Consider the following 114394-nt stretch of genomic DNA (forward strand, 5'->3'; position numbering starts at 1 on the left):
TAACGCATCTAGAGGAGCAGTAATTGACGAAAAAGCCCTAATAAATGCTCTAAAGAATAAGTGGATTGGAGGAGCAGCATTAGATGTCTTTGAACATGAACCGGTAATAACTAGTGAATTATTTAACTTTGATAATGTAGTATTAACTCCGCATTTAGGTAGTGCAACTGTAGAGACTAGAGATAAAATGGCTGAAATTGCTGTAAAGAACCTTTTATTAGCGTTAAGAGGAGAAAAACCAATATATGAAATTTGATTATTTGATTGAATATTTCCGGCAAGCAAAAGATTATAATTTTAGACATTTAGCTATAATTCAGGGAGAAAACTATTTAGACAATACTATAAGCCTGATTAAAGCTTTTCTTAATGTAAATAGTAATCCTAAAACTGCTTATGCATTTCATCCTTGGTTAAGTGAAAGTAAACAGAGATTTAATAAGATAAAAGAATCTCTTAACTTGAGCAATGTAACTGATATAGATTACTCATCTTCAGAAAGATATCTAGGAGAAAGTTTTGATTTGACTATATTGGACTCTGTTGATGATTTCAGACCTAATTATATTTCAAGATTAGTTGATTTAACAAAAGGTGGAGGGTTAATAGTACTATACACTAATTCGCTTTATTCAAATAAATTATACAAAAAATCTCTTACTAGAAATAATATAGTCAAGAACTTATTTGAAGAAAGATTTTTTAGGAAAATTAAAGAACATAGAGGAATAATTTCAATAGATGATAATAATATATATTTTAAACCTTATTCACCATCAGAAATATCAAAGCAACGCAAAAATCCTTATGATGGCAAAATTCCAAGAGCATTGTATCAAATTTCAGCATCAAATGATCAAATAAAACTTATTCATGAAGCAGATTTCATACTTGAAAAAGGTAAAAGAGTTTTTATTGTAACTGCATCTAGAGGAAGAGGTAAAAGTGCTGGCGTAGGATTAGCTTTAGCCTATTTAATTAAAAAGATGAAAAATAATCCTACAAATATTATTTTAACTTCTCCATCTTACTATTCTGCTACCTCGATTATAGATTTTCTCCTATTGGGGCTAAAACGTCTAAATATTAAATATAAAACTAAAATATCTAAAGAAGGAAAAATTATGAAAATCTCTGCTGAAGAAGTTAACATAAGATGGACTGCTCCAGATCTTGCTAAAGATGCTGATGGCGATTTAATAGTAGTAGATGAAGCATCAGCCTTAGGACTAGAACTTTTATCATACATAAACAATAAGTGGGAAAAGATTATCTTGATTAGTACAATTCATGGTTATGAAGGGTCTGGAAAAGCATTTTTGAAGTATATTAACTCGTTAAAAGACTCTCAGATAGTAAAATTAGAATATCCTATTAGATATGCAAAAGGAGATCCAGTAGAAAAATTTATCTATGATGTATTTTTGCTAGATGCTGAACCTGAAAAATTTGATAATGAGAATAAGTTTATGGAAATAAGTCAAGAAGACATTTTTAATAGCGATAAGTTACTCAGGCAAATTTATGGTATTCTTGTAACTGCTCACTACAGAAATTCTCCTGATGATTTAATGTTTCTCGGTGATATGGCGTTTCAAAAAATTTTTACATTGAATTATAATGCTATAGCAGAAATCATTGAAGAAGGTACTCTTGATAACGAGAGTATTTCAAAAATATTGTATGGAAATGAGAATGAGGGTAATCTAATACCTCATAGAATAATTAAATACATGAGAATAAGAAATTTTGGATTTCTTAAAGGTTGGAGAATAATGAGAATTGCTGTTATTCCAGAATTGCAAGGAAAAGGTTTAGGTTCAAATTTACTTTCTGAAATAGAGAAAATAGCAAAAGAAGAAAAGCTAGATTGGATAGGATCATCTTTTGTAGCAGATCTTAACGTATTAAATTTCTGGTTGAAAAATAAGTATATCCCAGTCTATCTTTCCTCCATAAAGAATGAAGGTCTAGGAGGATATTCAATAATAGTAATGAAAGCATTAAGTGAGAATGCCGAAAAATACATTAGTGTATTATCTCCTTTATTGAAAGACAAAATTCTTCTTTCTTCTCATCAAGTATACTTTAATGTTAATCCTGAAATATTAGTAAAAATTATATTATCTATAAATTCAAAGAAAGTTATAGAACTAAATGATATATGTATATCTAGAATTCAAGCATATCTTGATGGATATATTGCTTACAATTCAGCTTCTGATGCAATCCATAAATTAGCGTTAAAATATTTTTACGAAAATAATAATAAAATTGACATTAAACAACTCTCGGTTCTATTTGGTAGAACGTTTCAAGGGAAAAGTTGGTCTCATATTTCTTATATGTTAAGCATTAGGCAGTCAGAAGCAGAGACAATGCTCAGAAATGCGGTAAAAGAAATACTAAAAAATATAAATATTACTGAAAATAATAATTATGTAGATATAAGTTAGATATCTAATATTTTCATACCTAATATTTTATCGCATTTTTTCTACATAAGAAATTAAAACATTTATATAGTTATTTAAATTTGTAGAAAGTTTTTTAAACTATATAGTTTCTATACATTCCTTGCCATGAGTACCCAGAAGAATTTCTTATATTTGGCAATAACATTATCTTTACTCACAATAGCAAGTAGAGCTACAAATAATATGGTAGTTACTACACTACCTGATTTAGGAAAATATGTTTTTAATTTTAATAACCTAATTGCTGGAGCTTTAGATTCATTAATATACATAGCTACCTTCATTTCTACGTCTTACTTAAATCCAAAGTTTAACCCAGCTATAAGAAGAAAGATGTTCATAATTGCTAACGCTATAATTGCATTAACACTAGTAGGATATTATTTAAGCAATATAGATTTATTATGGATAATAACAGTAGTAAGTGGTATTTCTTTCGGATTAATTTTACCTAATTTAATAACTTCTGCATCTCTTAGTAATGATAAGAAAACAGCTGAAAGACTATTAGGTCTTTATTCAACAAGCCTAAGTATTAGCTTAATTTTAGGTCCATCACTTGAAAGCTATATTTTGTACGTTACTGGAAAAGATTATAGAGACGTATTTTTATTTTTCATACCTATAGCATTATTAGGCTTTGCACTATCATGGACAATGAAATTTCCAGATGTAAAGAAGGAAGAGCGTGGAATTTCAGTTTTAAAATCTAAAGGATTTATATCATCTATTCTATCAATAACGACTTATAATGTACCATTTGCAGCTTTTACTGCATTTCTAACTATATATGGTATAGAAAAGTTCCATTTATCTCCAGCTGTTGCATATTCAGCATACATACCTTTCTTTGCACTGTCTTTCCTAACTAGAACTTTTATGACAATAAGACCTTTTAACTCATTAAGAATGCCATTACTTGTTTCAATACTTATCACTATATTTGGAGTAGTAGGAATGACATTCGCACCCACAGTAATTATATTTTTAGTATCTATGGCGCTTTTAGGAATACCTCATGGTTCGATATTTCCTATGTCAACTATAATGATAGCGAGATCTACAACTCAAGAAGAAAGAAATGCTGTGAATTCTTACTTCTTAGCGTATAATAATATATTATTTACAACAATTCCAGCAATAGTAGGATATCTTTCCCAACTGATAGGATTATCATATTCTATATTAATTCTAGAAATACCAGTTATTATATCAGCGTTAATATTCTTTAGACTATTTTGGTCAGATAGAATTATTAATTTCAGAGAGTAGTGAGATAAATTTTTTCAAACTAATTAAGGCTTCTTCTCCTTCTTTTTTACAAGGAGATAATATAGATATGCTATAATTTGTAATACAATAAACTAACTTAGTACTACCGTAATTGCCACATATTTTTGAATAAGACCTATGTAATTTATCAAACTTTATATCTAATAATTTTTCATCTATAAAAATAGAAGTATTCTTGTAATAGAAAAGCTCGTGATTCGTTTTTCCTAATACTATGAAAAGAATTCTTGATAAGATAGTTTTCTCATCTTTAAATATAAGAGGAATTAGCAAGTCTTTACCAAAAACTAAAAATTGATCATTTATTAAAAAAGGTAAATCTACACAATTTTCTAGTTTTTCTTCTTCTATAATCTTGCCATTTTCTAGAATAATATTAGTTTTTCCATTAGAAATACCTAGAGTTGAACCATAACGACATATTTTTAGATTCAATTTCCCTTCAACAGTCTTATCTTTTTGCCATCGAAAGTAAATATGATTTCGTCAGAACTATTTATCTTCTTATCACTAACTATTATCATTACAGATCTATGTAACTCTTTCTTTAATTTTAATAGATTATTAATATTGAATTTTTGCTTTTTTCTTTCATCATCTATAATTGTTTTAAAATTCTTCATTAGCTCTATAACTGAAAACGAATCAGATATTCTAAATACTTCATCCTTACCTACTTTTATTATACTTCCGTCTCCTATCACAAAAGCTATATCTATGTTTTTGAATTTCCTTTTTAGCGATGAAATGAACTTAAACAAAGTTAGATAGTCAATATTAGAGTTGACGTCAATAGCAATTAATGGATTTAGATTCATATCTTTCATTACAAATTATGCCTTATATATTTTACCATTATAGATGTTTTCAAACTTTCACAATTTAATTTAATATAAAGTACATAAATTAGCACTACATAAAATTTAAATATAGAATTCCTTCATAGAAAATGAAAGAACATGTTTAAGCATATACTCGTAGCTTATGATGGTTCTTCTCACGCAAAAAAGGCTCTAGATATAGCAATAGACTTAGCAAAAAAGTATGAAGCAAAATTAGATGTAATAGAAGTAGTAGATTCTTCGGTATTTGCTGGTGCAGGATTAGCTCCAGTTCCATCAGACGTCATAGAAAGCATATATAATAGAGCTAAAGCTGACATAGAAGATGCTAAAAAAGCAGCTAAGGATAAAGGAATAGACGCTGAAGGTGTAGTATTAGAAGGTGATCCTGCAACAGCGATATTAGAATATACTAATAAAAATAATGTAGACTTAATAGTTACTGGTAGTAGAGGATTATCAACTTTAAAAAGAATATTCTTAGGTAGTGTTTCCACTAGAATAGTACAAGAAGCAAAAGTTCCAGTAATAGTAGTAAAGTAAAATAGAAAATAATTTTTATTTCTTCATTCTTAACATATTTATGAATATTACAGTAATTGGGTCAGGTCCTGCAGGTTTATATGCAGCTTTGGCAGCATCAAAAAAGGCTAAAGTAACATTAATAGAAAAAAATGAAAAATTAGGAGGTACTTGCGTTCTTTATGGTTGTATTCCATCAAAAGCAATGATACATCCATTAAGTCTTTCATACTCGTTAAGTAAATTAAATAAGAACATATCATTTAATTTTCTTGAAGTACAAAAATTTGCTAAAAACGCAATAAATAGATTGTCAAAAGGAGCAGAATACATGCTAGAGAATAATGGAGTAGAAGTTATACATGCTTCTGCAGAATTACGATCTGGAGAAGTAAATGCTAATAATCAAAGTATTCACTCAGATGCAATTATAGTAGCTACAGGGACATCAAAACCAGAAGTTAAAGGCACATTAGCTTCTGATGATTTACCTTACTTAGATAGAGATTTTAATAAAGTAGTTGTTATAGGAGGTGGAGCCGGTGGACTAGAATATGCTTGGCTCTTACATATGGCAGGAAAGGAAGTATCCATAGTTGAAAAATCTAACTATCTCATGCCATATTTGGACGATGATATGAAAAAATCGATTACTTCATTTTTCTCTAAAATAGGAGTTAAGTTATATTTGAATTCTGAAGCAAAAATAGAAAATAATAAAATCTATATAAATGAAAATGAAGTAAATACAGATATTATTCTATATACTTTTGGTAGAAATGCAAATATTAAAGGATTTGAAGAACTACCGCATGAAAAATGGATAAAAGTAGATGAAAGAATGTATACAGGTGTAAGAAATATATATGCAGCAGGAGATATAACTGGATCATTTACAGCTCATGAAGCTATTCATAAAGGTTATATAGCTGGCTTAAACGCAATAGGCATTAAAAAGATCTATAATTCTCAAAATGTACCAAAAGTAATCTATACTGAACCTCAAATAGCCTATGTAGGAAAAATCGAAGGGACTTGTGTTAAAGTCAATATGGCTGAAATAGGTAGAGCAATAACAGAAAAAAGTACAGATGGATTCCTAAAAGTTTGCAAGCAAAATAACAAGATAATAGGTGCTGAGGCTTTTTCTCACGATGCAGAAGAAATAATAACTACTATAGCCTCATTAATGACGTTTAATGTAAATATAGAAGAAGCTCTAGATTTAATTATACCTCATCCATCGTATCTAGAATCGATATGGGAAGCACTATTGCGTCTCCAATCTTAATATATCTTCTACTTCAAATATTCCGCAATCTGTTACTAGTCTACCATATTTATCAATAAACATGGAATTACATACTTTTACTTCGTTATCTTTTGTAGTTATCTTTACTTGTCTATCTTTTATACTAGAATATTTATTTAATAATTCTATTGTTTCATTATCATCTATATTTAAATATTTATCTATTAAAGTTATTATTTCAGTAAGTAATTCATCATTATTGATTTCTTTATTAGTCTCTAAATATACTGAAGTTCCATATATGTCTTGAGGAAAACTTTTTACATTAGTATTTACTCCTATTCCTATAAATAGAGAATTGCTTTGATTAGAAATTCCTTCCAATAGTATTCCAGATATTTTCTTATCATTAACAACAACGTCATTAGGCCATCTTATTTCGGAATTTACATATTTTGATAGTGCATCTCTTACCGCTAAGCCTACCTTAAATGTAGACATTCCAATTGATTCTAAGTTAAATTTTATTTTTACATATGTTAACCATAATCCACCTTTTGGCGAATACCATGCTCTCCTGTATCTTCCTCTTGCGTTAGTTTGCTCTTCAGCTACTACTACATAATCGCAAAACAAATGAGAATGCATAGCTTCTGCAAGATCTTGAGTAGATGTAACTTTAGGTATTTTAAATATCAACATATTTTTTCACATCGTCTAATTCTTTTATTATGGAAAATCCAGCAGCTTTTCTAGCTCTATTCATAATAGCAAATCCAATTCCTTTTTCTGGTACTCCTTCCATAACACCTAAGTCAACATCAAGAGTATCTAGTTTTCTAAAAGAGTCAAAAAGGTTCTTTGCAATTTCGTATAAGTTTTCTCTACTACCTAGTATTATCTTAGGTTCTTCGAAGTTAGCAAAATCTTCTGTAGTGCATAATACCGCAACCTTGTATTTTGATCTCAAAAGTTTTACTACATCATTAAATATTGATAGATTTTCGACTAACAATAATTTTTTAGAAGGAGCGTAATGTTTGTACTTCATACCTGGAGCTAATGCTACTTTAAATCCTCCTTTCATTAATTCTTCTGGTACCACTATTTCTGGGAAGAAATTATGTAACTCTTCTAATGTAAATGGACCAGGTCTAAGTAAGACTGGAGGATCTTGAGTAAGATTAATTATTGTTGATTCTACACCAAAAAATGTTTCTCCACCATCAATTATTACGTCTACTCTACCATTTACATCTTGAATCACATGCTCAGCTTTAGTAGGGCTTGGCTTAGTGGCTAAATTAGCACTAGGAGCTCCTATAGGAACTCCACTTTCTCTTATTAACTGTAATGCTATAGGATGTGCTGGCATTCTAACTGCTACTGTATCTAATCCTCCAGTTGTTTCTTTTGGGACTCTATCAGTTTTCTTTAAGACAAACGTTAAAGGACCAGGCCATACTTTTTGTGCTATATCTAAAGCTACGTCTGGAATGTCTTTAGCTACATCATATAATTGATTAATGTCTGCTATATGAACTATTAAAGGATTATCTACAGGCCTATTTTTAGCTTTAAATACCTTTAAAGCTGCTTCAGGGTTATACGCATCCGCTCCTAATCCGTATACTGTTTCTGTCGGAAATACAACGGTACCACCGTCCTTTATATATTTTGCTGCTATGCGTATTTTATCTATTTCAGGATTTAAAGGATCAACTTTGAGGATTATAGTCATGCTAATTTTTAATTCCTTTTTTAGTAAGTATTAAAGGTAGTGATGAAGAACCTCTGAACGATATAAAAATGACGAGGAAAACATATCTGATAAAATTATGAGCGATGATTAATGAGGTGATCTCTGAATTATGATGAAATCTATATAAATGGGAATTAAAAGTATAACATGATATAAAATGTCTTCAGATAATGAGTTAATTTTAACAGGTAATCTTAAAGAAGCATCTCAAAAGGCTGCTAAGTGGCTAATAAATAGAAAACCAATTAAGAGTCTTAGAGATTGGGGTACTGCATTTTCCTTATGGCCACCACATTTTACTACTAGTTGTTGCGGAACTGAATTTGGTTCATTCGCAGCAGCTAGATTTGATGCTGAAAGATTTGGTATGTTACCATTCTCATCCTCCCGTCAATCTAATATCTTAGTTATTGAAGGAACTATGACTAGAAAAATGGCTAGAGCTGCAAGAATAGTTTATGAACAGATGCCAGAACCTAAATATGTTATGGCTATAGGTGCATGTAGCCTAGAAGGAGGAATATTCTGGAACTCATATAATACAGTTTTGCCATCAGAAGTTGGAATACCAGTGGATATGTATGTTCCTGGATGTCCCATAAGACCTGAAGCTATAGCTAAAGGATTATTAATGCTTCAAAAAAGGATAAGGCATCAAGAAACTATTAAGATGTAAACGTTATTTACGTTAGTGTATGTTAATCCAGTTTTTACTACTGCTGAATATTTCTCTAAAAGCTCATAACTAGAATGATTTTGAAGTGCATTTTCAATTTCCTTTTTTGGAATATGCATATCTCCATTTATTATACAACCTGCATATTCACTATTTCCGTCTATTCCATCAGTTGCAATAGCATAGAAATCATAATTCCCTTGAGCATATTGTAGTAATGAAAGAGCTACTTCGCCATTTCTTCCCCCTTTTCCTGATTTTCCCTCTATCTTTACATCTGGTTCTCCACCAATTATTATAGTACCTTTTGAAAAAGGCACTGAATAATTCTTTATAGAATTATATATTGATGCAATAAAAATTCCTAATTGTCTTGCATCACCAATAACTTCTGAGGTTAATATTATGGGATTAGGCAAATCCTTATAAATTTGTTGTAATACATCCATATTATTTAGTATAATGAAATTTTTTGAATTAACTTGCTTTGGTGTCTCAACTAAATATTGCGAATAGGAAGAAAATCCTATGTAGTCAAGAATTCTTTTAGCATCGTCAACTGTGGAGTTATCTGGTGCAGTAGGCCCACTTCCGATACTTCCTAAATCATCTCCTGGAACATCACTAACTATTAATGAAATAACTGGAGATTTAGAAAGTTTAGCTAATCTTCCACCTTTAAGATTTGATAAATGTTTTCGTACTATATTTATTTCTTTTATATCTAAGCCCGATTCTACTAATGCTTTATTAATTTTTTTATATTCGTCTAAAGTAACTACTGGATCTTCTAATAGAGCTGATGCACCTCCAGATAATAGGAAAAATAAAACATCATAATCTTCTCTTAATAATAATTCTTTTACTGTCTTACCGGCTTTTATGCTATTCTCATCAATTTGAGGATGACCAGCTTCTATTACGTTGTCTAAATTCAGATTAGATCCATGTGGAGTAACTATTAGATAGTTTACTGGATTAGTTCTCTCCAAAAAGAATTTAGCCATTTTATACGATGCTTTACCTACAGCTATGAGAAGAGGCTTTGAAAAATTGTATTTAAAATTATATTGTTTCAATAAAATGCTATTTTTTGTTAATTCTACTTTGTTTTGTAATGCTACATAGGGATCTGAATATTCTAAAATTTTTCTTACAATATCCATACTATTCTTTATTTTAGATTTTTATTTATCTCTTTTTATGTGTACTTGCTTTTTCTTTTTCTTTATCCTCTTTTCTTTTGTATTCTTTATATAACTGAGAAGCAACTTTTCTACCTTCTTTAGATAGATCAAAATAGATTCCTTTTGGTTTATGACCTAGTTCTTTTGCTTTCACTTTTAACCACGGTTTTACTGAAGATGTAACAGATTTTTTTAATGCACCTTGAAATCTAATTAGATATCCCATTTCTTCTAGTTTTCTACATTTTGCATCAATCTCATCTTCGCTATATTTAGGAGCCCAACCACTTTCTCCCATTAGCCTTCTAGCCATATACCATGGATTATCTGGACCATATTTGTAAATATGCATAAGTATTTTTTGCATTAATTCATCAAGTTCGGTCATAAACCATAACCTCATCTGCTAGTATTTTTGATAGTTCGTATGATTTACCTTTTATTTCTATGATAAATTTATCTTTTTCTTTGTTTTTCAGAATTATATTTTCTCCTGGTTTTATTCCGTATTTTTCCATGCACCTTAAGATCCATTCTTCCTCTTTTATTATCATCATAACTTTATATTCACCTTCTTCAACTTGCGATAAAATTCTGCCTTTACCAATTTCTCTACCAGGTATGGGATGCCCATGAGGACAAGTAGTAGGATATCCTAATATTTTATCTATTTTATCTAAAATGTCATCAGGCCAAATATGTTCTAATCTATGAGCTAATTCATGGGCTCTTATCCAATCCACTCCTATTATATCAGTAAGTAATCTTTCAGATAATCTATGAGATTTTACTAGCCTTTCTGCTATTTTTATTCCATCATCAGTTAGTTTAAGTCTTCTATTGCTTCTATCGATAAGGCCAAGTTGTTCTAACTTTTCTAAGGCTTTACTTATAGTACCTGGAGATACTTCAAAGGCAAGTATAAGATCTGTTACTTTTGCTGAACCTTTAGTTGTTTCCAATTCGTAAATTTCTTTAAGATAATTTTCTAGGGCTTCGGAGAGTTCCATGTGTTTATGTTTTTATTTTAGCTTTAATAGTTTCTACTAATCTTATTACAGTTTCTTCTTTAGCGAAGACCTGAATATTAGTTAAGAATTTACCTGCAATTCCTTGATTCTTGAGATAAATTTTTATATTCTCCATTGCTTCATCTACTGCGGAAGAAATATGTGAATGTAATCTTGTCTTTTCCACACATTCTGGCAATTCCATGTTTTCTACCTTAATTATCGCAAAAAATCTTTTATTTTCTTCCTCTTCAATCTCCATTTTCAGTCTCATTAAATTATAATTTAATATAATAAATAAGGTTTAGGTTCGAAAAAAAGACTAGCAAAAATATTAAACATGCGAATTTAAAGATTTAATATATGTATAAAGTTATCTTTAAGGTAAATGCGAACTTACGTGAAGATTCTACTAAGATGTTAAGAAGACTTGGTTTTATAGTTATATTTAAGCGAACTCAACAAAATCAGGAATATTATACTACTCTATTTAAAGGTAATGAAATATCGGAAGTTAAAGAAGCTATAAGTGAAGCATCGTTTTATTTCGAAAAACAAGGTAAAATAGGTGGAAGTGATTTCGCGAAAATATATGAGATTGATGATAAGTATCTTGGCAAAACTATTGGAGGATTATTAGGGGCAGGAATAGGGTATAATTTAGGAGGAATAGCTGGATTAATATTGGGTGCACTAGGAGGAGTTATTATAGGTGAGTTAGCAGATATTAATATGGGAGAAAAATATATAGGTGTAATGGAATGGCCGATGTTAAAGTATTAGGTAATAGGTACATAAGTTTAATCTTAGGATTAGTATTATTATTATCCTCCATTTATCTAATATACTCTATAAGACTAAGTTTAAGTGAATTACTATTCAGTACTATTGCATATTTTAATCCTTATTTCTTGTATTTTGTAGGTTTACTTATTGGATTCGAAAGATTTGCATATGGAATAACAGGTAATAAGAAATTCTCCTACTTCTTCATAGGCAAAAGTGAATATAGTGGAATGTATCTATATTTCTTCTTCATATTTGGATTAGTAATGGGATTATATATAGCAATATACGCAATTGCTCTGCAAGGATTTGTGCTTAGAATCATAGAAGTAATAGAGGGATTAGGATTTATATTATTTGCTTTATCGTTAATTACAATCTAAGATTTTTGACATTTAAATAAACTCCAAGGTCCATAATCTTTATTTTCTACTATATGTAACTCATTTTCCTTTAAAGAAGAAATATAGTAATCTTTATGTTTTAAATCTAATTTCCACCATTTGCTGAGTAATTTGGAAATATAGTTACTTTTGACTAAAACTAAAATTTCACATTTTCCTCCTTTTTTAAGTACTCTAGAAATTTCCTTTATGCCTAAAGAGGGATTACTTAACATATGTAAAGTTAAGAAAGAAGATATACTATCTACCGAAGAACTAAGTATTGGTAGAGATAATGCATCGCCTCTAACAGGAATGACTTTTCCTCCTCTTTTATTTTTTAAAATAGTTAGAAATCTTACGGAAATATCCAATCCAATACATGTCTCACATTTTATATAATCGAATATCTTACCTGGTCCTGTTCCTACATCTAAAAAGACTTTAGATGATAAAAACCTTGCAGCATCCTCATATAATTTGGAATAACTATGAAATGAAGTAATAAAAAAACCTAAAGGTGCCCAAATACTTTCATATAGAGGAGCAACTCTTTCTAATATATCTTCTCCTTTATTTTCCTTTATAACAAAATCATAAATTCCGCTGTTATAGATAAATCTGTGACCTTTTTCACATTCTAAATCAGCATTTATCCTACTTCCGTCTATTGGGCATTGAAATATATCTAACATAATTTAACTACTTCTTATTATAGTAAAAATATATTTTATAAAATCTCTTAAACTAGCTAATTTATTCTCAGATACGTATATACTACCTATTTTTCTTTCTTTCATTATTTCTAATGCAGTAATAATTGGAGTATCAGGTTTAACGTAAATTAAATAAGGCGTCATCACATCTCTTACTGCTACATCCAAATTTAAGGACTGTGAATAATGATATATTATATCTCTCGCAGAAAGCATGCCTAGCAAAGATTTTTCTATAACTGGTAGGTGTCTTATTGAGTTCTTTATCATTATTTCTATTGCAGTAAGTAAATTAGTATAACCTTCTATTGTTATACATTGATTTGCAATTAATGATATTTTATTGTGATTATCAGGAAAATTATAGTTAAAAACTACATCTTTTTCAGTTATTATTTTATTCTTATATATTACTGAGTCAGAAGAATTTTCTAGCATTAATTTGACTATTTGATATACGTCATTAGATTCTGATATTACTGGCTTCTTTAACTCTATATCTTTCAGTTTAGATTCGGATTTGTAAATTATGCTTTTTAATGCTTCATCAACAGTAAATATTCCTCTAATTTTAGAATCACATTCTACTACTATTCGTCTAATATTATTTCTATACATAAAAAATATTGCATCTTCTACTGTAGCATTACAGTCTAATGATATAATCTCTGAGCCTTCAATCAGCAATTTTTATCTCCTTTATATTATACACTTTCATAAGCTTAAAGATAAAAAGCGTTATCAAATTTTTATCAGCTTTAGCATGGTTTATTTCAATGTTTACTTGTTCTTTACATTCTTTAGCACGATCTAAAACTTCACTAACAATATTATCAACATCGCTAATACTATGCGTTTCTATTTTATAACCTAAATTTAAATCCTTGAAACCTTCTATTAAAAGAATATCTACTGGTAATAAATTTATAAACTTCATATTATCACAATCGAAAAATAATGCACAATCATTACTAGAAAAAAATACTAGGTCGCTCCCAGCTTTTCTAAATTTGAAAGTATCTTTATTCTCGTCATCGATTACATGATGAGAATGCTTAATCACTCCTACAATATAGCCACGTTCCTTAAGTTTAGGTATTAATTTCTGAATAATAGTAGTTTTACCTGAATCCTTCTTTCCTATTATTTGAAATACACAGACCATATAAAGTCTAATTGCAAATATTATATTTGATGCTTATCCCTCTAGACGAAGCTAGAAATTTAATAGACTCAACTTCATTTAAAAATCCAAAAAATATAGAAGTAGATCTTCTTAATGCAGTGGGAAAAATCTGTGCTGAAGATATCTATTCAGTTCAAGATATACCAGAAAAAGATTTGTCTGCCATGGATGGTTATGCAATAAAAGTATCTGATAATAAGAAAAAGCTAAAAATAAGAGGAAAACTTTTCCCTTCTAGCAATGATATTCCAGAAATAAGAGATGGAGAAACATACTACGTAACTACTGGTGCTCCTATACCAAAAGGGGCTGAAGCTGTAGTAAGAATAGAAGGAGTAAAAAAAGAAGAAGGAGATTATATAATTCCTAACATTGAAGTACATAAAGGAAAAGATATTAGAGAGAAGGGCGAAGATATAAGAAAAGGAGAAATAATATTAAGAAAAGGAGAAATAATAACTCCATATCACCTAGGAATACTATCTTATGAAAAAATAACGAAAGTCAAAGTGCTAGATATTAATTTTTCAATCTTTGCTAATGGAGATGAGCTTTCTCCTTTTGGAGATATTTCTAAAACTCAAGATTCGATTTCACCCGTTTTGATTCCACTACTTTCAAAATTTGGACAAGTGAAATACTTAGGAGTAGCAAAAGATAATGAAGAAGACGTTATGAGACACTTAAAAAATGGTATAGAATCATCAGATTATGTAATTAGCATAGGAGGTTCATCAGTGGGAGAAAAAGACTATGTAAAGAAAAGTATTAGCAAAATGGGTAAAATCATATTTGAAGGAGTATCTACAAATGTTCTTAAAAGAGGTGGAGTAGGAATCATAGAAGATAAACCAGTGCTAGTTTTACCTGGACAGATAGTATCAGCTATAACAGTATTTCATGAGCATGGATTACATATTATCTCAAAGATGTTAGGCTCAGAAATTAGAAAATTTGAAGAAATAACACTAGCTGAAGGAATAGAAGTAACTCATAATATGGATTCTACATATTTACTTAAAGAAGAAAATGGAAAGGCATATCCATTAAGATGGGGAGTAGGATTATATAGTGAAATCTATAAAGCCAACATGTTTTCCGTTTTCAAAAGAGGCAAAAAATATGAGCCAGGTGAAAAAATCATCGCACAGAGATTTTTACTATGATACTATAATATTAGCTGGAGGAGAATCAAGAAGATTTGGATGTGATAAATGTGATTTCGAATTTAATGGAAAGACAATGCTACAAAGAGTTATAGAAAATTTTGAGAAACCCATTATAGTAACTGGAAAACATAGAAAAACTAATGGAATTGAAGTTATAGACTGTGGTAAAGGTCCTGTAAATGCTGTACTAAAAGCTTTAAGTTATGTTTCTCAAGATAGAGTATTCATAACTGGATGCGATTTTCCGTTTATCACAAGGAAACTGACAGATTATATATGTTCTAAAAACTTTGATATAGTTATGCCTATATTAGACTATCCACAACCCCTACTTGGATGTTATAGCGTCAAAATACTAAAGCAATTTCTTCCTTATATTACATCATTCCAACAATTAATAGGAAAATCAAGTACATATTTGATAGGAACTAATGAACTTTCCATGATAGATCTTTCACTCAGATCGTTAAAAAATATTAATAACCCCAATGATCTATTAGATAATAGGATATTTTTCTCTAAATCTGTTATTATCATATAATTTATTTTAACTTCTCTTTATATAGAGAATATCATTAATAGACATAAAAACAAATTAATTTTTTATGTTCTACATATAAAGAAAATTATATAATATTTATTAATTAATGATGATAAACTACACAATCTATCTAATATTTTCCTAGAATATTAAAGAATAATAATGATTTACCCTTAAAATAATGTATAACATTTAACTAAATTATTATGCATAATCCTTATAATTCATAAATAACAAAAATTTTTGTAGATGTAAAGTGGCGAAGAAGAAAAAATCTAGCGGAGAGAGTGGAAGTTCAGGAGAAAAAAAGAAATAACGCTAGACCATCCTAATTTAAAGATATATACTTTTTTATAATTAACTCTTATTATGTTAGTGCCCTTCATACCTTCTCCTCCAGAAGTAATATATGAAATGCTTAAGTGTGCTAACGCTTCTCCTAATGATATAGTATTAGATTTAGGCTGTGGAGATGGTAGAATTCTAAAAATTGCTAAAGAATCATTTAACGTGAAATTAGCTATAGGAGTAGAAATAGACAAACAATTATGCAAAGAGGCTAAATATCCACAACTAGAAATCATATGTGGCGATTTATTATCCTTAGCTAGTATATTGCTCCCAAGAGTAACGATATTAACTGTATATCTGTCATCAAGATCTAATTCCCTTTTGGAAGATTATATTTTAAAAAGTAAAAATAAAAATTTGAAAATAATTAGTCATGATTTTGAATTTAAAAAATTGAGGTTGTACAAAGAAGAAAAAGTTAAAGCTAAAGGTTTATTGGGTATAACAGAGCATACAATTTATTGCTATACGATATGAAAGTTTGTGTATTATTCTCCGGAGGAAAAGATAGTACTTTCGCACTGCACTGGGCAGTATTTAAAGGGTTTGAGATATTATGCTTGCTTACTTTAATACCAAAAAGAGAAGATTCATGGATGTTTCAACATCCTAACGTTGAATATACTACTTATCAAGCAAATGTTATGGGCTATAATCTATTCAAATTTAATACATCAGGCGAAAAAGACACTGAATTAGAAGACTTGTACATAGCATTAGATTTTGCAAAAAAATTAGGTGCAGATGGAATAGTATCTGGAGCACTATTATCTGATTATCAAAGATTAAACATCTCATTAATGTGCGAAAGGTTAGGCTTAAAGTCTTTTACACCACTCTGGAGAAAAAATCAGGAAAAGTATTTATTAGAATTAATAGAAGATGGATTTGAATTTATAATAACTTCAATTTCTGCTTATGGTTTTCCATACGAACTAATAGGAAAAGTGATATCTAAAGAAGACGCAAAGAGAATAATTTCTCAAGCAAGAAAATTTGGATTTAACCCAGCATTTGAGGGAGGAGAAGCAGAAACTTTTGTAGTTAACGCACCATTATTTAAAAGAAAATTAAAAGTTCATGGAGAAGTTAAAAGAATAGGAGAAGAAAATTGGAAGTATATAATCACACATATACATTAAGGAATTGCAGATTTGTCATTGACTATCAAAAAATTCTAGAAAATGTAAACATCATCGTAGATAATGGAAAGATCAAAGACATAGGAAAAGATATAGAAGGGGACGAAATAGATTGTAGCAACTATGTGGTTACTCCAGGATTTATTAATTCGCACACTCATACTGGCATGATATTCCTTAGAGGATATCATGATGATTCAGAACTCATGACATGGCTGGAAAAAATGTGGGAGTATGAAAAAAAGGCTACTAAAGAAATCCTTAGATTAAGCAGTGAAATTTCTGTATTAGAAATGCTATCTTCTGGAACAACAGGATTTGTTGATATGTATTTTAATCCAGAAGACATAAAAGAATTAACAGAAAAATATGGTATAAGAGCAGCTGCAGGCTACACTTTTATCAATAATTTATTTGATCCAGAAGAAGTATCTAAAAAACAATTAGGATTAAGTAAAACAGGACTCTTTTACCCTATAGTTAACGTTCATAGTTTATATACATCTGATAAAAAAACATTAGAAATAGCTAATGACATAGCTAATGAACAAGATACATGGATAAACATTCATCTGGCTGAGACTAGAAAAGAAATTTATGAGACTAAACTGAAATATGGAAAATTTCCTATTGAATACCTTACCGATCTTAATATAAAAAATTATCAAGGAGTGCATCTAGGCTGGGTAGCCAGCTGGGAAATAGAATATCTTAAGAATGCTAGATCTGTAACTCACTGTCCAACATCAAATATGAAATTGGCTACAGCTGGAGCTTTTCCGTTTTATGAAATAAGTGAAAAAGGAATAAATGTAACTTTAGGAACAGATGGGGCATCAAGCAACAATAGTCTTGACATAATTAGAGAAATGAAAAATGCAGTATTATTGCAAAGACACTCTTACTGGGATACAAGAATTAAGGCTTTGCATGTCTTTAAAGCTGCAACTTATAATGGATATAAGCTATTAGGAATAAATGGAGGATTAATAGATAAAAATCAAGTAGCTGATTTTGCACTATTTGATGCTTCAGAATTATATCCACTTAAAAAGGATAGAATATTATCTCATATAGTTTATTTTGCTACATCAGAAAACGTAAAGAAAGTAATAATTTCAAACAAGATAATAAACAAAGAGGAAATAAAAGAAAATATTAAAACACTTGCAAAAAAGTTAAATAAAATTATACCTGATTAAGGTTTAAACTCATTCTCAACTAGTGATGCCATCTTATCTGAGCAGTCTTTAATATCGTCAAGCATCTTTGATTTTAATTCCTTATAGTCCTTTGCCTTATATAAGTATCTTGGTCTTCCAGCTTTATTTCCTGGTTCTTTTATCCTCATGACTAAAGTCATTTCTAGTAATTTGTTTAAGCTTCTGTTTATCGAAGCCTTAGATAATTTTAATTCAGACTCTAACTCTTCTGTTCCTCTAGCGTCTCCCTTCATTAATGCTAATAATACTTGAACGTCAGTTTCTGATAATCCATAACAAAAAGACAATATATCTATCAATCCAGCATCTTTTCCAGATGGTAGTTTTATTCTTGATCCACTAATCTGACTTTGGGACATTTAGCTCACAAATAAATATTGTATTGGTCTCATATATATATTTTTTCCTTGTATTTTAAGGATAGCAATTCAACTTTTATATTACATTTATCTGTTATACAAAAAGATTTAACTAAGACAATTATATATTATTGTGAATTCTTCCCAAAGTAAGTAATATAGCACTAATTCCATCAAAGCTATTATTTACTGTATTATAAAAAGATTTAAATAGTAGATAGATAAATAGGTAACTTAGTGAACTATAATGTCCGAAGTTGAAGAAATAGTTAAAGTTAGTAGGAACTATCAAGTAACTATACCAGCAAAAATAAGACAAAAATTCCAGATAAAAGAAGGAGATTTAGTTAAAGTAATTTTCGATGATAAGGAAAACGCAGTAAAGATAACACTATTAAAAGAACCATGGAAATAAGTTTTTCTTAATTTTTTAATCTCTTCTTTTTTTCTGGTAAATAATGTTAATAGATATACATGCTCATCTAGATTCTAAAGAATTTGAAAATAAAGTAGATGAAACAATTAATAAATGTAAAATAATAATAATAAATGCTGGAGTAGACTATAAATCAGATTTAGCAAGCATAGAATTATCTAAAAAATTTCCCCAAATCCTTCCAGCAGTAGGATTACATCCAGAGTACATTAATAGATTTGACCAAGAAATAAATCAAATAATACCTTTATTCAATACAGCAGTAGCTATAAGTGAAGTAGGACTAGATTACTTCTGGATAAAAGATCAAACATTAAGAAAAAAACAAATTGAAGCAATGAAGTTTTTCTTAGAATATTCAGAAAAGATAAAGAAAAGCATAATAATTCATGTAAGAGGTGGAATGAAAGATTTATTACAGCTATTACCATCCTATCATATCACATTTGTAATTCACGCATTTGAAGGAAGTATAAAGGATGCAAAGAAAATAATAGACTTAGGTGGATATATTTCAGTTCCTCCTATAGTAATAAGAGACAAATATAGACAAAAGATAATTGAGAATACTGATTTAGATTACTTAGTTACAGAGACAGATTCTCCATTTCTAGGTCCAGAAAAAACAAAAATAAACGAACCTTGTAATGTATCTCTTACTTTACAAAAAATAAGCGAAATTAAAAATATACCAGTAAATGAAATAGAAGATAAAATAGAAAAAAATTTTAAAAAAATAATACCTTAAATTATTTTTTATCTTCTTCTTGTGGAGCAAAATATACAAAGAGGAAGAATGCAACGAATCCTATAAATGCCATAGCCATAAATGAGATTGTATAAGGAGTCGCAGCTGCATGCAGTGTTAAGTCTCCTATTTCCCATACTAGTAAAGCTATAGCTAATATATATCCTATTCCTAATACTTTAAAGAAACTTACCATTTTTGATCACTCCTCCACTAATATAACTCCCCATGCTCCCATTACATAACCTTTTTGTATACCTATCAACGAACCTATATTAGAACTTAATGCATCAGGATTATAGTTATAATACACTGGAGTTATTATACCATATACGTAAGCAGGTGCATCAGCATTAAAAGTAAACGTCATGTATGTATCATATTGTACTGGAACTTGCTTTACTAAAGTGATAGAACCATTCCACCATATAGCATAAATTCCTACATCCACGTCTTTTACTGCGTATGGTGTTCCATTTACTGAATAATTATATAGATAGTTTCTGTCATCATCTGGTGTAGGTAAATACATTTTTATAGTTACGTTATTGTGTGCAGTAGTTATTAATGTTGGGCCAGGCACAGAATTATTAAATATACCGTATTGACTCCCAACTAATGTAAATGAATTATATGGACCTATTATTGGAGGATTATAAGGATCTCCCTTTAATGCTACAGTTTGTGCTACTGAAGTTTGATGCTCATAAGCTGATATATTGCTTGGAGTAAAGTAACCAGAATATGGAATACTCAATAGTAATCCAGTTTGATAACTGAACCAAGGCCCATTGTATTCTCCACCTAGGAAGGCATATGCACCAGTTATATTAGGCACTGGTATTACAGCATATGAAGTTAAACCTGGAACTATTTGATCTGTTATAACTTCATCAGCATAATCTGCAAAGTAGAAATTAGAAGTAACATCAGCAGATTTCATTGTTATATTTACATATTGTCCTGGATGTGCAATAATTAAATTATAATCATGAATAGGTACCATTCCTCCACCGGATTCATCAATCTTAAATAAATATTGATATGAAGTAATATTCACATTAACTACCTTAGATGAAGAAATACCACTTAATGCAGATAGTACGCTAGGAACTCCACCTACTGTAAAATCTAAAGGAACTGTACTAACTATTACTACTGCAAATAATACAATAACAAATAAAGTCCAAATTAACTCCCATCTTTCTTTCTTATCCATTTAATCACCCTTTTGAAACAAAATTATTTATCAAAAAAAGATTATAAACTCTTTGCACCCTTTAGAACAGGGTAAGATATTAATACTATACCAATAGTCAGCAATACTATCCATGCCCATGGTAATGCATTATACATATCTCCACCTAATGCTAAAGGTATCGTACTTATTATTACAAATACCGCACCTAAAATACCTAAAGCCCAGTACATTCCTAATGCTTTTGCATTTTTTGTATTCATAGTTTTTCCTATTTTATTGAAGTTATTAAATTTTAACCCCGTTGAAGACCAATCTAATGACATTGCTACAGTATTTATCATATCACCTAAAGATAATCCTTCCAATTTAGCAACTCTTCCTTTAACTAAAGTTGCAACAAGATTAAGGAACCATACTAGAGTTGCAACTTGAGCTATTATTGCTCCTACTGTTGCTAAATTTTCAGCATCTACTAATCCTGAGAATATTGGGTATATTTCTGTTCTTCTTACTACACCATAGAATCCCATTATTTCCATTCCTATAATTAATAATACTGAGCCTATAGTGTACCCAATATAGTGTATCCATGCCATTTTACTAGAGTACCATTGTCTTCCGGTCATCATTGGAATCATAAAGTATAATACTGCCATAGCAGCTGGAACTATAGATAATAATATCATAGCATGGAAGTGACCTGGAACCCACATGCTATTATGAATTATTGCATCAAATGCAATATCAGCATTAGCTATTCCAGTAACTCCAGCAGCTATTGCTCCAGCAAATGAAGTCGAAATAAATGCAGTAATTATATTAAAGTTTACATTAGCGCCTTTAACTGTAGCCCATAAGTTGAAGAATGTCATCATTGAAGGCACTACTACAGCATATGTTAAAACTTCTTGAAGAATCTTTATTGGAACTGGTAAATTCACCATATATAAGTGATGAATTGGCACATTATTTGAGAATATTAAGTATAATAGAGCTGAAATTCTTCCAAATCTTTCGCTATATAATGGTCTATTTGCTAATGTTGGTATTAGCAAGTACATAGCACCTACTGCAGGTAGCCATGCCATATACACTATTGCATGTCCAAATATCCAGAACGCTATCTGATTAGCTATAGGATCTAATCCTACTAATCCATAATATGCTAAAATATCCCATATGTCTGCAGCGGTAACTCCAGAATATCCAATTGCGTATAATAATGTATCCATTAAGAAGAAAACTAAAGCTACTGGTAATTTTTCCTTTAGGCTTTTAGTAGCTATATAATAATGGTATATTATCCATACGCCAGCCATATAAGTAAAGGCATCCAATAATATCCAACCAATAAAGAATAGAGGAGATACTACATATTGTGAATAAGATGGTATTCCCATAGGGGATAAGTAGTACCAATCTGTAGCAGAGAAGAAGTTATCATTGAAAGATGGATATACTACTATAGGTCCTTCCATGAACATCATAGAAATATTGATAAATATGAAAGCTAAATTGAGTAGCCATTTAGCTCTAGGCTGTATGTTAAGCAATTTTATACTAAAGTAAACGAATAGTGCAAATTCTACTTGCTGAGCGAAACCAAATAAGTCTCTCTCAGCATGTAAAGTTATAGCACCATAGTATTCCTGGGAAGTCTCTATAAGAAGAGCTGAAGTACCCCAGGCTGACTCTTGTAATCTAACCATTAGTGAGTCTATTACACCTAATAATCCCCATATAACACCTAAAACTAGCATTGCCATAGTAATTCTAGTAGTCCAGTCTTTATCAAGTTGGAATAATGATACGATTAGATCTTTTAGACTCATATCAAATCAAGATACTACATTTTATTTTAGTTTTTATCTTTTACATAATAAATTGTTTATAATTAGCGATTAACCGTGTTAATGAAATCATTTATAAATCTTGATAATAAAACGATTTTAAGTAAATACAGAAAAATTTCTTAAAATATTTACTATATAAAAATGTAATAAATAATAATTATTCTGAATCTAATCCATAAAAATAGACTTAATATAAAATTCTTTGTGAGCAATAGCGCCGAGGACGGGATTTGAACCCGTGCGGGGTTTCCCCCAACGGCTGCCTGCATGCAGTAGCAGGCCGCCGCCCTACCTGGCTAGGCGACCTCGGCACTTTATCTAAACTATTATTTATATTGTAGTATATGAAGTTTTTCTTAGACATGCAGTAGTTTAGTATATCTAAGACCTATTAGATTTACAACTTTGTATTTCTATTAACTCTTAGAGTTTACGTAGTTACATTATAAGTTAATTATCTCCATTTACAAATTTACTTATGTTGCAGTAAAAAATCAGAAGTATATTACCATCAACTTTATTGATTTCTCACTGTATTCAAGATAAAATCTAATTGTCCCACATTTAAAGATTATAAAAATTAATATTTAAGAGATATATGATTAAAAAGTACTAATTTCAAATAATTTCGAACTCAAAACCAATTTACTAACTTATTAGATGTAATAAGTATATCAAGAGAAAGTTGTCATAATAAATTTCATATAAATGATAATATCCATACTATTGTCTTATCATACCTTAATGAGAGAAGTAGGTGTAATATATTAATTATTTTGGCTGATCATAAAATGTATAAGCCACATTAATTCTTATGGAGTTAGAAATTATATATAGCATTAGCCTATTATTAGTGTCGATATTTAGTTTGATTTATTATAGTCAAATCTCTATATTTCTATACTTACCCACAATATATTTACTATTCAGGATATATAAATTAATGAAAAATAATAGCAATAAAAAGTCCAAATAATTATAGAATGTTATAGTTAGTTACTGAGCATAAATTTTTCTTTCTACATAATTGAAAGAAACATTCTAATGATTTTCTACCTTTTAATCCTAACTCTTTCGATAATGGCGATATTATACCTTTGCTTTCTTGGATTGAAGCAGACTCTCTTATTATGATCTTGATTTTTGATAATACATCGTCCGGTAAGTTACTTCCTATAACACTTAATACTATTGGTAAATTTTGGCATTCTTTTTTCCATATATCTGATAATGATATTTTATAGTTATTTATAACAAATCTAGCAGAATTACAATCAAGTTTGGAATTTGGTATTGCTTTGCTACCTAGTAATATTTTTAAAAGATAATATTCTGTAGAATTACTGCTTGTACATACTTCATTATTTATCTCATCTGAGAGTCCTAATTCGTTTACTACTCTTGCACCATTACTTAAGATTTTCGTATCTATATAATTTAAAAGTGGAAGAGATATATAATAAAGATCATAATTCTTATATTTAAATTTTATTTCGTCTTGCTTTATTTCAACAAATTCAAATACATAATCTTTCGACTTAATTTCATTATTAATAATAGGTAGTAATGGTAAAATCTCGTCTTTGTTTGAATATGCTATGCTTATGTTCAACTCATAAGAAGTAGGAAAGCAAACATTATTTAATTTTTCTACATTAGCTAATAAAATGATACTTATATTAGGATCAGGCTATGCAGGATTAAACGCTTATTATAATATAAGATCAAAAGATAAAATAATTATATCTAATGCTGGTGAATTTGTATTTTATACAGCTCTTTTACGTAATATAATCAAAGAAAAAAAATACTCTGTTAATCTGAATTTTGTCAGAAAAGAAGAAGTAGTAGATGTGGATATTTCAAATTTAAGAGTGAGAACTAATAAGAATATATATGAGCCAGATAAGCTAATTATAGCACTAGGATGTAAAAATAGGAATATAGAAAAATTTCTAGAAATAAAGAAATTAAATAACTTATGTATTTCGTCGGAGGACAAATATGATAGCTATTTAGCTTTACAAATATCGTTTTATGCAAAAATGATAGGAAAGGATGTTAAATATAATGGAAATTATATGGAATGGCTAGGAGAAAAAGTATCAAATAAAATAAGAGAAGTAGTCAATAGAGAGCTGGGAACTTGTGAAAAACCAAATTTTATAGTAGAAAAATGTGAAGCTCCAGACTTCTTAGGCTTTCTTGAAGTTAATGATAAGTTAGAGGTTAAACCAAACGTTTATGCAGCTGGCGATATAATTAAGAACTGGCCTAAGCTTGGAGAATTAGCAATGAGAAGTGGTAGATATATAGGAAGATTACTATCTAACAAAAATAAGGAGGAGAGTTTCAATCCTATATTTATTAATATTCTAGACACTGGGGACAAAGGAATTCATATCAGATCAAACGTACCATGGGGCGGTAATTTTGAAAACATAAAATGTTCTAAAACTAGAAGATTAATGAAGAGATTTATAGAGAATTATTATATATTAAGAAAAGGTAATATGGGTTTTCTCTATTATTTATAGATGTCCAGGGTCTAGGGGGTTATCAGGGGAAATCCTCCTCATCTATTTTTAGGCCCTGGACATCTATACTTTAGATATATAAATTGGGGTTAAAATTATTTACACAACGAGGAATAAGGAGTAATCCTCTAACTTGCATTATAGAAAGAAAATTAAAGATAATTTTGTATTCAATTATACAAGGATAAAATATTTAAAAATAAAAAAGAGTACAAGCGTTAGTAATAAATATTTTTGCGTAGCACTCATTTCATTTGTGAAAGAAAGAGAGTTAATTGATTTTCTTTCTACATTGCTTTACTATATAGAGAATAATTATCCGTTACCAGTAGCATTTAAAAATACTAAAAGAATAAAAAAGGTAAAGGGTTTTAATTATGATGAGTTATATAAGTTATCTAGAGAATTTATATTAAGCTATTATTCTTTTAAATCTAGTAAAAGATCCGATAAAGCAAAAGAATTCACTAATGGAGCTAAAGGATTAAAATTTCCTGATTGGATGGAAGAAAAACTCAATCAGTATATTAATGTCAAAGAATTAGAAAAATCATTTTTTATTAAAAATGAATGGATAAGAATAAATACTCTAAAGGGAGATATAGACAAAACAGTTAGATCGCTTGAATCTCAAAATATTGAACTAGAAGAAGATCCTCAGCTTCCTTGTATATTTAGAATAATGAAAGGCGATGCAAGAAAAACGAAAGAATTTAAAGATTATAAAATTGTCTTTCAAGATAAAGCAAGCGCGCTTGTAGTAAAATCTTTAGAGCCAGAAATGAGAGATATCATAATTGATCTTTCATCTGCTCCAGGCATAAAGGTTAGTCAAATTATGGCAATGACTGAAAATACGGCAAGAATTACTGCTATAGACTTAGATGTAAAAAGATTGTATAGAGAAATTGAGTTTCTAAAGAAAATGAATGTTAACTTAGATAGGATAAATTTCGTCCTACAAGATTCATCTAATTCAAGTGTATTAAGAGGAGATAAAGTATTATTAGATGCGCCTTGTTCATCTTCTGGCATGATATCTAATGAACCATCAATTCTAGTTAATTTAACTATAGATAAGATAAACTATTATTCTAAAATCCAAGAAAACATTTTAAGGGAAATCATTTCTAATATCACTGCACATTATGTTATATATTCAGTATGCTCTATTTTTCCAGAAGAAGGAGAAGAGCATACGGATAATTTTCTTGATATACTAGAAAAACCTAATATAGAAGGAAGCAGTGGTTATAATGGATTTTCGTCTTCAAATTATGTAGTAAGACTTTCTCCTTTTAATAATACTGAGGGATTTTTTATAAGTAAGTTGATTTTAAATAAATAGTTTTGTCTACCAGAGTTTATTTTTAAACTACCAGTAAATTCATGCATCCTATTTATAAGACTGTTTTATCTCTTGATGTTCCTCATAATCTACAATATTCGCTTTTGAATATAAGCGATACTATTTTTTTAGAGTCAAACGCATTAATTCAACCAGTAGTCTCCTTATATCCAAAATTTAAAGTAGATAAAGAAAATAGATGGATATTTTATGCTAATGGAAAACTTTTAGAGTTTGTTGATAATAAATTATCTATAATAGAAAATAATGCAAATATTGATGCTAACTATATTTATTACGTAAATGTAGAAGGTAAAATTGAAAAAATTATAGAGAAAAATAATTATTATGTATATAATTCAGAAATATATGATAAAATAATAGTTAACGAACAAAATAATATGATATCTCTCTTGAACAAGAAGAAATTACTTTTATTTTGGAATAAAATGAAATTAGAATATGATACTCCTAGAAATATAGTTAATAACAAGAATGGAATTTCATTACTTTATGATGATCATACAAAGGTTATAACAATAACTGGAGAAAAAATAATTGAACCAAATAGGATTTTCTTAGGATATATAAGAGAAAAGACATTATCTAAAACATTAGATGGAAAAATAATGTTAGACAACTCTGTGATTGGAATTTGTAAAGATAATACAGAGCTAATTGGTGCTAACTCTGATATTATAGTAATAAAATGCGGAAATTCCATAAAATATCTTAAGGATAGTGTATGGAAAGAAATAGCTACTGATTCTTCGGTTCTAGATGGATTCGTTAATGATAATTTTATCATAATAAAAAGTGAAAAAGAAACAAAAGTTTTTGATAAGAACCTAACTCCACTATATATCTTAAATAAATGCGAAGCTATAGCTAATAGTAAATATATATTTCTATATTTCAACAAGAACTTTGGAATAATAGATACATTAGACAATAGCAGTATTCTAAAAGTCGAAAAAAATTATATGGATAAAAAATCTCCATTAATTCTATATATTATAAAATATTATTATCCAGAATTTACTGATCTCGATGTAATAAAAAAATCTGAAGAAGGTAAATATACCAAATTTCTAGTGGAGCCTAAGTTATTGGGAAGTAAAAAAGCCAAGGTAAGAATAAACTCTCCTTTCTTTTCTACTGAAGCAGAAATAGCTATAGATTCTAAAGAACCTTACATAAAAGCTTTAGGTGAGATAGTAAGGAGCAATGGAAATGTGTTGGGCACAAGAATGAATTCAATAATAAAATTAAAACTAGAAGGTGAGGTAAATACATTTTTACCTTATACTATTCTAATATCATATAAAAATTTTCACCACCAAATAACTTTCACTAGGCAGAAAATTTCCACTGATGTAAAGATTCCTGTTAATATTTTTGATCATAAATTAAAGAATGATATAATATACATAGATGTGGTAAAATCTGGAAGAAACCAGCAGAGTGAAGAAATTCTTTTACCAATAATAGATATAACTGAAGATAGCACAAAATGGAAAAAAGAAATAATACAAGCTAATAAGGACATTGTAATTAAAAGACTAAGCCAAAATACAGACGATATTACATGGGAGAAAAATTATATATATCCAACGCATAGAAAAGGAATAATTATAAAACCAAAAGATACAATAATTAATACTAATAACGTTAAATATAGAATTAAAAGAGGAATAAATTATATTAATGATTATATTATAATCGGTATTGATAATATAGTTAATAAGTTAGACATATCTATTGATTTTCCCTATCTTATAATATCACCTAATATACAGTATAATTATCCAGTAGAGATTTTCTATTCTACATATACGTACAGAGGATTTCCTACTAAGGTAGTGTTTCCTATAGATCCTGCATATGATAAAATAATAGTTAGAACATACATTGGTAATGAAACTGTGGAACGTACTTTTAAAATATCTAAAGATATGTTTATAAAAATTGGATTATTACAAGCTAAAAAAATCGAAGATTACTTGAAAAGTATCGGAATAGACTGAATACTTTTTAAAAATACAAAAACTTCATGACAACTAAAATTCTTGAAGAATACTATATTTTAGGAAATAAAATTTCCATTAAAGAACTCAACGGAAATACTCTTTATGAAGTAGAAGAAGTTAAATTAACTGATAAAGAAAAGGAAATTTTAAAAAATATAAACGAGAAAAATATTAAATACGATAATTTAGATCCTACAACAGCAGATAGAATTCTATATTCTATGAAAAAGCAACAGTTTGGTAGAATTACTATATTACTTCTAGACGATAAAATAACAGAAATAACGTGTTTCAACTATAATATGCCATTATATGTGAGTTTACGTGGATACGGAGTTGCCTTAACCAACTTAAAATATTCATACAAAGAAGAAATCATCTCTGATTTACAAAAGATTTTCAGTTCCGCAATAAGGCACAAAAATCAATTAATTCTTGAAAACGATGAAATGAGGGGTATAGTTAATGTAAGTAATCCTGAAAAAATTGCGTTTAATATATCAAAGAAAGATAAAAAAGTCACTAGTATAACTAATTTAATAAATTCTCGTCTAATATCTAGAAATCAAGCTTCTCTACTTTGGGAATTATTAGAGAACAACGCATTTATCATTTTTGTTGGAAATATAAAGATATCAAGTAAAATTTTAGAATCAATAATAAATTTAACTTCTAATTTTAAAATATTAAACATTAGATCTAAACCAATATTAAATATGATAAACGAAAAATGCATAAACATAGATTCTAGAGATATTGAAAATGAAGATATAGATTTATATAATCCAGATATTGTAATATTTGACAAATTAAACAAAAATATACTTACTGAATCATTAAAATTAAGTGCATATAATAAGGGAATAATAATATTAAGTGATTTTCCAGATCATTATTCGTTATTAAATTATCTTGATAAAAATACTTTGCTAAGTCTATCTAAGCTACCTACAATTATAGTAGAAAATCTACGAAGTAAGACAAGCTTCTACGAGATTTATTCTATACGAAATAAAATAAAGGTACTCAAAATTAGTAATATAAAGTCAATAAAAGATATAAAAAGGTTGTATATTTATGCTCAATTACATATAACTGATGAAAACGTATCATTAAAGGAAAAAATACTAAATGAATTAGCTAAGAATAATATAACTGACTATTTTACAATTTTTGACAAATTAAAAGAGGTGAAAGAAACAAATGCTGTCACATTTAATTAAAGTAAAAGAATATCTTTCAAGTAATGATGTACAAAATATATACGATTTGGAAATAAAAGCTATAAAAGATAATTATAACTCACATAATAAGTTAATAAAAATAATAAAGAAAAATTCGAAAGATAATATAATATATCTAAAAAAGCTTATAGACAAACTTATTACTTTGTCTATAATAAATACTATAGCATTAATTGGAGCCATAATATATACTATATTATACAACAGCTCACTTCCATTGTTTACTGATATTATAATAAATATTGCTAGTATCTTATCTATCGCTTATAAAGATTTCAATAAAATCAAATTCTCAACTAATTTTACTTATTTTATTGTGCTATTGCCATTTATGATTCCTTTTCTACCAATAGATCTTTCAATTCTTTACAAAATAGTAATAGCTTTAGGCGTTTCGCAGTTAATAATATTGAAGTTTAACCTATATTCAGATAATTATTATCAAAAGATAATTAAATCGAAAAATAAAATAGATAAAGAGCTAAAATCTATATTTATGTATAATACGACATTCGCAAAAGACTTACTAAGATTAAATAAAACTTATTATTATAAAATAATGCAAATAAAGGATAGTACTAAAATATTAAAGATAATAAATATAATATTGCCCATCATTATCTATCCATCTATTAGATTTATGCCAATGCATATAATTCCTTTATTTTTTATATCATCGATTTTAATATCTATGATTATTACAAAAGCCTATAGCTTATCATTAATAAATCCAAAAACTATAATATACTATTGTGTAATATCTGTTATATTTTCATTATGATTTTTTATAACTAATTCGATTTCATATCCCTTCTCAATTCCATCTAATACTTCTTCACCTTTTTTAGTTAATTTATAGACTTTGTGAGCTCCTTTAGAATAAATAGTAGTAATTAACCCTAGTCCTTCTAGAACGTGAAATATAGCTAATACCTCGTATCTTGGTATTTTAGTTCTTATTACTGCTTCTCCAGGATTTACAGCTCCATCTTTGATTGCCTCTAAAATTACCTTTATCTCGTACATAACAATTGAAGTAATTAAATAATTTCATTTAAAAGGGCTTTTACTCTTTAATGTAAATGTGAAGTGCACAGGAAAAGAAATTCTTGAAAGACTAAAGAAGGTATACAAAGAAAAACCAGAAGATTATGTAGCTTATGATGTTTGGCTTAAATTTAAAGATCCATTTAGAGTACTTATTGCTACTTTACTATCGCAAAATTCCACAGATAAAGGAACATATAAAGCGTTCTATAATTTAGAAAATACAGTTGGAGTTATTCCAGAAAAATTAGCTAATGCTAGAATTGAAGATATTTCAAAAGCTATACACAATATAGGTATTTATTTTATCAAGTCAAAAAGAATAAAGGAAATTTCAAAAATAATAGTAGAAAAATATGGAGGAAATCTAAATAATATAATAGACAAGCCAGTAGATGAAGCTAGAAAAGAGCTTACTTCATTACCAGGAATAGGAGAAAAAACTGCTGATGTTGTTCTCCTTACGTGTAAAAATTATCCATTATTCCCAGTAGATACTCATATTAAAAGAATATCAGGTAGATTAGGAATAGCTAAAGGAAATTATGCATCTATTTCTTCAGAATTAATGAAATTATTCGACAAAAATGATTATTTATTGGCCCACCATTTATTAATAGCTCACGGAAGACAAACTTGCAAAGCCAAAAATCCCTCATGTAATTCATGCGTATTAAATGATTGTTGTGAGTATTATGATAGAGTATATAGATCCAAATAATCTAATAAGCCATGAAGATATAGAAGTATATAATTTAGAAAAAATAATTAATTGTATAAGAAAATATAAAGCAATACAACCAGTAATAGTCGATGAAAATACATTTATTATTCTAGATGGACATCATAGAACTAAAGCAAGTAAAATATTAGGAATAAGGAAGATTCCAGTATATATGGTAGATTATTTTGATAATAGAATAAAAGTGAATAGTTTCGCACTAAATATATCTAATCTGAATTTAGCAATTAGGTTTATAGAAGACTCAACAGATGGAGGTTTATGCTTAAAAATAATAAATAAGAATATATGTGGTAAAACCCTTTATAATTTATATTGGAAGATAAATTCTATACAATCTTATCTTAAATATTTAGGATTTAAGATAGTAAAGACAAATGAAGATGGAATATTACTGCCTAAACTAGAAAAAGACTATATAGTAGATATTGCCAAGAAAGGATTAAGATTTCCTCCTAGAACAACAAGACATACCTATGATTTTATTATCCCCCGAAATAGAATAACAATAAATGAATTCCTTTGATTTTGCAATGCAACTATTAATATTCTTAGTACCGTCCTTATTACTATTATATCAATTTATTTTTGCCAGAATAGGCCTAAGAACTGAATATGTTTTCAATGAAAATAAGATACAATATCCAAGCTTATCTATTATAGTTCCTACCAAAGGAGAGTCAATAGAAACAATTCAAGGTTTATTGGATAATTTAAACGAAGTTGAATGGGATAAAGGAAAATTAGAAGTAATAATTGTATCAGATGATAACGAACAATATTTTAATAAAATGTTATCAGAATTGAAACCACCTAATGGTATAGAAGTTAAAATATATAGAAGAAATGAAAAAGAAAGAGAAGGATATAAAAGCGGAGCACTCAGATATGGATACTTAAAAAGTTCTGGAGATTTAATTCTTACTTTAGATGTTGATGCTAGATTAAGTAAAGACTCCTTAAAAAAAGCTTATCTACATATGTTGAAATTTGGTTGCGACGCTGTTACAATGAAATGGATAGGATATTCTAAGAATACTTACTCATTTCTAGCTAAAGGAATTATGGTATCTACAATGATTGCTGACAGTGCAATTTTGATCGGAAGAGATAGGGCAAAACTCAAGGTGTTTCCAGTAGGTTGTGGAACAATATTCAAAAGATCAGCAATAGAAGAAGTTGGACCATGGGATCATAGAATGATCCAAGATGATCTAGAAATAGGAGCTAGACTAATAAGTAAAGGAAAAAGAATTTGCTCTTCAAATTCCGTAGTTTTTGTAGAGGTTCCAGACAATTTTTTGGCGTTTTACGTACAACAAACTAGATGGGCTATGGGAAGTATGGAAGTATTAAGTAGAAGACTTAAGCCTATATTAAGGAGCAAAACTAATATATTCCAAAAAATAGATATGATACTATTTCTATTACAATATCTTCCAATTGCATTTACTTTTATTGCATCAGTAATAATATCAGTATATGCATTTTTTGGAAATCTAAATCCACTAAACTCTATTTACTTGTTTGCATTTTGGATTATTGTCCTGTCACTTTATGCATTTAACTTTTTATCTGTATCAAAAGAAGCCGGATTAAAACTTATAGAATCATTAAGAGCTTTAGGTAAAGTATCAGCATATACAGTTTCTATTTCTCCCTTTATTACTATCTCCTTATTTCTAGCATTTAGAAAAAACAGAAAATATATTGTTACACCTAAAGGAAAATCAGGCAAAAGCAACGTAATTTATATTATATTAGCCTTTGGAATATTCTTTTTGTCTGCTTCTATAACTTATTTAATGAAATCAGATATAATAACTGGATTATGGTTATTATACTATTCTTTAGCATATTTGTTTACTTTTTCCTCTTATAAAGATGAAGTTAAATAGACATTTTTATGCTATCTATATTTTAGATAATTATAATGTCTATAGAGTACGCAAAACCATACAAAGATGAAGAAGTATTTCAATTACTTAGACCTTATGTGGCTTCTTGGTTTAAAAATAAATACGGTACCCTTACTCCTCCACAAAAAGCTTCTATACCCATCATTAAAACGTATGGTAATGTTCTTGTTTCAAGCCCTACGGGAAGTGGAAAAACCCTAGCAGCATTCTTAGGAATTTTAGATAACTTATTTGAACTAGCCGACCAGGGAAAGTTGGAGGATAAAATCTATGCAATCTATATTTCTCCACTTAGAGCTTTAAATAATGATATGTATAAAAATCTAATAACACCATTAGAAGAAATAAAAAAAGAAGCTAATATTTCTGTAGATATAAGAGTAGGTGTTAGAACTAGTGACACATCCCCTTATGAGAAGCAAAAAATGTTAAGAAAACCTCCTCATATACTGATAACTACACCAGAGTCATTTGCTATTTCTTTAGTATCTCCAAAATTTAGCGAAAAAATGAAAGATGCAAAATGGATCATAGTAGATGAAATTCACGAACTAGCAGAAAGCAAAAGAGGAAGCTTTCTTTCTGGTTTTCTAGAAATATTTGAAGATTTAGTAGCAGAAAATAAAATAAGTAGAATTGGACTTAGCGCTACAATATCGCCTCTAGAGGAAGTTGCAAAATTTTTGGTAGGACCAAATAGAGATTGTAAAATAGTAGATGCCAGATTCGTAAAAGAAGTTGATTTAAAAGTTATTTCTCCAGTTAAAGACTTAGTCCATGCCAGTGAAGAAGAAATAGGAAATGGAATTTACAAAACAATGATAAACGAGATAATGAAACATAAAACTACTCTAGTTTTTACTAATACTAGAAGCGCAGCTGAAAGAGTTTCATACAAATTAAGAAAACTAGTAGAAGCAGAAAAGCTTTTTGATGCAGATATGATAGGAGCTCATCATAGCAGCTTAAGTAGAGACCTAAGGTTAGAAATAGAAGACAAATTAAAGAAAGGAGAATTAAAAGTAGTAGTATCTTCAACTAGCTTAGAATTAGGAATAGATATAGGATATATAGACCTTGTTTTATTACTCAGTAGTCCTAAGAGCGTTAGTAGATTACTACAAAGATTGGGCAGAGCCGGACATCACGTAAGAAGCATAAGTAAAGGTAGAATAATAGTAGTAGATAGAGACGACCTAGTAGAATGTACAGTGTTAGCAAAACTCGCTAGAGAAAGAAAAATAGATAGAGTACATATACCTCATAATCCATTAGACGTATTATCGCAAATAATTATAGCATCTACTATAGCAAAACCAGTTAATATTCAGGATTTATATAATATACTGAAAAAGAGCTATACATTTAGTACATTAGATTACGAGCAATTCTTGTCAACTATTGAATACCTTTCCGGAAAATATGAACTAGAAAGTAGAAATGTATATGCAAAAATAAGACAAGAAGACTCACAATTAAGAGTTAAAAGAGGAACTAGGATGATCTTTTACATGAACAGCGGTACTATTCCTGAAACTTCCCTAATTCCAGTATTCGCAGAAAATAATAGATACGTTGGAAACTTAGAAGAAGAATTCGTAGAAATACTATCTCCAGGTGATATATTTGTATTAGGTGGAAAAACATACGAGTTCATAAGTAGCAAAGAAAACAAAATAATCGTTAAATCAGCTGAAGGACAAAGACCAACAGTACCAAGCTGGTTCTCAGAAATGTTACCTTTAGCTTATGATTCTGCATTAGAAGTAGGAAAATTCAGAAAAGAAGTAGCTAAAATGATAGAAGACAAAGTAGATACAAAAAAGGTAGTAGAAGAAATTTCTAAAAAGTACTGTATTTCAAAGCATGCCGCTTTCTCTATATACGAGTACATATTAGAAGAATATCTTTTTACTAACGGCAAAGTACCCAGTGATGATCTTATACTTATAGAGATTTATGATGATGAAGAGAATAGGAGAAATTTTATATTTAATGCACTATATGGTAGGAGAGCATTAGATGCGCTTTCGAGAGCATTAGCTTACATAATTAGTAAAGATTTAAACGTAGATGTTAGAATTTCTGTTTCAGATAATGGATTTATTTTAACTTTACCAGACATAGTTGACTATAATATAGGCGATATATTTAATCAGATTTCAGTAGATGAAATGTATACTATTTTAAGCAATGTAATACTAAGAACTGAAATGATAAAAAGAAGATTTAGACAAACAGCAGAAAGATCATTTATGATACTTAAGAGGTATAAAGGGAGGAAAACTAATTTAGATAGAAGGCAATTAAATTCTGAAACATTATTAAATGTTGTAAAAGAAATTAGTAATTTCCCAGTATTAAAAGAAACAATAAGAGAAATATTGGAAGACCATATGGACATAAAAAGTGCAATAGAGATCCTTAAAAAAATAAAGGAAAATGAAATAAAAATTGAAGTTATAGGACCTAATACTATTCCTAGTCCATTCGCTCATGGAATTATAGCTAAAGAGCATGCAGATGTAGTTTTAGCTGAAGAAAAAAGAGAATTAATGAAGAAGTTGCATGAAGAGGTTATAGAATTTCTTAAAAGGAAAGGAATTGATATCAATCTCAACTATACCGAGTCCTGAATAATACCTATATATTTTTATACAAGAATATGATAGTATTACCCAATACGTTTTCCATATTTTCATACTTTCCAAATCAAATTTACTTGGTTCACAAGTAGTCCTATGAGTATGCACTATAGCTTGTAAATCGTCGTTATCTTTTATTAATCTATAAAGCTGAACACTGTCCATAATAAATTCGAAAGGATTATCAGAAATATTGTTTATCTCATAAAATTTATTATTTACTATAATTCCGCATCTTTCTTTCTTTAAATTCCCCATAAACCTTCTAATCCAGCTATAGACTTTAATATATCTGTTCTAGTTACTATACCAATCACTCTTTGACCTATATCAACTACTAATAATCTACCAACGTTATATATTATCATTTTTCTTATAGCTTCTAATACGTCTTCATCATCTCTAATTGAAATTACATCAGTTTTCATGTAATCTGAAACTTTTGATGTATAGTTACCTTCGAAAAATGCTTTAATAATATCAGCAGTTGTGATTATGCCTAAAATTTTCTCCCCGTCTCCTAAGACTGGTGCCCCTCTAATCCCTTCCTTATAAAGAATAACAGCAGCATCTTTAAGTGTCATATCAGGTTTTAGAGAAATTAATTTCTTACCTATTATGTTTCTTACTTTTTCTTTTGGTATACTTATCATCCTTTTCACGTCAATCAGAATTTCTTTTCTATTATCATCTGCATTTAGTACAATACCTTCAATTACTAGTCTACTGTAAGGTGTTGGTCCTAATCTTACTAAATCTCCAGATCTTATTTTCCTTAAGTCTCCGGTGACTTTAAGGATAACCTTGTTTCCCGATGGATTAGTAACGTCCATTAATTCTACATTTTCAACTTTTATATCAGTCTCTATATTACCTCTATACAAGCTTAACTTATCTAAAATCGGAGAGATAGTAGGATTTTTAATGAATTCATAAGCTTTTAATGTAGGCAAATATCCACCATTAGGCCCTGGCTTTGATTCAACTAATCCTAGCACTTTTAAGCTTAGTATAATGTTTCTAACTGTGCCCTCGTCTTTACTTATCATGTCAGCAACTTCTTTACTTTTTATCATCTTTTTTCCTTTGTTATATAGTTCTACTAATGCTAAAAGTATCTCCCTTTGTGTAGATGATAGATTCTGCATACTAAATTATAATTTTAAAGACTACTTAAAAACTTCTATGTTTTTAGAGATACTTCTAAAATTTTCTTGATAACTTTTGGTTTAACATTGAAAACTTCTTGAGAAATTAAAGCCACATAATTCGCTTTGGGTAAAGGATAATCTATGCCTATATTTATCGATATAGCTTTTTTCATCGCAATATAGTTTACTTTATCTCTAATTATGCCTTCTGCAATTCCTTCTGCTAATTTAAAAGCGGTATAGAATCTAGCAAAACTTTTAGCCGTATGTTTAATTGCATCGTTATTAGAAGAATCAAGTTTTCTTAATGCCATAGACAATTTACTTTCATCTGCAAACGATAAAATAACTTCAATAAACAATAACCTTAATGCTCTCGCTAGAATATCTTTATCTCCATTAGCTTTTTCGAATGCTTTTTCTGGAAAATTAGTTATTAATGATGAGATCTCATCATACTTTTCCTCTGTATTAAATAAATGGTCAAAAACATCTTTATAATCTGTATAAAGTCCTAATCCTTCCTTACCTATAACATATACTGTTATTAACTCTTTCTCGTACAAATTACTAGATTTAAAACCTCTAAATGGTTTTATTCCATTTTGCTCATATATAAATTTAATAAGTTCTATTAATTGTTCTCTATTTAAGCTTTTCCAGTTATCAAGTATTTTACCCCATAGCTCATTTATTACCTTTATACGATCCTTGTACAATTCTTTAACCATTATACATCCTTTGAATAAATATGTAATTTTGCTTAAAAAGGATAGCATATAAGCAAATCATCATGAGTGTTGAAGATAGTTTAAAACCAAGCGTAATTTTAGTTTCTCCATCAGATATTGAAGAAAATGTGAAAAAAATAGAAGAAGAAATAAAGAATCACGAACAACTAGATTTAGATTCGCAGAAGAAAATACAAGAAGAAATAGATAAAATATGGAAATCGCTAGGATGGTTCAAAATAGCAGAATCTCAAGGAATCTGGAAATCAAAGACATGCAGACATGGAACACAAGGGAGCTGTGAAGCGTGGAATATAAGTGATCCATCAAAACTAGGAATACCAGAAGATGCTATATCAGTAGCACAAGATGGAACTAAAAGAGTTATAACAGCTAAATTCTATCAACTATGTATTTCATGCCCATTATACGAACCCAGAAGAAACCAGTAATCTAGTTTTCTCAATTTCGTCTAATACTTTTCTTAGCTCATTGATTTTTTCAATTTCTATTTCTGGATTTTCCTTTATAATTTCAATTAAGCTAGAAATTAGATCATTAAGAATAACTTCAACTATTCTTTTTCTCTCTTCTTCATTTGAAATTTCAATGGCTTTCTCTATTGTCTCATCGCTTGCATGAGTTACACCCTTAGAAAATTTCAATATAGCAGTAGGAGTTACTCCTAACTCATTAGCTAACTCCTTCTTACTTCTATTCTCTAACAGAATACTTATTATATCCTCTCTAGCTTCTTTACTAATATTATGAATTGCCTTCATCTTAGATAAATATTCTACTAAGGTTTAAAAGAGGAACCAAATATTAAGATATTGTGCTATCAATTATATTTAACCAAGGTATTATAGCTGAAGATATTGTAGAAAAGCCAATAAATAAGGACTTTATTAGTATAAAACCCAAAAAAGTATTACTATCCTTCATAGAGAACTCAGTATACTTAGGTTTGCTTTGGATTAGACCACGGACTATTTTGGGAAGTATTGGAATAGGTAAGATCTATGATGTAGGAATAGATGTAGATCCCACTCTTCAAGGAAAAGAAGTTCTAGTTTTACCTTACTCTGAAAAGTATGGAGGAATAGGGACAGAAATAGATGGTTTACTAACTAAAAATGCAGTAATTCCAGAGGATTCAATAATTCCATTACCAGAACATTATACAGATAAAATATTATTATATCCATTTTTTTCTATTGCAAAACAGATAGAAGAAATTTCTAAAGGAGAAAGTGTACTAATATTAGGGGCAGGAATTATAGGAATACTTACATATATATTATTATCTAAATCTACTTCTGATATTGCATTATATTCTGAAGTCTATAGTAATATACATGGTGTTAAAGAAATAACTGATACAGATAAAAAATGGGATATAGTCGTAATAGCAACTATGCACAGCTGGGCAAGATATTCTGCTGAAAAATTACTAGAAAATAATGGAAAAATAATTATTCCTATATTTGCAAAATCATGGCCTCCTACATGCCCAAATAGTAATACAATAAAAGTATATCCGAAGAAAATAAATGGATTATTTTCTGAAATAGAGGATGTAATATCCGACAAGTTCTTTGAAGAAAATATAGGATATTCAGATGATATTATCTCATCTATACCAACATCAAAAAGAGGAGTAATAGTTGATATAGAGAAAGCTTTACGTTAATTCGCTTTTTATAACATCACTAAGTATCTTTATCCCTTCTACTAGCTTCTGCTTATCAGGAAAACTGAAATTAAGCCTCATAGTGTTTCTTCCACTATAATCGTAGTAGAAACTGGAGCCTGGAACATAAGCAACACCTTTCTCTAATGCCTTAGGTAGCATGTTTAATGTATCGATCTTATTTGGTAGCCAGGCAAATACAAACATTCCTCCTACTGGTTTAGACCATCTAGCCTCCTTAGGGAAATATTCTTGAATAGCTTGTAACATTACATCTCTTTTTTCTCTATATAATTGTCTAACTTTTGGCAAATTATTCTGAATAACATTTCTTTTTATTGCTTCTGCTGCAATAAATTGAGTAAAAGATGGAGTATGAAGATCAACATTTTGCTTATATAATTCAACGCTTTCTATAATTTCTTCATCAGCTAAAATCCAGCCTAGTCTGAAACCTGGTGCCAGAATTTTACTAAACGTTCCAGTATATATTACTCTGCCTTCTTTGTCTAGTGCTTTAATTGGCGCTGGGCTATCTCCATCAAAAACTAAAAAGCCATAAGCGTCGTCTTCAACAATTAAGAAATCATATTTAGAGGCTAATTCTAAAACTCTTTTTCTTCCATCTAAACTTAATGTAGTACCGCCAGGATTTTGAGCAGTAGGTATAATATATAATAATTTAATCTTTTCACCATTTGCTGTAAGTCTCTTTAATTCGTTTTCAAAAGCGTCTAAATCTGGACCTTGATCAGTTAATGGAATACCATGAAAGGTTGGATTTCTAGCTCTTAGAATATTAAGGGCAGCTAAATAACTAGGCATTTCTACAAATACGTTATCTTTAGGATCAACCAATAAATTGAAAAGCATGAATAAGGCTTCTTGACTTCCAACGGTAACAAAAATGTTATTCTCAGTTATTCCTGAGATTCCTCTCTGATTAGATAAGTTAACTAATTCCTTTCTTAATTCTGGTATTCCAGCAGTAGCTGAATATTGTAAGGCTCTTGAAGCAAAATTCTCTAAAACATAATCAGTTATTGACTTTATATCTTCTGCAGGAAAAGTAGAAGGATCTGGTAAGCCTCCTGCTAAGCTAATTACATTTTTACCTTCAGTTAATTTTAATAAATCTCTAATTTCAGAAGTTCTTAATAATGACGATTCTTTAGATAGAAATTTACCCCATTTAGCCATAATGATAAATAGCTACTTTAGATATATATTATTTTGTGAGAACATACACAGCCGAAATAATAACTATTGGAAATGAAATTCTTAGTGGAAGAACAATAAATACTAATGCTTCACATATAGCTAGAAGATTAACATCCATAGGATTTACAGTAAGAAGAATAACTACAGTAATGGATGACCTACAAGAAATATCGTCAATATTTAGAGAAGTAATAAATAGAAAACCTTTACTCATAGTATCTACTGGAGGATTAGGTCCTACATACGATGATAAGACTTCTGAAGGACTAGCTTTAGGCTTAAATAGAAGCCTGGAATATAACGAGTTAGCATTAAATCAAATTAAGGAAAAATATCAAAAATTAGGATTAGAACTCACAGAAGAAAGGAAAAAGATGGCTTATTTGCCAAAAGACTCAATACCAGTTGAGAACGATCAAGGAATAGCACCAGGCATTTATACGATATATGATAATATAGAAATTCTAGCCCTTCCAGGAGTTCCTAGAGAAATGGAAAATATATTAGAAAATTTCATAAAAAAATATTTAAAAACAAAGCCAGATGTAAAATATCAAGAAAAATCAATTCTGGTAAATAAAGTTATGGAGTCGGCAATAGCTCCATATATAAAACAGCTAGTTAAGAAATATGATCTCTATATAAAGACACATCCGAGAGGATATGAACTAAGTAATCCATCCTTGGAAATTCAAATAGCAGGAAGCAGTAGTAATGAAGAAGAGATAAATAAGAAAATAGATGAGTGCTTAACTGAAATCAAAGACATAGTAAAAAAACTAGGTGGAGTTATAGAAAGTTAGATATAACATTATTTAATTCTTCTGGAGCTTCAAAATTAAGAAAATGTCCATAACCACTTATTATATTCAATTTCAGTTTGGATATATTCTGCTTAAATATTTCTGCATTTTTCGATAATTTATCTTCAGAACCATAAATAAGTAATGTATCTTCGTCAATTTTACTTAAATCATTAGAATAGTCCTTAGACTTGAGTAATCCTTCTACTGCATATTTATATCCTAAAGGATTATTCTCCTTATAAACTTGTAATAATAAATTCCATGCAGTATAGTTAGATATTAAAGCTTCAGAAAACTCGCCATGTAACCTTCTATATTCAGCTAAAGCTTCCATACCAAAACTAGTAGCGATTCTTACGTAATTATAATATGGATCTGGATCTGGTGCTTTATATAATGCTCCTATCAGTACCAATTTTTCTACGTTAAATTTTGTAGCATAATCTAAAGCTATTAAAGTTCCTATAGAATGGCCTATTATTATTGGATTATCAATTCTCAAGTATTCTAATAAGCCTTTAAGATCTTTTGAATGATCTTCTATTAAATAGGGATAATTTAAAACTGAAGACCTACCGTGACCCCTAAGATCATAAACAATAACTGAATATTTACTTGAAAAATACTTATTTTGAAATATCCAGCTTTTGAATGAACCTGCCAAATGATGAATAAAAACTAATGGTCTACCACTACCTAAGTTTTCGTAATAAATTCTTACATCATCTAGAATTATAAATGGCATTTAGACCTCACCTATTTTATCTAAATATATCTCCGAAATTACTACTGGGTATTTGATATTGAATTTTACTAAAAATTCTGGAGATATCTCTCCTATTTCTCCTAATTCCTTATCAGCTAAAACAATCTTTGATGACCTGCCTCTTATGAAATATTCTTTATCTTCTCTGATATACTTAGCTTCTTTACCTACTAGATTATATATAATTTGATGAACTATTGACTGTAAATATTCATAACTAACTTTACTATCCATTATAGCTAAACATGCTCTAGAACTATTCATAAAACCAGTGTCAGAAGTATTAGATTTAACTACAACATCACCCACTTCAAAAATTTTTATTGGAAATCTAGCGTGTTGATTTTTGGATAAAAAGTTTAGCATTACCCATATTAATGAGTTCCTTATAGCATTATATTCCATGGAAATAGGATTTTCTACTCTAACATAATCACCATATAAATAGTCTGTATTAGCTAAAATTAAATTAAAAATCTCTTGAAAACTGCTTCCAACAGCCAATTCTCTAAAAGCCCTTTCTAACCTTGTTATATAAAGTAAGTTTCCTGTTTCTGCAACATGTACATTATCCAATTTGAAATTCCTATAACCATAAGCCATTGCTATATCCTCTGAAATATCAGCATATGTCATTATGTCTATTCTATATTGAGGAATAACTATATCTAAGGAATCATTATTTACTTTTGCATCCATCCTCATTTTCAAAATGTATTTAGCCATTTCTTCAGCACTTAGATTTAAACCCAGTCTAGTATTTACTTGAATAGAATTAACTGAAATATTGTTATGAACTAATAAAGGAGACTTATTAGCAAACGGAGAAATAACTTTTATAATACCTATTTTACCTCCGCCCTCTGCAAAATTACTTACAAGAATATCTAATGTTTGAGCTACAGCATCAAAATTAGTACCAGTAACATCAATAAAAAGATCACGTGTATTTACATCCAAAGTAGTTTTATCTGAATTAATAACTGGAGGAATACTTAATATGTTACCATCGTCTTGAACTATAGCAGGAGAATAATTATCTCTTATTGAAATATTACCATAAATTTTCCCTTGTTCAGTATTAAGTAAAACTTCTGATATCTTCATTTTAGTGGTAGAATGTAATGGAATAAATTCTGCATCTAAAGGCACTTCTTTATATCTAATTACTTTTTGATCTATCTTATGAAGATCATGAATTCCTATGGCAACTTTTTTTCTTTTTCTGCCTATAGTATCATGAAGTTTCTCTTGAAACTGAATAATTTCTTTTAACCTGTCATCATCAAGTTTAAAGTCATAAACTATTGCTCCTAAAGCATATGGTCTCGATTTTACGTCATCTACTATTAAAGTATATTCAGTATTTACAATTTCATATTTAGCCTCTCCTAATCTTCTTTCTAATAAACCGTCTACAGCTCTTTTTATCCCTTCTGGACTCAACATATCTAATCTATCTGCATTTATCTCTACTGAGATTTCGTCTTCTCCTATTTTTTCTATTTCAGACTTCAAATCAAAGAGAACATCTTCTAATTCTTTTTCACTTATTTTCAATAAATTCATTAATCTTGATTCTTTTAAATTAATAGTTACCATTCAATATTCCACCTTTCTATTTCTTAAATATTCTATATTATCAGAATATAAATATCTTATATCTTTTATTCCTAAAAATAACATAGCTAACCTATCTAATCCTAAGCCCCACGCTCCAGCTGGCATACTAACTGAAGCAGGCTCAGTAACTTCTGGTCTAAGTAGTCCTGCTCCGGCCATTTCTACCCAGCCTAAACCTTGAATATACCCATATATTTCAACACTTGGCTCAGTAAATGGAAAATATCCAGGTTTAAATTTAATTTCTTTAATACCTAATTCAGCGAATATAGACTTTAAAATCGATAATAACTCCCTAAAGTTGAAATCTTTATCTATTATTAATCCATCTAACTGATGAAATTCTATCAAATGGGTAGCATCAATAGCATCAGGTCTAAATACTTTACCTATAGTAAATACTTTAATAGGCTTATATGGAGAAGTTGATAACATTCTAGCAGTTGTCGCAGTAGTCTGACTTCTTAAAACAAGATTTTTGGCAATATTTTCATTCCAATTATATCTCCACCATTTTTCATGAACTTCCTCTACTCTCTTTACAAGATCACTTTTTGGTAATTTTCCATACCCTGAAATTCTAAAACTGTCATGAATCTCTCTTGCTGGATGATCTTGAGGCTGAAATAACATATCAAAGTTATAGAATTCTAATTCGACATAATCGCTCTTAATTTCACTAAAACCTAAACTAATCATGATATCTTTTACATGCTCTAAAAATTCTTTAAAATAATGTTTTTTTCCTATAGGCAAAAATGGTGGAAGAGCCTCTACATTATACTCCCTAAAAATATATTTTTTCCAATCACCATTTTGCAAAATTTCTGGAGTTAAGAATGTTATGGCTTTTTCTTCCTCTGGTTCTTTAATTAGAGATACAGATATAATTTTAATATTTTTTATCTTTATTAACTTTCTCTCTTCTAACTCTTTGATATATTTATTAATTTCGTCTTGAGTTAAACCTTCATTATCTTTAATTTTCCTCATAATTTCTATCTCTGGAGATTTATAATCATTACTTAAAGGATAGACTAATCCATTCTCGATTTTTATTATTCCTTTTCTTTTTGCCCAATTTAATGCGATATTCGTATCTTTTCCTAAAATTGAAGATATCTCTTGGATCCTTTTTGGTCCCTCCTTGATCAGAGATAGAAGCTTATCCTCTGGCAATCCATTCTTTAATCTCTCTTCTCCTTCTTGTGTAAGTTCATATTTCTCTTCTATTTTCTCATCTACTGTCACATATCCTTTAGATTGCAGAAGATATACTATACTATATATTGAACTCTCTGGTAAAATAGAAGATAAGTCAGTAGATGTAGCTTTTTTATATTTTTTTAAATATTCTATTACCTTTAATTCATTTTCGCTTAACATAAAAAATCACAACTCTATACTTTCGCCAGGCTGTAAAACTATAGGCTTATATCCTTTTGAAGAAACTAAGCGTGAGAATTCATTTGGATCTACTTTTATAAGATCCCAGGTATTATAGTGAATAGGAATAACTCCTTTCTTAGGCTTTATCATATCCACTGCAAATGACGCTTGCTTTGGATCCATCGTAAACCTACCACCTATAGGCAATAAAGCATAATCAGGCTGAAATACTTCTCCAATTAACTTCATTCCTTCAAACAAACCAGTATCACCGGCATGATATATTGTAACATTATCAGCAGAAACTACAGTACCAGTTGGATCACTATGTTCACTAGAATGAATAGCTTGAGTTAAAGCTAATTTTATGCCATTAAAATCTACAGACCCTCCTATATTTGCTGGAATCATTCTCTCCATAGGTATTTTAAATTCCTTATTCAAGTAAACTTCTAAATCATAAGTTGCATAAAGCATTATGTTTTTATTCATAGTCATTATTTCTACAGTATCACCTAAATGGTCATAATGATCATGCGTTACTATTATTAAATCAAAATCATTGAAATAGCTTAATTTTATTGGGCACATTGGATTTTCCTTAATAAAAGGATCTATTATTATCTTCTTACCTGAAAGATCTAATTCAGTAGCTGCGTGGCCTAACCATCTTAATTGAGGCATGAGATAGAATTATAACTAAGAAAATAAAAACTTCATTTATGACAGACGAGGAACTTAAAATTCTTCTAAAAGCAGGAAAAATTGCGGCAGAAGCTAGAGATGCTGGAGCAAAAATGATAAAACCTGGAGCTAAAGTACTTGACGTTTGCGAAGCAGTAGAAAAAATGATTATTGAAAAAGGCGCGTTTCCTGCATTTCCTTGTAACTTATCTATAAATTATGAAGCTGCACATTATAGCCCTATTATCGATGACGATAAAATAATTCCAGAAGGTGCAGTAGTTAAACTAGATATAGGAGCCCATATAGACGGCTATATCACAGACACTGCAGTTACAGTTACTTTAGATGATAAATATGAAAGACTTGCAGAGGCCTCGAAAGATGCATTAAATGCAGCTATTTCTAATTTTAAATCTGGAACTGATTTGGGAGAAATAGGTAAAGTAATAGAAAAAGTAATAAGAGTAAATGGATTCTCTCCAATTAGAAATCTGGGAGGGCATTTAATAAAAAGATATGAGTTGCATGCAGGAATATTTGTGCCTAATGTTCATGAGAGATTTGGCGGAAGAATAATGGAAGGAAATACATACGCTATAGAACCATTTGCAACTAATGGATTTGGAGAAGTTATTGAAGGCAAAGCAGAAACAATCTATTCGTTAAGGAATGCCACAATCAGAGGATTATCAGAAGAAGAAAAACAATTCTTAGATGTAATAGAAAAAAGATTTAAAACATTACCATTTAATGAAAGATGGCTCTCTGATTTAGGTGATAGAAATACAATAGAAAAAATGCTTAAAACACTAACTAAGAAAAAAGCTCTTAATTCTTACGCAGTACTAGTAGAAGTAAAGAAAGGAATGGTATCACAATTTGAACATACAGTATATGTAGATAAGGATCAAACGCTTATAATTACTTAAGCTTTTTAGATTATTCAAAAAGAATTATATTAAAATTTTCTAATGTTTATTTTAAAGTTATTTTGCGAAAACTATAATATGACACTATATAAATTCTAATATAATACGCAAATTCAAGTAGGACAATTTTAAGATGAATTAATGCTAAAAATTTCATATATAGTAATTATATTCCATGTAAAACATAAGTTAAGTACAAAATTGAATGTTTCTTTTTGTTATCAAAGAAAAATTATTTAGGTCTTCATAAGCTTTATCCATTAAAGCTATTAATCAGAACATAGTAAATCTAATAAATCGTTTTTAATTATGCAGATTTATTCTATGTTAGTATTTTGAGTTTACCACTATCGATTAGGTCCTAATTTATTATCTAATTCCAACTGATATAATTCTTATCATAATTAGCATATAAATTGTATAAATGTATAATAATTACAATAAGAAAAATCAAGCCATAAAAATCATTTTGGTAAAAGTTTAATTTGGTAAAAATCGCATACTAACAAGAAGATATATGTTATATATTCCGTTTGATATAATAGCACTAGCACAAAGTTCGTCTGGAATAAATTCACAGACAGCGCTCTTTGAATTTCTATACTTTATATTTTTTGCAGTAATAATTCTGATATCATTTATACCAGGAATAGGTCAAAAAGCGCAATTAATGTTTATCAGCAGAGATGTAGAGAAAAGTGTCAATATGCTAGAAAATTATGTAAAAGATTCTAGAAATATTGCAGAAAAATTATTAAAAGATAAGAATTTTCCAGATCCAAAAGGATTTATAGATAGAGTAATAGATAGATTCGTAATAGATCCAGTAAATATAGAGCCTACTGATATAATAAGCAGAATGAAATTATTAATGAGAGCCAATGAAGATACAATTAGAAATATGATACTAAAATATGATCCTAACATAGATGCCATGAGCAGAAGTCAAATAGAGATATCTACTGAAGTAGTAAATGCACTAAACATGATATATAAAGTAATTAGACATTACTTGATAATGGCCAAGAAACTAAATAGTATAATGTTAATGTATCAACTTCAAATGGTTGCACCAATATATGTTAAGTTAGCTGAAGCATACGCAAAAGCACAAAAAGTATTCTTACAAGGAATACCAGTAGGAGATGGATTAGGTCCATTAGTTGCATCAAGATTTCTAATGAATATAAATGATAAATGGGTACCAAGTAAAGATACAATAGCAGGAACTACAGAAATTGAAGGAAGAAGAGTAATAGTAGTAAAAGCCGAAGGACCAATGGCTACAGTAGGCACTCCAGGCGAAGCAGTACAAAATATAATTGAAAAAGTAGAAAAAGAAGGAAATAGCGTTTCCAGAATAATAACCGTAGATGCAGCACTAAAACTTGAAGGAGAAGATACTGGTAGTATAGCAGAAGGAATGGGTGTAGCGATGGGTGATCCAGGTCCAGAAAAAATAGCAATAGAAAGAGTTGCTGCAAAATACAATATACCAATAGATGCTGTAATAGTAAAAATGAGTATGGAAGAAGCCATAACTGAAATGAGAAAAGAAGTATATGAGGCGGCAGATAAAGTAGTAGCATATGTAAAGAATTTGATATTAGAAAGAACGAAACCCGGAGACACAATAGTATTATTAGGCGTAGGAAATACAGCAGGAATAGCACAGTGATTGTATATGGCAATTTCCTCTGATCAAAATAAACAACCATTAATAACTAAAACGTTAATAAAATGCATGTCATGCGATTATACTTTAGAAAGAGACTTCCAAGAAGGTGATTTTGTACCTAAAATAGTAGGAACTTGCCCAAAAGATGGAGGAAAATTATACATTGCAGGAATATACGCTGTAAAGATAGCAGAACCTAAAAGATAATTTTTTATACTATTCTGATATATTATAGTTTGTCCACCCGGCCATAGTGGGGGAGCAACACCCGGACTCATCTCGAACCCGGAAGTAAAGTCCCCCACGTTGGCTTGGCAGTGGGATCCGCAAGGGCCCGCAGCCTTGCCAAGCTGGGATGGACTTTATATTCTTTTTGATCACTAATTTATGCATGAAAAAAATTTTTGATGAAATTCATGGATACATAGATCTTGATGATATAGAAGTTAAACTTATTGATTCATCAATATTCCAAAGATTAAGAAGAATTAAACAGACTAGCTTAGCATACATAGTTTATCCTGGAGCTACACATACTAGATTTAGTCATTCTTTAGGAACATACTATTTGGCTACTAAAGTTGGAGAAAAACTCTATAAAGAAAATACTATTTCTGACGATGAATTATTAACATTAAAAATAGCATCGTTATTACATGACATAGGCCAATTTCCATTTAGTCATGCAATAGAGGGATATTACCTATTACAAGGATTTGGAAACAAAGAGTTACGAGAGTATATATTAGCAAAATCTATAATAAGAGATATTTTAAATGATAATGGTCTAGATATTAATAAAATTCTAGACATATATAATGGAAATTCATTATTATCTTCAATAATAGATGGTGAAGTTGATGTAGATAGAATAGACTATTTAATAAGAGATTCTAGACATACAGGAGTTCAACTAGGTAAATTAGATCTAGATAGGCTAATAGATACTATATTCTATACTAAAGATGGAATAACAATACAAGATAAAGGCATTATAAGCTTAGAAAACTTTTACATTTCAAGACTTCACATGTATCAAGCAGTATATTATCATAAGACTATTTTAGGATATGAACTTTTCTTAAGAAAGATTTTTTCAGAGATTCTAGATTATTGTAATAACGAGTTTAAGAATATAAAATATATAAAAGAACTAGTAGATCAGAATTTAATATCTTATTGGGATGATGAGCTAATAATATCTAGTTTATATCATTGCCTATCACAAAATATTCCAGTGTCCTTAATTCAGAGAATTAAGAATTTTATGGACCGTAAAGGACCAAAAGTAGTTTATGAAGAAGTAAGTTATAAAGAGGAAGAGAGTTATCTAGACGATATAGTTTCTCAGCTAGAGAAAACTGGAATACCACAAGAATCAATTTACCCTTTGGAAGAGAAAATCTCAATAATAAATAAAAATAGAATAAAAATATTATCTAAGGGAAAAGAAAGAAAAGTAAAAGATTATTCTGCTACTTTACTACATGAAATACCAGAAAATATTATAATAAGAAGAGTTTACGTTGATTATGAATATGCTAAAAAAGCGAGGGAAATCATAAGTTGATAAAACTAGTTTTAACAGATTTAGATGGAACGTTAACTTTAGACAAATCTACTTTTAAAGTGAACTTAAGCGCAATAGAATATCTTAGATTGTTGGAAGATAGAGGAATAAAAATAGCTATAGTAAGCGGAAATTCATATCCAGTTATACGAGGATTAACCACTTATTTTGGATTTTCTGGAGGATTAGTCGCTGAAAATGGATGTGTTCTGCACTTCAAACAAAAAATAACAGTATGTAAGAAAATGGACAGAAATCTAATTCAAGAATTCAAAGAAAAGTTTAACGTTAAAGATAGCTGGCAGAACGAATATAGAGAATGCGATTTCGGATTTAATCCAGCAATTCTAACTGAAGAAATGAAAAGATGGGCAGAAGAAAAGAATATTTACATCAATTCTTCAGGATATGCTGTACATATAGCAATGAAACCAGCTGGAAAAGCTATTGGAGTCAGAAAGCTAATAGAATTATATAACCTCGATAAAAATGAAGTAGCAGCAATAGGTGATTCATTAACTGATATAGATATGTTTAATGAAGTCGGTTTAAAAGTAGCTGTATCTAATTCTGATGAGAAATTAAAAGAGAAAGCTAATTTAATCTTAAATCTAAAAAGTGGAGAAGGCGTAAAAGAGTTTGCTAAAATGTTAATAGAGGGAAAAATATGGAGCTAGAAGATCTAATTTACAAGTATGCTTTAGATAACGCTATAAAACACAATGGAAAAGCAGCAGTAGGACCAGTAGTAAGTAAAGTAATGGGAGAAAGACCCGATCTTAAGAAAAATCCAAAAGAAGTAGTATCAAAAGTAAAAGAAATAGTAGACAAAGTAAATTCTATGACTATAGAAGATCAAAAGAAAGAAATTGAAACTAAATTCCCAGAAATGCTAGAAGAGAAAAAGAAAACAGAAGAGAAAAAAAGTTTACCACCATTACCTAATGTTAAGGGAAAAGTTATAACAAGATTTGCCCCAAATCCAGATGGACCAATACATTTAGGCAATGCAAGAGCAGCCATATTATCTTACGAATATGCTAGTATGTATAACGGAGACTTTATACTAAGATTTGACGATACAGATCCTAAGGTAAAAAAACCAATTAAAGAAGCTTATAAATGGATTGAAGAAGATCTACAATGGCTAGGAATAAAATGGAACATAGAATTTTCAGCATCTTCTAGATTTGAAAGATATTATGAGATTGCAAAAGAATTAATTTCTAAGAGATATGCTTATGTAGATACATGTAGTGAAGAAGAATTCAAACAGATGAAAATACATAAAAAATTCAATTTAGAATGTCTTAATAGAGATAAATCAGCAGAATACAATCTTGAACTATGGGATAAAATGCTTAATAGAGAATTTGATGAAGGAAAAGCAGTATTAAGAATAAAAACTGATCTTAATGATCCAGATCCTTCGAAAATAGATTGGGTAATGGCCAGAATAATAAACACAGAAAAAAATCCTCATCCAATAACTGGAGATAAATATTGGGTCTGGCCAACATATAATTTTGCGACAGTTGTAGATGATCATGACTTTAATGTTAGTCATATTTTAAGAGCAAAAGAACATATGGCTAATGCAGACAAACAGAAATGGATATATAACTATTTAGGTTGGAATATGCCAGAAGTGCAAGAATTTGGCAGACTAAAATTAGAAGGATTTATGATGAGCAAATCAAAAATAAAAGGACTGTTAGAAAAAGGGACTACAAAAGATGATCCAAGATTACCTACAATATCAGGTTTAAGAAGAAGAGGAATTTTACCTGAAACAATAAGAGAAATAATAATAGAAGTAGGAATTAAACCATCAGATGCAACAATAAGCTTTGAAAATATAGCCTCATTAAATAGGAAAAAACTCGACCCCATAGCTAAAAGAATTATGTTCGTGGATAATTACTCAGAGTTTAGTCTACGTATACCAGAAGAAATGACAGCAAAAATACCATTATATCCATCAGAAAAAGAATATAGAGAAATTAAAGTCAAACCAAATGATAAAATATTACTTAATAATCAAGATGCAGAAGAAGGTAGCATAATTAGACTTCTAGAATTATGTAACGTTAAAGTTGATAAAAGCAATCATACTTTAAATTACATTAGCAAAGATATAGAAAGCGCGAAAAAACTAAACGCTAAAATAGTTCAGTGGATTAAAAAAGACGAAGGAGTAAATGTCGCAGTTCTAAAAACAGACGACAATCAAACTCTCAATACTATTAATGGAATTGCTGAACACTATGCTTTAACGTTAAACGTAAATGAAATAGTACAATTTATCAGATATGGATTTGTAAGAATTGATGAAAAGAATAAAGATAGTATTAAAGTAGTCTACTCTCACGACTAAAAGATAGCTTTTTAATTTCTCTTATTACTTATTCACTTTGCGTGACAAAAAAGGAGGATGAACGCAATGTCTAAACCTACATATGTAAAATTTGAAGTACCACAAGAACTATCAGATAAAGCATTAGAAGCATTAAAAAAAGCTAAAGAAACTGGAAAAATAAAAAAAGGCACCAATGAAACAACAAAAGCAATAGAAAGAGGACAAGCTAAACTAGTATATATAGCTGCTGACGTAGAACCAGAAGAAATAGTAGCTCATTTACCAGGATTATGCGATGAAAAAAAGGTACCATACATCTATATACCAAATAAGAAAGCATTAGGAGAAGCATGCGGTTTACAAGTAGCAGCAGCTGCAGCAGCAATAATTGACCCAGGACAAGCAAAAGACGACATAAACGAGATAACTAAAAAACTATCAGAAATAGGAAAATCTAGCTAAACTTTTTTATATCTTTCTCTTTTGTTAAATATCCATATTAATACATATTTATTTTTTACTGATTATATTTATTGTAACTTCTTTATTTATCAGCAATGCGCAAAAGCTTTTTAATCTACAATTATACTTTATTATTTACGGATTTAGGTGAATGGGGCTGTAGTCTAGCCAGGTCTAGGACGCCAGGCTTGGGCCCTGGTGGTCGGGGGTTCAAATCCCCCCAGCCCCATACTAAAAATCTATCTTATTATTATAAAATTATATTTTAGTTTTTATTAATAAGTTTATTAATTAGTATAACAAGATATAATCTAGCACGGATCAAACTATTACATAAAAATCTAAGCATAGTTTTTTAGGGCAAAAATGTTAAAAAGATCCAAAATCTATTATTAGAATGCCGCAGTAGCTCAGCTGGAAGAGCGCCCGGCTGTTAAACCCTTTGCAGTAACCGGGCGGTCAGAGGTTCGAATCCTCTCTGCGGCGTGTTGCTCCAATTCCTTGAAGACAATAATAGTTCTGCGTTTAAATAAAATTGTATTCTAAATTATGCCAAGTATAATACAATGAAAAGAGTTAATCTTAAGATTTATAATAGTATATTCAGTTTACAAAAATATTGATATACTATAAAAATAAAAATTAACTATAATACTATTACTACTGTCTGCAAATAAGCTGCTAAAACAGCAAACAATAACTCTATACTCCAAATTATTGCAACTATTTGATATTCCTTAAATCTACCTAACTTCATTACTACATGAGTTAATGAATTTGGTTTTTGATCCCAATATAGCGTATTATCATCATTTATTTTACCAAATGATATACCCTTAAAACGAGTTCTTGATTTCAATATAAATTCAATTACATATGGGATATAAAGTATTGCAAGTGCAGTATACATAAATCCAGATATTCCTATCGAACCTATCACAGATCCAACAAAATAAGTTCCTACATTGCCTATGAATACTTTGGCAGGATATTTATTGTAGTAAAGAAAAGCTAGTAAAGAGAAACTTAGTACTAATGATAACTCGCCAGCTATTTTGATGTTTCCTATTCCTTTAGTTATACCTATAAATGCTAAAGTTGATGCCATTATCAGCCCTAATCCAGTTCCTAGACCATTAAGTCCCTCTAGCATGTTAAATGCATTAGATGTTATTGTTAATGCTATTGGTATTATAAAAATATAATAGTATATACCAAAATTTATTTCTCCTATAAATGGAATAGAAATTATTGAATGACCTAAACTAAATAACGATAACGGAACTGCTGCAAAAACTGGGGTAAAAGCTCTTATAGATTGCCTTAAATTAAGAAAATCATCTAATAATCCTAAAAATGCTATAAGTAATGAAGATAAAAGTATTGCAGAAATAATTCTTTGGTGATCTGGATTTAACACTAGTAATGAAAACGCACCAGAAATAAATCCTACGATTATTGCTATTCCTCCTAATGATGGAATTTCTGGCTTGTTTTTCTTGTTTACATCTTTACCTACTATACCTCTTGACTTGCTTACTTGAATTATCCATCTTGTTGAAAGAAATGTGGCTAAAAATGAGATAACTAAAGGATATATCAGATTTAGCACTATTTTCGCCTTTCTACAGTAAACCTTACTAGATAATTTAAAGCCTTTCCAGCTATTTCTTCTCCATGTATTTTATTCAAATTTTCAAATGCATGATCTAGATAGTATTTTGCCTTTGAATAAGCGTAATCTAAGGATAGGGATTTAATTATATCTCCTGCTTTTTTTATTTTTTCTGAATCTTTTGAACCTAAACCTTCCATTATAATTCTTTTCTGTTCTTCGTTAGCATTCTGTAATGCGTGGATAACTAAAATAGTCTTTTTTCCTTCTCTGATATCACTATAAACTGGTTTTCCTAATTCTTTTTCATCAGCCGTCAAGCCTAATATATCATCCATAATTTGAAAAGATATTCCTATATTAATTCCAAAATTTTTTAGTAGCTCTAATTCAGAATTATTAGCATTACTTACTAATCCTCCTAAATAAGCAGAACATGCAAATAATTGGGCTGTCTTCTTTTTTATCATTTCAATGTATTCTTCTTCTGAAACATTCTCTCTATTTTCAAATTCCATATCCATTGCTTGACCTTCTGCAATTATGATAACAGAATTAGAAAATTCAGCTATACCTGAATATATTTTTTCAGCATCTAATCCTTTTAACGCGTCACCTAATGCTTGAAAAGCTTTAGCATGAAGCAGATCTCCTGCAAGTATTGCTAATGGTATACCCCATTTTACATGAACAGTAGGAATACCTCTTCTTAAAGTATCCTCATCCATTATATCGTCATGAATCAAAGTGAAGTTATGAAGAATTTCTACAGCTGCAGCAGCCTTATATGCTCTTTTTCTATCTCCTTTTAATAAATCAGCTATAGAAACTAGGAATAAAGGCCTTAGTCTTTTTCCTCCTGCATTTAAAAGATATATTGAAGCATCATATAATTGCTTTATATCACCTTTAACGTAGCTAGAAATTTCGTTATTTACGTTATATATTATCTCGTTAAAATATTGATCCAATTCCATTATTCTCTTTTTCTTAATTTCTCATATGTAGATAAGCTTATCCCTCTACTTTCTATCCATTCTTTTAGTTTATTCCATATAACTATTTGCGTCCTCTTTAATGAATCTATATTTTTAGACCCAGTCAGCATCATAGATGCTTTTAATTCAAAAATAATTTTATTAAAGAACGTTATTAGAGAATCCTTTCCTTCTACTGCTTTTTTTATTACTGGACCTGCCATTCCTGCTATGTCAGCTCCTAATGCGATAGCTTTGGCTACGTGCAACCCATTCCTTATACCTCCACTTCCCATAATTATAGAATCTGGTACAGCAAATCTAGTTTCCATTATGGATGCGGCAGTAGGTATTCCCCAGTCTGCAAATAGCTCTGCACTTTCTTTTTTCCAATGATTTTTTCTAATATCTCTTACCATCTCTACTGCTATCCAACTAGTTCCTCCTTGTCCGGATACATCAAAATATTTTATCCCAATATCACTAAATTTTTTTGCTGTTTCCATTGATATTCCTGTTCCTGTCTCTTTAATTATTATTGGGACACCTAAACTTTTACTTATATCTCTCAGAGAAGATAGTATAGTATCTGGATATTCTGGTTCACCTTCTGGCTGAAATAGTTCTTGAGCAGGATTTAAATGTACTGCTATACCATCTGCTTCAATCATACTAACAGCATACTCTAATTCTTTTAATCCGTAACCTTTAGCCAACTGGGGAGCACCTATATTTGCTAATATTGGAGCATTAGGAGCCTTATCCCTTACTATTTTGAAACTCTGTCTAGCAGATTCATGCTCTATTGCTATTCTTTGACTACCCACACCCATACCTAAGTTTAATTCGTTTATGGCTTCGGCAATTGTTTCGTTTATTTTACCTAGTTCCTGAGTTCCTCCAGTCATACCAGTAACAAAAATAGGAGCTGACATCTTTTTCCCTAAGAAATTAACACTAGTATCAATATCATCAAATGAAATACCAGGCATTGCTTGATGAACTAAAACAACATCATCCAATAAAGTATTAGCGAATCCCTCAACATTACCAAAAAGGCATATCTCAACATGTTCTATCTTTCTGTTAGAAATCATTTTTACACCTTACTAATGTCCCTATTTGTTCACCTTTTAAAACTTTATTTATATTTCCTTCCTTTAATCCATTAAATATAATCCCTTCTATACATTTTTCTAAGATTTTCTTAATTTTACTTTTTATTCCACCAGTAACATCATAACTATTTGAATTAAATACTTCAAAATTTAAGCTATTAACTTCATCAAGAATCATATTGTTATTGATAACACCATCTACGTCTGTTGCAAATAACGCCATAGACTTTAGTTCTTTTGCCAGGATTACTGCTATATCATCTCCAGAAATTATATTACCATTCTCATCTATATCACCATAAATTAGAGGAACATAACCAGATTTTACATATTCTAATGTCTTTTGAATAGAGAAAAATCGACCTGGAAAAGGAAATATTTTAATTCCCTCTTCATATAATATTGAAGATACCAATAAATTTAATTTCTGCATAGCTAAAGAAGTTTTAATAATATTTCCCTTAGATGCCTCATAATGCCCAAAGCTCCCACCACCATGAATTAAAATAAGATTATCTGTAATTAGTTCTTTAGCTATCCTTCTAACTACGTTTTCTCGTAAATAGTATGGCTTACTTTTGTCTGTAATTAAACTTCCTCCTAATTTGAGAATTGAATAAGTGTGGCCCATTTTAAGTCCCATATCCACTTCCAAGATTTAACTAGAGGATAAGGTAAATTATAGATTGCACTCCATAATCCATTCTCTACAGATATCAATTGAACATTATTTGCAATATCTATAGGTAGCGTGCCAATTAAGTGTATTAAAGAATTATTTATATAGGCAGGTGAAGAAATTGGAAAAGAAGTTAAAATGCTAAGTTTTTTTATATTCTGCAAATTTAATTTTACTGGCTCTTCGTTATCTCTATATAAAATAGGTGAGCCTATTTCTAAAGCTTTCCTTAAACCTCTAACTAAACTAGAATCATAAATAGCATCATCTATCATTATTAAAGTCTCAATGATATCTCTTTCATTGAGAGGAATATGACACTCACTTATAGCTTCCCTAAAAAACATTTCACTAAATAATACATAGTAAGATGAATATGGCAAAACTCCATCTATATCGAAATCTATATCACATGAAAAACCAGTTGCTTCTTTAAAATACTCTAAAAATTTTCTTATTTTTGGTTTTCTTGCTATGCGTTTAATCCTTGTCTTATAAAACAAAATTAACAAAGGGTTATTAACATTAGGTAAAGGAATACCAGAAAAAGAAATAGGAACATTAACTTCCAAATCTTGCTGCAAGATAACCCACTACTGAAGATTTATCTCCAGAAGTATCACCAGATGTAGCATGCTTTAATATATATGGTTTTTTCTGAAGTTTCTTTGCTAGTATCATAGATACCATTACTGGCGCATATCCACACATTGTAATATCTTTATCTTCTATTACTTCGTATAATTCTTTGTAGTCTAATTTCTTTATTTCTTCAATAGCCAATTCATCCTTTTTGTATGTTACATCATATGGATCATAATGATTCATATCACTACTGGATAATACCACAATATCTTTATCTGGATGTTTTTGCATTAATCTAAATATACCTTCAGCTAAATATGCTGCTATCTCTGGAGTTTGCATTAAAACAACAATAGGAATTATTTTAAATGAAGAGTTAAAAAAATATTGTAAAAAAGGTATTTGAACTTCAATAGAATGTTCATACATATGAGCTTTTTCGTCAATATCTATTACTTCACTATATTCAACTAATTCCTTAACTAATTGATCATCCACTTCTACTTTTCCTAATGGTGTATCCCAATAACCTTTGGGCCAAACAGAAACATAAGATCCGTAACCAGTATGATTAGGCCCAATTATAATAGCTATATCTGGAGATCCTTCAGATGCTAAATAATAATAAGAATGAGCTGCTACTGGCCCACTATAAATATAACCTGCATGTGGAACAATAAAAAACAAGTTATCTCTTTTTCTGTTTTTCTCATTTTGGACTGAGGGTAACTTTCCTGGACCTAGAGGATGTAAAAATGACCATTTTATACTTTCTTTTAGCCTCTCTGGATCATTATCATAAAAACTGCCAGCTACTGCTGGCATTCTATTCATTGAGATAATTTCACCTCAAATTCCTCTACTTTCACTGGAATATCTGCATCCATAGCTATCTCTTTTCTCTCTCTCAATATTTGCCTAGCTAAAGCCCAGTATAATAAAGCTAAAGATTTCCTACCCTTATTATTAGCTGGAATTACTAAATCTACAAATTCTACCTTAGCATCAGTATCAGCAAAAGCTACTACTGGTATTCCCATTATTGAAGCTTCTTTAATTGCTTGAGTATCAGTTCTTGGATCTGAGACTAATAATACCTCTGGTTCCATAAATTTATCTAGATAAGCATTGGTAAGAGAACCTGGAACTAATCTTCCAACTATTGACTTCCCGCCTATAACTTCAGCAAATTTCTGAACGGGGGTAAAGGCATAAGGCCTTGATGCAACAGCTAATATAGATGAAGGATTAAATCTAGATAGGAACTTTGCTGCTACTCTTAATCTCTCGTCAATTTTTCTTACATCTAATACATATAAACCTTCAGGTCTTACTCTGTATATGAACTTCTCCATATATTTTGTGCATGAATGAGTACCTATATGAACACCTGCTGAAAGGTAGCTCTCTAATGGTACTAATAATTCAATTAGTGCTCCTTTTTCTGTTTTTTGCAATTCTGCTTTCTCTTCTTCACTTAAATCTGTTTTTCTTTCTTCTTTTTCACTCATGTATTATCACCTTCATATTGGTCTTGTATAATTTACGACTTCTCTTATAATGTCAACGTGAGATAATAACATTCTTCTACAACATAATCTTCTTACACCTAAATCGTCTAAAACTTTTCCAGGATCCTCTCCAGCAGAAACTCTAGTTATAAATGGATCCCACTTATCTGCTATTAATGATCCACAAGTAAAACATCTAATTGGTATAATCATACTATATCACCTATATGCTTTTTGTCTCCATCTTCTTGCGCTATATCTCATCCATTTTTCTGATTCAGTTTGTCTTGGATCTCCTGCTAGCATTGTTCTATCATATTGCTTATATAATTCCTTTATTTCAGGATTATTAAAATATTTTACAATAGCTTTAGCTATTGCCATTCTTGCAGCATCAGCTTGACCCATAATGCCTCCACCGGTAGCGTAAACTCTTGCATCTATTTTAGAAATAATAGAGTCTCCAGCTAATAATAATGGTTCCATTATTTTTAGTCGTACCATTTCTATAGGGATTAGCTCAACGGGTATGTCATTTATAAATACTCTACCTTTTCCAGGATATAAATAGCATCTAGCAGATGCAGTTTTTCTGCTAGCGCTAGTAATTATAACTTGATTTGATTGATTATTTTCCATAGGTCTTCCACCCCATTTCTTTTGCTAATTCAGCTACAGTTATATATTTACCTTTTAACCTTTTAACATCAGCTTTTTCAAATCTTATAAATTGTTTTCCTTCATATTCTTTTGGAACTCCTATGTAAACTTTAACATTATGTAGCATTTCTTTACCTTTAGGAGTTTTAGGCAACATACCTCTAATAGTCCTTTTTATTAGGTTTATTGGAGTTCTAGGTCTTCTAATTCCTTGTTTTTGTGGATTAAATAATGTTCTAACCTCAAATAATAACTTATATCCTGAAATAATTCTAACTTTAGTTCCGCTTACTACTGCTTTTTCACCATTTACTATAACTACCTTTTTTCCATCTTCTAACAATTTAACTACCATACTAGCCATTCTGCCTAAGATCATATTTTCTGCATCTATTACTACTTCTTCTGTCATTTTCTCATCAACCTTACGTTCTTTCCTTTTAAGTCTAAACTATTAAAATTATATAAGCTCTCTATTTTTCCTTTACTATCTAAAATTTTTTTCTTAGCAGATGCAGAATAATCAAGGGCTACTACAGTTACTTCATGATCTAATTTTCCTATTCCTAATACTTTACCAGGCACTATAACTATATCACCAGGCTTCGTATACTTGTTTATTTTATACAAGTTAACATAAGGTCTCTTTCTTGATGGCGTTTCTAATAATTCTGCTACAGATTTCCAGATTGGTTTCTTTTGCTTACTTAAATTATATATTAGCTTTCTTAACATTATATTAGTACTTCCAGTCATGATATCGCCTTCTTTAATTCTTCTAGCTTACGAAGTATACTCTTACTAGCCTCTAATAAAATTCTCTCTGGCTTTAAACTTCCTACACTTTCTATTTCTAAAATATATTTATTAGGAACTGAAGAGATCTTAATCCCTTTACAATATTTTAAGCATTCTTCGCATAATATACATGCTGGCTCATTAGTTACTTCTATCTTATTATCTTTCTTAGAAAAAACATGAGTTGGACATTCATCAACAATTTTCTCACAATTTTCTTGATTTAATAACTCTACTTTAGGATAATATCTTACCACAGACTCAGAAACTGGATTAAATTTAGCATGTTCAATTCCATATCCTAACCTTAACCTAGCTTCTATAGAAATTTTTTGTCCCTTACCAAGTAGAACTACAGGAATTTCTCCGCTAACTGGAACTACAGCAGGATCATCAGACTTAATATCTTTACTGTAGACCATCACTTGCGAATCCTTAGCTTCCATATCAATATATACTCTTGAATAACATCCGTCACAATTTTCTGTACAATTTGCACACTCCTCAGGAGGCCTATAGTGACCCAAAGCTTCATCAGAAACAAATGGTATTAAACCTAATCTATGAGCTAAGATTTCATCGTAAAGAGGACTATTATTTTCTATAATGTAAACATCATCAACAGCCATTACAGGAACAAATAGCATACAAGCCCTTCTTATAGAATTGGCAAACGCTAGAGGATAATCTTCTAACAATAAAGAAATATAGTTTTCTTTTTTGTCTAATACTTTTAGCATGTTATACTCTCCTTCCTCTTCTTCCACCAGGTCTTCTTATTGAATCATGAGGTATAGGCGTAACATCCTCTATTCTCCCTATTATAAATCCTGATCTAGCTAATGATCTAATAGCAGGTTGAGCACCAGGACCAGGAGTCTTAGGTCCTGCACCTCCTGGAGCTCTAACTTTTATGTGTATAGCTATCACACCTTTATCTAATGACTCTGCTGCGGCTTTATTTGCTGCTAGCATTGCCGCATATGGAGAGGCCTTTTCTCTATCTGCCTTTACAACCATGCCTCCTGAAGCTTTAGATACCATCTCTGAACCACTAATATCGGTTATAGATATTATAGTATTATTTTGAGACGCAAAGATATGGGCAATACCCCATTTAATTTCACGCCTGCTCGACATTTACCTCACCCTTTGATTGTTCTTGTGTTTTTTCTTGCTGCATAGTAGGTGGCCTAGATTTAAAGATTGATGTAGGATAAAAGTCTATTGAATCTTCTTCATCTCTTGGAACAATATAGCCTGGAGATGTTATTTTTTTGCCTCCAATAGCTATATGACCATGAGTTATTAGTTGTCTTGCTTGATATATTGTTCTAGCTAATCCTTTCTTAAATACAATTGTCTGTAATCTTCTTTCTAATAAATCCTCTTCTTTAAGACCTAAAATATCATCTACTGTAGCGTTTTGAGAATTCAATAATCCCATCCTATATACTTTACCTATCAATTGCTTTTCTCTAACTAATCTTTCTGCTGGTGGTAATGCTAGTAATGCTCTTGCCATATGTCTAAATCTTCTTACTATTGTTCTGGCTAGCCAAATTTCTTTTTTATTTCTTAATCCATATCTACCTAATAATTCTTGTTCATGAGATAAGGATTCTCTTATCCATGGTAATCCTGGTCCTTCCCATTTTTTCCTACTTTTTCTTGGATCTCCCATTTATTTCACCCCTTATTTCTTAGTTTGAGAAGTAGATTGAGACTGTGCACTAGGCGCTGCAGATGGCTGTGCAGCTCTTGCAGCCCCTCTCTTTACTCCAACGGTAGTTCCTATTCTTCCAGTTGTTCTTGTTCTTTGCCCTCTTACCTTTAAGCCTAAAGAATGTCTTACTCCTCTCCAGCTCTTAGCTTTCTTTTCCCTTTCTATATCATTTCTAGCATAAAATATTAATTCAGATGTGACAAGATGTAAGTCTTGTCCTGTTTCATAATCTTTTCTTCTATTATACATCCATGAAGGTAATCCGTTTACTTGCTTGTTAGCCATTATTTCTTCTATTTTCTTCAATTGAGCGTCAGTTAATTCTCCTAATCTTTTATCCTTATCTAATCCTGTTTTCATTACTATTGCTCTAGCAGTATTATATCCTATTCCTTTTATCATAGCTAATGCATACGGAACTTTCATAGTTCCGTCTATATCTTGACCAAAGAGCCTAACGATGTACCTAAATGATTCGGACATTATTATCAACTGTATGGACTATGCAAAAGACCTTTTTAAATTTTTCAATACCTTTTTCTTCTTGTCTATTGATGTTAACATAGACTTAGTTAGCTTTTCTTCTATTTCTTGTATAGTGTATGGAGAAATATTATCTATTACTTTTTTTAAAGGAGTATATGGACTTTCTCTGAATCTTGGTTCTATTTGCTTACCATCTGAGGATACAATAGGATAACCAGAGTATTTTGTTACTTCTCCTATGATGTCTGCTTTAATACCTTTTTTAGATAATTTTTCTACTATATCTTCGTTATAAGAAAAAAGTAGTATAGAATCTATTGATACGCCTAATGGGTCTATTTTAAGATCCTCTAACATTTTTAGAACTTTAGGATTTATTAATCTTAAAAATCTTTCTATATCTATTTTAAAAGTGACTTTAGAATTTTCTGATATTTCTACAGCATCAATTCTTATTCCTCCGTTTGTAACATCTGTCATTGATAAAATTTCGTCTCTATTTTCTAATGCAGTTTTGCAAGCTATTAACTCGTCAAGTCTCAATGTTTCTTCTAATACATCTTCATAACCATTGAAGATTGCTGTTGATGCTATAGTTCCTCCGCCATTACCTTGAGTCATTATTATTTTCATACCTTCCTTTACGTTACTTCTTAATAACGGATTTCCATTTATTACTCCTAAAGCTCCTACTCCTCCACTTATTCTTTCTCCTATTACCATGTCTCCTCCTATCCTTAGCGTACTTCCTGCTAATACTTTAATGTTTAAAAAATCAGTAACTGTTGTAACTCCCGCTTCAAAATCAAATAAATATGAAACATCGGTATCATCAGATAAATGAATATCTATTATTACTCCTAAAGGATCAGCTCCCTTAACCATGATATCACGTATTGTTGCTTTTGTAGCAAAAAATCCTGCTAAAAATGGAAAGTAGGACAGTCTTGAATGAATACCATCTACTGCAATGGCTATATTGTTTACTATTCCCGCATCGTCAAATTCTTCCTTTTTGTTACTAATTTGGAAAAGTTTTCTATGGATTAAATGATCTCCGATTCCTCTTGATCCTAATCCTGAATCTCCTGCTTTAATTCCAGAGGGTACTGGCTCGAATTCTTTAAATTTCTGAGAATTTTTAACTTCTGTAATGATGGCTTTAGCTATATTCTCATTTATACTTCTTTTACCTTTATAGAATTCAAGCCATTGTTCTATTATCTTTTCGGCTTTATCTTCAGGTAACTTTCTAGCTATTCCTTCTAAGTCCATATATGAGTAAAGGATTATTATGCTTTTAAGATAAGAGTCTATTATGAAGATTTTTGAAAAAGAACTCCAAATTAAAACACATGAAAGATTTGAAAGTATTGATATTACAAATTATATTAAAGAAGTTAGCAAAAGCATAAATAACGGTATAGCATTTATATTTGTAAAACATACTACTTGCAGTATAATTATTAATGAAGCAGAAAGTGGATTAATGAAAGATTATCTAAATTGGGCTAAAAAATTAGTTCCACCAGAAGGAGAGTTTAATCACAATCTAATTGATAATAATGGTCATGCACACATATTATCAGCGATAATAGGAAATTCCAGAACAATTCCAATAAAAGATGGAAATTTAGATTTAGGAACTTGGCAGAGAATAATCTTACTAGAATTTGATGGTCCTAGAACAAGGACAATTAATGTGAAAATTATGGGAGAATAATAACTTTTTTAGTAGTTTTAGTACTTAATATATTGATTAGAGTTGCCAGTCTCTACTTTCTCTGTATTAGATAAACTAGATTATTGCAATGATAAAGAATGTATAGAAAACCTAGTTGATGAATATCTTAAATCTTTAATTACAAGTAGTAAATATGAACCTAATTTTAAACTATTTCAAGACGAAGATGGAATAGATGAAAGAGTAATTACAAACTCATACATATTTAGCGAATCACTAATGAAAAAAGTAATTTTTTCTGATATTGATTTCGATATAATCATTCAAGATTTAGAGAAAAAACTTGGTAATATGCATCCAGTAGTCATGTTTTTAAAGCAATTTAAAGACCAATAGGACTTTTTATTTTCCTTATGCTTTTTTAGATTTGGGGATGATTATTTGGAAAACGCCATTTCACTTATAACTAAAAATACAGAAGAAATTGTAACATTAGATGAGCTTAAGAAAAAAATACAAAATGGAGATAAACTTACTGGATATTTGGGATTTGAACCTAGCGGTTTATTTCATATAGGATGGCTCATATGGGCTCAAAAAGTCAAAGACCTAATGAACGCCGGAGTAAAAATGAAATTGCTAGTAGCAACATGGCATGCTTGGATAAACGATAAATTAGGCGGAGATATGGAATTAATTGAAAAAGCTGGAAAATACACTATAGATATATTATCAGCATATGGTATAGACACGTCTAAATTAGACATAGTAGACGCAAATGACTTAATAAAAGACAAAAATTACTGGGAATTAGTATTAAGAGTAGCTAAAAATACTACCTTAGCAAGAATGAAAAGAGCATTAACAATAATGGGAAGAAAAACTGATGAAGCAGAATTAGATACATCTAAATTATTTTACCCTGCAATGCAAGTCAGTGATATATTTTATTTAGACGTCGATATAGCACTAGGAGGAACTGACCAAAGGAAGGCACATATGTTAGCTAGAGAAGTAGCTGAAAGGCTAAATAAAAAGAAAGTAATCGCAATTCATACTCCTTTATTAGTAGGACTAAAAGGAGGACAAAGAATGGAATCCTTAGAAGAAGATGAATTATTAGCAGACGTAAAAATGAGTAAATCTAAACCAGAAAATGCAATATTTGTTAATGATAGCCAAGAAGAAATAGAAAGCAAAATAAGAGCAGCTTATTGTCCTAAAGGAATAGTAGACTTGAATCCGATTTTACAAATTGACAAATACATTATATTTGCTAATACGGATACTTTCAAAATAGAAAGAGACATAAAATATGGTGGAGATATAGAATTCAAAAATTACGAAGAACTAGAAAAAGCTTATGTAGAAGGAAAAATCCACCCAATGGACTTAAAAACTGCAACTGCAAGAAAACTAAATGAAATATTAGATCCTATAAGGAAAAAGATAAACACACCAGAATATCAAGAATTAACATCTATAATAATAAAGAACGTAACAAGGTGAAAAAAATGAAATATGTTGTAAAATTATATTTCGAATGTGACGGAATAGTAGATAAACCAGACGTGATAGGAGCAATATTTGGACAAACTGAAAATCTATTTGGAGAAGAATTTGATTTAAGGGAACTTCAAGATAAAGGCAGATTAGGTAGAATTTCGGTAGATATGGATACTAAAGGTGGAAAAAGTAAAGGAATAATAGAAATACCTTCTAATTTAGATAGAATAGAGACTGCACTTATTGCATCAATGGTAGAGAGTGTAGAAAAAATAGGACCATATAATGCTAAATTTGAACTTAGAGAAATACAAGATATAAGAGCTGAAAAACTAAAGAAGATCATAGATAGAGCCAAAGAAATATTAACCAACTGGAGCAAAGAAAAAACTCTTGATATTAAAGAAGTTCTAAATGAGATAAGTAATGCAGTTAAGATAGGAGAAATTTCTGAGTATGGTCCAGAAAGATTACCTGCTGGTCCCGATGTACTTACTGATCCAAATCTGATAATCGTGGAAGGAAGAGCTGACATCATAAATCTATTAAGATATGGATACAGAAATACAGTAGCAGTAGAAGGCGCAAGTGGTAAAATACCAGAAAGTGTAGTTGAATTAAGCAAACAAAAGAGGACTGTAATAGCATTCTTAGATGGAGATCATGGTGGAGATTTAATACTTAAAGAATTACTTAATGCAAATACTAAGATTGACTTCGTAGCAAGAGCTCCAGTAGGAAGAGAAGTAGAAGAATTAACGGGAAAAGAAATTACGAAGGCTTTATCTAATATGATGCCACTTACACAATATCTAAAGAGACAACAAGAAACTCAAACTACAGAAGCATTATTAAGACAAGCTCCAGCTGAAGAAAATGCGCAAATGGCAACAACTACTGTAACTACAATAGTACAACCAAAAGAAGTTCAAATCCAAATACCTGCTTCTGCAATTGAAGAAATAAAGAAATTACCTGGAACTTTAGAAGGTATAATGTTTGATGAAAACTGGAATCCTATTGAAAAAATACAAGTAAGAGATATAATACCTAAATTAGAAGCTGCAGAAGAAAATAAGGTTGCTTACATAATATTTGATGGTGTGATAACGCAAAGGCTTCTAGAATTAGCATCTGAGAAGAAGGTTAAGCTTCTAGTAGGAGTAAGAATTGGAGGAATAACTAAAAGTTTAGACAATGTAAAAATACTTACAATATCTGATATACTCACTTCTTATTAAAGAAATCCATTATATTTATTCCAGTATTTTTTAATGTATTCTCTGTAATTCCAAACTGTTCTAAAATTCTTAATGTTGATGGCACTATTTGTCTATCTATATAATAGTCAATATCAATTCTTGACTTATCTTTTACCATAAAGTATGGTTCTGCTCTTTGCGAAATTTTGCCATTACCTTTAACAACTATATAACCTATTTTTCCTCCTTTAAATATAGCATATCCTGCTTTCATAGCCTTCTTTGCTGCATTAACATGTGGCGCGTCTACATTATATTCATTTATATCTTTATCTAAAGATTTCCAGATAACTAAATCTTCTATATTAAATTCTCTTCTCCTCAACTTCATAATTGTTTCTCTTACTAATTTTACTGCATCGTCTATGCTTGACGTTAATACTTTTACTATTACATCTTTTTGTATGTTTTTAGCTAAATCGCACCAATCTCCTCTTATAGCTTCAAATCCTACTATGTCTATCTTACCTTCTTTTGTTATACCAGCATAGCGTTTTTTATTTTCTGTAAAGAATATTTTTTCATATTCTTTATCAATTTTTATATCTAATCCAAATTTATCTATAATTTCTTTTACAATATTATTTATTTTAGATTCGTCTTTAGCTGTAATAAATACTGAATCAGTATCTCCGTATATTACTTCAAATCCTTCGCTTTGTACTAGTTTTGCTACTTCTGATATTGTTTCTCTTCCCCACGCTGTTACAGCTTCAGCACCTTCTTTACTATACCATCTAGCACCTAGCCATCCCATATATCCATAAAAGGCATTAGCCATAATCTTTAATGCTCTTTGTCTTTCATCTAGTCTTCTTCTTTCATACTCGTTCTCAACTTCTTTTAATTTACTCTTTACTTCTTTTCTTTCTTCTACTAATTTTTGTAATATAGTTTTATAAAATCCATCTGGAGACTTCCTAAACTTATGCCCTACTTCTGGAGCTACCCAACAATTATCGCATTCTCCTTTAACTAACGTATCTGGACCGATATTGTATTTAATCATTATTGAAGGATACATAGAGGAGAAATCTAGAACATATACTTTTTCATGAATTCCAGGCTTTGGTGGAATTACAAGACCTCCTTTATAACTTTCATATTCCCTTTCTACACGATTTGGAATAATTTCATTATAAAAGAATGCTTCTCTCATTAATAACCATTCTACTCTATATCCAACGCTTGCCATTGACAATTGATCAAGTGGCAAACCAGTTATTGTTGTTATTTGTTCGCCAAAGGGCAAAAACGCATCTTTCAATAAATACGTGGATTTTACATCATCTAAATTATATTGTAATAATATTTTTCTTTTTTTATCATCTGTCCAATATTCTGGAATTTGATACCATTCTAGGTTTACTCTTTGAGTTTTAGGTAATATGCCTAGATAATCTGCTATATTATCTAAGCTTTTCACCTTAACTTCTTCTATACTCATTGCAAATCCAAATAAATCTACGTTTAGTCTGCCAACAATTGAGTAATGGCCATACGTTCCTTGTGTTGGTTCTGAATTAATTTTCCTTCCAATGTCAAGCTTTACGTTTCTTAATTTTGTCCTTTCTAATAAGTAAGGCCAATCAAATCTATTTGAATTATAACCTAATATTATATCGGGATCATGATTTAATACAAAATTAGAAAACTCTCTTATTGTCTTAAGATCGTCATCATCTGTTATGAATTGCTTTTCTCCTTCATCTGTCCAAACTCCTATAATTATGACTGGATCTCTTCTAGGATTAGGCGAGCCATACTTATTAAAGACCTCTATATCAAAAGCCATAATTTTCAAATCAGGTGGTTTATCCTCATACGTTTCCAAAATATTCTTTAATTCGTATACTTTTTTTACTCTGAATTTTTCGTTAGGTATTTCTTCTACATCTGCTTTAAACCATGTGAATGGTTTTAGATTTTTATCTATTGAATATCTCATGTAAAATCGTATATCAGCTTCTACTACTTCTTTTATCCCCTTAATTTTACTTACTTGATCCCTATATATTCTAATATATGCTGGAATAATAGTTTCTATTCTTAATACCTTTACAGGATTTCCATAATACTTTCTTTCTAACTGATCTATATTAGTAATTGGAGATGCAGGAGTGCTAAGCTTTTTTATCTCATCAGTAATTTTTTCTATATCTGGGTTATCGTCTAGTACGGCATAAAAGTATGGCCTAAAGTTTTTTTCTAGTACTACTACTCTGTTTCCTTCTTTATCTACACACCAAATGTAAATTAATGGCTTATTATCCTCAACATCATAGGAAAAGTCGATTATATAATAATCTTGTATCATAGATAATATAGTATCTTTCTAACATTAATAATTACTCTAATCCTTCTCTATTTAGTAAATATTTTACCATTACATATGCATGTTTTCCTCTTCCATAGTAATTTTTTCTAGTAAACATAATTAAATAATTATTACTATGATAGAAGAAAATTGCAGAATAATTAGTAACCATTACCTCTAGATATGAATAAAAACAACTAGCAGACAAAAATCTTTCTTCAAGTTTATTTATAAGCATATTTCCTATCCCTTGATTTCTATATTCTTTTTTTACAGCTATGGAAACTATATGTCCTCTAGTTTTAAATTGTATAATTCCAATTATATATCCTAAAATCTTACCATCCTCTTTAGCAACTAAATAAAATCCATTAGCCAGATAAAGATATGCTTTAAGTAAAGAGTATGGATAAGGATTATCGAACGACTCTACTTCAATATTATAGATCTGCGGTAAATCCTCTTCTGACGCATCAGTTATAATTACCACAAAAGGACTATACTATAGTGGATAATGAAAGTTTTGGAATATGACGAGAAAAAAGGGATAATGAGACTACATATAGAAGATGAAGATGATTTGTGGACTATACATATGATATTGAACAAAGGAGATAAAATAATAGCAAGAACCAGTAGGGATGTTGGACTAGGAAATGAATCTCATAGAGTTTCAATGGTAATGCAATTACAAGTTGAATACACAGAATTTCAAGCATTCACTACTAGGTTGAGAATTCATGGTTTAGTTTTAGATGCACCAGAAAAATATAGCGTAAAAGGATCACATCATACTATAAACCTAGATATAGGAGACGAAATAGTAATTATAAAGGATAAATGGAATAAATCTACAATAGATAGAATTTACAGACAAGCAGAGAAAAAAAGTAAAGTACTTATATCATTAGTCGACTTTGATGAATATCTTATTGCTATACCTATGGCTCAAGGAATAAAAATCCTTCAAGAAAAAAGTTTAGAAACTCCTAATAAAGAAGAAGAGAACATAATTGAAGATAATGCCAAAGAAGTTTCTAAAGAGATAGAAAATTATGTTAAAGAATATCAACCAGATGCAATAATACTTGCAGGCCCAGGACCCTTTAAGGAAATAGTAAAGAGCATGCTTAATATAAAGAATATTAAAATCTATATAGATTCAGTATCATCTGCAACTAGATCTGGTTTAAATGAAATATTAAAAAGAGACATAATAGATCAAATAATGAGAGATTACGAAATTTCCAAAAGTATAAAAGATTTAGAAAGGGCTTTATATTTACTTTCTAAAAATCCAGAATTACTAGCTTACGGAGTGGAAGAAGTAAAGAATGCATCAGCTTTAGGCGCAGTTGATACGTTATTAGTCTTAGAAGACATGATTACAGAGAGTCAAGATATTCAAGATCTAATGGAAGATGTTGAAAAGAAAGGAGGAAAAGTAGAAATTATCCCTAGAGATTCTCCAATTTATTTTCAAGTAAAAAATCTTTCAGGAATTATAGCTTTACTTAGATTTAGAATAAGCTAACTTTTGTGAAACTTTTAAACCATAAGGTAACATTTCTTCAATTATAATTTCATCTACACTGTATTTTTTGAGTATATCGTCTATAACTAGAGGAGACACAATATAATGCTCACTATCTATCTTTTCCCCATAATCAGAGATATTATCTGTAGTTTTTATCCTAGCTCTAATTATTGTACCTTCTCCAGAATATTCATCAAAAGGTTTAGCGGACATTTTTATAGTCCTTAGAAATCTGGTTCTAGTTTCTACTATATCTTTATATACTGAGCTACAATAATGTAAATTAATATCAGAAAATTCATATAACTTAAGAATTTCAGACGCTAGCTTAAAACTTCCACTAGATCCAGCAAGGCCATGCGAAATTCTTAAACCTTTAGCATTGAGATTTTGATAATTTCTCTCTGTTATTTCTAATTCATTTAGATTTACAAATTTTACCTTATGGTCTATTGCCCACTGAATTACAAATTTTAAGTATTCCTCTTCTCCAGGTATTGACGGAACTTCTATACCTACATCAAAATTGTATTTCAATGCCTTCTCTATTGCTTTTAAATAATCCAATTTTAATGGGTGAAATCTTATTTCATCTAATCCAGATTCTTGTAATGCGTCCAATGCATCATAATTAATGTAGCGACCAGAAGTATATAGATGTATATGAAAGCTTTCTCCAAACTCAGTTTTAAACATTTTTATTAAATTAGTTACTCTATCAATATGTAAAATTGGATCTCCACCAGTAATACCAGCACCTAAAGCGTTCATCTTGTAAGCTTCATAAATGAAATCGTATAAGCTAGTAGTTTTTTTCTCATTAGCAAACATTGAATCCTTTCCAAATCTTTGATCGCTTACTGGACAATAGTAGCAATTATCCCCGCATTCTCCAGAAATAAATACTACTATTTTACTGCCTAGCCTGCATAATTCACAACCTTTAGGTAAATCCCTATTATACAACGTTATTTCTGAATTTCCCTTTAACATGGTTTATTATCCACTCTTTTATCTCTGGATTTTTAATATCTTCTGACTCTAAAAGTTCTTCTAATTCTTTTTTTCCTATTTTTTCATTTAACGGTTTATTAGCTTGAATCTTTGGTCCTCCTTCATTACCTCCTTCTGGAAAATACCATAACTTGAACCATGTAAATCCTGCTTTAAGTAAGGCGAATCCTAAGGGAGTATCTATTGCTGAAAAACCTCTAGAAATTAACTCTAGAGTTTCTTTATCCTTATCATAAGTTACGAACAGTCTTGAATTGCTAGGCATAAAATTAAAGATTAGCCTAAAAAATTCTACCTCTAGATCACCTTTTTCTTTTCTTAACCAAGGTATATAATCTATTTCTAGCCATGCAGGATAATTTTCTTGGCTTCTCCCAGAAAAATAATTACATCTACCTAGTAGTTTGTTGTCTAAATATATTTCAAAATAAGATAATTCTCTTATGTGAGTTTTTCTTTCATTTTTAATTCGAATAATATAATTACCTATATTACCTTGAAGCATTGATAATCCTCCTAAAGAATTTATTAGTTTTATATAATTCTCTTATTGCTTCTTCGAAGTTTTCATCATTATCTAAATCATATCTCAAAAATACTCCGCTCTTACCTTTATCTTCACGCTTTAGCAATAGTAGCTCTCTTTCTTTGATCGTAGAAAGAGATATTCCTAATAATTTTGCAGCATATTCTTCATTATTTAAAATGGGTATTTCTGTATGTCCATTAGCAGTAGGTATTATCAAGTCCAATTTTTTATTTATACCTGGAACTCTTCTATTTTTTATCACATCTTGAAAATTTAAAATTCCTCCAAAATAATAAAATTCTTCTTCATCTTTTTTCAATTTAGACAAAGGAAACGAAATTACTATCATTTCTTTAGGATCTATAGAAATGTACGCTTTAGGAGTAGATATAGGAGTAGCTTGTATTATAAACTTATGATCAGCGTCTAACATATCTAATTCAAAAATCTTTGGATGAAATACTATAATATCTATATCACTATCTTTTTTAACATCTCCTCTAGCTATTGAGCCATATATATATCCATTTACGTTAAGTTGCTGTAATTTTATCAAAATATTTCTAGCAATATTTCTTTTCTCGTTTAGTAGTTTCCATTGCGCTTCAGTATACTGTATTTCCACAATTAATTTATATTTCCTTGAACTAGTTAAATTCTTGTGAATCTAGGATTAGAAGTGTTCTTGATAGGATTTGTACTCTTTTGGATAATACTGTTCTTACTAAGGAAAAAATTAGAGAATAAAGGATTCAATATTTACCCGTTATTCTTAATGTGGAGGAAAAGTACAAGAGCGCAATGGTTTCCTAACTTTTCTACATCTAAATTCTATAGAAAATTCGAAAATATAGCTATAGTTCTTGGAATTATATCTATGATAGGCGGAATAGTACTAATTTATTACACTCTAACAGGATTAATTTTTCATCCTACTACCACTACTGCTAGATTGGAACCTATAATACCAGGAGTTACTATTAGCATTTCTTACTTACCCTACATATTATTAGCATTAGGAATATCTGTGACATTGCATGAACTAGCTCATGCACTATCCTCGACGTCTAATAAGATAAACGTTAGAAATGGAGGATTTATACTAATTGGTATTTTTCCAGGAGCATTTGTAGAGCCAGACGAAGAAGAATTTATGAAGTCAAACTTAACATCAAAGATTAAGATAATAGCTGCTGGAATAGCAGTTAATTTAATTTTAGCCGGAATATTCTTTCCTTTAGCTACTTATCTTCCTCCTTACTTGTCTCAAGGCATTTTAGTAGAGAGTGTAATACCTCATAGTGCAGCGTATAATTCATCAATATCTGCCGGAGATATAATACTAAGCATAAATGGAATAAGGACAACTACCTTTTCTCAATTATCTTATGCGTTAGACAAAGCCACTAATTATTCAATATTACTTAAGACGACAAACGGATCTATTATTACTACACATGCATATTCTGCTTCGCATTTCCTAGGGATTTATGTTACTTACGCATTTCCATCTTATTTGTTGCCAATATTAGAGTTCTTCACATGGATGTTCATAATTAATTTTAGCTTAGCATTATTAAATGGAGCACCACTAGTAATTACAGATGGTGGAAAAATCTTTACAGAGATTCTAAAGAAAATCAATTTACAATATGGTGAAAAAATATCCTACGGGTTACAAGCAATATTTCTAATGTCTTTAATATATGCTGTAATGCTTTCAGTATCTACTTAATCTTCTTCTATTAATTTTGCGCTAATCATAGGGAATGGTATTACTTCTTTTATGCTTTGATTATTAGTTAATAACATAACTAATCTATCAATACCTATACCTAAACCACCTGTAGGAGGCATTCCATAAGATAATGCCCTTATAAAGTCTTTATCATATGGATGAGCTTCTTGATCTCCTCTTTTCATCATTTCTTGTTCTTCTCTAAATAATTTATCTTGCAATATAGGATCATTAAGTTCAGTATATGCATTAGCTAATTCTACACCAGTAACATAAAGTTCAAATCTTTCCACTAAGCCTTCTTTAGACCTATGTGGTTTACATAATGGTGTAGTTTCTATTGGATAATCAGTGACAAATGTTGGTTGAATTAAGTTAGGAGTAACTAGCTTATCAAATAATTTTTCTATCATTAGTCCTCTAATATATAAGTTCCCTCTTGGTATTAGCCCGTATTTATTCATTAAGTCTTTTAATTGATCATCAGTAAAACTATCAATGTTCTTACCTAAGGCTTCACTTAGAGAATCAAGCATAGTTATTTTTTTGAACTGGGATAGGTCTATATCGTAGTCTTTTTCACCTATTCTATACTTTATAGTTGTTGAATTCAATGTTTTTTTAGCGACTTCTCTGATCATAGTTTCAGTAAGTTCCATTATATCATTATAATCTGCATAAGCCCAGTAAAGTTCCATTAAAGTAAATTCAGGATTATGCGTTACATCAATATCTTCATTTCTGAACACTTTTCCTATTTCATAAACCTTATCAAAACCTCCTACTATATACCTCTTTAAATATAATTCTAAGGATATTCTAAGATACCATTCTTCATCAAGATAATTCACTTTAGATTTGAATGGCCTAGCTAGTGCTCCTCCATATACTGGCTGAAGTATAGGAGTTTCTACTTCAATAAAGCCTTTAGAGTTTAAGAAATTCCTGATTTCGGTTATTATTTTAAATCGTAATTCCATATTGCGCCTAGCATTACTATTATAAAGAAAATCTACGTATCTATGAGCATATCTAAATTCAGTACTTAACTTTGTCCAATCTGGAGGTTCTATTAACGCTTTGCTTAAAAGCTCATATTCTTTTACTAGTAAAGTCAATTCTCCTTTTGTAGTATAAAATAGGTCTCCTTTTACTCCTATTATATCTCCTCTTCCTATATAATGGAAGAATTCTTCATATTTGTCTCCAAGTTCATTTATTCTTAGATATAATTGGAGCTTTTCACCTTCATCAAAAATATCGACAAATGATGCTTTTCCATGCCTTCTTATGTTAGCAACTCTGCCTGCAGTACTAATATCAAATATAAAAGGTTCATGAGATTTTTCATGCTGTGGATCTTTAGGAATTTGCCTTATCTGATGTATAGTATGTGTTATATTATACTTTTGTGGATAAGGATTAATTCCTTTAGATCTTAATTCATCAATGATTTTTAGCCTTATTTCGTCCCATTTCACACATTAACGAAAAATTACTGGTATATAACATTTTAGTAAATAAGATGTGAAAAATCATTCTACGTCTTTTATTTCTAGTATTTGTAAAAATTTGTTCTTACAGTTTAATATCTTCTCTTTAGTCTCTTCATTTATTTTAATCTCCTTATTAAAAGTCATAGTATCCCCAGATATAAAGGCAATTATAATACATTTACTATATACAAATTTTATATATATTATATCTGAATATACAAATGATATAATCTCATCACAAGAAGTCAATAATTCTAAGATTTTTTCCATATAATTCTTTGCTATTTGGTATTTTTCTTTTGAAGCTTGTTTTTCACGAAAATCCACTCCATCATATTCACCAATTTTTATATTTCCATCACGATAAAGTATCGTATCTATACTATGTTTCCTAAGTTCTACTAAAATATCGCCATTACATCTTACTATTGATTTTGTCATAAGTCTTATCAACTATGACATATGATTTTAGCTTAAATGAGTTTAATAGATAAAGCAAAAAGAATGAAAGAATTAGGAGATGAATATGAAAAGTTATATAACGATATACTTAATCAACTTTTTACCATAATTCCTGATTGCTTTGCATTAAATATGGATGATTCATTAATGCCAGTCTATTCAACGTCAGCATTAAAAACTACTAATGCATTACTAGCCTTTCCTTACAAGTGTTTTGGTGTAGTAGGTTATATCGTAATTACAGAAGATAACAAAATTTACTTCGAAGATACTGAGGGTAATACAAAATTAGTCAAAGAATTATAAAAGGGATGTTTTATATCTTACCTTCCTGAGATCTTTTGAACATGTAAAACGTTAATACATAGAAAATTATCGCTATTATAGTAAATATAATACCGAAGATTACTAGCGGAAATAGTAAATTTGTATTACCATATCCAAAAAATATAGGAAATGGGCCTATTAATACAAGACCTCCTACTGCTGTAGATGTAGTAGATGTTGTAGTAGGTACAGATGTTATACTACCTATAAAAACTAATGCAAATCCTATAAATATAATTAATAACCCTATTCCTAAAATAGATAATCTCATAATTTACATTTTGATATTAGGGTTTATAACGGTGACTTATAAGTGTATTACGGAAATGTAGTTACTGTAATTTCATCAGATAAAGAAAAATCCAAATTAATAGCAGAAAATCTAGGTAAACTCCATGAGAACGAAAAAATACAAATATATTATAGAAAAAAAGAAAATTACATTAGATCAGTCTTAATACCAAGAGATTATCCAGAAAAAATACTAGATGCAGCAGAGGCAATAACATTATCTTCATATTGTATATTTTATTTGCCTACTACTCCAAGTTGGATTGACGGAGAAATAGCACTTTTAATTTCTGCAAATAATTGCAAGGGAGAAATAATAAGTGATCTTCCAGCTGAAAATATTAAAAAATTATTTAAAGGTTTACCAATAGAAAATTTCCCAGTTGTTAATTCTCCATCAGATTTCGAGGAAAAAGAGAAGGATAAAGGTATTATATATATAGATAAGGCGTTCGTGGTTAAAGGAGTAGGGGTAGTAGTAACAGGATTTTCATATACTACAGTAAAAGTTCATGATAAACTTAAAGCAATACCTATTGGAAAAGACGTAGAAATCAAAAGTATTCAAGTATTAGATGAAGATCAAGAAGAAGTAGAACCAGGCATAAGAATAGGATTTGCCTTAAGAAATGTAAAAGAAGATGAGATGAAGGATACGTTTTTACTAATAAAAAATGAAATAAAAATATCTAAAACAATAAAAGGAAAGATATTTACTTTTCCTTGGTCTACTATTAATGATCAAGGGAACTATCATTTTGTAAGTAATGGAGTATCAGTTATGGGTAAATTAAAAATGATAGATAATGCTACAGTAGAAATATCATTAAATGACGAAATTCCTATATCGGAAAGATTTTTAGTAATAGACGTTAATGCAAAGCAAGGAAAACCTAGAATAGTAGGATATATAACTCCAATTTAATAGCCGAGCCCGGATTCGAACCGGGGTCAGCGGGGCCAGAGCCCGCTATCCTTGGCCGCTAGACTACTCGGCTAAATATAATTTTCTAGTTTTATATTCTTAACATTTTCGTAGGTAAAACCAACTAGTATTTTCACTGTTTTATCTTTACTCAACAATACTTAATATAGCACTTGAATTGGGATTTTATTTTCTTATGAATCCATAACTTGGTTAGAGTATTATAAATATATCATAAGTCTAATATTTTTATTAATAATAGATGAAGAGAAAGTTAACTAATAATTAATGATTCGCACTACTATTCGCAGAGATTTATATTTAGAAGTTTAAAAATTGCTATCTAATATTTATATAGAGTATATGCATAGGGTTTAAAAATATTATAGAAAGTTTTATAAGGAGTATAGTAGAAAGATTTAAAAGGGTTTCGGAGCATTGTTAGGTTTTAAACCCGTGGTGGTGAGTTAATGAGCGAAAAAGATTCTCAAGGGTCATCCATTTGTCCACAAGATAAAATAATTTTCGATGCAGATAGGGGAGAATATATTTGCAGTGAAACTGGTGAAGTAATAGAGGAAAGAATAATTGATCAAGGTCCTGAATGGAGGGCCTTTACCCCAGAAGAAAAAGAAAAAAGAAGTAGAGTTGGAGGGCCTTTAAATCAAACTATTCATGATAGAGGTTTATCTACCCTTATAGATTGGAAAGATAAAGACGCAATTGGAAGAAATTTAGACCCTAAGAGAAGATTAGAGGTTTTAAGATGGAGAAAGTGGCAAATAAGGGCCAGAATTCAATCATCTATAGACAGAAATTTAGCACAAGCAATGAATGAATTGGAAAGAATTGGAAATCTTTTAGGATTACCTAAATCAGTAAAAGATGAAGCTGCACTAATTTATAGAAAAGCAGTAGAAAAAGGTTTAGTAAGAGGAAGAAGTATAGAAAGTGTAGTAGCAGCATCTATCTATGCATCATGCAGAAGAATAAAAATAGCTAGAACCCTAGATGAAATTGCTCAATATACTAAAGCTAATCGTAAGGAAGTCGCTAGATGCTATAGACTATTATTAAGAGAATTAGATGTTGAAGTTCCAGTTAGCGATCCTAAAGACTACGTAACAAGAATTGGGTCATTATTAGGTTTAAGCGGAGCATCAATGAAATCTGCAGCAGAGATTCTAGAAAAAGCTAAGAATGTTGGTCTTACTGCTGGTAAAGATCCAGCAGGCTTAGCTGCAGCTGCTATATATATAGCTGCATTAACTAACGATGAAAGAAGAACTCAAAAGGAGATAGCACAAGTAGCTGGAGTTACCGAAGTTACTGTAAGAAATAGATATAAGGAGTTGATCCAAGAATTAAAAATAGAAATACAAAATCAATAATATCTTTTTAATAAACTTAATGTATTATTCTATTACCATTATATTACTTTCTGGAAATCCTAGTTTCATTAGTATTTCCTTTGCTTTTTCTCTATGATCTCCTTGAATTTCTATTCTCCCATTTTTTACAGTCCCTCCTGCGGCTAATTTTGACTTTAACTCAGAAGCTATCTTCTTTAAATCATTTTCTCCACTATCTATACCTTCAATTACAGTAACTTCTTTTCCATATCTTCTTTTTTCTAATCTTATCTTTATAAATTGTTCTTCTTTATTTAATTGTTCACATATATCTTGTGGTAGTCCTCCACAGAAATTATCCGCCATGTTTCTAAGTTAGTATTATGTATATTCCCCTTTTTGAGCTTTTCTATTAACAAAAAATTTAAATGGCCGATAGATTCCATATCTTTTTATGGATAAATATAGATGTGGAAGATGTGGAAAAACATTCGATGATGATAAATTAAAAGTACTGCCGGGTGTCAGATGTCCATATTGTGGATATAATATAATTTATATGATAAGAAAACCCACAGTAAAAGTAATTAAGGCAATTTAGATTTTATTATAGCAGCAGTCTCCATAATCATTTTTGCACCTAAGATTGATGTTATCCCTGTTGGATCATATGAAGGAGTTATTTCTACTATGTCAAATCCTACAACTCTTTTATCTGCTATCAAATTAACAATGTCAAGAATAATTGATGGTGATAGACCTTCTGGTTCTGGGGTAGCAACTCCTGGAGCAAATGACGGATCTATAGCATCCATATCATAAGTAATGTAAATTCTCTTACATTCTGTAGTAAAATTAATTATTTTTCTTGCGACTTCTCTAGGTCCTATCATTTGAACTATATTTGAAGTTATAAAAGGAATTTCTGCATTTTTTGCATATTCTAGCTCTTCTTTACTTACTGCTCTATTTCCTATTTCTATAATTTTTAATCCACTTTCTGTTAATCTTCTCATTACGCAAGCATGATCATACTTATACCCAAGATAATCATCTCTTAAATCTAGATGTGCATCAAAACTTATTACACAATCAGCCTTTGTACCTTGAGCTGTACCTATAGTTATACTGTGTTCTCCTCCTATTGAAATAGGAATTTTACCTTGATCACTGAAGAAACTTATAACATCTTTAATTCTTTTTACATTTTCTTCTACATCTGAAGGGTGTAAAGCAATATCTCCTACATCATTAAATCCTATATCTCCCATATCTATGCCAGTTCTTAATGAATAAAATTCTATGTTAGTAGCTGCATCTCTTATTGCAGATGGAGCAAATCTACTACCTGGCCTAAAACTGCTTGTAATATCCATTGGAATTCCTATGATTGTAAATGGAGACTTATCGTTGTTAAATCCTGCAAAATTTCGACTTAGAGAATTTAAGTACAATAATCTAGGATCGTTCATGAGTTAAGAACTGTAAAGAAGTTTATAAACTTGATATATGATTTTGTCTTGTGTCTGATACTGAAAAAAGTATGGAGAAAATCCTTGAGTTAGCTAAAAGAAGAGGAATTTTTTGGCCCTCATACGAAATATATGGAGGAGTAGCTGGACTTTATGATATTGGACCTATTGGAAGTAGAATAATGAATAAGATTATACAATTATGGAAAAAAATCTTCATACAAGAAAATAGCGATTTTGTTGTTGAAATAGAAACACCCATGATAACACCTCAAAAGGTATTTGAGGCTAGTGGACATTTAGAAAAATTCACTGATCCAATAGTAGAATGCAACAAATGCCATAGAGTCTATAGAGCTGATCATCTAGTAGAACAAATATTAAAAATAAATGCTGAAGGAATGTCAACTCAAGAATTAACTAATATAATTAAAGACAAAAATATAAAATGTCCAACATGTGGAGGAGATTTAGGAGACGTAAGGAATTTTAATTTATTATTTTCAACAAACATAGGTCCTTATTCTGGTACTACAGGCTTTCTTAGACCAGAAACTGCACAGGGAATGTTTACAGCATTCAAAAGAGTATATGAAACTAGCAGACAAAAATTACCTCTTGGAATAGCACAAATAGGTAGAGTAGCAAGAAACGAGATTTCTCCTAGACAAGGATTATTAAGAATGAGAGAATTCAGTATTATGGAAATAGAATTCTTTATAGATCCTGAAGATACCAACGTTCCTATTGATAAATACGCTGATATGAAACTAAACATACTACCAGCAGATCTAAAAATTAAAGGAGAAAAGCCAATATCTATAAAAATAGATGAAGCGATAGCTGAAAAAATCGTTCTTAATCCTTGGATGGCATATTGGATGGCTACAGCAAATAAATTTGTAAAAGAATTAGGTATTCAAGAAGATAAAATATACTTTGAAGATAAACTTCCAAATGAGAGAGCTCATTACTCTAGTCAGACATTTGATCAAATAATAATCCTAGGAGAGGATAAAGTTGAAATTTCTGGGCATGCCTATAGAGGAGATTATGATCTATCAAGACATTCAAAATATAGTGGTCAAGATTTATCAGTATTTAAAAAGTACGATAAACCAAAGATTGTAAAGAAAAAAATTATTATATTGAATAAAGATAAATTAAATTCTGAGGGTAAAGAATTCAATAAAGAATTAATGAAAAAAATTAGTGGCTTGTCTCCAGAAGAAGTAGAGAAAATATTGCATGAAAAAATACTTGGAAAAGAAATAAGCGAATTTGTTACTATCGGAGAAAGAGAAGAAAAAGAGCAAGGTAAGAAATTCTTCCCTCATGTAGTTGAGCCATCTTTTGGAGTTGAAAGATGCTTGTATATATCAATATATAATGCTTATAGAGAGAAAAAAGATAGAGTAATATTATCATTACCTAAAGCCATTGCACCTTATGAAGTTGCAGTATTTCCTCTCTTAGAAAAAGAGGAATTGATAAATAAAGCAAAAGAGATTTACGATTTACTAAAGGATAAATTTGATACTATTTACGATGATTCTGGAAGTATAGGAAAGAGATATGCTAGAGCAGATGAAATAGGCATTCCATACGCTATTACAGTTGATCAACAAACTATTGAAGATAATTCAGTAACTATAAGAGATAGAGATACATGGAATCAGATTAGAGTTAACGAAAAAGAATTAATTAGTTCTTTGGACAAGTTATTTAGAGGAGAAAAGGTTCAACAATAGCTCGAGGGATAATTATGAGTAAAGAGGAAAATAGAGAAAAAGAGGAAGGAGAAAAAGAGCATAAAGTAGATATTAAAAATTTAGTAAGTGTAATTCCTCCAGCTTCTGCTTTAAAGAATAAAGAAAAAGCGCCTCCAAAGGAAAAAAGAGTAAAGATAAAGAAAAAAGCAGATATAGATGAAGGAACTATAATAATTTCAAATAAATTAAAGAATTCTATGAAAATAGGAAATGAAGTCGAGATATCAGTTAAAGGCAAAAAACTAAGATTAAAAGTAATATCACAAGATGGAATAGGAGAAATAGAAACTTGGGCTAATCCAGCTGATATGTTAAAGCTTGGATTAGAGGATAATAGTACGGTAACTTTGAGGGCATTGTGATGAACGAAAGCGAGATAAAAGTAAATATAACATTAAATCATTTCGAAAGTTTAATAGAGGACCATTCAACATATCTTAGCGAGCTAGAGAACATTTCTGTAATACCTGAATTAGATTATGATCGAATTGTGAGAATAATGAAAAGAATGAGAAGAGTAAGAAGAGACTTACATTCTGGAATTAAAATTATTACAGAAAATATAGGCCAAATTCAAAATCCCAAGCTTAAAGAAGAAGCTATAGGTATAGTAAGTTATTTGAATCTAATTGGATTCAAGGACGAAAAAGAGATTCTACAGAATTTATCTAATGAAGCAAAAAAATTAGGATATGAACTAGATATAAATGACGATATCAAGCAAATAGATGAAATATTAAGTTTACTCTCGAAAATAAGTTTATAAGTTGATATTATGAGTATCGCACATCTAACTTTAGAAGAGAGACTTCAACAAATTTCAATAAAAGTTGTTGATGAAGTTAGAGTAACTTATGAATTCCTTAGTAGTTCTAACAAGTTAAATCCAATGCAAGTATATGCCAAAGTTAATGGAATAAAAAATAGTATAGAAAATGAAAAGTACCTTTTAGGGGAATATATAATTAAAATAAAAGAAGGGTTAGAAGATAAAGATCTTTATATGGAAATATTAGATAATTTAGAAAAAATTGCTCAAAATATTGATGCCGCGACTTATAGAATTAGCGTATTACTAACCAGGGATTCTAAATTAGATGAAGTATTAAATAAGGTTCTGATTACTATGTGCGAAAAAATAATTGCTTCTATTACTCATCTAATTGAAGCATTTAAAGAATTATCAATTAATACTAAAAAAACTATAGAAGAAGCTAGAAATATTATAAAACTCGAAGAAGATGTCGATGACCTTTATAGAAATCTTGAGTTAAAGCTATTTGAAAAAAATTATGATGATCTAGTTTACGTTATGCTTATGAAAGATATTGCAGATAGGCTTGAAGACAGTGAAGATATGATTAGAGACTCAGCAAACTCTATTACCTATATAGCCTTTGGTAGAATTTAATGATAAGAGGATATTTGTTTGCTGATAGAGTAGTAATTTTTAATATAGATGATGCTAGAAAAATATATTCGCTGGGATATTATGGTAAACCATTAGGATTTTCAAAGCCAAAAAAAGCAGATGATATAAATACTCCACTCGAACTCTCCTTAATAGAAGCATTATATTTAGTTAGAACAAGTAAGTTAGAAATAATTCATAATAGTAAGATACTTAGTTTACAAGAATTTTTCGAATATGCAAAAAATAAAATAAATAGATTTGAGATTTTATATTTAATATATAACGATTTAAGAGATAAGGGATTTATAGTTAGATCTGGAATAAAATTCGGTGCAGATTTTGCAGTATACACGCTTGGACCAGGTATAGAACATGCACCATATGTTGTAATAGCATTAGATGCTAAGACAAAAGTGTTAGCAAATGAGCTGATGAGTTTTGGTAGAGTATCACACAGTACAAGAAAAAAATTAATCTTAGGTATAGTAGATTCTACAACTAAAAATATAAGATACGTAATGTTTAAATGGGTGAAATTATAGTCTATATATTAGACAACATAAAAAATGGGGGTTTTGATTGAGAAATAATTACAATCAAAGAAGCTTTAATAGAGGAGAAAGAGGACAAATAACAGAAAATGAACCAAAGCCTCTACCTTTAGGAGATAAATGCAACTATTTATGCCCATACTTTAAGTGTAATAAAAGAGCATTAATGATACAAACAAAATATTCTAAGGGAAGCCCATACAGAGTAGGATTCTGTAGATGGGTCGGAGATACTTGCATAACTGGAGAATGTCAATATGCATACTGTGAAAAAAGAGCATTATTACCTGGCAATAAGTGTGCATTTGCAACAAATAAGAAAGATGGAAACTTCGATATTGATAAAGAATTCAAAGGAAGCGACGAGTATGATGACAAAGTGAAAGATCTCTTATCTAAGAAGCTAGGGAAGAAGAACGTAGATCTCATTTAGACCATCTATGATAAAGATTATTCCTTATTCCAAGTAAGTCAATAGATTTTCCTACTATGAAATTTATTATATCGTCTACAGTTTTTGGTTTAGTATAGAAACCAGGAGAGGCAGGCATTATTATACCACCAGCTCTAGTTACTTTTAATGCGTTTTGTAATTCTATCTCACCTAATGGCGTTTCTCTTATTACTAATACTAATCTTCCTTTTGTTCTTAGAAAATTAATTGCAGTTCTAGTTAGTAAATTTGATGTAATACCAGATGCAATATATGCTAACGTATTTATACTACACGGTATTATGATCATCCCTTTAGTTATGACAGTGAAACTAGAACTAGCCATTGGTGCGTCTATTTGATCCTCAGTAAAGACGTTCTTTGAGAACTTATTCACTTCAGAAAGTAAGTCTATACCATTTTCATCTTCTGCAACTTTTATTGCAGGTTTAGTGATGATGACATAAGTGTCATATCCTTCTTTACTTAGAAATTCGATAGCTCTTATTCCATATATTATCCCGCTAGAACCAGAAACTCCTATAATAACTTTCTTGCGTTTTTTTGTTGTCTTTGTTTCATTTGCTCTTGCTTCTTTAACCATTCTCTCATCCATTCTTGATAGCACTTACTGCTACAAAATGTCATTGGCTTATTGTTACAACAAGTTTTAACAACAAGAGGTTTTTCTCTTATTATTTGATGGCACATATCGCATCTTATTGCAGTATTGCTTGCATCAATTTCTAACGGCATGATTATCTTCTTATTATACACCTATTAATATGCGTTTTTATCATCAATTATATATAAGTTAGTTTATAACCTAGTTATAATGTTTAATATGCATGGACTCTATAAGAATTAAACAAGTTGATGAAGTGAAGATCTCAAGGTATATTTTAAAATACACATTAGAGGACTGGAATAATATTGTTGAAAGTGATGCAGTGATAGTAGGAGCAGGACCATCAGGAATGACTGCAGCATATTACTTAGCTAAGGCTGGACTAAAGACAGTAGTTTTTGAAAGAAGACTGAGTTTTGGAGGAGGTATAGGAGGAGGTGCAATGCAATTTCATAAATTAGTGATAGAGACTCCAGCAGATGAAGTATTAAAAGAATTTGGCATTTCATTAACTAAAGCAGAAGAAGGAGTTTACATTGTTGATAGCGCAGAATTTATGGCTAAATTAGCTTCTAAAGCTATAGATGCCGGTGCAAAAATAATTCACGGAATTAGTGTAGATGATGTGATTTTTAGAGAGAATCCATTAAGAGTAGCTGGAGTGGCAGTAGAATGGACAGGAACTCAAATGTCTGGATTACATGTAGATCCATTATTCATATCATCTAAAGCAGTAGTCGATGCTACTGGACATGATGCTGAAGTAATTTCAGTTGCATCAAGAAAAGTTCCAGAATTACAAATTTCTATACCAGGTGAAAAGTCAGCATATAGCTCTATAGCTGAAGAGTTAGTAGTGGAAAATTCCGGAAAAGTAGTTCCAGGATTATATGCTGCAGGAATGGCAGTATGTGAAATAAAGGCATTACCGAGAATGGGACCTATATTCGGAGCTATGGTATTGTCAGGCAAGAAAGTTGCAGAAGATATAATAAGAGATTTGAGTAACACTTAAATCCTTTTTTTAAAATCTATATGCGATGAGTCAAGCTCAACAAGTTAAAATTTCAGATAAAGTTCAAGGTGTAATTGAAAGAGACATAAGCAATAAAGTAGTAGGCAGAAGAGAACTAACTATTAAGCTATTCCATATTGGAGCAGGAACTCCTTCAAGAGAAGAGATAAAAAATGCTATATCATCATTACTAAATAGTCAAAAAGATCTAATTGTTGTTAGAAAAATTTCTACTAGTTACGGCTCTGGAACTAGTATCGCTAGAATTCATGTATATGATAAAAAAGAAATTATGGAAAAATTTGAACCAAAACATTTATTAAATAGAGGCACTTCTGCAAAGAAAGAAGGTGGAGAAAGTGGCAAAGAAAAATCAAGTTAAAGCATCTGTAAGACTTTACTATGAAGTAGAGAATAATGAAGTAAAATTGAAAAATAAAAAATGTCCTAGATGTGGAAGTGTTATGGCGCATCATCTAAAACCTAAAGAAAGATGGAGTTGTGGTAAATGCGGATATACCGAATTTGTTACGGGGAAAAAGTAAAATATGCTTGTTTTAGGAATTGAATCTACTGCACATACTTTTGGTGTTGGAATAGTAATTGATGAAGAACCTTTTATTTTAGCAAATGTTAGAGATACTTTTGTACCTAAAACTGGTGGAATGAAACCAGGAGATTTAGCAAGGCATCATGCTATAGTAGCGCCAGATGTTATTTCAAAAGCTTTGAAAGAAGCTAAGATTAAAATAGAAGACGTCGATGGAATTGCAGTTAGTCTAGGTCCTGGAATTGGACCTGCATTAAGAGTTGGTGCAGTTATAGCTAGAGCATTATCTTTAAAGTATAATAAAAAACTTATTCCAGTAAATCATGGAATTGGGCATATTGAAATAGGTTATCTAACTACTCATGCAATTGATCCATTGATTCTTTATTTATCTGGAGGAAACACAATAATTACTACATTTTATGAAAAGAAGTTTAGGATATTTGGAGAAACTTTAGACATTGCCTTAGGAAATATGATGGATACTTTTGTAAGAGAAGTAGGTTTAGCGCCCCCATACATAAAAGATGGTAAACATGTTATAGATATATGCGCAGAAAAAGCAGAAAAATATATAGATTTACCTTATGTTGTAAAAGGACAAGATATGTCTTATTCTGGATTACTAACAGCAGCATTAAAAGCTACTAAGAAGAATAAACTAGAAGATGTTTGCTTTAGCCTAAGAGAGAATGCGTTTGATATGTTATTAGAAGCTACAGAAAGAGCATTAGCATTAACAGGTAAAAAAGAGTTAATGATAGTAGGTGGAGTAGCAGCTAGTGTAAGTTTAAAAAAGAAATTAGAATTATTAGATAATGACTGGAATATAAAGACTAAAATAGTTCCATTAAACTTTTCTGGAGATAACGGTGCAATGATAGCCTATGCTGGACTTCTAGAATTAAAGAGTGGAGTAAGTATACCAATCGAAAAATCTGAAATAAGACCAAGATGGAGGATAGATGAGGTAGAAATTCCTTGGAGGAATTGAAATTAATAAAAAGAGGCGCAGAATCATATATTTATGAAACATATTTCTTAGGTATTCATGCAATAGTAAAGAAAAGAGTGTCCAAATCTTATCGTAATCCCTTACTAGATAAAAAAATCAATTCTGAAAGAACTTTGTTGGAAGCTAAATTAATTTATTCGGCTTTAGAAGCTGGTGTTAATGCTCCAGCTGTTCTCTTTATAAATAAAGACGACTTCAGCATAATTATGGAATATATAGATGGAATAACTGTTAAAGATTATCTTTGTTCTAATAAAGAAATTAATTTAGAAAAATTAGGCGAACAAATTGGAGAAATAATTGGAAAGCTTCATAAGGCTAAAATAGCACATGGAGATCTCACAACAAATAATTTGATAATAAAACCTAATACTAACGATATTTTTATAATAGATTTTGGATTATCTAAAAGATCAGAAGATATAGAAGATTATGCTACTGATGTTCATGTCTTTTTACGATCATTAGAAAGTATTCATCCAGATAAAAAAGATATAATATTTAAGGGATTTATAAATGGATATTCTAAGATAATAAGTTTTTCAGATGAAGTTATGAAAACATTAAAAGATATACGAATGAGGGGAAGATATGTCGAAGAAAGAAGAAATAAAAATAGTAACAGGGAATAAGAGAAAGTTTGAAGAATTAAATGAGATAGCTAAAGAATACAACTTAAAGCTTTCAATGATTGACTTACCTAAATTTGAAATTCAAGCAGATACACTTGAAGAAGTTGTAAGACATGCTGCATCAGTAATATATACCATGTTACATGAACCAATAATTTTAGAAGATAGTGGATTATTTATAGAAAGCCTTAATGGATTTCCCGGGCCATATACAAAATTTGCAAAACAAACAATAGATATTAACGGAATCTTGAAACTTATGACTAACATAGAAAATAGGAAAGCGTATTTTAAAACAGCATTAGCGTATGTTGATGAATATGAAATTAAAATATTTACTGGAGAAGTTCACGGTAAAATAAGTTATGAAGCTAAAGGAGATAAAGGCTTTGGATTTGATCCAATATTTATTCCAGATGGATGTGAAAAAACTTTTGCAGAGCTTAATATTCAAGAAAAAAATCAATATTCGCATAGAAGTAGAGCTTTTAGAAAATTTCTAGAATATTATTTATAGATTTTTGTTTCTTCAATACTTTCCTCGTTAAGTTGTTTATAATATTTTATGTAATATGAATTTATGTAACGCAAGTCGTCTTCTGTAAGATCTGGCATATCTTCTATTTCTATAAATTCGTCTAATTCGCTAACGGACGTTATATTTGGAATAACTGTACTAACATTCTTATTACTTAATACAAATTTTAATGCCAACTGAGATAATTTCATGTTCTTAGATTTAGCAAATTCTAAAATCTTTTTACTATTGTTTACTGCATTTTCAATCCATTTTATATTCTTAAAGCTTCTATGAAGCTTCTTATCCTCTGATATTGGCCATTTATCTTCAATTAGTGCGTCTGAGGCATGAGGCACTCTTACAATGTGTCCAATATTATGTTCAAGGAATATTTTACCTGGATATTGTTCAATCATATTATAAATATGTTCTAGAGTTTCATACCCCATTTTTATACTAGCTAATCCTTCTTCTTCCCAACCTAACGTTGGTCCTAAAGCTATTCCAATAGCCCTTGCAATTCCATCTTTTTTTAAGCTTACCATAAAATCGTATATTTCTTTATTTATTATAATATTCATTTTTGGATTATGGAGCATTAATATATCTATATAATCTGTATTTAATCTTTTTAATGATTCTTTTATTGCAAATTCAAGATATTCTATATCAAATCTTTGGTGAGACTTATTATTTTGCTTATGATAAAAATCATACCCGATTTTCGTCAAAATAACTATATTGTCTCTTTTGTTTCCTAAGGTTTTTGATAATATTTCTTCAGCTTTTCCTTCACCATATATATCTCCAGTATCGTAAAAATTAATTCCTGAAGAATACGCTTTTCTCAAAATATCTTCTGCCTTAACATTAGACGCCCACCAGTCTGTAGCTAGACTCCATAATCCAATTCCAATTTCAGAAGCTTTAATTCCAGTATAACCAACGGATCTAAACCTCATGTCATACCACTATTAATTAATTTAACACTCTTAAAAATAAAGGTAGATATTGATAAGAAATGTTGATAAGAGTAGAAGAAAAAGAGTTCGATAAAATATTCACGCGATTAAAGGAAATGATATATGAGTATAATTCTAAAATAAGTGGTACTGATGTATATCTAAAGCCATTTCATATCGTATATAAAAACGGTAAAAAATACATATATATAGGGAAGTATTGGTACAAACTAGAGAAAATTAACGGAAAAGTAAAATGGATATATTTAGGTAAACAAAAACCTATAAACAATTTACCTGATCCACCTAAATTCCCCGAAATAACAATAATAAAAGATGAGAAAAGCTATATAGTAGATGATGAGATATTATACAATTTCTAAAGAAAGCTTTTCCTTAATGTTCTCTTTATTCATTCCTATCTTTAATCCATTTATTATAGTTATTAAATCTTCAGTATCAAGCCTAACTAGTTCAGCTAGAGCTAAAGCTGTAACTGGGGTAAACGGAGATCCCATAAATGTGTCAACAGCACCTCTTCTTGCCTTCATTTTAGCATACCTATATAACGAAGCCATTGTAGAGTATGGATCTGATATTTTTATAAACTTAGAATAAACTGTTCTTCTTATTATATCAACTAACGCATTTAAATCTTGGGTAGTAGATAGTTCCCTTATGGTATCTAATGAAACTTCACAAGAGATATTACTAAGCATTTTTTTCCTTAATGCTAAACTTATAGAATAATAATCCTTGTATGTGCAAATTATCGCATCAGCAGAAGCTTTCCAGTCCCCTCTAAGTGACTCAACTATTTGAGAAAGTTTTTCTATAAAATAAAAGTCAAGCAACGAATTAATTTGTGAAACGTCTTTTGGATTCTTATTCAACGCATATTCTAATCCTTCGCCATATATAGATCCTTTTAGATTTGATCTTAGTTCCTCAACTGTAGATGGTTTACTTTCTATTAACTTGCTAAATTCATCAGTGGTAGGTAGTTCTACTTTATTATAAATTGAAGATACAATTCCTTTAAATTCGTCTAATGTAAATAAATAATAATACAGCTGAAGAATATCATGAGACATTTTAACTGAGGAAGCTAGATTAGAAAATTTTTTAATTTGCGTTATAGCTCTTTGTTTTAGGATTTTTTCGAATTCTTCTATACTATTTGGAATTTCTTCTATAAATCCTCTATCTTTTAAAATGCTTATTGCATCTTTCCAGTTGTTTTCTGATAAAATTTCTGTTACTAAACTCCTGGTTAAAGTCTTAGACTTATATAATCTAGAAATAGAAGAGACATAAGCCATAGAGGCTGAGCTCACTTATATGCACCTTTTATAGCATCTAATAAGTATGAAACAGCTTTCTCGAAGTTCTTATTTGCTGAATTTCTAATTTCTGTAATTTTCTTATCTTTTTCAGTATTATATGACGCCCTTAATTGTTCTATTTGAGCTTGAGTATCCTTATCTAGATCAGATGAAATCTGACTAAGTACTTTATTTATTTCTTCCTGCATTTGATTTGAAAGTCTTACTGCAAGGTCTATTAGTTTCTTTGTATCATCAGATGTACTTAGCTTTAACTTATCAATATCCTCCTCGAATTCTACTATGTACTTCGGGTAAGATTCAAATCTAGAATTACTCATATGCCTATTTATAGAGATGTCCCTTTTATAGATTTTCTGCCCCTTATAATATAGCCAGTATGTATAACCCCTATGTTTTTAGGCCTAGTTGCATTCTCTTTTACTTGGTATTCTCTCATTATAAGTTCTTCTGCATGAACATCTATAAATCCTTGATTTTTCATAGCTAAGTAGGTTTTTTCAATCTGATTAACAGTAGGAACAAAAGCTATCAATTCTGAAGATGACTTAAGAGATTCGTATGCTCGTGGAACAGCATTCCATGGATCTGGCATGTCCAAAAAGATAGCATCTACGTTTTTCTCGTCTATTCCTTCTCTAATGTCTTTATTTTTAAATTCTATTCTATCAATCAAATTAAGAATGCTGGCATTAAATTTTGCTGTATCTTGCATATCTTGCCTTATATCATATGTTATTATCTTTCCATTAGCTCCAACTGCATAAGCTAATGAAATAGTTAAAAATCCAGAACCTGTACCAGCTTCAACTATAGTATCTCCAGGTTTAATACCAGAAATATATATCATATATGCTACATCTTTTGGATATAATACTTGGGAAGGTCTATTAAAAGTGGTATATATATCTGCAGGTATTGGTTTTAATAATAAAGCTTCACCTCTACTCATTTTTATAGTATCTCCATACTCTTTTCCAATTATACTATCATGAGTTAGGAATCCTTTATCAGTATCTAATCTTTTTCCTTTGGTTAATTTCACTAAATATACTCTTTTTATGTCTATCCAGATAGTTACTGGATCTCCTTCTTTTAGTGGCACAAAATGAAAATAGTATTCTATTAAAAAACGTTATCTTCAGTGTTGGTGTCTTAACTCATCTTTCGTTAATACCAGCCTTCATCATTATTCTTTTATCCATAATTCCTTTCTAATAAAATCTCCTATTGCAGCTCGTATAACTTCGCTTCTAGACTCATATCTTCCAGTATTTACTAACTCATCTATAGATTCTAAAAATTGTTCTGGTAGTTTTACGGTTATTATTTTCATTAAAGATCGATTAAGTTATCTATAAGAATTTGCTTTTTAAGAATTTGGACAAGATATATACGTTACGTTATTTAGCTTGCTCCCAAAGGTGATTAAAATAAACTGACGCTATGTCTACGATATACTTATGATTTGAAAACAACCCGGAAAGCTTATCAGCGTTTTTTATTATTAAAAGAACAGCTGACGAAGTAATTATCCCACTTCCAAACATGCTCTGAAGTTTTCTAGTATTTACTCCTGAAAGATTATTAATTTGCATATCGTTTTGTAAAATTAATTTGATATCGGAATTATATGATTTGACCTTTATTAATTCTAAAATATCAGTTTCTAAAATTTCTGGAAAAGAAACTGCAATCATAATTTTATTTGATGAGTCCAAAATTTCAAATATAGTTGATTTTAGTTTAGAAGGAGGGATCATTGTGATACTATAAGTGGACGATGTAGATAACATAGAAGATAAAGGTTCTATAAAGTCTTTTTCGAATTCGTTAATTTTTACTTCTATAGTCTTTTTTACGTTAGCCCAAAGGTCTCTAAGTGGTATTGCCTCATAAAATGCAGGTTTCTTTCCTATTCTTCTTATCCATCCTTTTTCTTCTAGTTTTCCTAAAATAGTATATATTTTAGTATATGAAATTCCCATTTTTTCTGATAGCTCTCTAGCACTCATTTGGCCTTCCAACAGTAAAAATGAATATATTTTTAGATCTGTTCTTGAAATTCCTAAGATTGAAGCAAACCTAGATACTCTTGAAAGTAATTCATCTACTGGATTATCTTCCATTAAAATTATTATATACCACATAGCATTAAAGATTATTAGGTGAAATAGATGGGTGGAGTACAGAAGAAATCAATCTCTACAATGGAAAAGAGAATAAAGAAAGAAGCTGAAGCACAACAGAAAAAAGCTGCTGCTGGAAGAAAAAGTAATAAAACTGGAAATGAAGTAATTTCAAAGAATATTACTATAAATAATGATACTATAAAGAAAATCCAAGAAGAAATAAGTAGAGAAAAAATGATTACACCTTATACATTAGCAAATAAAGTTGGAGTAACATTGAGCGTAGCAAAGAGAATATTAAAAGATTTAAATGAACAAGGAACAATAAAAGAAGTATTTAGGAATAGAAGAACAGCCATATATACTGCTAACTCCCAGGCTTAGCAACAGTTTGTTTTTCATTTGAAATAACTTTATTCTTTTTAATACTCTTATATAACCCATTTATTATTCCTTCTAAACCACTTAATTTTGCCATAACATTTTCCTTATTTTGTGTTATCATAGAACTTTCAACAACAATTATCGAATCTTCCTCTTCTGCTTCTTTATATATTAGGGATTCAGGAGTAGCAATAAATGTAGGAGAATAGCCAGTAATTTCCCCATCTTCATTTTCTATCATTTCACCATTAATTAAATAAGAAAGCCCATTCTCAATAGTTCTCGAAATTGTTACATATTTAACTATCTCTTGTTTTTTACTTATAGGTCTAGTAGTACCTATTATAGCTTGTGATCCACCAAATGCTAAAATTCTGTTAATCTCTGGCGAATATAAATCGTCTTCTGCAATTAGCCCATACTTCTTATCTAATACAATATGAATCGGCTCTTTTCCACCAGATATTCCTAATCTAATATCTTTCTCTGACATCATTATTTTTCGATATTTACCTATTATTTCTCCATCAGGCGATATTATCAAGGTAGTAAGAAATATCTTTGGACCAGCTTGTTCTAATAAAGGACCAGCTATTACATGTATTTGTCCTTCCATAGCTAGCTTTACAAGAATATCAGTAGAATTACCTGGTATCTTCTCAGCTAAATTCTTTACTATACTTCTCATTTTCTTCTCGTTATTATATAACTCAAATGTATTACCTACAGGAAATAGCGAAGGTAATACTATTAATTTAGCTCCTCTATCTTTAGCATTTTTGATTAGCTTTTTTGCTTTTTCTATATTATGCTTTCTTGACATTTCTTTCAATTTTAGATAGGTCAGTGATATCAACATGAATATTCACCCAATACTTTGTATTTCACTATATAATTGCTTTAATACTTGTCTGTAATCCTCTTTGCCTTCTTCGATCCTATCCATACGTTCTAGTAAGTCTCTTGTTCTATCTTCAGATACAAATTTTGAGTAATTATTTATAAGAAACTCGTATACATTCGTACCTAACTTAGATGGCACAATTCTTTTAACTTTTCTACTTTCAATTATATATCCTCTTTTTAGTAAGGTAGAAATTATAGTAGCGTACGTACTTGGTCTTCCTATTTTTTTATTTTTCATTTCTGTAATAAGTTCTCCTTGAGTATATAAGGAATAATCACTCTTAGTAATTGATCCAGTTATAACACCGTCAAATTCACAATTCTTGTTATTCATACAATTTAATATCTTATTTACTGTATCTGAATATGAAGAATCTCTTGTTGCAAAATATATTTTAGGATAATATAAAGATAAATTTTCTAGGTTTATATTATTAGGCAAGGAAATATTCATAAGTAAATCTAATTCTGGTGTTTCAATTTTTATTTCTTTCCCATTGCTCATTGCCTTAATTTTTACATGTAACTTGTCAATATTCAAAGGAACCAATTGGCTAGAAATAAATCTAGAAAATATTATTCCATATATTCTATAGTGATTAAGTGTAAGTCTTTTAGATAGTACCAGGTCTCCCTCTTCTATAGCAGCTCTAAGTTGTTTTTCATCTAAAGGTTTAGTAGGCCTTATAGCTTCATGCGCACCTCCTTCTCCCCAAGTTCTAGGCTTAAATATTGCTTTATAATTATCACCTAACATTTGTTTCAAATAATTTTCTGCAATTCCTATTCCAGTATTTGAAATTCTAGTACTGTCAGTTCTATGGTAAGTTATTAGACCCATTTCAAATAAATCTTGGGCTATTCTCATAGTTTCTGAAGCAGATATTCCATAAAGATTAGACGAATCAGAAAGAAGAGTGTCAGTAGTGTAAGGAGGTAATGGACCAAAAGTAGTACTCTCTTTAGATACGTTATCTATTAATATCTTTATATTTGAGTTTTTACTTACATTTTCTTGTCTAGGAACAAGTACTGATAGTGAATTCAAAAATTTCACTATGTATACAATTCTTTTTGTAGTATTATATTGATTGTATCTATTTACTACCCATCCTAGAACTGGAGTTTGTACTCTACCTGCACTTAAATTTCTATTTAATGTTGTACAATTATCATTTTTAAGTACATTCCCACAATATGTGTTCCAAAACTCAGTTTGAAGTTTACTTGATAAGCTAAATCCTATCCATCTATCTTCTATTCTTCTGACTATCTGAGATTGTAATAATGGTATAGAAAATGCCCTAGAATTATTTATAGCAGATACTATTGCTCTTCTAGTTACTTCATGAAATTCAGCTCTTTTTATATTAGCATTAAAAGGCCTTAAAGTAAAATATAGATCCCAAGCTATCTTTTCTCCTTCAACATCTGGATCAGTACCTATTAATATTTCATCTGCCTCTAACGCGACCTGCTTTAACGATTCTATAACATTTGCTTTATCTTTAATATTCGTAGAACCGCATATGGGACACGTTTTATTTTCTCCATATTCTGTAAATTGATGTCCTTTATCACATCTTTTTATTGTATTATAGTAAGGTATAAATTCCTTATCGTGATTCTCTTTAACTTCTATACCGTGTATACCTAAATTTTTGGTAGTTAAGTCATAAAGATGTCCTTCACTAGCCGTTACCATTAGTAGTTTATCTCCCATTACTGTCTCGTATATTAGTAAATTTCCAAAATTACGTATTGTAGGCTTAGAAAAGAAGTTAGAAATAGTTCTTGCTTTATTAGGAGATTCTACAATAAATAAAACTGTTTTAATATTTCCAATAGACTCAGAAACTAATATACCTTCTTTTTTAATTTTTTCTATCTTTTCTCTTTCTGATTCGATTTTATTTTTTAAATCTAATAAATCCCAATTACCTATTTTATTATTATCTATATCTATTATATTCCAATTTATTGAATCTAGAACCAAAGATAATTTTCTATTCAATAATTCAAATAATTTTTTATCATCTACTAAAAGAATTGAAAGACCAGTAGTTAATTCTCCTCCAAATATTCTTGATGTCCTACCAGAAGCTTGAATATACGTAAGATAGTCTGGAGTTGTGACATAATCTCCAATTATAGAAAGATCTCCAATTTCAGAAATTTTAGCTAGGATTTCTTTATCCTTAAGATATTTATTTACGATATCGTACCCTTCTTGAATGTATTTATCTGAAATATTTCCCTCCTTTACACTCTTAGCAATCATAGCTAAAGCGGTAGGAGATGTTCTACGTAAGTAATTTCTCACTATTCTATATACTTTTGTAATATTATCGTCCTTGACTATCAAAGAAATCAGCGTAAGCATCTTTAACATTGCTATTGGATGCATAGTTTCGCCTAATTTGAATCTAAACCTTGGTATACCTACAAATAGTGCATATTTTATTCTCCAAGGAATGTCTATTCCTCTAACTAAAATACCATAATGAGTTGCTACTCCAACCAAAGAATCTATTTCTCCATCTTCAAATTTTTCTAATTTCTTGACTGATGATGACGATATTGCTTCAGCCTTAATTCCAGAAATATTTTTCGCTATATATTGTGCAAATTCAGTTCCTTTATCTACAGGAACAAAAATTAACCCTCCACTACCTAATTTATTTACAATTTTATTTATTAATGCTATCAAATCACTATCGTTCATCGAATTAATATAAGCATATGAATCTATTACATTTCTAAGATATATTGAAGCACTACCTGGTCTAAAACCCATTAATGATGAAAATACTGGATTACTTTTGGTTATAGTTGCAGATGAAAAAATTGATATTCTATCCTTAATTTTCTTTTCCCTTATTTTTCTTATTTCATCAAAAACATTAGGATCATTTCTAGACTTCCTTAAAAGATCTCTAACAGTATCTATATCCTCTTCTGAAAAACCAGCTAACTTTAATATCACTAAAGCACTTTTCCCTGACTTTAAGACTGAATCTATATCATCTACAAAAATATATTTATAATTATGATTAAAAACTGTATCAAAATTAGCCATTAAATATCTAGATGTAGATAAAAATATGTCAAAATCATCTTGTGAAATAGCCTTTTCCAATTCTTGCTTTGAAGATTGAGATAAACCAGAATAATAATACACTAACTTAGGAGTAAAATCAAGACTCTTGCTCATTTCTTGAATTTTTTGTATTACCTGCGTAACTAATGTTTTTGTAGGAAATAACATTAAAGTTTTATTGTGGAGTCGAGAAAAATATAATGACATAATTATACCAAAAGTAGTTTTACCCAATCCTGGTGGTGCAATAATAGCAAAGCTTTCACCCCTTAGTGCTCTAATTATCCATGATCTTTGAGGACCAATAGGAGGAGAGCCTAGAATGTTTTTAAATAAATCTTCCACTTTTTCAAATTCTAAAAGATTATGATAATATGAGTTCAGTTTTTTTAATTTATTAGTATCTATGAGATAATTGATAAGATCCCTCAATGAATTAAATGTTTTATCATTTGGTACGCATGAGTGACAAGCAGAACCCCTATAAAGTTTGCTTGATGTAATATCGCATCCACAGTTTGGGCAGGAATTCATATAAACTACTTCTGGAAGTTGTTCATTCATTACTAGTGTTTCTAGATAAGACTTATTTAAAAGGTTTAGCAATACTTTCTTAATGGCAGATTCAATTAAGCTTAGAGTATCGGAAGCAAGACAAAGAGATGTAGGAAGAAAAATTGCTAGATTGTCCGAATCAGTAATGAATAAATTATCTATAACAACAGGAGATTATATAGAAATAGATGGACCTTCTGGTTCTAGTTTAGTACAAGCAATGCCAGCATATGATATACCAGAAGATGAAATACGAATAGATGGATATGTAAGAAAGACTATAGGAGTTTCTATTGGTGATGAAGTAACAATAAAAAAAGCGAGAGTTGATCAAGCTACTAAAGTTGTTTTAGCTCCAGAAGAGCCAATAAGATTTGATCAAAGTTTTGTTGATTACGTAAAAGACCAATTAATGTATAAACCATTAACAAAAGGTGAAACAATACCAATACCTATTTACACTGGAGTTATAAATCTCACAGTAGTAACAACTCAACCTTCAAATTTTGTATTTGTTAGTTCAGAAACTCAGATAGATATCAAAGAAGAACCTATGAAATCTTCTGGAGAAGGATATCCTAAAGTAACATGGGAAGATATAGGAGATCTAGAAGATGTAAAAAGTAAAATAAGAGAAATTGTAGAGCTACCAATGAAACATCCTGAAATATTCCAGAGGTTAGGAATAGAACCACCTAAAGGAGTTCTATTATATGGACCTCCAGGAGTAGGAAAAACATTACTAGCTAGAGCATTAGCAAGCGAGATAGGAGCTTACTTTACTTCCATAAATGGACCAGAAATAATGAGTAAATTTTATGGAGAAAGCGAAGAAAGATTAAGACAAATTTTTGAAGAAGCAGAAAAGAATGCTCCATCAATAATTTTCATAGATGAAATAGATGCTATAGCTCCTAAGAGAGAAGAAACAACTGGAGAAGTGGAAAAAAGAGTTGTTTCTCAGCTCTTAACGTTAATGGATGGAATAAAAGGAAGAGGTAAAATAGTTGTAATAGCTGCTACAAATAGACCAGATGCTATAGATCCTGCATTAAGAAGACCTGGAAGATTTGATAGAGAAATAGAAATAAGACCACCAGATGTAAAAGCCAGAAAAGAAATATTACAAGTTCACACCAGAAATATGCCATTAACCGAAGATGTAAATTTAGACGACATAGCAGAAATGACAAATGGTTACACTGGAGCAGACTTAGCAGCATTAGCTAAAGAAGCTGCTATGAGTTCATTAAGAAGATTTATGGAAGCTGGAAAAATAAATCTTGATCAAGGTCAGATTCCTGCAGACTTATTGAAAGAGCTTAAGGTATCAATGAATGATTTCTTAGATGCAATGAAGTCAATACAGCCTACATTATTAAGAGAAGTATATGTAGAAGTTCCAAAAGTTAGATGGTCAGATATAGGAGGATTAGATAATGTAAAACAACAATTAAAAGAAGCTATAGAATGGCAAATAAAGTTTCCAAATGCGTTCGCAAAAGCTGGTATTAGAGCTCCTAAAGGAGTTCTATTATATGGACCTCCAGGAACTGGAAAAACTATGTTAGCTAAAGCAGTAGCCACTGAGAGCGGGGCTAATTTTATAGCAGTACGTGGACCAGAAGTATTATCAAAATGGGTAGGAGAAAGTGAGAAAGCAATAAGAGAAATATTTAGAAGGGCAAGACAAACTGCACCTACAGTAGTATTCTTTGATGAAATAGACTCAATTGCACCAATGAGAGGATTTTCCACTGATAGTGGAGTAACAGAAAGGATGGTAAATCAATTGCTAGCTGAAATGGATGGTATAACTCCATTAAATAAAGTAGTTGTAATAGCTGCTACAAATAGACCAGATATATTAGACCCAGCACTGTTAAGACCAGGTAGATTTGATAGGATAATATATGTTCCTCCACCAGATAAACAAGCTAGATTAGAAATATTGAAAGTTCATACTAAGAATGTTCCACTAGATAATGATGTTAATCTAGAAACTATAGCTGAGAAAACTGAAGGGTATACAGGTGCAGATTTAGAAGCAGTAGTTAGAGAAGCTACAATGTTAATGTTACGCGAGGCTTCGTCTCAATGTGATCAGAAAGCTAAAAATGAATGCAGCAAAGACGGTAAATTAAATGAAGAATGTTACAATAAGGAATTAAGAACATGTATGGATAACTTTACTGGAAAAGTGAACATGAATCATTTTACAAAAGCATTAGAAATAGTATCTCCAAGTCTAACTAAAGCTGATATAGAAAGATATGAGAGGATGGCAAAAGATCTGAAGAGAAGTGCATTAGTATGAAAAAATACAAAATTTTATTAGTTATTGCAGACGGATTAGGCGACAGACAAGTTAAACAATTAGGGAACAAGACTCCATTAGAAGCTGCCGACAAGCCTAATATCAAAGAATTATTAAAATCTTCATTTGTAGGCTTAATGGATCCAATTGCTCCAGGTATAGTTGCAGGTAGTGATACTTCTCATTTAGCTATTTTTGGTCTTGATCCTCATATTTATTATCGTGGTAGAGGGGCTTTAGAGGCTCTTGGAGCAGGCGGAGAAGTATATCAAGGAGACGTAGCATTTAGAGGAAATTTTGCTACAGTGGATCAAGAGTTAAACGTTACAGATAGAAGAGCAGGAAGAACAATAGACGAAGGAAATGAACTAGTCAAAGAGCTAAATAGTAGAATAGAAAGAATAAAAGGAGTAAAGGTTAGATTTTATAAGGGAACAGAACATAGGGTAGCAGTAGTTCTTTCTGGAAGCGGACTTAGTGATAAAATAAGTGATACAGATCCGCATGAAGTAGGCAAAAAAGTATTAGATAGTAAACCTTTAGATTCGAGTATTGAAGCAAAAAGAACTTCAGAAATAGTTAATGAATTAACAAAAAAAATTTATGAAGTCCTATCAGCTTCTGAGTATAATAAAAAAAGGATAGAGAAAGGTCTTCCTCCAGCTAATATAGTATTACTTAGAGGAGCCTCGACATATTTAGAATTGCCCAAAATTCATGATTATGCACATCTTAGTGCAGCAGCCGTCTCAGCTACAGCCTTAATCAAAGGAGTATGTAAAGCAATAGGAATGCATGTATATACTCCGGAAGGAGCTACTGGAGGATTAGATACAAATTATGATGCTAAAGCGGAAAAAACAGCACAATTATTAAAAGAAGATAAATATAATTTCGTATTTTTACATATAAAAGCAACAGATGCAGCATCACATGACGGAAAAGCAGAAGAAAAAGTAAAAGCTATAGAAAAGATAGATAGAGCGATTGGCAAAATTCTAGACATTGCTGGATCTGAATACGTTATTTTATTTACTGGAGATCATGCTACACCAGTTGAATTAAAAGAACATAGTGGAGATCCAGTTCCAGTGCTTCTGTACGTACCCGAAAATATAATTTCTGATAATCTGTTGGACTTTAACGAAAGAGAGGCTAGAAAAGGAAGTTTAAGAATAAGAGGATTAGATGTTATTAATTTATTACTTAGTTATTCGAATAGAGCAAGTAAATACGGTGCATGAAGAAGCTCGAAAGGTCGGAATGGTGAAGAACTCGCGCAGGTCGGATTTTAACATTTTTTTACTTCAAATTTTGAAAAAATATCTTTTACTCTCCATTTCATTGCTTCACTTACTTCTAATGCAACTGCTCCTGCATTTGGCTGGCCATAAACAACTACATCTCCTTCTTTACCATATATAACAACTGGTATTACAAGTAAATCTTCCTCTCCATTTACCATGACAAAAGTAGTACCTTTAGTATCAGATTTTAATATCTTATACAAAGTTTTCATTACACTAAGTCTTATTACTCCAGGTTCGTTTAATACATTAATTGCTTGAAAATTTTTATCAATTATGAAAGCTTTTCGTTTTGTTTTGCCATCAACTATACTTAAAAATGGGATTATTTCATTATCTAGTAAAGTTTTTGTTACTACATCTCCAACTGATATTATTCGCTTAAAATTATTAAGAAAATTGGCCAAATTATCAACATGAGAAAATAAAATACCATAAGGCCTAGATAGTTCATGTCTCGCATTAGTTGGTAAAATATAGCAAATATCGTTTTTTATTTGATATTTATCGCGTATCTCCAAGGTTTTTTAGCTCCAATAAGTTGCATTATTTCAGATTGGTCATTTAGAATAATTATCATACCCTCCCAATCATCTGTAAAACTACTAGATCCGCAAACTGGACATACCGCATCTTCTTGCAATGTTAGCGCCTTACAGTTTTTACATGCCTTAAACACAGATTTAGCCATAATATATCACTTCTTTAATTTACCTAAAGTAGGTTGTCTCATAGTTAATCCTACTCTTGGAAGCCTATTTGATGATGAAACCGACGAAATAGTAACTATTCTAGCTCTTACTATATCTCCTTTTTGTAACACTTTCTTAGATTTTTCTCCTACTAGTATTCCTCTTACAGAATCAAATTTAAAATTATCATCTGATATTTGAGAAATATGAACTAATCCATCCATAGGACCCAAACTTACATATACACCATAATTATCTACTTGCACTATTGGGCCTTCAACTAACTCTTGAACAGTGGGTACATATGATAATAATTCAAATTCTACCTCATGATATGTTGCTCCATCTCCAAATGTTATCATACCTTCTTCGCTAACTTTTGCATTTAATACGCCCAACACTAAACCTAAGTCTTTAAATAAACGCTCTTGATACTCACTTTTAAGTATTTGCAATGCTATACTATCTAAATCATTACCAAAATCCTCTGGAGGAATTCTAACTACTCCTTTAGCTTTAATAATTTTAAACATGGATAATCAACTTAAATAGGAAAGTTTGATTTTATAATTTTACCTTTTCTAGTCAAAAATATTATTCCTATTCCTTTATTTATTGCGCGCATTTTTAATTCCTTATCGTTTGTAAAGAGGATTAATCTTTCTTTTTCTGCTATATTTAATAAAATATCGTCAGTAGAACCTATATCATCTTTAATCGGAACAAGAATCCACATATCTTTATATTTATCTAGATAAGCTTTAGCTAATCTTATCTTAGATTGAAAAGATATACTGTTACAATATCTCTTCTCAAGAATTTTAAGCTCATTAAAAACAGATTCATGAATTAAAAATAAAGGTTTGTAATCTAGGCTATCTATTACTATCCAAAAAGGATCTATTTTATGATCAATATAAAGTAAAATATTAGTGTCTACAAGAACTTTTAGAGTTTTACTTGGCCCCATCCTACTAGTCTCCATCTTCCTCCTATCTGCCTACTTATTACTAATCTAGCATTATCTTGCCATACAGCTACCGGTTTTCTTAATTCTAACTCAGCTTCATCAGATTTTGCTGATGTTACGACACCTAATACAGTAGCAGAGCCTATATTTATCATTAAATTTTCCTTAGTTCTGATCGGATCTACTTTTATCAATTCCTTACTACCTACTACCCTATCCAATAGATTATACTTAACCCTTATATGCGTTAAAACTGGAATGTCCATTTTTGCATCTGCTACTACACTACCTATTAAGCTATCAGCTTTAGTAACAGAAGGATCTAAGTAAGTGCCTACTGCAACTAACCCTCCTGGTCTAGCATATTCTACTTCTAGATCACCAAATCTTAATGATGAAATATTTGTATAAAGTGGCTCATACTTAACTTTTCCTTTTTCTTCAATTCTTAAGCCAGGCAAAATTTTTATCTCCTGACCTACCTTAAATTCTCCTTGTAATATACTTCCTCCTAAAACTCCTCCAGCTAAATCATCAACTGTAGTACCAGGTTTATTTACGTCAAAACTTCTTATTACTAGCATAATAGGATTTTTAGTTGGGTCTCTCTGTGGAGTAGGAATTTTTTCTTGAATAGCTTCTATTAGTGCATCTACATTAATTTTATGAAGTGCACTAACTGGAATAACTGGAGATCCTTCTGCCCATGTACCTTTTATAAAATCTTGAATTTCTTTGTATTGTTTTAATGCATCCTCTTTACTAATTACATCTATTTTATTCTGTACAATAATAAGATTTTTAATACCTACAATACCTAAAGCTACAAAATGTTCTCTAGTTTGTGGTTGTGGGAAGTGCTCATTAGCTGCAACTACAAGAATTGCTCCATCCAATAATGCAGTTCCTGATAACATAGTAGCCATTAATATTTCGTGGCCAGGTGCATCTAGGAAAGATACCCTACGCAAGAATTCTGGTTCCTCATCGCTTCCACAACTTTTGCACGATTCTTCGTTTACGTACCCATCTGGTTTTTTACAAGATTTGCATAATCCAAAGCTAGCTTCTGCATAGCCTAATTTTATTGTCATACCTCTTTTTAGCTCTTCAGAATGTTTCGATGTCCAAACTCCAGTTAGAGCTTGAACTAGCGTAGTCTTACCATGATCTACATGACCAACTACACCTATATTTACTTCTGGTTGAGTTTTAGGCCAAGCCAAAAAATCACCTTAAAATGACTGTATTAACTTGAACTATCTCATTACTTAAGGAATCTCCTCTTACCATTTTTCTCTTTCTTTCTCCTTCTTCTTCTGGATGATAGCCTGGAGGCCCAGAAAGTAAAACTCTTCTCTTTGCTAGGCCAGAAATATCTGCTCTCATAGGAAATCCTGTATTATCCGAACCTCCAGTAATCTTAAGTTTAAACGTTACACCACTAATATTTAAGCTAATTGTGTCTCCAATCTTCACTCCGAACAGGTTTATTTTTGATTGATCTACTGCTATTTGGAAAGATTTTGTACGATATGCTATAGCTTCAAAATCTTCCGCGCCAAATTTTTCTGATATTCCTTTGCCTATATGAACTTCATTTTCTGGAATAGAATCATCTACTTGAATAAGGAATGATACTTTAATTTTATTCTTTTTATCTCCTTCTTGCTTTTCTATTTGTAATGTTATTAAGTTATCTAATCCTAATGACTCCTTTAGTTTGGAGTTGAGCTTTGCTATTGGTAAAGCTTTTTTATCTTTTTCACCTTCCATAGATTGTATTCCATCAACTGCCTTTACGTGCACTTTTTGTTGTTTAGGTTTTTTTGTCTCAGGATCTGAAATAACAATTTTAAAGTCTGGCAATTAAATCACCTTTTCACTTAGCTATTTTGACACAAGTATATAAACTCGTAGTTTTAGAGATATTAAAATGATTGGTGTAATTCTAGTTCTACATGGTAGTAGAATAGATGAATGGAAAAATGTAGCAATACAATACAAGAAATTACTGGAAAATTACTTCCCACTAGTAGAATATGGATTTTTAGAATTCAATAAACCAGAGCTTAAGGAAGCACTTCAAATGCTTGTAGATAAAGGAGCTACTGAAATAATAGCAGTACCATTACTTTTTGCAACTGGAGTTCATTTTTATAAAGATATTCCAAGATTACTAGGTATAAACGAGGAAGGATTTGCAGAAGTAAAAGGGAATAAAATAAAAGTATTGATAGCACAGCCAATAGGAATAGATAAAAGAGTAGCTGAGGTATTAAAAGAAAGGGTAGAAGAAGTAATTGAGAGCAATAGGTTACTTTGATGGATTATGTGAACCTAAAAATCCAGGAGGAATATCTACTTATGGATATGTAATAAATGTAGAAAACAGAAAGATAAGTGGATTTGGATTAGCAGAAAAACCTTGGTCTCCTAATGCTACTAATAATGTAGCCGAATATATGGGTGTTTTCTGTTTAATAGATATGTTATTAAAACTAAACATAAGAGAAGCCACAATATATGGAGATAGTCAACTGGTAATAAAGCAATTGAATGGAGAATATAAAATTAAATCTCCTAGACTTATTCCCATTTTCAACAATATAATGAAATTAAAGAACGAATTTTACATTTTGGAATTTAAATGGATACCTAGAGAAATGAATAAAGAAGCAGACAAGCTAACTAGAATAGCTTACAATTTAGTATTAAAAGGAAAAATTAAAGAAGTAGGTTGCTCTATTTATGAGGATGCAGATACTAATAATTCGGCCTTAGATGGATCGTAAACCCATGTTGCTGGAAGCTTACCAGTCTCCCTATAGTAATAACTTAGTCTTCTTATTTTGGATTCAATTTCTTCTAAAGATTTCTTTGACACTTTATCTTTTGGGTATTCTGTTAAATGTCTTCTTACATTTACTGCTTTTCTTAATAAGTTAAACAAATCTTCCGGCAATTCTGGTGCTAAGTTTTTCTCTTCTAATATCTTTGTCATCTTTTTACCAGTGACTTGTTTTACTAAAGGTATTCCATATTGGTCTCTTAATATTACTCCTATCATGCTAGGCTGATATCCTCTTTTAGCTAATTCTTCTACTAGCATCTCTACTTCTTCTCTAGTAAATCTAACCCATTTAGGGGATCCTGTCCTAACTGGTCTGGTAGAGTCAGATTTGCCTCTTGATCTTTTTTTGTTCATATAATATTCACCTTAATACACTATTATTAAAACTTAGTTACTTTTTAAGTTCTTCCCTCACCATCTTTGTTCCTTTTACCATATTTACTAACTTCTGAAAAGCTATATTTCTAGGTAAAAGCTTTAATCCACAATCTGGGTTAATCCAAATTTTTTCTGCTGGGAAATATTTTAGTGAAGCCTTAATATCTTTTGCTACTTCTTCTGCAGATTCTATTCTTCTATTATGAACGTCTATAACTCCTAAGCCTAATTCTTTTTCATAGCCATATTTTTTAAATAATTCTAATTGTTTATAGTTATAAATTTTCAATGCAAAGTTTATTTGATCTACCTTAAAATCATTTAGATATGGTGCTACAATTCTATAGTCTCCATAACATATGTGAATAACTAATTTTGCATTTATGCCTTTTACAGACTCATTTACTGCATCTACTGCCCATTCTATATCTTTCTTATTAGAATGTATAGCAGGTTCATCTACTTGAATGATTTTAGCTCCTGCATCTACTAAGTTATGAATCTCTTGGTTAATTATTTTAGCTAGATCAAAAGTTAAATCTCTCATATTTTTATAATGCTCATTATAAGACCAGTAAGCTATAGTATAAGGACCAGTAATAGTAATCTTTACATTTGATGTATAGGATATTGATTTGGTATAATTAAACTCGTCTACTAGTAATGGAGATGTATACTCAACTTTGCTCACAACAGAAGGTTTTCTATAATATGCAGTACCCCAGACTCTTACTGGACCATAGAATTTGAAACCTTTTAGTCTTTCAGCAAAATATTCTACCATCTCGTCTCTTTTAACTTCACCGTCTGTTGGAACATCAATTCCAGCTAAATAATGATCATGAAGTACTGCTAGAGCAGCATCATTAAAAGATTCTGCAAGTTCTTCATCTGATACTTTACCAGACTTATGTAACCTTATAGCTTCTCTTAACCATTTAGGCCTAGGATAACTACCTATTACGGTAGTAGGTAATATTGGTAATTCATCCATTATTTTTCACCTCAACTTTTCTGAGTAAATATAATTTTCTTTTGGCTATTATTTCTGGAATAAAATCCATCATACTTGCATTGCCTATAATTATATCTTTAGCTTTTCCTTTTTCTGTAGATGCACGCATCACTCTACGTATAAAACTTACTCTTTCTAGTTTAGTATTTCTAGTATTTAGTACACCTAAAAATATATTTTTATCTTTAAAATACTTATATACTATACCAAGTTTGTTTTTATTTTCTACAATATCTATACCATAATATGTTACTGGTAAGTTGAAGAAATATTCAAGTCTTGATGAATTTAAATTAAAATATGTCAAAAGCAATGTAGTATTACTTACTCCTGATAACATCTCTGTATATATAGATGGGAGTTGTTTCAATAGTTCTGATTTTATGCCTGGCATAAAGATAGAAGGTTCATGAATTTCTATTATATCTGCTATATTACTTATTTTTTTAATTGTTTCATTGGAAATTTTGGCATACACATGCAATAATTCGTCTTCTTTGTAGTATGAGTTATCTGAAAGCATAAGATAAGTTAATGGACCTAATATTGTAGCAGATAACTTTGATTTTAATTCCATTTTTTTCATTAATTCTTTATCTTTATCTAATATTTGTTGATATTTTTCCGGACTAGAAGATAATTCCTTTTTTATAACAGGTTTTCTATAATAAAAATTGTTATCGAAGAATCTCATTAGTTCTCCTTTTTCTGCTCCACTAACATAAGAAAATGTAACATCTACAATATCATCCCATCTGAATAATCCATCTGTAGTAGTAAGAGGATCTATATTCTTTATTATACTGAAGAATTTTTCTTCTTCTTTTTCTATTGATTTTTCGAGTTTTTCTTCACTTATTTTCGAAGCTCTATATCTAGAAATAGTTTTACCTAATGCTATAGATTTAGGATAACTACCAACTACTGCTATCTTAAATTTTATCACCCCATTTGTGGTGCTAGCAAGTATGTTACATTACCACCGGACTCCATATTAAATTGTATCTGTAATGGTTTCTGTTCAGAAAACGATAATTTAATGAAACCTGAAAGCTTAGTTAATACTAAAATATCACTAAGATAATCAGAAGAATAACTAGATTCTGTAGGCTTGCTTAGTTCTATTTCTTGTAATCCTCCCATATCTTTACTCAATTCTACTTCAACTCCAGATTCTGATTTGCCTTTAAGTAGCAAACCGTTTTCATCTGCCTTAATAATCGTTACATCACTTACTGCAGAAATTTCGTCTATGGCTTTCTTAAAACCTGAAGAGTTTGCAGTTGCTGATACGTCATATTGCAAATTCAATTCTGGTATTTCTGGTGGAGAAACATCTAAATTTCTTATCGAATATACTCTATTTAATCCTCCAGATATTTCTATAGATATTGATGAAGGATCAGAAGATTCAAAAGTTATAGATTCTTTTCTTTTTGATGTAGAAAGAATTTTAAGAAAATATTGGGTATTAAAACCAAAGTTAAAATCTTCTTGAACATCATATTCTTTAAAAGCATCTTTAGGAATTGATAATTTTACTAAAGAAATATGAGCTCTATCTATTGCTATAAGTTCTACTCCTTCCGTACCGAACTTTATTGATGCCTCATCGACTAGCCTTGCTAAAGCGGTAACTATAGACTTCAAATCCCTAATATCATCATATGAAACTCTCATGATTAAGAATGTATATAAAATATGCATTTAACTCTTTTCATTTTTCTTTAAAGTATGAGTAAAGTTCCGAGAATAATTATCGCATCTGACAGAAGTGACTCAGGTAAAACCACTATAACTGCCGGAATTATGAGAGCTTTAAGTAAGAAAATGAAAGTAAGACCATTTAAAGCTGGGCCAGATTTTATAGACCCAGGATATCATAAAATAGCTACTAAAAATCCTTCAATAAATTTAGACTTATACATTATGGGAAAAGAAAACGTCCTAAAAAGTTTAGTAAAATATTCAAAGAATTATGATATTAGTGTAATAGAAGGAGTAATGGGATTATACGATGGAATTAACTTAGATTATAGTACATACCAACTGTCTGAAGTAACAAAAACTCCTATAATACTGATAATTAATTGTGAAAATATTGGAAGTACAGCAGGAGCAATTATTCAAGGACTTAAAATATATGGTAATGCAAAAATTGAAGGAGTAATATTCAATAAAATTGGATCTAATACTCATTACGAATATTGCAAAAATTCAGTAAAAGATATAAAAGTACTTGGCTATATCCCTTTCTCGAAGGATCTTAATATTCCATCTAGACATTTAGGTTTATTTACAGTTGAAGGATATGATCCAGAAAACGTGATTTCAATAACATCAAAATTAGTGGAACAGTATGTTGATTTAGATTCTATAATAGAAATAGCTAATAATACAGATAATATTAATATAAACATAGACGAAAATAACAATAATGAGAAACCTAATAAAATAGCTGCAATAGCTTATGATGAAGCATTCAGTTTCTATTATTATGAAAACATTGATAGAATTAAAAAATCATATAATATTGAGTTTTTTAGTCCATTATCTAATGAAATAGTAGAAAATGCAGATTTTATTTATTTGGGAGGAGGTTATCCAGAATTATATCTTGATAATTTAGAAAAATCACAAAATACTAAGAATTGGCTGAATAAAATGATAAATAATGATATACCAGTTTTAGCAGAATGTGGTGGACTAATGTATTTATCTAAAACAATTGAAAATGAACAAAACAAGAAATTCCAAATGGCAGGAATCTTTGATATAGATATAAAATCTAAAGGAAAATTAACAATAGGTTATACTGAACTACTTGCATTAGAGGATTCATTTCTAGCTAATAAAGGAGAAAAAATTAGAGGCCACGAATTCCATGTATCTTATCCTATTGAAGTAAATGAAAAAAAATTCGTCTTTAAAAATATGAAAGGAAAAGGAATTAAAAATGGTTATGATGGAGTATTATCTCATAATACTTTAGCAACTTATTCACATTTCCATTTCTCTATTGTTGAGAAGAAGTCTGTCTTTTGAGCTCAAGCTTCTTTATTCTTTCTATATAATCCAATACTTTATCAATATCGTTACTATATAACCTTATTTTATATGGTAAATTCTTTTTTGTAGAATCTATCTCTACATAATGATTTTCTTTGTTTACAGTGATTTCAGAATCTAATAAATATTTTGCGTGAAGAAATATCGATGTTCCTTTACCACTAACTATACCTTTTTCATTTATCTTATAATTAGGTGGAGCCATAGTTGTTAACATGGAAGTTGGTCTTAACACTTTTCTATACATGAAAATACCTACTCCATATAGTGCCTCAAAATACACTAGGTATATTGCTAATCTCATGTATAAATCTGGATTAGAATCAGCATATGATATTATATGTCCATAAAGTATAATTAATACAATAATGTAAACTAAGTAAATACCCATCATACTAAAATTCTTCTTTATCATATCAGTATATTGCTTTTGATATTCTTTATCTGCCATCATCAATTTTGTAACATCTTTTTCTTCATATAATGTTCTAGAATTCATTATTTCGTAAAGTAATTTTCTATCTCTAAACATAGGATTTGTTTTATACATCATAGAAAAAGATATAGCCATTATTATTACAAAATATGCTATAAATGCTTCAATATAATATTTTGGAAAATATGTTAATACTACTGAAATTACAATCAACCATACTTGTGTTAACGTTATCATTTTCCAGTTATATGGATTATACCCTCTCGCTGACATTTCTCATACCTTTTTTATTTTTGCTATAACTAATATTTATTAACATGCTTAAATCCTTATCATCAATAATTATATTGCTAATTCTATTAACTGTTATAACTTCATACTCTTACACTTCTACCCAAACATTTCATTTTAGTTTACATGGATTAACAATTCAAGTAATTATAAATAGTAAATATCATAATATAGTAAATCTAACGTTTAATAACTTCACTTATTCATTAATAATTCAAACTAAATATAATATAACTACAAATAATTCTATAATCCTAAATCATTTAAATGATTCATACATACTTAACGATGCAGATTTATGCAATTATAACTCAACATACAACTTAATAATAATTAATGGAACCAACCAAATTGGTATTATTGAAATAAAAATAGGAAGTCCAGATTATTCTTCTCCTCCATTTTCAAGCAATCCTTTTGATACAAACAATAGTAAAGCTGCTGATTCCAAATCTAACCAGTTTAGCATATTTACATTTATAATCATAGGAATAATAGCTATTTTTGCAACTATATTCCTTAGAGTTTTAAAACAGAATAAGTAAATACTTAAATATTATAGCTGTAACTGTAACACATGATCTCAAAAGAAGAATTAAGGAAAAACCTAGAATCTGGCCTTCCAATACTAATTTACGATTTTGACGGCAGAGAAGAAGAAATAGATATGATGTTCTATGCAGGAAAAATAGATTGGAAAAAAATATACACACTAAGAAAAGAAGCAGGAGGATTAATATGCTATGCCACAGGAAATGAAGAAGCTAAAAAACTAGGATTAACATTTCAAACTGAAATGCTATCCAATAGCCAATATAAGCAATTAGTAAAATTACCACAATATAAGGATGAGCCAGCATTCTCTTTATGGGTAAATCACGTTGATACAAGAACAGGAATTTCAGACGCAGATAGAGCATTAACAATAGAAAAATTACATGAAATAATTTCTATGATAAAAACAGATGAAAAAACAGCTAAAGACAAATTTTATCAAGAGTTTTATGCGCCTGGACACGTACCTATACTAATTGCTAGAGGAATAGGAAAAAGAAGAGGACACACAGAATTATCCACTACCATAGCATCATACGCAGGATTAGAAAAAAGCGTCGTAATTGCTGAAATGTTGGATGAAAAAAATAGCCTAAAAAAAGAAAAAGCATTACAGTATAGTAGAAATATGGGATTTTTATTTGTTGAAGGAAAAGAAATTCTAAAAGAGGTAATATTATGAGAAAATATGGAGTTGCAGACACTACTTTTTCGAGAGTAGATATGGGCTCCATAGCAATAAAAACAATAAACAAAGAAGATAGCGATGCAGAAATACTCAGATATACAGTACCTGGAATTAAAGATCTACCAGTTGCAGCTAAAAAACTAATAGA

General features: G+C 30.0%; 138 protein-coding genes, 4 tRNA genes and 1 rRNA gene (2 of these 143 only partly in view). 69 read left to right on the forward strand and 74 right to left on the reverse strand.

Going from position 1 to position 114394, the window contains the following annotated elements:
* The 3 genes from B6F84_RS06355 to B6F84_RS06365 form a co-directional block, all read left to right on the forward strand.
* Positions 1-256: the 3' end of a 2-hydroxyacid dehydrogenase gene (locus B6F84_RS06355; RefSeq protein WP_148691471.1), read on the forward strand. It extends 686 nt beyond the left edge of the window; 256 of the gene's 942 nt are visible here — the last part of the coding sequence; its start codon lies beyond the left edge, outside the window; the stop codon is at positions 254-256.
* Positions 246-2456, forward strand: coding sequence for a tRNA(Met) cytidine acetyltransferase TmcA (locus B6F84_RS06360; protein ID WP_148691472.1), 2211 nt, complete (start codon positions 246-248; stop codon positions 2454-2456). The genes B6F84_RS06355 and B6F84_RS06360 overlap by 11 nt, the downstream gene beginning before the upstream one ends.
* Positions 2457-2582: 126 nt before the next feature.
* The gene (locus B6F84_RS06365; RefSeq protein WP_148691473.1) at positions 2583-3749 is read left to right on the forward strand and encodes an MFS transporter; all 1167 of its coding nucleotides are present in this window, start codon (positions 2583-2585) and stop codon (positions 3747-3749) included.
* Here B6F84_RS06365 and B6F84_RS06370 read toward each other — a convergent pair.
* Positions 3720-4205, reverse strand: a complete 486-nt coding sequence (locus B6F84_RS06370) for a hypothetical protein (protein WP_148691474.1) — start codon at positions 4203-4205, stop codon at positions 3720-3722. The genes B6F84_RS06365 and B6F84_RS06370 overlap by 30 nt on opposite strands.
* The gene (locus B6F84_RS06375; protein ID WP_148691475.1) at positions 4202-4588 is read right to left on the reverse strand and encodes a hypothetical protein; all 387 of its coding nucleotides are present in this window, start codon (positions 4586-4588) and stop codon (positions 4202-4204) included. Before B6F84_RS06375 ends, B6F84_RS06370 begins: the two co-directional genes overlap by 4 nt.
* Before the next feature lie 141 nt (positions 4589-4729).
* On the opposite strand from B6F84_RS06375, the gene B6F84_RS06380 reads away from it, so the two are divergent.
* Both B6F84_RS06380 and B6F84_RS06385 read left to right on the forward strand, forming a co-directional pair.
* A complete protein-coding gene (locus B6F84_RS06380) occupies positions 4730-5155 on the forward strand; it encodes a universal stress protein (protein ID WP_148691476.1) in 426 nt (141 codons plus the stop codon).
* A gap of 40 nt (positions 5156-5195) precedes the next feature.
* Positions 5196-6425, forward strand: a complete 1230-nt coding sequence (locus B6F84_RS06385; protein ID WP_148691477.1) for an FAD-dependent oxidoreductase — start codon at positions 5196-5198, stop codon at positions 6423-6425.
* On the opposite strand, the gene B6F84_RS06390 is transcribed toward B6F84_RS06385, so the two are convergent.
* Together B6F84_RS06390 and B6F84_RS06395 are read right to left on the reverse strand one after the other, a co-directional pair.
* Positions 6405-7088, reverse strand: a complete 684-nt coding sequence (locus B6F84_RS06390; RefSeq protein WP_148691478.1) for a biotin--[acetyl-CoA-carboxylase] ligase — start codon at positions 7086-7088, stop codon at positions 6405-6407. The two genes, B6F84_RS06385 and B6F84_RS06390, sit on opposite strands and share 21 nt — an antisense overlap.
* The gene (locus B6F84_RS06395; protein ID WP_148691479.1) at positions 7075-8127 is read right to left on the reverse strand and encodes an L-threonylcarbamoyladenylate synthase; all 1053 of its coding nucleotides are present in this window, start codon (positions 8125-8127) and stop codon (positions 7075-7077) included. The genes B6F84_RS06390 and B6F84_RS06395 overlap by 14 nt, the downstream gene beginning before the upstream one ends.
* Positions 8128-8305: 178 nt before the next feature.
* On the opposite strand from B6F84_RS06395, the gene B6F84_RS06400 reads away from it, so the two are divergent.
* Positions 8306-8824 (forward strand): NADH-quinone oxidoreductase subunit B, encoded by a 519-nt coding sequence (locus B6F84_RS06400; RefSeq protein ID WP_148691480.1) that lies wholly within the window; start codon positions 8306-8308, stop codon positions 8822-8824.
* Here B6F84_RS06400 and B6F84_RS06405 read toward each other — a convergent pair.
* From B6F84_RS06405 to B6F84_RS06420, 4 genes are read right to left on the reverse strand one after another with little or no spacing between them, the layout of a single operon-like run.
* Positions 8803-9990, reverse strand: coding sequence for a glycerate 2-kinase (locus B6F84_RS06405; protein ID WP_148691481.1), 1188 nt, complete (start codon positions 9988-9990; stop codon positions 8803-8805). The two genes, B6F84_RS06400 and B6F84_RS06405, sit on opposite strands and share 22 nt — an antisense overlap.
* A 25-nt stretch (positions 9991-10015) precedes the next feature.
* Positions 10016-10399, reverse strand: coding sequence for a hypothetical protein (locus tag B6F84_RS06410; protein ID WP_148691482.1), 384 nt, complete (start codon positions 10397-10399; stop codon positions 10016-10018).
* A complete protein-coding gene (locus B6F84_RS06415; RefSeq protein ID WP_148691483.1) occupies positions 10386-11021 on the reverse strand; it encodes a metal-dependent transcriptional regulator in 636 nt (211 codons plus the stop codon). The genes B6F84_RS06410 and B6F84_RS06415 overlap by 14 nt, the downstream gene beginning before the upstream one ends.
* Positions 11022-11025: 4 nt before the next feature.
* Positions 11026-11283 (reverse strand): hypothetical protein, encoded by a 258-nt coding sequence (locus tag B6F84_RS06420; RefSeq protein ID WP_148691484.1) that lies wholly within the window; start codon positions 11281-11283, stop codon positions 11026-11028.
* 101 nt (positions 11284-11384) lie between these two features.
* On the opposite strand from B6F84_RS06420, the gene B6F84_RS06425 reads away from it, so the two are divergent.
* Positions 11385-11804: a hypothetical protein gene (locus B6F84_RS06425; RefSeq protein WP_148691485.1), complete on the forward strand. Its 420-nt coding sequence runs from the start codon at positions 11385-11387 to the stop codon at positions 11802-11804.
* Positions 11783-12190: a hypothetical protein gene (locus tag B6F84_RS06430; protein WP_148691486.1), complete on the forward strand. Its 408-nt coding sequence runs from the start codon at positions 11783-11785 to the stop codon at positions 12188-12190. Before B6F84_RS06425 ends, B6F84_RS06430 begins: the two co-directional genes overlap by 22 nt.
* Here the strand turns inward: B6F84_RS06430 and B6F84_RS06435 are convergent.
* Genes B6F84_RS06435 through mobB form a run of 3 tightly spaced genes read right to left on the reverse strand, consistent with a single transcriptional unit; the run spans position 12187 to position 14071 of the window.
* On the reverse strand, positions 12187-12885 hold the full coding sequence (locus B6F84_RS06435) for a class I SAM-dependent methyltransferase (RefSeq protein WP_148691487.1): 699 nt from the start codon (positions 12883-12885) through the stop codon (positions 12187-12189). The two genes, B6F84_RS06430 and B6F84_RS06435, sit on opposite strands and share 4 nt — an antisense overlap.
* Before the next feature lie 3 nt (positions 12886-12888).
* A complete protein-coding gene (locus tag B6F84_RS06440) occupies positions 12889-13593 on the reverse strand; it encodes a CBS domain-containing protein (protein ID WP_148691488.1) in 705 nt (234 codons plus the stop codon).
* Entirely contained in the window at positions 13583-14071 is a 489-nt protein-coding gene (mobB, locus tag B6F84_RS06445; protein ID WP_148691489.1) for a molybdopterin-guanine dinucleotide biosynthesis protein B, read from the reverse strand. Before mobB ends, B6F84_RS06440 begins: the two co-directional genes overlap by 11 nt.
* A 26-nt stretch (positions 14072-14097) precedes the next feature.
* Here mobB and B6F84_RS06450 point away from each other — a divergent pair, with 26 nt between their 5' ends.
* The 5 genes from B6F84_RS06450 to B6F84_RS06470 all read left to right on the forward strand — a co-directional run bounded on the left by B6F84_RS06450 (position 14098) and on the right by B6F84_RS06470 (position 18497).
* Positions 14098-15258, forward strand: a complete 1161-nt coding sequence (locus B6F84_RS06450) for a molybdopterin molybdotransferase MoeA (protein ID WP_187152648.1) — start codon at positions 14098-14100, stop codon at positions 15256-15258.
* Positions 15215-15802: a molybdenum cofactor guanylyltransferase gene (locus B6F84_RS06455; RefSeq protein WP_148691491.1), complete on the forward strand. Its 588-nt coding sequence runs from the start codon at positions 15215-15217 to the stop codon at positions 15800-15802. The genes B6F84_RS06450 and B6F84_RS06455 overlap by 44 nt, the downstream gene beginning before the upstream one ends.
* A 369-nt stretch (positions 15803-16171) precedes the next feature.
* Positions 16172-16630 (forward strand): class I SAM-dependent methyltransferase, encoded by a 459-nt coding sequence (locus B6F84_RS06460; RefSeq protein ID WP_148691492.1) that lies wholly within the window; start codon positions 16172-16174, stop codon positions 16628-16630.
* Positions 16627-17295 (forward strand): diphthine--ammonia ligase, encoded by a 669-nt coding sequence (locus tag B6F84_RS06465; RefSeq protein ID WP_148691493.1) that lies wholly within the window; start codon positions 16627-16629, stop codon positions 17293-17295. The genes B6F84_RS06460 and B6F84_RS06465 overlap by 4 nt, the downstream gene beginning before the upstream one ends.
* Positions 17265-18497, forward strand: a complete 1233-nt coding sequence (locus B6F84_RS06470; RefSeq protein ID WP_148691494.1) for an amidohydrolase — start codon at positions 17265-17267, stop codon at positions 18495-18497. The genes B6F84_RS06465 and B6F84_RS06470 overlap by 31 nt, the downstream gene beginning before the upstream one ends.
* Here the strand turns inward: B6F84_RS06470 and lrs14 are convergent.
* Positions 18494-18877 carry an Lrs14 family HTH-type transcriptional regulator gene (gene lrs14, locus B6F84_RS06475; RefSeq protein WP_148691495.1) on the reverse strand — a complete coding sequence of 128 codons (384 nt, stop codon included), beginning with the start codon at positions 18875-18877 and terminating at the stop codon, positions 18494-18496. The genes B6F84_RS06470 and lrs14 overlap by 4 nt on opposite strands.
* Before the next feature lie 247 nt (positions 18878-19124).
* Here lrs14 and B6F84_RS06480 point away from each other — a divergent pair, with 247 nt between their 5' ends.
* Positions 19125-19292 carry an AbrB/MazE/SpoVT family DNA-binding domain-containing protein gene (locus B6F84_RS06480; RefSeq protein ID WP_148691496.1) on the forward strand — a complete coding sequence of 56 codons (168 nt, stop codon included), beginning with the start codon at positions 19125-19127 and terminating at the stop codon, positions 19290-19292.
* A gap of 43 nt (positions 19293-19335) precedes the next feature.
* A complete protein-coding gene (locus B6F84_RS06485; RefSeq protein ID WP_148691497.1) occupies positions 19336-20061 on the forward strand; it encodes a TatD family hydrolase in 726 nt (241 codons plus the stop codon).
* A gap of 1 nt (position 20062) precedes the next feature.
* Here B6F84_RS06485 and B6F84_RS06490 read toward each other — a convergent pair whose 3' ends face one another.
* From B6F84_RS06490 to B6F84_RS06510, 5 genes are all read right to left on the reverse strand, one after another.
* Entirely contained in the window at positions 20063-20257 is a 195-nt protein-coding gene (locus B6F84_RS06490; RefSeq protein WP_148691498.1) for a hypothetical protein, read from the reverse strand.
* 6 nt (positions 20258-20263) lie between these two features.
* The gene (locus B6F84_RS06495) at positions 20264-21280 is read right to left on the reverse strand and encodes a cytochrome c oxidase subunit II (protein WP_148691499.1); all 1017 of its coding nucleotides are present in this window, start codon (positions 21278-21280) and stop codon (positions 20264-20266) included.
* Between the two features lie 41 nt (positions 21281-21321).
* The gene (locus B6F84_RS06500; RefSeq protein WP_148691500.1) at positions 21322-23094 is read right to left on the reverse strand and encodes a cbb3-type cytochrome c oxidase subunit I; all 1773 of its coding nucleotides are present in this window, start codon (positions 23092-23094) and stop codon (positions 21322-21324) included.
* A gap of 236 nt (positions 23095-23330) precedes the next feature.
* Positions 23331-23426, reverse strand: a tRNA-Ser gene (locus B6F84_RS06505).
* Positions 23427-24091: 665 nt separating this feature from the next.
* On the reverse strand, positions 24092-24727 hold the full coding sequence (locus tag B6F84_RS06510) for a hypothetical protein (protein ID WP_148691501.1): 636 nt from the start codon (positions 24725-24727) through the stop codon (positions 24092-24094).
* A 55-nt stretch (positions 24728-24782) separates the two neighbouring features.
* Here B6F84_RS06510 and B6F84_RS06515 point away from each other — a divergent pair, with 55 nt between their 5' ends.
* The 5 genes from B6F84_RS06515 (at position 24783) to B6F84_RS06535 (ending at position 31055) form a co-directional block, all read left to right on the forward strand.
* Complete coding sequence (locus B6F84_RS06515; protein WP_148691502.1) at positions 24783-25652, forward strand: NAD(P)/FAD-dependent oxidoreductase; 870 nt, start codon at positions 24783-24785, stop codon at positions 25650-25652.
* Positions 25653-25908: 256 nt separating this feature from the next.
* Positions 25909-27000, forward strand: a complete 1092-nt coding sequence (locus tag B6F84_RS06520) for an RsmB/NOP family class I SAM-dependent RNA methyltransferase (RefSeq protein ID WP_148691503.1) — start codon at positions 25909-25911, stop codon at positions 26998-27000.
* A 41-nt stretch (positions 27001-27041) separates the two neighbouring features.
* The gene (upsX, locus tag B6F84_RS06525; RefSeq protein WP_148691504.1) at positions 27042-29027 is read left to right on the forward strand and encodes a protein UpsX; all 1986 of its coding nucleotides are present in this window, start codon (positions 27042-27044) and stop codon (positions 29025-29027) included.
* Between the two features lie 26 nt (positions 29028-29053).
* Positions 29054-30253, forward strand: a complete 1200-nt coding sequence (locus tag B6F84_RS06530) for a hypothetical protein (protein ID WP_148691505.1) — start codon at positions 29054-29056, stop codon at positions 30251-30253.
* The gene (locus B6F84_RS06535) at positions 30234-31055 is read left to right on the forward strand and encodes a hypothetical protein (RefSeq protein ID WP_148691506.1); all 822 of its coding nucleotides are present in this window, start codon (positions 30234-30236) and stop codon (positions 31053-31055) included. The genes B6F84_RS06530 and B6F84_RS06535 overlap by 20 nt, the downstream gene beginning before the upstream one ends.
* Here the strand turns inward: B6F84_RS06535 and B6F84_RS06540 are convergent.
* Entirely contained in the window at positions 31022-31300 is a 279-nt protein-coding gene (locus B6F84_RS06540) for an SSO5209 family protein (RefSeq protein WP_148691507.1), read from the reverse strand. The genes B6F84_RS06535 and B6F84_RS06540 overlap by 34 nt on opposite strands.
* 58 nt (positions 31301-31358) lie before the next feature.
* On the opposite strand from B6F84_RS06540, the gene B6F84_RS06545 reads away from it, so the two are divergent.
* The 4 genes from B6F84_RS06545 to B6F84_RS06560 are packed head-to-tail and all read left to right on the forward strand — an operon-like array spanning position 31359 to position 36618.
* Positions 31359-32042: an endonuclease III domain-containing protein gene (locus tag B6F84_RS06545; protein WP_148691508.1), complete on the forward strand. Its 684-nt coding sequence runs from the start codon at positions 31359-31361 to the stop codon at positions 32040-32042.
* Positions 32017-32589 carry a ParB N-terminal domain-containing protein gene (locus B6F84_RS06550; RefSeq protein ID WP_187152649.1) on the forward strand — a complete coding sequence of 191 codons (573 nt, stop codon included), beginning with the start codon at positions 32017-32019 and terminating at the stop codon, positions 32587-32589. The genes B6F84_RS06545 and B6F84_RS06550 overlap by 26 nt, the downstream gene beginning before the upstream one ends.
* A complete protein-coding gene (locus tag B6F84_RS06555) occupies positions 32576-33961 on the forward strand; it encodes a glycosyltransferase family 2 protein (RefSeq protein ID WP_148691510.1) in 1386 nt (461 codons plus the stop codon). The genes B6F84_RS06550 and B6F84_RS06555 overlap by 14 nt, the downstream gene beginning before the upstream one ends.
* A 35-nt stretch (positions 33962-33996) precedes the next feature.
* On the forward strand, positions 33997-36618 hold the full coding sequence (locus B6F84_RS06560; RefSeq protein ID WP_148691511.1) for an ATP-dependent helicase: 2622 nt from the start codon (positions 33997-33999) through the stop codon (positions 36616-36618).
* 254 nt (positions 36619-36872) lie between these two features.
* On the opposite strand, the gene B6F84_RS06570 is transcribed toward B6F84_RS06560, so the two are convergent.
* Together B6F84_RS06570 and B6F84_RS06575 are read right to left on the reverse strand one after the other, a co-directional pair.
* The gene (locus tag B6F84_RS06570; protein WP_148691513.1) at positions 36873-37775 is read right to left on the reverse strand and encodes a CBS domain-containing protein; all 903 of its coding nucleotides are present in this window, start codon (positions 37773-37775) and stop codon (positions 36873-36875) included.
* Positions 37776-37810: 35 nt separating this feature from the next.
* The gene (locus B6F84_RS06575; RefSeq protein ID WP_148691514.1) at positions 37811-38509 is read right to left on the reverse strand and encodes a DUF2192 domain-containing protein; all 699 of its coding nucleotides are present in this window, start codon (positions 38507-38509) and stop codon (positions 37811-37813) included.
* A 62-nt stretch (positions 38510-38571) separates the two neighbouring features.
* Here B6F84_RS06575 and B6F84_RS06580 point away from each other — a divergent pair, with 62 nt between their 5' ends.
* Positions 38572-38961, forward strand: a complete 390-nt coding sequence (locus B6F84_RS06580) for a hypothetical protein (protein ID WP_148691515.1) — start codon at positions 38572-38574, stop codon at positions 38959-38961.
* On the opposite strand, the gene B6F84_RS06585 is transcribed toward B6F84_RS06580, so the two are convergent.
* Entirely contained in the window at positions 38935-39291 is a 357-nt protein-coding gene (locus tag B6F84_RS06585; RefSeq protein WP_148691516.1) for a hypothetical protein, read from the reverse strand. The two genes, B6F84_RS06580 and B6F84_RS06585, sit on opposite strands and share 27 nt — an antisense overlap.
* Positions 39292-39344: 53 nt before the next feature.
* Between B6F84_RS06585 and B6F84_RS06590 the strand changes: the two genes are divergently transcribed.
* Positions 39345-40202: an MDR/zinc-dependent alcohol dehydrogenase-like family protein gene (locus B6F84_RS06590; RefSeq protein ID WP_148691517.1), complete on the forward strand. Its 858-nt coding sequence runs from the start codon at positions 39345-39347 to the stop codon at positions 40200-40202.
* Here the strand turns inward: B6F84_RS06590 and B6F84_RS06595 are convergent.
* A complete protein-coding gene (locus tag B6F84_RS06595) occupies positions 40194-41402 on the reverse strand; it encodes an aminotransferase-like domain-containing protein (protein WP_148691518.1) in 1209 nt (402 codons plus the stop codon). The genes B6F84_RS06590 and B6F84_RS06595 overlap by 9 nt on opposite strands.
* Before the next feature lie 35 nt (positions 41403-41437).
* On the opposite strand from B6F84_RS06595, the gene B6F84_RS06600 reads away from it, so the two are divergent.
* Entirely contained in the window at positions 41438-42226 is a 789-nt protein-coding gene (locus B6F84_RS06600) for a nicotinamide mononucleotide deamidase-related protein (protein WP_148691519.1), read from the forward strand.
* On the opposite strand, the gene B6F84_RS13845 is transcribed toward B6F84_RS06600, so the two are convergent.
* From B6F84_RS13845 to B6F84_RS06615, 4 genes are read right to left on the reverse strand one after another with little or no spacing between them, the layout of a single operon-like run.
* Positions 42213-42974 (reverse strand): alpha/beta fold hydrolase, encoded by a 762-nt coding sequence (locus B6F84_RS13845; protein ID WP_187152650.1) that lies wholly within the window; start codon positions 42972-42974, stop codon positions 42213-42215. The two genes, B6F84_RS06600 and B6F84_RS13845, sit on opposite strands and share 14 nt — an antisense overlap.
* Positions 42975-44597, reverse strand: coding sequence for a phenylalanine--tRNA ligase subunit beta (gene pheT / locus B6F84_RS06605; protein ID WP_187152651.1), 1623 nt, complete (start codon positions 44595-44597; stop codon positions 42975-42977).
* A complete protein-coding gene (gene pheS / locus B6F84_RS06610) occupies positions 44598-46004 on the reverse strand; it encodes a phenylalanine--tRNA ligase subunit alpha (RefSeq protein WP_148691520.1) in 1407 nt (468 codons plus the stop codon). It lies immediately after the preceding gene.
* Between the two features lie 6 nt (positions 46005-46010).
* Entirely contained in the window at positions 46011-46691 is a 681-nt protein-coding gene (locus B6F84_RS06615) for a metal-dependent hydrolase (protein ID WP_148691521.1), read from the reverse strand.
* Positions 46692-46729: 38 nt separating this feature from the next.
* Here B6F84_RS06615 and map point away from each other — a divergent pair, with 38 nt between their 5' ends.
* The 10 genes from map to B6F84_RS06665 all read left to right on the forward strand — a co-directional run bounded on the left by map (position 46730) and on the right by B6F84_RS06665 (position 54178).
* Positions 46730-47623, forward strand: coding sequence for a type II methionyl aminopeptidase (gene map, locus B6F84_RS06620; RefSeq protein ID WP_148691522.1), 894 nt, complete (start codon positions 46730-46732; stop codon positions 47621-47623).
* 517 nt (positions 47624-48140) lie between these two features.
* Positions 48141-49301 (forward strand): DUF1512 domain-containing protein, encoded by a 1161-nt coding sequence (locus B6F84_RS06625; RefSeq protein ID WP_148691523.1) that lies wholly within the window; start codon positions 48141-48143, stop codon positions 49299-49301.
* A 6-nt stretch (positions 49302-49307) separates the two neighbouring features.
* On the forward strand, positions 49308-49508 hold the full coding sequence (locus B6F84_RS06630; RefSeq protein ID WP_420807153.1) for a hypothetical protein: 201 nt from the start codon (positions 49308-49310) through the stop codon (positions 49506-49508).
* 33 nt (positions 49509-49541) lie between these two features.
* Positions 49542-49660, forward strand: a 5S ribosomal RNA gene (gene rrf, locus B6F84_RS06635).
* A 32-nt stretch (positions 49661-49692) separates the two neighbouring features.
* The gene (locus B6F84_RS06640; protein WP_148691524.1) at positions 49693-50871 is read left to right on the forward strand and encodes an HD domain-containing protein; all 1179 of its coding nucleotides are present in this window, start codon (positions 49693-49695) and stop codon (positions 50869-50871) included.
* On the forward strand, positions 50868-51548 hold the full coding sequence (locus B6F84_RS06645; protein WP_148691525.1) for a phosphoglycolate phosphatase: 681 nt from the start codon (positions 50868-50870) through the stop codon (positions 51546-51548). Before B6F84_RS06640 ends, B6F84_RS06645 begins: the two co-directional genes overlap by 4 nt.
* Positions 51539-53248: a glutamate--tRNA ligase gene (locus B6F84_RS06650; RefSeq protein WP_148691526.1), complete on the forward strand. Its 1710-nt coding sequence runs from the start codon at positions 51539-51541 to the stop codon at positions 53246-53248. Before B6F84_RS06645 ends, B6F84_RS06650 begins: the two co-directional genes overlap by 10 nt.
* Positions 53249-53314: 66 nt before the next feature.
* Positions 53315-53692, forward strand: coding sequence for a 50S ribosomal protein L7Ae (rpl7ae, locus tag B6F84_RS06655; RefSeq protein ID WP_148691527.1), 378 nt, complete (start codon positions 53315-53317; stop codon positions 53690-53692).
* Positions 53693-53845: 153 nt separating this feature from the next.
* Positions 53846-53921, forward strand: a tRNA-Pro gene (locus B6F84_RS06660).
* Between the two features lie 170 nt (positions 53922-54091).
* Positions 54092-54178 (forward strand) — tRNA-Asn (locus B6F84_RS06665).
* Between the two features lie 160 nt (positions 54179-54338).
* Here the strand turns inward: B6F84_RS06665 and B6F84_RS06670 are convergent.
* Genes B6F84_RS06670 through B6F84_RS06745 form a run of 16 tightly spaced genes read right to left on the reverse strand, consistent with a single transcriptional unit; the run spans position 54339 to position 65122 of the window.
* Complete coding sequence (locus B6F84_RS06670; RefSeq protein WP_187152652.1) at positions 54339-55304, reverse strand: MraY family glycosyltransferase; 966 nt, start codon at positions 55302-55304, stop codon at positions 54339-54341.
* The gene (gene gds / locus B6F84_RS06675) at positions 55304-56284 is read right to left on the reverse strand and encodes a geranylgeranyl diphosphate synthase (protein WP_148691528.1); all 981 of its coding nucleotides are present in this window, start codon (positions 56282-56284) and stop codon (positions 55304-55306) included. Before gds ends, B6F84_RS06670 begins: the two co-directional genes overlap by 1 nt.
* A complete protein-coding gene (gene fni / locus B6F84_RS06680; RefSeq protein WP_148691529.1) occupies positions 56284-57381 on the reverse strand; it encodes a type 2 isopentenyl-diphosphate Delta-isomerase in 1098 nt (365 codons plus the stop codon). Before fni ends, gds begins: the two co-directional genes overlap by 1 nt.
* Positions 57371-58045: an isopentenyl phosphate kinase gene (locus B6F84_RS06685; protein ID WP_148691530.1), complete on the reverse strand. Its 675-nt coding sequence runs from the start codon at positions 58043-58045 to the stop codon at positions 57371-57373. Before B6F84_RS06685 ends, fni begins: the two co-directional genes overlap by 11 nt.
* Positions 58003-58665 carry a hypothetical protein gene (locus B6F84_RS06690; protein ID WP_236748911.1) on the reverse strand — a complete coding sequence of 221 codons (663 nt, stop codon included), beginning with the start codon at positions 58663-58665 and terminating at the stop codon, positions 58003-58005. The genes B6F84_RS06685 and B6F84_RS06690 overlap by 43 nt, the downstream gene beginning before the upstream one ends.
* Complete coding sequence (gene amrB, locus B6F84_RS06695; protein ID WP_148691531.1) at positions 58643-59500, reverse strand: AmmeMemoRadiSam system protein B; 858 nt, start codon at positions 59498-59500, stop codon at positions 58643-58645. The genes B6F84_RS06690 and amrB overlap by 23 nt, the downstream gene beginning before the upstream one ends.
* Positions 59497-60177: a 30S ribosomal protein S2 gene (rpsB, locus tag B6F84_RS06700; RefSeq protein ID WP_148691532.1), complete on the reverse strand. Its 681-nt coding sequence runs from the start codon at positions 60175-60177 to the stop codon at positions 59497-59499. The genes amrB and rpsB overlap by 4 nt, the downstream gene beginning before the upstream one ends.
* Positions 60178-60189: 12 nt before the next feature.
* Entirely contained in the window at positions 60190-60390 is a 201-nt protein-coding gene (locus tag B6F84_RS06705; RefSeq protein WP_148691533.1) for a DNA-directed RNA polymerase subunit N, read from the reverse strand.
* 6 nt (positions 60391-60396) lie between these two features.
* Positions 60397-60816, reverse strand: coding sequence for a 30S ribosomal protein S9 (locus B6F84_RS06710; protein ID WP_148691534.1), 420 nt, complete (start codon positions 60814-60816; stop codon positions 60397-60399).
* On the reverse strand, positions 60806-61249 hold the full coding sequence (locus tag B6F84_RS06715; protein ID WP_148691535.1) for a 50S ribosomal protein L13: 444 nt from the start codon (positions 61247-61249) through the stop codon (positions 60806-60808). Before B6F84_RS06715 ends, B6F84_RS06710 begins: the two co-directional genes overlap by 11 nt.
* A complete protein-coding gene (locus B6F84_RS06720; protein ID WP_148691536.1) occupies positions 61246-61593 on the reverse strand; it encodes a 50S ribosomal protein L18e in 348 nt (115 codons plus the stop codon). The genes B6F84_RS06715 and B6F84_RS06720 overlap by 4 nt, the downstream gene beginning before the upstream one ends.
* Positions 61590-62375 carry a DNA-directed RNA polymerase subunit D gene (locus B6F84_RS06725; protein ID WP_148691537.1) on the reverse strand — a complete coding sequence of 262 codons (786 nt, stop codon included), beginning with the start codon at positions 62373-62375 and terminating at the stop codon, positions 61590-61592. The genes B6F84_RS06720 and B6F84_RS06725 overlap by 4 nt, the downstream gene beginning before the upstream one ends.
* A gap of 1 nt (position 62376) precedes the next feature.
* A complete protein-coding gene (locus tag B6F84_RS06730; RefSeq protein WP_148691538.1) occupies positions 62377-62775 on the reverse strand; it encodes a 30S ribosomal protein S11 in 399 nt (132 codons plus the stop codon).
* Complete coding sequence (locus B6F84_RS06735; protein ID WP_148691539.1) at positions 62759-63319, reverse strand: 30S ribosomal protein S4; 561 nt, start codon at positions 63317-63319, stop codon at positions 62759-62761. The genes B6F84_RS06730 and B6F84_RS06735 overlap by 17 nt, the downstream gene beginning before the upstream one ends.
* A gap of 12 nt (positions 63320-63331) precedes the next feature.
* A complete protein-coding gene (locus B6F84_RS06740) occupies positions 63332-63844 on the reverse strand; it encodes a 30S ribosomal protein S13 (RefSeq protein WP_148691540.1) in 513 nt (170 codons plus the stop codon).
* A gap of 18 nt (positions 63845-63862) precedes the next feature.
* Positions 63863-65122, reverse strand: a complete 1260-nt coding sequence (locus B6F84_RS06745; RefSeq protein WP_148691541.1) for an AIR synthase-related protein — start codon at positions 65120-65122, stop codon at positions 63863-63865.
* Between the two features lie 43 nt (positions 65123-65165).
* On the opposite strand from B6F84_RS06745, the gene B6F84_RS06750 reads away from it, so the two are divergent.
* From B6F84_RS06750 to dnaG, 4 genes are read left to right on the forward strand one after another with little or no spacing between them, the layout of a single operon-like run.
* Positions 65166-65570 (forward strand): secondary thiamine-phosphate synthase enzyme YjbQ, encoded by a 405-nt coding sequence (locus B6F84_RS06750; RefSeq protein ID WP_148691542.1) that lies wholly within the window; start codon positions 65166-65168, stop codon positions 65568-65570.
* Between the two features lie 42 nt (positions 65571-65612).
* Positions 65613-65927, forward strand: a complete 315-nt coding sequence (locus B6F84_RS06755; protein ID WP_148691543.1) for a hypothetical protein — start codon at positions 65613-65615, stop codon at positions 65925-65927.
* Between the two features lie 45 nt (positions 65928-65972).
* Positions 65973-67040, forward strand: coding sequence for a tyrosine--tRNA ligase (locus tag B6F84_RS06760; protein WP_148691544.1), 1068 nt, complete (start codon positions 65973-65975; stop codon positions 67038-67040).
* A gap of 5 nt (positions 67041-67045) precedes the next feature.
* Entirely contained in the window at positions 67046-68278 is a 1233-nt protein-coding gene (dnaG, locus tag B6F84_RS06765; protein ID WP_148691545.1) for a DNA primase DnaG, read from the forward strand.
* Here dnaG and B6F84_RS06770 read toward each other — a convergent pair.
* Together B6F84_RS06770 and rimI are read right to left on the reverse strand one after the other, a co-directional pair.
* The gene (locus B6F84_RS06770; protein WP_148691546.1) at positions 68265-70616 is read right to left on the reverse strand and encodes a DNA-directed DNA polymerase; all 2352 of its coding nucleotides are present in this window, start codon (positions 70614-70616) and stop codon (positions 68265-68267) included. The two genes, dnaG and B6F84_RS06770, sit on opposite strands and share 14 nt — an antisense overlap.
* Before the next feature lie 31 nt (positions 70617-70647).
* Complete coding sequence (rimI, locus tag B6F84_RS06775; RefSeq protein ID WP_148691547.1) at positions 70648-71106, reverse strand: ribosomal protein S18-alanine N-acetyltransferase; 459 nt, start codon at positions 71104-71106, stop codon at positions 70648-70650.
* A 24-nt stretch (positions 71107-71130) separates the two neighbouring features.
* Here rimI and B6F84_RS06780 point away from each other — a divergent pair, with 24 nt between their 5' ends.
* Positions 71131-72150: an mRNA surveillance protein pelota gene (locus B6F84_RS06780; protein ID WP_148691548.1), complete on the forward strand. Its 1020-nt coding sequence runs from the start codon at positions 71131-71133 to the stop codon at positions 72148-72150.
* Here B6F84_RS06780 and B6F84_RS06785 read toward each other — a convergent pair.
* From B6F84_RS06785 to B6F84_RS06795, 3 genes are read right to left on the reverse strand one after another with little or no spacing between them, the layout of a single operon-like run.
* Positions 72127-73146, reverse strand: a complete 1020-nt coding sequence (locus B6F84_RS06785) for a radical SAM protein (protein WP_148691549.1) — start codon at positions 73144-73146, stop codon at positions 72127-72129. The genes B6F84_RS06780 and B6F84_RS06785 overlap by 24 nt on opposite strands.
* Positions 73112-73672, reverse strand: a complete 561-nt coding sequence (locus B6F84_RS06790) for a DUF1122 family protein (RefSeq protein WP_148691550.1) — start codon at positions 73670-73672, stop codon at positions 73112-73114. The genes B6F84_RS06785 and B6F84_RS06790 overlap by 35 nt, the downstream gene beginning before the upstream one ends.
* Positions 73659-74321, reverse strand: coding sequence for a nucleotidyltransferase domain-containing protein (locus B6F84_RS06795; protein ID WP_148691551.1), 663 nt, complete (start codon positions 74319-74321; stop codon positions 73659-73661). Before B6F84_RS06795 ends, B6F84_RS06790 begins: the two co-directional genes overlap by 14 nt.
* Positions 74322-74357: 36 nt before the next feature.
* Here B6F84_RS06795 and B6F84_RS06800 point away from each other — a divergent pair, with 36 nt between their 5' ends.
* A complete protein-coding gene (locus tag B6F84_RS06800; RefSeq protein ID WP_148691552.1) occupies positions 74358-75431 on the forward strand; it encodes a site-2 protease family protein in 1074 nt (357 codons plus the stop codon).
* Here the strand turns inward: B6F84_RS06800 and lysS are convergent.
* Positions 75428-76915, reverse strand: coding sequence for a lysine--tRNA ligase (lysS, locus tag B6F84_RS06805; protein WP_148691553.1), 1488 nt, complete (start codon positions 76913-76915; stop codon positions 75428-75430). The two genes, B6F84_RS06800 and lysS, sit on opposite strands and share 4 nt — an antisense overlap.
* 54 nt (positions 76916-76969) lie before the next feature.
* Positions 76970-77371, reverse strand: a complete 402-nt coding sequence (locus tag B6F84_RS06810; protein WP_148691554.1) for a hypothetical protein — start codon at positions 77369-77371, stop codon at positions 76970-76972.
* 36 nt (positions 77372-77407) lie between these two features.
* Between B6F84_RS06810 and B6F84_RS06815 the strand changes: the two genes are divergently transcribed.
* Positions 77408-77698 (forward strand): hypothetical protein, encoded by a 291-nt coding sequence (locus tag B6F84_RS06815; protein WP_148691555.1) that lies wholly within the window; start codon positions 77408-77410, stop codon positions 77696-77698.
* Between the two features lie 10 nt (positions 77699-77708).
* Here the strand turns inward: B6F84_RS06815 and B6F84_RS06820 are convergent, their stop codons facing one another.
* A complete protein-coding gene (locus B6F84_RS06820; protein WP_148691556.1) occupies positions 77709-77990 on the reverse strand; it encodes a TIGR00304 family membrane protein in 282 nt (93 codons plus the stop codon).
* 42 nt (positions 77991-78032) lie between these two features.
* On the opposite strand from B6F84_RS06820, the gene B6F84_RS06825 reads away from it, so the two are divergent.
* The gene (locus B6F84_RS06825; RefSeq protein ID WP_148691557.1) at positions 78033-78935 is read left to right on the forward strand and encodes a translation elongation factor; all 903 of its coding nucleotides are present in this window, start codon (positions 78033-78035) and stop codon (positions 78933-78935) included.
* On the opposite strand, the gene B6F84_RS06830 is transcribed toward B6F84_RS06825, so the two are convergent.
* Positions 78936-79008, reverse strand: a tRNA-Gln gene (locus tag B6F84_RS06830).
* Positions 79009-79405: 397 nt separating this feature from the next.
* Between B6F84_RS06830 and B6F84_RS06835 the strand changes: the two genes are divergently transcribed.
* Positions 79406-80326 (forward strand): transcription initiation factor IIB, encoded by a 921-nt coding sequence (locus B6F84_RS06835; protein WP_148691558.1) that lies wholly within the window; start codon positions 79406-79408, stop codon positions 80324-80326.
* Between the two features lie 24 nt (positions 80327-80350).
* Here B6F84_RS06835 and yciH read toward each other — a convergent pair whose 3' ends face one another.
* The gene (yciH, locus tag B6F84_RS06840) at positions 80351-80653 is read right to left on the reverse strand and encodes a stress response translation initiation inhibitor YciH (RefSeq protein WP_148691559.1); all 303 of its coding nucleotides are present in this window, start codon (positions 80651-80653) and stop codon (positions 80351-80353) included.
* 88 nt (positions 80654-80741) lie between these two features.
* Here yciH and B6F84_RS06845 point away from each other — a divergent pair, with 88 nt between their 5' ends.
* The gene (locus B6F84_RS06845; RefSeq protein ID WP_148691560.1) at positions 80742-80888 is read left to right on the forward strand and encodes a DNA-directed RNA polymerase subunit P; all 147 of its coding nucleotides are present in this window, start codon (positions 80742-80744) and stop codon (positions 80886-80888) included.
* On the opposite strand, the gene speB is transcribed toward B6F84_RS06845, so the two are convergent.
* A complete protein-coding gene (gene speB / locus B6F84_RS06850) occupies positions 80875-81759 on the reverse strand; it encodes an agmatinase (RefSeq protein ID WP_148691561.1) in 885 nt (294 codons plus the stop codon). The genes B6F84_RS06845 and speB overlap by 14 nt on opposite strands.
* Before the next feature lie 71 nt (positions 81760-81830).
* Here speB and glyS point away from each other — a divergent pair, with 71 nt between their 5' ends.
* From glyS to B6F84_RS06880, 6 genes are read left to right on the forward strand one after another with little or no spacing between them, the layout of a single operon-like run.
* Positions 81831-83510 carry a glycine--tRNA ligase gene (glyS, locus tag B6F84_RS06855; protein WP_148692858.1) on the forward strand — a complete coding sequence of 560 codons (1680 nt, stop codon included), beginning with the start codon at positions 81831-81833 and terminating at the stop codon, positions 83508-83510.
* 14 nt (positions 83511-83524) lie between these two features.
* Positions 83525-83893: a hypothetical protein gene (locus B6F84_RS06860; protein WP_148691562.1), complete on the forward strand. Its 369-nt coding sequence runs from the start codon at positions 83525-83527 to the stop codon at positions 83891-83893.
* Positions 83893-84297 (forward strand): hypothetical protein, encoded by a 405-nt coding sequence (locus tag B6F84_RS06865; protein ID WP_148691563.1) that lies wholly within the window; start codon positions 83893-83895, stop codon positions 84295-84297. The genes B6F84_RS06860 and B6F84_RS06865 overlap by 1 nt, the downstream gene beginning before the upstream one ends.
* Positions 84298-84306: 9 nt before the next feature.
* On the forward strand, positions 84307-84942 hold the full coding sequence (locus B6F84_RS06870; protein ID WP_148691564.1) for a phosphate transport regulator: 636 nt from the start codon (positions 84307-84309) through the stop codon (positions 84940-84942).
* A complete protein-coding gene (gene endA, locus B6F84_RS06875) occupies positions 84942-85487 on the forward strand; it encodes a tRNA-intron lyase (RefSeq protein ID WP_148691565.1) in 546 nt (181 codons plus the stop codon). Before B6F84_RS06870 ends, endA begins: the two co-directional genes overlap by 1 nt.
* 37 nt (positions 85488-85524) lie before the next feature.
* Positions 85525-85929 (forward strand): hypothetical protein, encoded by a 405-nt coding sequence (locus B6F84_RS06880; protein ID WP_148691566.1) that lies wholly within the window; start codon positions 85525-85527, stop codon positions 85927-85929.
* Here the strand turns inward: B6F84_RS06880 and B6F84_RS06885 are convergent.
* Both B6F84_RS06885 and B6F84_RS06890 read right to left on the reverse strand, forming a co-directional pair.
* On the reverse strand, positions 85922-86533 hold the full coding sequence (locus tag B6F84_RS06885) for a UbiX family flavin prenyltransferase (RefSeq protein WP_236748912.1): 612 nt from the start codon (positions 86531-86533) through the stop codon (positions 85922-85924). The two genes, B6F84_RS06880 and B6F84_RS06885, sit on opposite strands and share 8 nt — an antisense overlap.
* Complete coding sequence (locus B6F84_RS06890; RefSeq protein WP_148691568.1) at positions 86470-86685, reverse strand: hypothetical protein; 216 nt, start codon at positions 86683-86685, stop codon at positions 86470-86472. The genes B6F84_RS06885 and B6F84_RS06890 overlap by 64 nt, the downstream gene beginning before the upstream one ends.
* A 92-nt stretch (positions 86686-86777) precedes the next feature.
* On the opposite strand from B6F84_RS06890, the gene B6F84_RS06895 reads away from it, so the two are divergent.
* From B6F84_RS06895 to B6F84_RS06920, 6 genes are read left to right on the forward strand one after another with little or no spacing between them, the layout of a single operon-like run.
* Entirely contained in the window at positions 86778-87572 is a 795-nt protein-coding gene (locus B6F84_RS06895; protein WP_148691569.1) for a sulfide-dependent adenosine diphosphate thiazole synthase, read from the forward strand.
* A gap of 25 nt (positions 87573-87597) precedes the next feature.
* Complete coding sequence (locus B6F84_RS06900; RefSeq protein ID WP_148691570.1) at positions 87598-87954, forward strand: 30S ribosomal protein S24e; 357 nt, start codon at positions 87598-87600, stop codon at positions 87952-87954.
* Positions 87896-88117, forward strand: coding sequence for a 30S ribosomal protein S27ae (locus tag B6F84_RS06905; protein WP_187152775.1), 222 nt, complete (start codon positions 87896-87898; stop codon positions 88115-88117). The genes B6F84_RS06900 and B6F84_RS06905 overlap by 59 nt, the downstream gene beginning before the upstream one ends.
* Positions 88118-88120: 3 nt before the next feature.
* Entirely contained in the window at positions 88121-89116 is a 996-nt protein-coding gene (kae1, locus tag B6F84_RS06910; RefSeq protein WP_148691572.1) for a KEOPS complex N(6)-L-threonylcarbamoyladenine synthase Kae1, read from the forward strand.
* Positions 89104-89769, forward strand: a complete 666-nt coding sequence (locus tag B6F84_RS06915) for a Kae1-associated kinase Bud32 (protein ID WP_148691573.1) — start codon at positions 89104-89106, stop codon at positions 89767-89769. Before kae1 ends, B6F84_RS06915 begins: the two co-directional genes overlap by 13 nt.
* Positions 89729-90286 carry an XTP/dITP diphosphatase gene (locus B6F84_RS06920; protein WP_148691574.1) on the forward strand — a complete coding sequence of 186 codons (558 nt, stop codon included), beginning with the start codon at positions 89729-89731 and terminating at the stop codon, positions 90284-90286. The genes B6F84_RS06915 and B6F84_RS06920 overlap by 41 nt, the downstream gene beginning before the upstream one ends.
* On the opposite strand, the gene B6F84_RS06925 is transcribed toward B6F84_RS06920, so the two are convergent.
* Positions 90277-91251 (reverse strand): aldo/keto reductase, encoded by a 975-nt coding sequence (locus B6F84_RS06925; RefSeq protein WP_148691575.1) that lies wholly within the window; start codon positions 91249-91251, stop codon positions 90277-90279. The genes B6F84_RS06920 and B6F84_RS06925 overlap by 10 nt on opposite strands.
* Before the next feature lie 59 nt (positions 91252-91310).
* Between B6F84_RS06925 and ubp the strand changes: the two genes are divergently transcribed.
* The gene (ubp, locus tag B6F84_RS06930; RefSeq protein ID WP_148691576.1) at positions 91311-91634 is read left to right on the forward strand and encodes a UBP family nucleoid-associated protein; all 324 of its coding nucleotides are present in this window, start codon (positions 91311-91313) and stop codon (positions 91632-91634) included.
* Here the strand turns inward: ubp and B6F84_RS06935 are convergent.
* The 5 genes from B6F84_RS06935 to B6F84_RS06955 all read right to left on the reverse strand — a co-directional run bounded on the left by B6F84_RS06935 (position 91620) and on the right by B6F84_RS06955 (position 94726).
* Positions 91620-92588: a V0D/AC39 family V-type ATPase subunit gene (locus B6F84_RS06935; protein WP_148691577.1), complete on the reverse strand. Its 969-nt coding sequence runs from the start codon at positions 92586-92588 to the stop codon at positions 91620-91622. The genes ubp and B6F84_RS06935 overlap by 15 nt on opposite strands.
* On the reverse strand, positions 92585-92917 hold the full coding sequence (locus B6F84_RS06940) for a hypothetical protein (RefSeq protein ID WP_148691578.1): 333 nt from the start codon (positions 92915-92917) through the stop codon (positions 92585-92587). Before B6F84_RS06940 ends, B6F84_RS06935 begins: the two co-directional genes overlap by 4 nt.
* Positions 92918-92925: 8 nt before the next feature.
* The gene (locus B6F84_RS06945; protein ID WP_148691579.1) at positions 92926-93702 is read right to left on the reverse strand and encodes a tRNA (adenine-N1)-methyltransferase; all 777 of its coding nucleotides are present in this window, start codon (positions 93700-93702) and stop codon (positions 92926-92928) included.
* A gap of 84 nt (positions 93703-93786) precedes the next feature.
* A complete protein-coding gene (locus B6F84_RS06950; protein WP_148691580.1) occupies positions 93787-93933 on the reverse strand; it encodes a ribbon-helix-helix domain-containing protein in 147 nt (48 codons plus the stop codon).
* Positions 93934-94000: 67 nt separating this feature from the next.
* Positions 94001-94726: a TrmB family transcriptional regulator gene (locus B6F84_RS06955; protein WP_148691581.1), complete on the reverse strand. Its 726-nt coding sequence runs from the start codon at positions 94724-94726 to the stop codon at positions 94001-94003.
* Positions 94727-94774: 48 nt separating this feature from the next.
* Between B6F84_RS06955 and B6F84_RS06960 the strand changes: the two genes are divergently transcribed.
* The gene (locus B6F84_RS06960) at positions 94775-95113 is read left to right on the forward strand and encodes a 30S ribosomal protein S25e (RefSeq protein ID WP_148691582.1); all 339 of its coding nucleotides are present in this window, start codon (positions 94775-94777) and stop codon (positions 95111-95113) included.
* Here B6F84_RS06960 and B6F84_RS13850 read toward each other — a convergent pair.
* Positions 95097-95972 carry a carbon-nitrogen hydrolase family protein gene (locus tag B6F84_RS13850; RefSeq protein ID WP_187152653.1) on the reverse strand — a complete coding sequence of 292 codons (876 nt, stop codon included), beginning with the start codon at positions 95970-95972 and terminating at the stop codon, positions 95097-95099. The genes B6F84_RS06960 and B6F84_RS13850 overlap by 17 nt on opposite strands.
* A gap of 6 nt (positions 95973-95978) precedes the next feature.
* Entirely contained in the window at positions 95979-99683 is a 3705-nt protein-coding gene (gene rgy / locus B6F84_RS06965; RefSeq protein ID WP_187152654.1) for a reverse gyrase, read from the reverse strand.
* Between the two features lie 52 nt (positions 99684-99735).
* Between rgy and B6F84_RS06970 the strand changes: the two genes are divergently transcribed.
* Both B6F84_RS06970 and B6F84_RS06975 read left to right on the forward strand, forming a co-directional pair.
* Positions 99736-101991 carry a CDC48 family AAA ATPase gene (locus tag B6F84_RS06970; RefSeq protein ID WP_148691583.1) on the forward strand — a complete coding sequence of 752 codons (2256 nt, stop codon included), beginning with the start codon at positions 99736-99738 and terminating at the stop codon, positions 101989-101991.
* Entirely contained in the window at positions 101988-103235 is a 1248-nt protein-coding gene (locus B6F84_RS06975; RefSeq protein ID WP_148691584.1) for a 2,3-bisphosphoglycerate-independent phosphoglycerate mutase, read from the forward strand. The genes B6F84_RS06970 and B6F84_RS06975 overlap by 4 nt, the downstream gene beginning before the upstream one ends.
* Before the next feature lie 47 nt (positions 103236-103282).
* Here B6F84_RS06975 and B6F84_RS06980 read toward each other — a convergent pair whose 3' ends face one another.
* Genes B6F84_RS06980 through B6F84_RS07005 form a run of 6 tightly spaced genes read right to left on the reverse strand, consistent with a single transcriptional unit; the run spans position 103283 to position 106829 of the window.
* Positions 103283-103819 carry a GTP-dependent dephospho-CoA kinase family protein gene (locus B6F84_RS06980; RefSeq protein ID WP_148691585.1) on the reverse strand — a complete coding sequence of 179 codons (537 nt, stop codon included), beginning with the start codon at positions 103817-103819 and terminating at the stop codon, positions 103283-103285.
* Positions 103792-103992: a transcription elongation factor subunit Spt4 gene (gene spt4, locus B6F84_RS06985; protein WP_148691586.1), complete on the reverse strand. Its 201-nt coding sequence runs from the start codon at positions 103990-103992 to the stop codon at positions 103792-103794. The genes B6F84_RS06980 and spt4 overlap by 28 nt, the downstream gene beginning before the upstream one ends.
* A 3-nt stretch (positions 103993-103995) precedes the next feature.
* Positions 103996-104523: a DNA-directed RNA polymerase gene (locus tag B6F84_RS06990; RefSeq protein WP_148691587.1), complete on the reverse strand. Its 528-nt coding sequence runs from the start codon at positions 104521-104523 to the stop codon at positions 103996-103998.
* 11 nt (positions 104524-104534) lie between these two features.
* The gene (locus B6F84_RS06995) at positions 104535-104960 is read right to left on the reverse strand and encodes a PIN domain-containing protein (RefSeq protein WP_148691588.1); all 426 of its coding nucleotides are present in this window, start codon (positions 104958-104960) and stop codon (positions 104535-104537) included.
* Positions 104939-106186: a translation initiation factor IF-2 subunit gamma gene (locus B6F84_RS07000; RefSeq protein ID WP_148691589.1), complete on the reverse strand. Its 1248-nt coding sequence runs from the start codon at positions 106184-106186 to the stop codon at positions 104939-104941. Before B6F84_RS07000 ends, B6F84_RS06995 begins: the two co-directional genes overlap by 22 nt.
* 4 nt (positions 106187-106190) lie before the next feature.
* Positions 106191-106829, reverse strand: coding sequence for a 30S ribosomal protein S6e (locus B6F84_RS07005; RefSeq protein WP_148691590.1), 639 nt, complete (start codon positions 106827-106829; stop codon positions 106191-106193).
* A gap of 67 nt (positions 106830-106896) precedes the next feature.
* Here B6F84_RS07005 and B6F84_RS07010 point away from each other — a divergent pair, with 67 nt between their 5' ends.
* Positions 106897-107286 (forward strand): CbiX/SirB N-terminal domain-containing protein, encoded by a 390-nt coding sequence (locus B6F84_RS07010; RefSeq protein ID WP_148691591.1) that lies wholly within the window; start codon positions 106897-106899, stop codon positions 107284-107286.
* Entirely contained in the window at positions 107264-107755 is a 492-nt protein-coding gene (gene rnhA, locus B6F84_RS07015; protein WP_148691592.1) for a ribonuclease HI, read from the forward strand. Before B6F84_RS07010 ends, rnhA begins: the two co-directional genes overlap by 23 nt.
* Here rnhA and B6F84_RS07020 read toward each other — a convergent pair.
* From B6F84_RS07020 to B6F84_RS07035, 4 genes are read right to left on the reverse strand one after another with little or no spacing between them, the layout of a single operon-like run.
* Positions 107710-108168, reverse strand: coding sequence for a 30S ribosomal protein S15 (locus B6F84_RS07020; protein WP_148691593.1), 459 nt, complete (start codon positions 108166-108168; stop codon positions 107710-107712). The genes rnhA and B6F84_RS07020 overlap by 46 nt on opposite strands.
* 37 nt (positions 108169-108205) lie before the next feature.
* The gene (locus B6F84_RS07025; RefSeq protein ID WP_187152776.1) at positions 108206-109189 is read right to left on the reverse strand and encodes a methionine synthase; all 984 of its coding nucleotides are present in this window, start codon (positions 109187-109189) and stop codon (positions 108206-108208) included.
* Positions 109179-110153 carry a uroporphyrinogen decarboxylase/cobalamine-independent methonine synthase family protein gene (locus B6F84_RS07030; RefSeq protein ID WP_148691595.1) on the reverse strand — a complete coding sequence of 325 codons (975 nt, stop codon included), beginning with the start codon at positions 110151-110153 and terminating at the stop codon, positions 109179-109181. Before B6F84_RS07030 ends, B6F84_RS07025 begins: the two co-directional genes overlap by 11 nt.
* Positions 110150-110887: a DNA polymerase sliding clamp gene (locus tag B6F84_RS07035; RefSeq protein ID WP_148691596.1), complete on the reverse strand. Its 738-nt coding sequence runs from the start codon at positions 110885-110887 to the stop codon at positions 110150-110152. Before B6F84_RS07035 ends, B6F84_RS07030 begins: the two co-directional genes overlap by 4 nt.
* 54 nt (positions 110888-110941) lie before the next feature.
* Here B6F84_RS07035 and B6F84_RS07040 point away from each other — a divergent pair, with 54 nt between their 5' ends.
* Positions 110942-112252, forward strand: coding sequence for a cobyrinic acid a,c-diamide synthase CobB (locus tag B6F84_RS07040; protein ID WP_148691597.1), 1311 nt, complete (start codon positions 110942-110944; stop codon positions 112250-112252).
* Here the strand turns inward: B6F84_RS07040 and B6F84_RS07045 are convergent.
* Positions 112224-112985: a DUF2208 domain-containing protein gene (locus tag B6F84_RS07045; protein ID WP_148691598.1), complete on the reverse strand. Its 762-nt coding sequence runs from the start codon at positions 112983-112985 to the stop codon at positions 112224-112226. The genes B6F84_RS07040 and B6F84_RS07045 overlap by 29 nt on opposite strands.
* A 44-nt stretch (positions 112986-113029) precedes the next feature.
* Between B6F84_RS07045 and B6F84_RS07050 the strand changes: the two genes are divergently transcribed.
* The 3 genes in view from B6F84_RS07050 to ribC are tightly spaced (at most 32 nt apart) and all read left to right on the forward strand, a layout consistent with a single transcriptional unit that may run on beyond the window.
* Positions 113030-113548 (forward strand): hypothetical protein, encoded by a 519-nt coding sequence (locus B6F84_RS07050; protein WP_148691599.1) that lies wholly within the window; start codon positions 113030-113032, stop codon positions 113546-113548.
* 32 nt (positions 113549-113580) lie between these two features.
* Positions 113581-114240 carry a 3,4-dihydroxy-2-butanone-4-phosphate synthase gene (locus tag B6F84_RS07055; protein ID WP_148691600.1) on the forward strand — a complete coding sequence of 220 codons (660 nt, stop codon included), beginning with the start codon at positions 113581-113583 and terminating at the stop codon, positions 114238-114240.
* Positions 114234-114394, forward strand: partial view of a riboflavin synthase gene (gene ribC, locus B6F84_RS07060; protein ID WP_148691601.1) — the 5' end (the start) only. The gene runs 307 nt beyond the window's last position; only the first 161 of its 468 coding nucleotides appear in the window; its start codon is at positions 114234-114236; its stop codon lies off the right edge, out of view. The genes B6F84_RS07055 and ribC overlap by 7 nt, the downstream gene beginning before the upstream one ends.

The organism is Acidianus manzaensis (genome assembly GCF_002116695.1).
Taxonomy (GTDB): Archaea; Thermoproteota; Thermoprotei_A; order Sulfolobales; family Sulfolobaceae; genus Acidianus; species Acidianus manzaensis.

Bases quoted from the DNA above. Each gene is read 5' to 3' on its own strand.
- B6F84_RS06360 (WP_148691472.1), top strand. From the start codon at position 246: ATGAAATTTGATTATTTGATTGAATATTTCCGGCAAGCAAAAGATTAT.
- B6F84_RS06365 (WP_148691473.1), top strand. From the start codon at position 2,583: ATGAGTACCCAGAAGAATTTCTTATATTTGGCAATAACATTATCTTTA.
- B6F84_RS06375 (WP_148691475.1), bottom strand. From the start codon at position 4,588: ATGAATCTAAATCCATTAATTGCTATTGACGTCAACTCTAATATTGAC.
- B6F84_RS06380 (WP_148691476.1), top strand. From the start codon at position 4,730: ATGTTTAAGCATATACTCGTAGCTTATGATGGTTCTTCTCACGCAAAA.
- B6F84_RS06385 (WP_148691477.1), top strand. From the start codon at position 5,196: ATGAATATTACAGTAATTGGGTCAGGTCCTGCAGGTTTATATGCAGCT.
- B6F84_RS06390 (WP_148691478.1), bottom strand. From the start codon at position 7,088: ATGTTGATATTTAAAATACCTAAAGTTACATCTACTCAAGATCTTGCA.
- B6F84_RS06395 (WP_148691479.1), bottom strand. From the start codon at position 8,127: ATGACTATAATCCTCAAAGTTGATCCTTTAAATCCTGAAATAGATAAA.
- B6F84_RS06400 (WP_148691480.1), top strand. From the start codon at position 8,306: ATGTCTTCAGATAATGAGTTAATTTTAACAGGTAATCTTAAAGAAGCA.
- B6F84_RS06405 (WP_148691481.1), bottom strand. From the start codon at position 9,990: ATGGATATTGTAAGAAAAATTTTAGAATATTCAGATCCCTATGTAGCA.
- B6F84_RS06410 (WP_148691482.1), bottom strand. From the start codon at position 10,399: ATGACCGAACTTGATGAATTAATGCAAAAAATACTTATGCATATTTAC.
- B6F84_RS06415 (WP_148691483.1), bottom strand. From the start codon at position 11,021: ATGGAACTCTCCGAAGCCCTAGAAAATTATCTTAAAGAAATTTACGAA.
- B6F84_RS06420 (WP_148691484.1), bottom strand. From the start codon at position 11,283: ATGGAGATTGAAGAGGAAGAAAATAAAAGATTTTTTGCGATAATTAAG.
- B6F84_RS06425 (WP_148691485.1), top strand. From the start codon at position 11,385: ATGTATAAAGTTATCTTTAAGGTAAATGCGAACTTACGTGAAGATTCT.
- B6F84_RS06430 (WP_148691486.1), top strand. From the start codon at position 11,783: ATGGCCGATGTTAAAGTATTAGGTAATAGGTACATAAGTTTAATCTTA.
- B6F84_RS06435 (WP_148691487.1), bottom strand. From the start codon at position 12,885: ATGTTAGATATATTTCAATGCCCAATAGACGGAAGTAGGATAAATGCT.
- mobB (WP_148691489.1), bottom strand. From the start codon at position 14,071: ATGGTCTGTGTATTTCAAATAATAGGAAAGAAGGATTCAGGTAAAACT.
- B6F84_RS06455 (WP_148691491.1), top strand. From the start codon at position 15,215: ATGAGCCAGGTGAAAAAATCATCGCACAGAGATTTTTACTATGATACT.
- B6F84_RS06460 (WP_148691492.1), top strand. From the start codon at position 16,172: ATGTTAGTGCCCTTCATACCTTCTCCTCCAGAAGTAATATATGAAATG.
- B6F84_RS06465 (WP_148691493.1), top strand. From the start codon at position 16,627: ATGAAAGTTTGTGTATTATTCTCCGGAGGAAAAGATAGTACTTTCGCA.
- lrs14 (WP_148691495.1), bottom strand. From the start codon at position 18,877: ATGTCCCAAAGTCAGATTAGTGGATCAAGAATAAAACTACCATCTGGA.
- B6F84_RS06480 (WP_148691496.1), top strand. From the start codon at position 19,125: ATGTCCGAAGTTGAAGAAATAGTTAAAGTTAGTAGGAACTATCAAGTA.
- B6F84_RS06485 (WP_148691497.1), top strand. From the start codon at position 19,336: ATGTTAATAGATATACATGCTCATCTAGATTCTAAAGAATTTGAAAAT.
- B6F84_RS06490 (WP_148691498.1), bottom strand. From the start codon at position 20,257: ATGGTAAGTTTCTTTAAAGTATTAGGAATAGGATATATATTAGCTATA.
- B6F84_RS06495 (WP_148691499.1), bottom strand. From the start codon at position 21,280: ATGGATAAGAAAGAAAGATGGGAGTTAATTTGGACTTTATTTGTTATT.
- B6F84_RS06500 (WP_148691500.1), bottom strand. From the start codon at position 23,094: ATGAGTCTAAAAGATCTAATCGTATCATTATTCCAACTTGATAAAGAC.
- B6F84_RS06515 (WP_148691502.1), top strand. From the start codon at position 24,783: ATGATACTTATATTAGGATCAGGCTATGCAGGATTAAACGCTTATTAT.
- upsX (WP_148691504.1), top strand. From the start codon at position 27,042: ATGCATCCTATTTATAAGACTGTTTTATCTCTTGATGTTCCTCATAAT.
- B6F84_RS06530 (WP_148691505.1), top strand. From the start codon at position 29,054: ATGACAACTAAAATTCTTGAAGAATACTATATTTTAGGAAATAAAATT.
- B6F84_RS06535 (WP_148691506.1), top strand. From the start codon at position 30,234: ATGCTGTCACATTTAATTAAAGTAAAAGAATATCTTTCAAGTAATGAT.
- B6F84_RS06540 (WP_148691507.1), bottom strand. From the start codon at position 31,300: ATGTACGAGATAAAGGTAATTTTAGAGGCAATCAAAGATGGAGCTGTA.
- B6F84_RS06550 (WP_187152649.1), top strand. From the start codon at position 32,017: ATGATAGAGTATATAGATCCAAATAATCTAATAAGCCATGAAGATATA.
- B6F84_RS06555 (WP_148691510.1), top strand. From the start codon at position 32,576: ATGAATTCCTTTGATTTTGCAATGCAACTATTAATATTCTTAGTACCG.
- B6F84_RS06560 (WP_148691511.1), top strand. From the start codon at position 33,997: ATGTCTATAGAGTACGCAAAACCATACAAAGATGAAGAAGTATTTCAA.
- B6F84_RS06570 (WP_148691513.1), bottom strand. From the start codon at position 37,775: ATGCAGAATCTATCATCTACACAAAGGGAGATACTTTTAGCATTAGTA.
- B6F84_RS06575 (WP_148691514.1), bottom strand. From the start codon at position 38,509: ATGGTTAAAGAATTGTACAAGGATCGTATAAAGGTAATAAATGAGCTA.
- B6F84_RS06580 (WP_148691515.1), top strand. From the start codon at position 38,572: ATGAGTGTTGAAGATAGTTTAAAACCAAGCGTAATTTTAGTTTCTCCA.
- B6F84_RS06585 (WP_148691516.1), bottom strand. From the start codon at position 39,291: ATGAAGGCAATTCATAATATTAGTAAAGAAGCTAGAGAGGATATAATA.
- B6F84_RS06595 (WP_148691518.1), bottom strand. From the start codon at position 41,402: ATGGCTAAATGGGGTAAATTTCTATCTAAAGAATCGTCATTATTAAGA.
- B6F84_RS13845 (WP_187152650.1), bottom strand. From the start codon at position 42,974: ATGCCATTTATAATTCTAGATGATGTAAGAATTTATTACGAAAACTTA.
- pheT (WP_187152651.1), bottom strand. From the start codon at position 44,597: ATGGTAACTATTAATTTAAAAGAATCAAGATTAATGAATTTATTGAAA.
- pheS (WP_148691520.1), bottom strand. From the start codon at position 46,004: ATGTTAAGCGAAAATGAATTAAAGGTAATAGAATATTTAAAAAAATAT.
- B6F84_RS06615 (WP_148691521.1), bottom strand. From the start codon at position 46,691: ATGCCTCAATTAAGATGGTTAGGCCACGCAGCTACTGAATTAGATCTT.
- map (WP_148691522.1), top strand. From the start codon at position 46,730: ATGACAGACGAGGAACTTAAAATTCTTCTAAAAGCAGGAAAAATTGCG.
- B6F84_RS06625 (WP_148691523.1), top strand. From the start codon at position 48,141: ATGTTATATATTCCGTTTGATATAATAGCACTAGCACAAAGTTCGTCT.
- B6F84_RS06630 (WP_420807153.1), top strand. From the start codon at position 49,308: ATGGCAATTTCCTCTGATCAAAATAAACAACCATTAATAACTAAAACG.
- B6F84_RS06640 (WP_148691524.1), top strand. From the start codon at position 49,693: ATGAAAAAAATTTTTGATGAAATTCATGGATACATAGATCTTGATGAT.
- B6F84_RS06650 (WP_148691526.1), top strand. From the start codon at position 51,539: ATGGAGCTAGAAGATCTAATTTACAAGTATGCTTTAGATAACGCTATA.
- rpl7ae (WP_148691527.1), top strand. From the start codon at position 53,315: ATGTCTAAACCTACATATGTAAAATTTGAAGTACCACAAGAACTATCA.
- gds (WP_148691528.1), bottom strand. From the start codon at position 56,284: ATGGAATTGGATCAATATTTTAACGAGATAATATATAACGTAAATAAC.
- fni (WP_148691529.1), bottom strand. From the start codon at position 57,381: ATGATTTCTAACAGAAAGATAGAACATGTTGAGATATGCCTTTTTGGT.
- B6F84_RS06685 (WP_148691530.1), bottom strand. From the start codon at position 58,045: ATGGGACTTAAAATGGGCCACACTTATTCAATTCTCAAATTAGGAGGA.
- amrB (WP_148691531.1), bottom strand. From the start codon at position 59,500: ATGAATAGAATGCCAGCAGTAGCTGGCAGTTTTTATGATAATGATCCA.
- rpsB (WP_148691532.1), bottom strand. From the start codon at position 60,177: ATGAGTGAAAAAGAAGAAAGAAAAACAGATTTAAGTGAAGAAGAGAAA.
- B6F84_RS06705 (WP_148691533.1), bottom strand. From the start codon at position 60,390: ATGATTATACCAATTAGATGTTTTACTTGTGGATCATTAATAGCAGAT.
- B6F84_RS06710 (WP_148691534.1), bottom strand. From the start codon at position 60,816: ATGGAAAATAATCAATCAAATCAAGTTATAATTACTAGCGCTAGCAGA.
- B6F84_RS06715 (WP_148691535.1), bottom strand. From the start codon at position 61,249: ATGACAGAAGAAGTAGTAATAGATGCAGAAAATATGATCTTAGGCAGA.
- B6F84_RS06720 (WP_148691536.1), bottom strand. From the start codon at position 61,593: ATGACTGGAAGTACTAATATAATGTTAAGAAAGCTAATATATAATTTA.
- B6F84_RS06725 (WP_148691537.1), bottom strand. From the start codon at position 62,375: ATGCTAAAAGTATTAGACAAAAAAGAAAACTATATTTCTTTATTGTTA.
- B6F84_RS06730 (WP_148691538.1), bottom strand. From the start codon at position 62,775: ATGTCGAGCAGGCGTGAAATTAAATGGGGTATTGCCCATATCTTTGCG.
- B6F84_RS06735 (WP_148691539.1), bottom strand. From the start codon at position 63,319: ATGGGAGATCCAAGAAAAAGTAGGAAAAAATGGGAAGGACCAGGATTA.
- B6F84_RS06740 (WP_148691540.1), bottom strand. From the start codon at position 63,844: ATGTCCGAATCATTTAGGTACATCGTTAGGCTCTTTGGTCAAGATATA.
- B6F84_RS06745 (WP_148691541.1), bottom strand. From the start codon at position 65,122: ATGGACTTAGAAGGAATAGCTAGAAAGTTACCTGAAGATAAAGCCGAA.
- B6F84_RS06750 (WP_148691542.1), top strand. From the start codon at position 65,166: ATGAAGATTTTTGAAAAAGAACTCCAAATTAAAACACATGAAAGATTT.
- dnaG (WP_148691545.1), top strand. From the start codon at position 67,046: ATGAAATATGTTGTAAAATTATATTTCGAATGTGACGGAATAGTAGAT.
- B6F84_RS06770 (WP_148691546.1), bottom strand. From the start codon at position 70,616: ATGATACAAGATTATTATATAATCGACTTTTCCTATGATGTTGAGGAT.
- B6F84_RS06780 (WP_148691548.1), top strand. From the start codon at position 71,131: ATGAAAGTTTTGGAATATGACGAGAAAAAAGGGATAATGAGACTACAT.
- B6F84_RS06785 (WP_148691549.1), bottom strand. From the start codon at position 73,146: ATGTTAAAGGGAAATTCAGAAATAACGTTGTATAATAGGGATTTACCT.
- B6F84_RS06790 (WP_148691550.1), bottom strand. From the start codon at position 73,672: ATGCTTCAAGGTAATATAGGTAATTATATTATTCGAATTAAAAATGAA.
- B6F84_RS06810 (WP_148691554.1), bottom strand. From the start codon at position 77,371: ATGACAAAATCAATAGTAAGATGTAATGGCGATATTTTAGTAGAACTT.
- B6F84_RS06815 (WP_148691555.1), top strand. From the start codon at position 77,408: ATGAGTTTAATAGATAAAGCAAAAAGAATGAAAGAATTAGGAGATGAA.
- B6F84_RS06820 (WP_148691556.1), bottom strand. From the start codon at position 77,990: ATGAGATTATCTATTTTAGGAATAGGGTTATTAATTATATTTATAGGA.
- B6F84_RS06835 (WP_148691558.1), top strand. From the start codon at position 79,406: ATGAGCGAAAAAGATTCTCAAGGGTCATCCATTTGTCCACAAGATAAA.
- yciH (WP_148691559.1), bottom strand. From the start codon at position 80,653: ATGGCGGATAATTTCTGTGGAGGACTACCACAAGATATATGTGAACAA.
- B6F84_RS06845 (WP_148691560.1), top strand. From the start codon at position 80,742: ATGGATAAATATAGATGTGGAAGATGTGGAAAAACATTCGATGATGAT.
- speB (WP_148691561.1), bottom strand. From the start codon at position 81,759: ATGAACGATCCTAGATTATTGTACTTAAATTCTCTAAGTCGAAATTTT.
- glyS (WP_148692858.1), top strand. From the start codon at position 81,831: ATGGAGAAAATCCTTGAGTTAGCTAAAAGAAGAGGAATTTTTTGGCCC.
- B6F84_RS06860 (WP_148691562.1), top strand. From the start codon at position 83,525: ATGAGTAAAGAGGAAAATAGAGAAAAAGAGGAAGGAGAAAAAGAGCAT.
- B6F84_RS06865 (WP_148691563.1), top strand. From the start codon at position 83,893: ATGAACGAAAGCGAGATAAAAGTAAATATAACATTAAATCATTTCGAA.
- B6F84_RS06870 (WP_148691564.1), top strand. From the start codon at position 84,307: ATGAGTATCGCACATCTAACTTTAGAAGAGAGACTTCAACAAATTTCA.
- endA (WP_148691565.1), top strand. From the start codon at position 84,942: ATGATAAGAGGATATTTGTTTGCTGATAGAGTAGTAATTTTTAATATA.
- B6F84_RS06885 (WP_236748912.1), bottom strand. From the start codon at position 86,533: ATGGTTAAAGAAGCAAGAGCAAATGAAACAAAGACAACAAAAAAACGC.
- B6F84_RS06890 (WP_148691568.1), bottom strand. From the start codon at position 86,685: ATGCCGTTAGAAATTGATGCAAGCAATACTGCAATAAGATGCGATATG.
- B6F84_RS06895 (WP_148691569.1), top strand. From the start codon at position 86,778: ATGGACTCTATAAGAATTAAACAAGTTGATGAAGTGAAGATCTCAAGG.
- B6F84_RS06900 (WP_148691570.1), top strand. From the start codon at position 87,598: ATGAGTCAAGCTCAACAAGTTAAAATTTCAGATAAAGTTCAAGGTGTA.
- kae1 (WP_148691572.1), top strand. From the start codon at position 88,121: ATGCTTGTTTTAGGAATTGAATCTACTGCACATACTTTTGGTGTTGGA.
- B6F84_RS06920 (WP_148691574.1), top strand. From the start codon at position 89,729: ATGTCGAAGAAAGAAGAAATAAAAATAGTAACAGGGAATAAGAGAAAG.
- B6F84_RS06925 (WP_148691575.1), bottom strand. From the start codon at position 91,251: ATGAGGTTTAGATCCGTTGGTTATACTGGAATTAAAGCTTCTGAAATT.
- ubp (WP_148691576.1), top strand. From the start codon at position 91,311: ATGTTGATAAGAGTAGAAGAAAAAGAGTTCGATAAAATATTCACGCGA.
- B6F84_RS06940 (WP_148691578.1), bottom strand. From the start codon at position 92,917: ATGAGTAATTCTAGATTTGAATCTTACCCGAAGTACATAGTAGAATTC.
- B6F84_RS06950 (WP_148691580.1), bottom strand. From the start codon at position 93,933: ATGAAAATAATAACCGTAAAACTACCAGAACAATTTTTAGAATCTATA.
- B6F84_RS06955 (WP_148691581.1), bottom strand. From the start codon at position 94,726: ATGGAAGATAATCCAGTAGATGAATTACTTTCAAGAGTATCTAGGTTT.
- B6F84_RS06960 (WP_148691582.1), top strand. From the start codon at position 94,775: ATGGGTGGAGTACAGAAGAAATCAATCTCTACAATGGAAAAGAGAATA.
- B6F84_RS13850 (WP_187152653.1), bottom strand. From the start codon at position 95,972: ATGTTGATATCACTGACCTATCTAAAATTGAAAGAAATGTCAAGAAAG.
- rgy (WP_187152654.1), bottom strand. From the start codon at position 99,683: ATGAATGAACAACTTCCAGAAGTAGTTTATATGAATTCCTGCCCAAAC.
- B6F84_RS06970 (WP_148691583.1), top strand. From the start codon at position 99,736: ATGGCAGATTCAATTAAGCTTAGAGTATCGGAAGCAAGACAAAGAGAT.
- B6F84_RS06975 (WP_148691584.1), top strand. From the start codon at position 101,988: ATGAAAAAATACAAAATTTTATTAGTTATTGCAGACGGATTAGGCGAC.
- B6F84_RS06990 (WP_148691587.1), bottom strand. From the start codon at position 104,523: ATGTTTAAAATTATTAAAGCTAAAGGAGTAGTTAGAATTCCTCCAGAG.
- B6F84_RS06995 (WP_148691588.1), bottom strand. From the start codon at position 104,960: ATGGGGCCAAGTAAAACTCTAAAAGTTCTTGTAGACACTAATATTTTA.
- B6F84_RS07010 (WP_148691591.1), top strand. From the start codon at position 106,897: ATGATTGGTGTAATTCTAGTTCTACATGGTAGTAGAATAGATGAATGG.
- B6F84_RS07020 (WP_148691593.1), bottom strand. From the start codon at position 108,168: ATGAACAAAAAAAGATCAAGAGGCAAATCTGACTCTACCAGACCAGTT.
- B6F84_RS07035 (WP_148691596.1), bottom strand. From the start codon at position 110,887: ATGAGAGTTTCATATGATGATATTAGGGATTTGAAGTCTATAGTTACC.
- B6F84_RS07040 (WP_148691597.1), top strand. From the start codon at position 110,942: ATGAGTAAAGTTCCGAGAATAATTATCGCATCTGACAGAAGTGACTCA.
- B6F84_RS07045 (WP_148691598.1), bottom strand. From the start codon at position 112,985: ATGTCAGCGAGAGGGTATAATCCATATAACTGGAAAATGATAACGTTA.
- B6F84_RS07050 (WP_148691599.1), top strand. From the start codon at position 113,030: ATGCTTAAATCCTTATCATCAATAATTATATTGCTAATTCTATTAACT.
- B6F84_RS07055 (WP_148691600.1), top strand. From the start codon at position 113,581: ATGATCTCAAAAGAAGAATTAAGGAAAAACCTAGAATCTGGCCTTCCA.